The organism is Chlorogloeopsis sp. ULAP02, from assembly GCF_038404745.2.
GTDB lineage: Bacteria > Cyanobacteriota > Cyanobacteriia > Cyanobacteriales > Nostocaceae > Chlorogloeopsis.
Genome location: NZ_JAYKTT020000001.1, coordinates 115,343 through 230,685 on the forward strand (window position 1 = coordinate 115,343; position 115,343 = coordinate 230,685).

Sequence of the window (115,343 nt, forward strand, 5' to 3'; positions counted from 1 at the left end):
GGGATAATAGGACGAATATCCGTATCTGGTGTTAAGAAACCCAGATTTACAAAGTCTAGTGCTAAGTCGTTATAGTCTTTATTAATTAGATGCACCAGCGCATCCACCAGTGTTTCTTTGGTGGTTTCGTCCAACTGATCCATCATGCCAAAATCGATGTAGCCCATTCTACCATCGGGCATGGCAAATAAATTACCCGGATGGGGATCGGCATGGAAGAAACCGTGTTCCAATAATTGCTGTAAACCCGAAGTCACCCCAATTTCGATAATAGACTCCGGATCTAAACCAGCTTCGCGAACTCTTTTCGTATCAGTAAGCTTAAAGCCATTCAGCCACTCTAGTGTTAAAACACGGGTGGAAGTATAACGCCAGTAAATTGCTGGAACTTTCACACGCGGATCGTTACGGAAGTTAGTGGCAAATTTTTCAGCGTTGCGCCCTTCATTGAGGTAATCAATTTCCTCAAATAACTTGATCCCAAATTCGTCCACAATCAAGCTTAAATCGTGACCGAGATTGAGAGGTAACCAAGGAGATAGCCAATTTGCAGCCCAACGCATTAAATAAAGGTCGAGGCTGAGAACCGGACGTAAATTGGGGCGCTGCACCTTCACCGCCACTTCTTCACCACTGTGCAAGCGACCGCGATATACTTGACCTAAAGAAGCAGCAGCAACAGGAGACTCAGACAACTCGCTATATATTTCCTGTAGTGAGCGCCCTAGCTCAGTTTCGATCAATTGGTAGGCGATCGCATTATCAAAGGGCGGTAATTGATCTTGTAGTTTTACTAGTTCTTCTAAGAAATCTTTACGTACCAAATCCGGACGCGTTGATAAGGCTTGACCAACTTTAATAAAGGTAGGGCCAAGGCGTGTCAGCATCTGTCGTAGTTGAACAGCTCGTTTTAACTTGTTCTGTTCTACTTGATTTCGCCATTCATCCCACTTGAGACCGAGAATAAATCCAGTAAAATTCCAGATAATCACCAGTGCTCGCGCCCAAGCAAGCCAAGGACGATAGCGATAGTAGCGAGCGATCGCATCTGGATCGTAGCGTCGATTATTTTGTGTAAGGGTTTGCGAAGTCACTCCCTTATTTACCTCTTTCATTTAAAATTAAAAATTCGCTGCTCACAGATGCTGTGTGGCATCCTATCAGCTCAACAAATCCCAGTTAGACTATTCCCCTACTGCTTTGTGGAATGTAGTCAAACTTTACTAAAAGTTACTTTTTATCTTTTATTTTATATTACTATACAAAAGTATATATACCTAATCTAACTTAAGGAAGGTATATCGTAACTAAACAAAAAATCTATAGTATTCATTTTATCTTTTAATTACAGCCAGCAAATAAACCAGAAATAGATACATTAGGATTTAACAGAAGCGTTTATAGAGGCTTCATAGAAGACTTTACTATCGGTAGACAAAAGTGTTACAAAATACCAAGATATGTATAAATAGAGTAACAGTATCTTCATAAAACTTCTTATTCTAGAACATTCTAAGTCGGAGAAATTTTAAAATTTTTGGTAAATAATTAAAAGCTGGAAACTGAAAGGCTTGCATAAGTGTGACTCAATCCCCAATACCTTTTCAAATATTTAGTTTGAGCATGAGCTACTATTGAAAGGCTGTCTGCCACAGAGAAATTTCACTGTGTGGTTAGTGTTTGTGTAATGGTGATGCAGCGACAACAGAGGAAAAATATGCCATGGATCGAATTGAGTCTCAATACAACACACGAGGCGGTTGATTGGGTTTGTACGCTGCTTGCTGAGACTGTTGATATTGATGATATTCAGATTACACAAGATATTGACGGGGATTTAGAACATCCCCAGTGGGCATTTACGATTTACATACATCTACCCCACGATGCTACTTCCAGAATACGTGTCGAAAAAATCGTGAATTTACTATCGCCTTTGCATCGCACCGGGTTAACAACTGAAGTACAGATGAGTGTGATTGAAAACAAAACCACAGACGCAGATTTACTCAACCCCCTTGTAAATCGAATTGGTAAACGATTTGTTGTCCTCGCTCCTGACACTGCTTATCAATCTAAGGTAGCAGGCGAAATCATCTTGAGATTGAAAAAAACATTGTCTTTTGGTAGCGGCTTACACCCAGCAACCATTGTCTCTCTGCGACTGCTTGAGAGGTATGTTGTCCCTAGCATGAATGTTCTCGATTTAGGTTCAGGTTCAGGTATTTTGAGTGTGGCGATCGCAAAGTTGGGAGCTAGTGTATTGGCGCTAGACAACGACAGTACTGCTGTGGATGCAACTCAGGATGCTGTACGTCGTAACGGGTTAGAACAACAGGTAACAGTCATGGAAGGAAGCCTGGGATGTGGAAGTGACTTTGGGCATTGGATGGGTGGCGATACCATCGGCAATGTAGAAAAAATAGAGGCTACACAGACATTTGACTTGATTGTTGCCAATATTCTGGCAAGAATGCATATTGCTCTCGCTGGTGACTTTCAGCGTGCGCTACGTCAGACTGATGCACACCAAGGACTTTTAATTACCGCTGGGTTTACAAGCGATCGCGAGGATGATGTTGTCACAGCTTTAACAGAAGCAGGATTTGAAGTGATTGATTGTGAACGAATCAACGAGTGGGTAGCACTTGCTCATCGGTTGAAAGCAAAATAACGGGCGATCGCTCTCTGGTTTTAGATTTTCAGTCAAATCTCTACCTTTAGTCTGATGTCAAAAAGCCATATATCACCAAAATAGTATAGGAGATTACAAAGGATTAACTGATTTAGTACTCCCTTTAGTAGTACACAGCGTCGTACCCTAAGGAGAAAAATCATGACAGACTTGAACCTGGTGCAACTACAGAAAAACTTGAATGAAGTTGTCTACCCAATCAGTAAAAAAGACTTGATTATGCGTGCTGAAGAAAAAGGTTTTGATGAGAAAGTTCTTCGGATTTTGAAGCAGATACCGATCAAAGACTATGAAACACCAGCAGCTATAAATCAGGCAATCAACAATATCGCGTAGTGATAGTAGAGACGCTTTGAACAACGCGTCTCTACCTGACTAGAAAATCTTTACATCAAGCTCTCACATTTTTGCAGACTAATTTCATAATCATCCTTGAGTTTCTTAAGCGGAAACTGTACAAAAGTTGCTGCTTTTGTCAATTGCCAATCAAATAAACGCAGTAGATGAGCGGCAAATATCTTAGTCACCACCATCGCCATCTGCGCTCCTAAGCAGGCGTGTACACCCCCACCAAAAGGAATGAACTCGTACATTCTGCCTTCATTACGCGGAGGTAAAAAGCGCTCTGGCTCAAATTTATCCGGCTTTGGAAAATGTTCTGCCATTATGTGCGCTAGTCGTGGTTCAGCCATAACACTGCAACCCTTGGCATAGAGTACTCCATCCAAAATCACCGATTTGGTGAGGCGGCGTTTCGCAGTAGAGCTTGGTGGTAAAGTCCGTAAAGTCTCTTTGATAGTTGCTTCCAAAAAAACCATCTGCTTTAACTGCTCTGCTGAAAAGCTACTGAAATTCCCCTGCTCTTTTCGCAGCTTCTGTAGTACCTCTGGGTGTCGTCCTAATTGGTAGATTAAGGAAGATATCAATCCAGAGATTTCATAGTCAGAAGCCCATAGTTGTAGAAGACATTGATTTTCAATCAGGGCATCACTAAAAACCCCGTCGGGGTTTTCTTTTTGGCTTGCCAGCATCATCCCAAGAAAGTCCGTTGTCATATTTATGTTTTCTTCTGCGGCTTTTGTTCTTTGAATCACCGTTCGCATAAACTCCAGCAACTGTATTCGTGCTTTCATGCCTCTACCATAGGCAGTCAAGGGAGAATTCCATCTCAACAAGCCATAAAAACCATCAAAGTAGGTTTTATACAAAGCTTTCAGTTCTGCCTTACTAGACAAAGCTAACCCCTCAAAAGATTGGCGATCGCTATCATCTAACTTCACCCCCAAAAGCAGCGGAGTCAGTACATCAAAGCAGATTTTCTCTACCTCTGGGTATAATTTTATTCTTCCAGGAATATTCCAGTTTTGAAGTCCATGCGCGATCGCCTGATTGATATGAGGTATATATCCTTCTAAAAAACGACCAGTCAGTCCGGGACGCAAGGCACTTTTGCGCTGGCGGTGCAAGTCAGGGCGTTGAAACAAACTATACTCACCAAACATATCCATGGTGGTATCAGGTAAGGCAATCTCGGTATATTGCAAATCGCCGTTAAATACCATCTGATTTGCCCTAGCAGAGCCAACAAAAATAGTCTTACCGCCAAAAACCCCTGTATTAAAAATAGGCCCGTACTTTTTTAAGTTTTCACGACAGAAGCGATCAGGATTTGCTACATAACTAAATGTGTCATCCCACCGAATTTGTCTTGGTGGCACAGTTGTCCCTGGCGGTGGCGTTTGTCCCTCCTCTAAAACTAGAACTTCGCTAATATTTTGTTCCATAAAAATCTATTTTATAAACTCTCGTAAGTCAGTTCCGGATTTGCCCAATTAGTTTCTGCCAAGAATTCACTAAATCTGGTTAAAAGCCCAGGAAACTCTTCGCGCAACTGTGGAACATCAGCTTGATAACCATTTTGGCGATACCACTGAATCAAATCAAACAATTGTTTTCGCCACAGTAGCAAGAAAATCCAAGCAGGTACCTCTTTATGAACAACAGTGATTTCCTGTACCCTAGAAAATTCCTCTGCTATCTGCTTGGGAGTTAGCACATCACCAGCAATTTCAATGTCTTTACCGACGTACTGAGAGGGATTTTTGATCATGTGGGCAGCTATCCTACCCATATCTTTTGTTGTAATTAAATGTATGGGCTTATCCGGTTGAATAGAAAATGGAAAAACTCCTTTGAGAATCGATGGTCGTGTATGTTGCTTCCAAAATTCTTCCATAAACAGGCACGCCCGCAACATGGTTGTTGGTAAACCATTTGCTTTCAATACCTGTTCCACTTTGTACTTTTGCTCAATGTGACTCACCCCAGAATTTCTGTCTGCTCCACCGGCAGAATTATATACAAAATGCTTAATCTGTGATTTTTTGGCAACTTGAGCAACTAACTTAGCTCTATCAACTTCTCGTGGATCTGGCTTGGCAGAATCTGGTGCTGTGGCATGGCAATAAACAGCAGAAATTCCTGCAAAGGCTATTGCTAGTGAATCCTCATCATCTAGATTCGCCTCTACTAACTCCACCCCTGCATCGTTTATCTTTGCTAGTAAAGGTCGATTCAAGTCTATTTTCCTAGTGATCACACGCAAGTTAGTAACTTCTTGTTCGAGAAAGCCCTTAACTACATTTTTACCCGTGCCACCGGTAACTCCAATCAGCAAAACTTTACCAATTTCCCCATTATTGCTGGCAGGATTAGAAAGCATATTTCTAGTTGTAGACCATTGTGGTCATGGTAACGCAATCTATCCCGTAGCGCTAAAGTGCACCCTGAGAACCAGCTTAATACAAGATTTCATCACCAACTGAAACAAACTCAGCGTTCCTCTGCGTTTCTACTAATATCAATGACTAATGACAACTGTTAAAGTATCGTACTAACCTTATTTATGACTGACATTTCCCGGATACGCCAACCATTTCCTTGGCGAACCAAACTATATCTAACTCGCACTGTTTCGTTGTAAGACTTACGTTGATTTATTTGACCATTTTCATAAAACTGAGCCGCTTCAGTCACAGAAGCTTGAACGGCAGCATAATTCTTATCGGTTGGACTAGTCTCTAAAGATTCTATCTTTAGCCGATGTTCATACTTGCGATAGCGATTTTCTGCTTGCTCCTGTTGAGCAACTTGCTGCCATTGAGACAGAGCCGAACCTACTAAAATTTCTTTTAAACTATCAATTTCATGATTTGGCCCTAAAGCAGCAGCTTTAGTTGACAGCCAACTTTGAATCACTTCTCGTGCCGTGACTTCTGTCAAAGGCCCTTCTGGAAATAGTGTCTTACTATTACGATCTGGAATAGGTAAAATCGGCTCATTCAGTTGTAAAACCAATTGTTCACCTTGTAGAGCAGGCGCTGGTGACAATAGATTATGCAACCATCCCAAAGCCGTTGAAATCAAAAGCCACAACACTAATATTCCCGTCACACCAATCAAAACCATCCACATCAACCGCATTTTTGCTTTTGCACCGGCAGCAAAATACCGCCGCCGACGCCCAGTTATCGGACGTTGATCTGAAGTGCGTCCTCCTGGGTTAGGATATGGCCTGCGTTTGCGCTTGACTTGAGGTTGCGATCGCCGATATGCGACAGATGGCTCTGCACCATTTACATAATAATTAGCGCCTCTGGAGTTGCGATCGCTATTCTCAGAGGGTAGTACGGGCATTTCTAAATTTGCACCCTCATAGACAGAATCAGTGGGTGACGCCGAAAATTGGGATGACGAGTATTGTGAATAGCTTGGTCTATTGTAATTTGGTGTTTGTGGAACTCTTTGTTCAGTTCTTCCATCGTGAGGAAATTGGCGATGAACTTCATTAGGATTACCGCGGTAATTCTGACGATTTATCTGTGTCTGGGAAGATGGGGGGTTAATCCCTATTTCATCACTATTGATTTGTGTTTCTGTTGGTAGTTGCTCTAAATATGCTTGAACGCGGCGATCGGCAAAATAATCTTTGAGAGAAGCTCGCTCTTGTACTAAATCGCAGAAGTGGGGAAACACTTCATTTTGCAACCAATTCTCACTGTATAAACACAGTCCTGGCAATAAATCTGGGGAGTTGAGAGAATGTTCTCGAATAAAAGCCAGGGCTTCATACTCTTGACTTAGTTCTAAAGCACGGGAGGCTTCTTCGGTTTGTCCTAGTAATAAAGCACACAGTGACTGTTCTAAATGCACATCTTGGCGCTTGCCCAAACGCACTAGCATTTGCTTGGCTTGACGAATCAAAGCCGGTTGACGTTGACTAAATCCACGTGCTACCAGAGCATAAATAGCTAAATATGTGGCGACGGCAGAGGGACGCTTGCTTTCTGCTTCAAATAGCTTGTGTTGTTCAGCAACCGTTAAGTAATTACGTAATTGCTGGATAAAGCGCAAAAAGTCATCTACGCTTAAACCAGATCGGTCATCGCCTGTGCCATCAACACCGCCACGCTCATCTAAAATTTCTTGTAATAGTTGTAACCCTTGGCTGCGTTCAGCAACTTTTTCTTTCGGCAGCGCTACTAACTCTAAAATTCGATATGGTCGTAGTCTGTATAAATCAGACTGAATTTCAGCCCTAACATTAGAAAATAAACCTTCCCGCGCTAATAATTCGTCACCAGTTTCTAACGAAACCGCAGCATTTTCGTAATGTCCTTGTTGCCATTGTTCTCGACCAACCTCCAAGCAGGCAAGAGCAATAGTAAGAACAATGTCTGCCCTTTCAGTTGCGATTTCACCGAATTCGTCAGTTTCTGAAGTAGAGCCGACTCTCAAATATGTACCGTTTTTATTGACTAGGTATGGATGACCTAGTTTAAGTACGAGTTCATATTCTCCTAGCTCTTGCAGCAGTAGTAAAGCACCGACAAATTCTTCTGGGTTGATTTCGATGCTGAGATTTTGGGAGTCAAGATTGCCATTACTATTAAAGGCACGGTTCTCTACTGCCACGGCTGCATTGCGATCGCTCTCCGAACCGTAGGCATGGGCAAGATAAATTTGATCGTAGGCTTTTCGCTCTTTGGGATCTGATAAAACCACGTAAGCCTCTTCAATTAGTTGTTTGCGAGAGTTAATTGCTGCCTGGGAATATTCGCGTCTTGGCAGTTGCACCATGCGATCGCTGTATGCCTGCCGCAATTGCTCTTCACTTGCCGCCAAAGGTAGCCCTAAAATTCGGTAGTAATCTAGCGGAATTCGCACAGCTTAACTTCCCCTGCAGCGTGATCGACGTAATTCTCCTAGAGAATTCCAGATATGTAAAACCGTGCCACAATAATAACCGATTGGTTTTACACTACAAGTGTGTTTTGCAACAAGTTCACTTATATCTGTCCAGCCCTTCTTGTGGCAATGCCAATCATGTCGTGCTAACAGAAACTTAAGATTGTTCTCCTGCCAGAATCTACGGTTTGACCGTTTCTGCAAATCAATCAGAGGAACTTGTTCCAGCATCCAGTCAGAGAAGCACCATGTTTGTATAGATTTGCTGCTGCTGGTGAGCGACCCGAAGTATAACATAATTATATTGTTATGACAATTAGTTATTCAAGAAATATGGACATAATTAGGTTATATTTTTTATCTGTTAATGAATATGCAGAAAGCAAGTTATCCTGATTGGTATTGTAGGGTCTAAGGTGGTTATCTTACCCTTACAACACACAAGATAAAACAGTATGCACTCAATAACTTGATATTGTTGATTCTTTGTGAGAATACAACTTATCTAAAATGGTAACTTTAAGTGTTACTACGGGGATAGTAAAAAAATAATGGTTCAAGAACGCACTTTACCCAAATTTGACGTCACTACCGCGCAAATCGAGAAAGAAGAAGGGTTGCGGTTGTACAAAGATATGGTTTTAGGGCGCACCTTTGAAGATAAGTGTGCTGAAATGTACTATAGGGGCAAAATGTTTGGTTTTGTCCACCTTTACAACGGTCAGGAAGCAGTCTCTACCGGGATAATTCAAGGGGCGATGCGACCTGGAGAAGATTTTGTTTGCAGTACCTACCGCGATCACGTTCATGCTTTAAGTGCGGGAGTACCAGCAAAAGAAGTCATGGCAGAACTCTTTGGGAAAGCCACGGGTTGTAGCAAAGGACGTGGCGGTTCTATGCATATGTTTTCTGCTGAACATCATTTGCTAGGTGGCTACGCTTTCGTAGCTGAAGGTATTCCTGTTGCAGCAGGGGCAGCATTTCAAAGCAAATACCGCCGTGAAGTTCTAGGCGATCCAAGTGCCGATCAAGTTACAGCTTGCTTTTTTGGCGATGGCGCTTGCAACAACGGTCAATTTTTTGAAACGTTAAACATGGCAGCGCTGTGGAAATTGCCTGTCATTTTTGTAGTTGAGAATAACAAGTGGGCTATTGGTATGGCTCACGAACGAGCAACTTCCGATCCAGAAATTTACAAAAAAGCCAGTGTGTTTAACATGGTGGGTGTAGAAGTAGATGGGATGGATGTCATGGCGGTGCGTGCAGTAGCTCAAGATGCTGTTGCCCGTGCTCGTGCAGGTGAAGGGCCAACATTAATTGAAGCACTTACCTATCGTTTTCGGGGTCACTCTTTAGCAGATCCAGATGAACTGCGCAGCAAAACCGAAAAAGAATATTGGTTTGCCCGCGATCCAATTAAAAAATTTGCTGCTTATCTGACAGAACAAAATCTGGCGACAGATGAAGAATTAAAACAGATAGATCGTCAAATTCAGCAAGAAATTGACGAAGCAGTCAAGTTCGCTGAAACAAGCCCCGAACCCAACCCCAGCGAATTGTACCGCTATATCTTTGCTGAAGATTAATTAAGAGTAGGGTGTGTTAACGCAGTGTAACGCACCATCTAAAAATGCTCTGGTGCGTTATGGCGCTTGGTATTGCTTGTGTAGCAAAATATCAACTTGGCAGCGCCTAATACACCCTACAAAACTGGAGAATTTCATAATTCAAAAGTCGTGTTTGACATATCACTAGAACAGAGACAATACTTAACTTTTATTCTTTGCGATCGCACCACCAACTCTCAGCTAGAGGTTGTACCAGAACGTGGTGGTATCATCACTCGTTGGCGCATTCAAGGGCAAGAAATTCTCTACCTGGATCAGGAGCGCTTTGCCAACCCAGAATTAAGTGTGCGTGGTGGTATTCCAATACTATTTCCAATTTGTGGCAACTTGCCTGATAACACTTACACATATAACGGTAAGCAGTATACTCTTAAACAACATGGCTTTGCCCGTGATTTATCTTGGCAAGCTATTGGTTCAATTGCCGAAGGAGTTTCCCTTCAAGCTAGTCTCCATTCGAGTGAGCAGACAAAGGCAGCTTATCCTTTTGACTTTGGGCTGGCTTTTACTTATCAGATGAAAGGAAATAGCTTGACAATTTACCAGCACTACACAAACAAATCATCTCAACCGATGCCCTTCAGTGCAGGGTTCCATCCTTACTTTTTGACTACAGACAAAACTCAGCTAGAGTTTGAAATTCCCTCCACCGAGTACCAAGACCAAATTACCAAGAAAATTCACGCGTTTGATGGTAACTTTGATTTCAACCGCGATGAAATCGACGTGGCATTTAAACAACTCAAGCGTAAATCGGCTACTGTTACCGACAACAGCCGCAAGTTGAAATTAACTCTCGATTACGACGATTTCTTCTCTACCTTGGTGTTTTGGACAGTCAAAGGCAAGGACTTTTATTGCCTCGAACCTTGGAGCTCTCCCCGCAACGCCATCAACACAGGTGAAATGCTGACAGTGTTAGAACCAGGGACTAGCCACTCAGCAATGATTCGCCTCACAGTAAATTTTTTCTAACCCCTTTACAAATCTATAGAACGTTATGATATAGTAGTGAAGTTGCAAATTAGTGCAAGAAGGGTCGCTAACTCAAAGGTAGAGTACTCGGCTTTTAACCGATTAGTTCTGGGTTCGAATCCCAGGCGACCCATATAAAGAAATTCAATACACCAAGCCAGAATTTTGATTTGTACCTTTTGAACTATAGCGTAAGAAACTATGGCGTAAACTTTTTAAACATAAACACCCATCACTAGTTATAATTTCCTATAAGCTCACAATAATCTTAAGATTGGCGTAATATTTATTTACGCTGTATGTCAAATTGACTAGCTGACAACCACAATAGGAGGACTATCTATGGCGCTCGTGCCAATGCGGCTGCTGTTAGATCACGCGGCAGAAAACGATTACGGCATTCCCGCTTTCAACGTCAACAACATGGAGCAGATTCAGTCAATTATGCTAGCTGCCCATGAAACAGATAGCCCCGTAATTTTGCAAGCTTCTCGTGGCGCTCGCAAGTACGCTGGCGAAAACTTCCTGCGTCACCTGATTTTGGCAGCGGTGGAAACCTATCCTCATCTTCCCATTGCCATGCACCAAGATCATGGTAATGAACCTGCTACCTGCTACTCAGCAATCAAAAACGGCTTTACCAGCGTAATGATGGATGGTTCGCTGGAAGCTGATGCAAAAACTCCCGCTAGCTACGAGTACAACGTCAATGTTACCCGCGAAGTGGTAAAAGTGGCTCACGCATTGGGCGTCAGCGTCGAAGGTGAACTCGGTTGCTTGGGTTCTCTTGAGACTGGTATGGGTGACAAAGAAGACGGTCACGGTTTTGAAGGTAAGCTTTCTCATGATCAGTTGCTAACCGATCCAGACCAAGCGGTAGACTTTGTAGAACAAACTCAAGTAGATGCTTTGGCTGTTGCTATTGGTACTAGCCACGGTGCTTACAAATTTACCCGTAAGCCAACTGGGGAAATTCTGGCAATCAGCCGCATTGAAGAAATTCACCGTCGTTTGCCTAACACCCACTTGGTAATGCACGGTTCCTCCTCCGTACCCGAAGATTTGATTGCTCTAATTAACCAGTACGGTGGTACCATTCCCGAAACCTACGGTGTACCTGTGGAAGAAATCCAAAAAGGTATCAAGAGCGGTGTACGCAAGGTAAATATTGATACTGACAACCGTTTGGCAATTACCGCTGCTGTAAGAGAGGCTCTGGCAGCCAACTCTAAAGAGTTTGACCCTCGTCATTTCCTCAAACCTTCCATTAAATATATGCAGAAGGTTTGTGCTGACCGCTACCAGCAATTTGGTACTGCTGGTAATGCTAGCAAAATTAAGCAAGTTTCTTTGGAAGAATTTGCTGCTAAGTATGCTAAAGGTGAACTCAACGCCACTATTAAGAAAACTGTTGCTCTGTAACTTCAGAAAATAAATAGGGATATTCATCTAGCTATGTCCCTATTTTTCTAAAAATTTCCATCACTAGTTGATTCAGCCGGGAAGCGTTTATGCTCCTCGGTTGTTTGTTTTATGTCAATACGTTTGGTACTTCATGTCACTGTAAGTATGGTTCTCATCCCAGCTTGAAAGTGTCCTGGTAGATTACAAACTATCAAATATTTGCCAGGAATTAAGTTCACTTTGAGTGTTTTGGTTGTATCACTTTTAAGTTCATCCGCTTCGATTTCACCAATTTTTTTACCAGCTTTGTCTGTATCTAAGCGATCGCCATTTGTCAGTGGCAATTTATCGATTGGTAAGTCAGTCTTGATCACTTCCATTTCGTGTGCCAATCTACCTTCGTTCGTAACCACAAATTCTACATCTCCACCTGGAACTGTTGATTTTGATAGCTGGAATGCCATTTCCTTGACGGTTACTTGAACTGTATTGGCACTAGATGCAGCCGATGAACCGACTACACCAGGAGAGTTAGTAGTTGCTTGCTGTGCCGGCTTATTTGTACTGCATGCCCAACACAGCAATAGCGATGCGATCACCATTAAGCAAAATTTCCAAATCCGCTTGTTCAATTTTTTATACCTACTGCGATAAAAGGGAACGGGGAACAGGGGTTTGTGAGGGGTTAACCCAACCCTCTTTTTGCAACAAGCACTTCGGTTGGGGTTTTAGAACTTTATAGAGGAACAGATAAAATTAAGTTTGTTTTATATTTTGTATTTTGAATATAAAAAGCGAACAAATTAGTTCGAGTTCTAATTTTTTTACAATTGAAAGCTAAATCAAAGAGACGCGATCACCGCGTCTCTTAAGTACTTATGATCTGTTCCCCCAACCCTGTTTCCTTATTAATGAAAGACTCGGTGTTGCAGAGACGGCATTTGACGTCTGACTTGTTCGATGCGCGAGGGATTAATTTCGGCGATCGCAACTCCCGGTTTCTCACCAGCATCGGCTAAAATGACTCCCCAAGGATCGATAATCATGGCGTGTCCGTGGGTTTGACGGCGATCGTAGTTTAATCCTGTTTGGGCTGGTGCAATTACATAGCAGGTGTTTTCAATGGCACGGGCTTGCAACAATACTTGCCAGTGATCTTTACCCGTAAACGCAGTGAAGGCGGCTGGAACAAAAAGAATATCTGCTCCCTTAGATGACATATGGCGGTAAACTTCTGGGAAGCGGACATCATAACAAACTGAAATTCCAATGTTACCCAATGTTTCGCTAGGATAAATAGAGGGCAGAACTGTGCCAGCCATCACAGTAGTGGATTCTCGATAGGTGTTGCCATCAGGAACATTAACATCAAATAAGTGTACTTTATGGTAGCGCAGCAACTGTTGACCATTGGGAGCGATAAGTAAAGCAGTGTTATAAACCTTGCCTGCACCCTCCACAGGAACTGGAAAACCACCGCCCAAGATGGTAATTTGATAACGCTGCGCCATTGTTGTCAAGAAATCTTCTGTTTTTTGAGCGATCGCATCCGCTTGGGCAAGTTTGTCCTTTTCTTCTCCCATAAAGGGGAAATTTTCTGGCAAACCAACCAGTTCTGCACCCTGACGCACGGCTAAATCAATTAATTCCTCGGCTTGTGCCAAGTTTTTCTCCAAATCAGGCACACTGGTCATTTGAATAGCGGCAGCTAAATAAGATTTCATAGAGTTAGCAAATGTTATGCAAAATAGATTATCAAATAGTGATTAGTTAGTGGTTAGTAGTTAGTAGGGGTGGGTTTATTTAGATATTTCGTCATCCTAGAAAGATTGTCGTTAAAACCCGCCCATACAGTAAGTGGTTTATTACTCCCCTTGTCTCCCGCTCCCCCTTGCCCGCTGCTTCTGAAGCTCCCCTGCTCCCCCTCCCCGTGTCTCCTTGTTTCCATGTCCTTTGTCTCCCCCTCTCCTCTACATCCTCCTATGGCAGCTAGGAAATAGGACAGGATTCAGGTTAAGTTGTTAGAAAACCCTGATAGATCCGATCTGCTGTGGATACGTCTGTTCTCATTAAAACTTTTGTTGCTGTCTTTGTACTTGCGGATGCGATTGGTAATATACCAATACTTTTGGTTTTGACCAAAGGTATGGAAGCAGAACAAAGAAACAAAGTAATAGATAAAGCCATTTTAGTGGCAATAGCAGTGCTTTTACTATTTGCCTGTGCTGGTAAATTCATTTTGATTTACTTGGATGTCAGTATGGGATCTTTACGAGTAGCTGGAGGATTACTGCTATTATTAATTGCTTTACAAATGCTACAAGGACAATTAGATACTCCAGTGATTGACAAAGAGCGTGATGTAGCAATTACTCCTTTAGCGTTGCCATTATTAGCTGGGCCTGGCACACTTACATCTGTAATGTTATTAATGTCAGAATCTCCTAGTCCGCATATTAGTGTAGTAGTGGGGATTATCGTAGCGATGTTCGTTAGTTGGTTAATTTTGCGACAAGCAAATTTTATTGATAATTGGATCGGTGCAGAAGGTGAAGTAATTATTACTCAACTTTTAGGTTTTCTATTGGCGGCATTGGCAGTGGAAATTGGCAGTACAGGAGTTAAAGAGTTGTTTTTGAGTTAATTTTAAATCCTAAAGATTGTCAATCTTGAAATTCTGTTGATGAAGTTCCTGGTAGATTTTCCGGAGATGACAAACTACGAATACGATGCATTTGTGCAAGAGCATATCGTGCTGTTGCTTGAACTTCAACATCGGAATCTTGCACCGCATGACATAACATCTGGCTGATTTGAGCTATCATGTCGTACACGCGAGTCAGATCGCGAATCGCATTTTGCCGTACTTGGGGGCTTTCATCTTGCAGTGACATTGCCAAAGCGCGGTTCATCGGTTTGAGCGTGCGGGTGCCAATTTCTGCCAAAGCAGCCAAAATTAAACTACGTTGTTGCGAATCTGCATCAATCATCAGATCTACTAATGGCTGAATTGCTCGTGAATCTCCTTGTTGCCCCAAATCCCATATCGCTTTAGCTCGGTGAATCGGATCGGAACTATTTAAGTCTTTGATCAATTCCTCAACAATATTGACTTTGGCAAGATGGGGAGTAGCTATTGGTGGTAGTAATTTTTTAGGTTGCGGTGTATCAGTTGCTGGGGGAGTAATGCCATTAGAGCTAGGAGAGTCTTGGTTGGCTGTGATTTCTAACTTTTGTGAAGGTTGCGTAACTGGGTTAGTTTCGGCTTGAGTAAAAGTTTCTAACTCTGAAGTATCTTCTAAAGTATCTGTCGGTGTATTTTTTTTGCCTTTACTAAGCCATTTTACAAGATATAGCAATGCACCAGTACTTCCGAAAAGGGCGATCGCCACAAGCAACCACCACATCAGACTGTGTCTTCCAGATACCCGCTTGTGTTGGGCAGGCTGCGGAGTCACATTGGCGACAATAGATTTTTTTTCTACTTCTGCTTCGAGCAGTTTCGTAGTTTGGGTACTAGCAATTCCATTTGCTGCTAAATTTCGGTTTTGCTGAAATTTAATTACAGCATCACGTGTGGCTGTACCATACTGTCCATCGATCACACCATCGTAGTAGCCTAACTCTAGTAGTTGGGCTTGTAGTGTCTTGACTTGATTCCCTGTACTGCCAAGTTTGAGAATTGCCAGGTTGCTAGTGTCTTGCAAACTGACTTGGGTAAGTTTTAGGAATTCATGGACTGGTTTTGGTATAGCTGCATTGACTGGAATGTAGTCCAAACTTAAGCCAGTAAAGCCGATGACGATCAAAATTGAGAACATACTCTCATGTAGCAAATTTCAGCCAGAAGTGGATTGCCAGTAAAATACCGCAAAATAACTTCTATCTGGCTAAATGTTAAGTTTTATCCCAAAGAATGACAAGCGATGTCTTTGAACAACAAGGGAACAGGGAATAGGAAAAAGGGTTGGAGGAATAATTTTGGCAGGCAGGGGAGCTTCAGGAGCTGAGGGAGAAATAATGTGCTTATTCCGTGCCTGGGCAGCTACCCTATTTGGGAAAGTTAGATATAACTCGATCCTATACAGCCCCTACATTTCACAATTAGTATCATCACAAATTCTTTGAGGGTAAAATTTCTGATTCAGATTCTCTTACAGGTACGGTTAGAGAATTCAGTTTTTTCCCTGAAGTTTCTAAAACAGGCTGTTGTTTAGTAGTTATCTGTTCTGGTACTTTTTCATTCTTACTTACCCCTGCTAAGGAATCGCGCTGGTTGATCAAATAGATACTGATTAAAGTCAAACCAACTCCTCCCCACTGTAGAGGGCTAAGGATTTCCTTGAGCAACAAATTGCCAAATAGCAGGGCAAATACAGGAGTAAGGAAAGTGAGAGAACTGAGACTTGTCAGATTGCCTCTAGAGGCAAAATAGAAAAATAATCCGTAGGCGATCGCACTGCCAAACACTGTGGCGTAAGCTAAAGCAAACCAATCAGATGCTACTAAATTAGGTAATTGTTGAGATTCTGCAACTGATGAAATCGCCCACAAAGGCAAACCACCCAAAATCATATGCCAACCTGTGGCGGTTATAGGATCGGCATAGCGGCTAACAAATCTGATTAAAATTGTTCCTACAGCCATACTAAGCGCCGCCAACAGCATTAACCATTCACCGCTTTGAAACAAGGAGTCAAGGATTGGGATTGTAGAGGCAGCACCTTGGGAGCGCCCTAGAAAGTCGAAAGGCGAAAGAGTGTGCTGAGAAAAAATCCCCAGAATCCACTCATCAGGTAAGCCAATCAAACTAATACCTGTGACTCCAAGTAAAAGCCCCAGCCATCCCCACAAGCCAATTCTTTCTTGAAATAACCAACAAGACATTAATGCCACAGCCAATGGCTGAGAATCAATCATGACTGAGCCTAAGCCAGCACCAGTTCTAACCAATCCCTCTGCCAAAAAACCTTGAAATAAAGTTCCATCTACCAAGGCAAATAAAACAATCCACAGCCAAGCTGCCCAGCCTCTAGGCTGGGGTTTGCCCATAATTGCCGCTGCAATCAAAATCAGTATCCCGGCTGGTAAGATACGCACTCCCGCCATGAATAGTGGTGTGGTGTGGGAAATAACTCCTTTCATCGCCACCATAGCCGTACCCCACAGGAAAAAGGGTGCGATTAGGAGTAGGGGAGCGAGGGGAAGCCGAGATGCACTGAGTTTCAGCTGCATGGAATTGCTGACGCCTTTTTTTCACAACTGCAAAAATGCTTTACCTAATTTTACCGAAATATTTCGTTTTGTGAAGGAAAGAATACTCAGTTGCGATCCTCAAATACATTCTGAAGCTACTATGGCGTTCTCCTGTCATTGCTGGTAACAGTGGTGTTTGCCGACTATGGATCGGCGATCATCGTTTGGGAAAGGTAACACCGCTAAGTGGATGAGTCATGCCAAGTTGCATTCATACAGGTAACATTCTCTTTTTCCTCTCTCTGCGTTCCTTGCGCCTCGATGGTTTATTTTTAATTTTTAATTTCTTCAATCTTCTCTAGGGGCAAGCCAAGAGGTAATTGAGCAGCAACTGTTGGATAATTACTGTCTAAGTAGGCGCGAATGCGATTTAAAGCATTGAACCTTCATAGAAAAAACTTAAGGTGCGTTACACTGCGTTAACGCACCCTATTTTATTCACCAATCGACTAACTAACTACAACAGCAGACGATTCCAAACTCGTCACTAATTCCACATTAAACTCTGCCTCAAAGACTCCTTTTTTGTAATCTAAACTCCAGAGTTCTAAGCCGCAGTCATCATCAGGACGAGATGGAAAAACTCGTATTCTAAATAGTCGTGAATCTGGATAAAATTCACATTTCAATTGCGTGATTGCTCCAATTTGTCGCCTATCTAAAGCAACTGCCAATCTTAAAATGGCACTCAATTGACTGACAAGTTGTCGGTGTTCTTTGTGCAGGAGATTGCGGAAATTTTCGTGCTTTTTCTTTGGCGGTGATTTGCGATGATAACGCGCTAAGTTGGCAATAATTTCGATTTCGGTTTCAGTATAGCCAAGTAATTCACCATTACGAATCAGATAGTAAGAGTGTTTGTGGTGAGAATCATGACTGACATAGTGACCACAGTTATGTAATATGGCAGCAGCCCAAAGCAGTTGCCTTTCCTCCGCTCCCCAATTGTGCAGGATACCTTGAGTTTGGTCAAATATACTGAGAGCAAATACTGCGACGCGATCGCTATGTTCTAAATTGACATGATATTTTTTGGCACTTTTGAGAACACTGCGTTGGCGTACTGAGCTTTGATAACGCAAACGATCTTCTATTAAGCTATGGGTGAGCATCCAATCTACAATCACTCCTTCCCGAAGTGAACGCTCACACACTGTTAATGATTCTACTCCCAACAGACTCATTGCTTCCTGTAATATTACTGCGCCTGCCAGTATAACTTCTGACCGCTTTTCTGGCATACCGGGTATTGTCGCCCGTTCGGAGTTAGTCATTTTCCGCAAGCGATTTACCGAGTCTCGCAAATCTTTGAGACTAAGCTGATAGCCGTTGAGAGTATTAGGCACAAAACCTAATTTCTCTCTAGCATTGATTGCAGCCATTGTTTCGATAGTACCGGAAGTTCCTACCAAGCGAGGATATTCACCAAAGTGTAAGTTCGCCAATACCTCTTCTACAGAACGTTCCAGCATGCCGCGTGCATAGGCTTGCAGGTATTGAAATTCGACGTTGCTAACGGGATCTGTCGAGATCAATTCATTCGTGAGTCGAACCGCACCAATTTTGGTACTAGTAAGGGTTCGCTCCTCATAACTGTCGCCCAAAATTATTTCTGTGGAACCACCGCCAATATCGATAATTACATGGGGCTGGTTGTTAAATTCCATCCCCGACAGCACACCCAAGTAAATCCGCCGTGCTTCTTCTTGCCCCGAAATCAAGTCAACGCTCAAACCCAACTCGACTTCTACCTGGTGTAAAAACTCTTTACCATTGGGGGCTTCCCGCACAGCGCTAGTTGCGACAGCAACGATTGTCTCGGCGTTGAGAGTTTTAGCTACTTCTTGGAAACGCCGCAAGCAAGCGATCGCTCTTTCAATCACTTCTGGTTTTAAACATCCAGTGACAAGATCGCGATCGCCCAGTCTCACAGTTTCTTTTTCTCTGCCGATAATACTGAACGCTGGCAGTGTTGGTTCAATCTGCACAATTACCATGTGCAGAGAATTCGTTCCCAAGTCGATAGCAGCGATGATTCGCTGTTGCTTACCAGTTTGAGTTGGTGTACTCCCCCAGTTAGCAGAAACTAAATTCACCATCTATTTTATTCTCTCTATTTAGGATGGTAGGAGCCGACAACGCCGATTAAACGGCACGAGTGTTGTGAAACAAATTTGTCTCAGATAGAAAGCCGGATAACTCTACCTGAGTGATAGAATTCACCCTGCTGCTTGCAACTCAAAGAACTATTTAGATTGATTCCAAGTTGCCACTTTAGATTTTGCTTTTATAAATATCAAATAACAAATATCAAATAAAATTATTCTAGATTATGTGAAGATGTGTGAACTGGGTCAGTTATCAGTTACCAGTTATTCAGTTTCCTTCCCTGTTCCTAGTCCTAGTCTAACTTTTGAGATTCCTATGCTAACTACACCAGAATCCAAACAGGAACCAACATGGCTTATGATCATCCGGCTTTTACGGTGGCATAAGCCAGAAGGGCGATTAATATTAATGATTCCTGCCCTTTGGGCTGTGTTTTTGGCAGGTGCTGGGAAACCACCTTTACCATTAGTTGGGGTGATTATTCTGGGAACCCTCGCCACAAGTGCTGCTGGCTGTGTAGTCAATGACTTATGGGATAGAGATATAGATCCAGAAGTGGAAAGAACACGCGATCGCCCCCTTGCCTCCCGTGCGCTTTCGGTGAAAGTTGGTATCGTTGTTGCGTTGATAGCGCTCGGATGTGCAGCGGTTCTTGCTTTCTATCTTAACCCACTCTCATTTTGGTTGTCTGTGGCAGCAGTTCCAGTGATTTTGCTTTATCCAGGTGCTAAACGCGTATTTCCTGTACCGCAGTTGGTGCTTTCAATTGCCTGGGGTTTTGCCGTGTTAATTAGCTGGAGTGCAGTGACGCAGAACCTTTCCTTATCGGCTTGGCTACTTTGGAGTGCGACAGTACTGTGGACGCTAGGATTTGATACCGTCTATGCTATGAGCGATCGCGATGACGACAGGCGCATTGGTGTAAATTCCAGTGCTTTATTTTTTGGTAATTATGCTCCTATGGCAATTGGCATTTTCTTTGGTGGTACCGTCTTTTTTCTCGCCTGGCTAGGAATCACCATACACCTTCATCTAGCCTTCTGGATTAGTATTGTCATTGCAACTACTGGCTGGATTTGGCAGTTTATTCGCTTAACTAAAGAAGACTTGCCTAACTCTATTTACGGTGAAATTTTTCGGCAAAATGTTTGGATTGGTTTTATCGTCTTGGCTGGAATGATTATCGGCAGTTTTTCAATCTAATACATAATTTGAGGAACAGAGCCTGACGCTGCAACATACTGTAGCATCCGAGACTGTAATTGTAGATATTGTTGCTTCAACAAATTTTTGCTCAACTGTAGATAAGACGAAGCTGGTAGACGTTGACTCTGTTCTACCCATCTTTTGAGCATTTGCCGCTGATCTAAAGCTATATAACTGCTCAAAACATTAGTGCAGAAATTTGGTACTTCTAGAGTAAAGAAAATCAAAGGATAGCGTTCATTTTCAGCCAAAGAACTCACTAGCTTATGATTGTGAGGATTTGTCATATCTAAGTAACAAGGTAGCCACTTAGAGCCAAATTCTCGACTGTAAAGTAAAGTCACCCACAGCAGCATTGGGTGAGGAGATGCGACAAAAATAAACTGGTTGCAACGCATTGAAGAGTTGTACTTGCTGATATTTTGCACAGACATCATCAGCAATAGCCCTGTCACCAAACCTTGTTCAGTCTCAACTAGCTGAGGAAAAACTATTTCCTGAATAGGTTTATCTTTAGGCCATACTAGCTTTTTACACGCTTGTTTTATCGGTAGTAACTCAGAATGCCCAACTGAGGAGGATGAAAAAGTAGGGGAGGCAGGTATCCCAACTTGAGCAGTACTGGCGGGTGATTGTGGTGGAGATGGAGAAGACAGTTTCTCTGCCAGAATTTCCAATATTTTAAGAACTTCACCCAAATTTTGAGGGCGATCGCTGGCTGATTTTGCCAAACAAGCCATAATTAAATCATTCAGTTTCTCTGGCAGTTTGAGATTGGGATTAATATCGGCGATCGTCCGTGGTGGTTGAAAGTGATGAGCTTTATACCAAGCGCCAAAAAAATCAGTTTCTGGTTGCCAAGGTTTCTGCCCTGTCAGCATCTCAAACATCATCACCCCCAAACTATAAATATCAGAACGACTATCTAATTCATTACCGTCTAATTGTTCTGGTGAGCAGTAGGGTAAAGTGCCATGAAAGCTCTTACTAGTGCCTATTGTGTTTTGTGTAGTTAAAAATTTAGCAATTCCAAAATCTAAAATTTTGACTAACTGACCCAATATCGGATCAGGGACAACTAATATATTAACTGGCTTGATATCTCTATGTACAAGTGGATAAGTTTTACCGTCTATATTAATACCTTGATGAGCGCACTGCAAACCCAAACAAATCTGGCGGCAAATAGCAATAAATATCGGCAATGGTGTAGGAATCAAATCTTTTAAAATCTTGCCGCATAAATATTCCATTACATAGAAAGGTTTACCATTTTCACTTACACCATAATCTGTTACCTTAACTATATGTAAACTCTGTTGACTTAATGCTGCACAAATGCGAGCTTCGCGAGCAAAGTCTTGTTGCATCTTACCTTCTGAAAAAGTCTGAGACAAGAATTTAATCGCAACTGATATTCCTCCTAGCAAAAGATCCTCTGCCAGAAAAACTTCTCCCATACCTCCTCTACCAATTATTTTTTTTAATTGATAACGTTTGGCAAGCAACCCTAGATTGTTTGTAGGGTTAAACGAACTAATATTCATTGTTTCAACCTCTACGATATCTATAAGGTTAAAAATTAAATTTTATAATTATCTATCTTGATTGGAATAACGCAAAAATAAATTTAAAAAAATATCGATCCATTTATCAAACCATGTTTTACCAACTAGCTCTCCTTGTTTATGTTGTTCTGCTAAACTTTGCATAATTTCTGATTTCATATTTTCATATTCCGTTTTCAATATAGCTTTACTTTCATTGAATGAAATTACAGTGTCTGGTTTGTACCTCATCTCCAAATAATCTAATAATTGCTGACGCTGAACGGCAGTTAGAGATAAAGTAATTACATTATTGCAATGATTTGGTTCTTCTAATGTAAAAAACAGCAGATGATAGTAGCCAAGTGCTGCTAAAGAATGTACTAGATTGTATCCTTGATTATCTTTTAAATCTAAAAAATAAGATAACCATCTTGTCAATTGAACTTGTACATCAGATAAGACAGTAATCCATAATAAAACTGGATAAAGATTTTTTTGAAATATAAATTCTACACAATTATTTTTATTTAAAAAGCTAGCTATTTCCTTTTGGGGTAACATCGCCCAAAAAGTTGGGATAGAGCTTTGTTGTGTGTGGAGCAAATGTGGAAAACAAATAGAAGCTATTGGTTTATTTTTAGGCCACTTTTTTTGCAAACAAAGTTTTTCTGACCATGAAGTTACAGGTACTAATTGTACTAGCTCTTTATTTTGATAACTATTACTATTAACAGCAATATCTCTATCTTGTTGACGCTGAATATATTCTAAAGCTACTAATATTTGGTTGACATTTTGAGGTCGATTTCTTACTTCTTTAGCTAAACAACCAATGACTAAATTTTTTAATTTTTGCGGTATTTTTAACTGAGGAGCAACTTCCTCAAAAGCAGGTGGTGTTTCAAAACGATGAGCTTGATACCAATCACCGAAAGAATGACTTTTGATTTGAAACGGATGTTTGCCTGTTAACATTTCAAACATCAGTACACCTAAACTGTAAATATCAGAGCGCACATCCAATAGTTTGCGTCCTTCCATATGTTCTGGAGAACAGTAAGGTAAACTACCTATAAAAGACTCTGTTATAGTCATTCCAGAACGTTCACTTAAAAACTTGGCAATTCCAAAATCTAGAATCTTTACAATTTTATGTTTTTGGTGATCTTTACTACCTTCACTTAAAAAAATATTTTCTGGCTTAATGTCTCGGTGAACAATTGGATAAATTTCTCCTTTGAGATTTACACCTTGATGAGCGCATTGTAAACCTAAACAAATTTGATGACAAACAATTAAAAAATTTGATAAATCCAATGGTTCAATTTTAAGAATATTTTTTAGATTTTTTCCTTGCAAATACTCCATTACATAAAAAGGAACTTTATCTTCAGTTACACCATAGCTTAATACTCGAACAATATGTGTACTTTTGCGACCTAATTGAGCACCAATAAAAATTTCTCTAGCAAATCTTTGAGACATTTGCTGATTTACTAAATTCATAGACAAAAGCTTAACTGCAACTGGTATATTACCTTTAGCAGAATCTTCTGCTAGATATACTTTTCCCATACCTCCTTTACCAATTAAATCTTTAATTAAATAGCGATTGTTTAGAAATTTTCCAATATAAACATCTAACTCTATTTTTTGTAAATTCTTATTGTTAATATCATTTTGGGACATAAAGTTTTTTCGATTCTCCAATTATTCAGTCAAGTAAATAAAATATTTTTTACTTGATTTTACTAAAATAAATAAATATTAAAGTTTAATAGATTCATTTAAAAATAAATAGAAAATAATCATAACTTTTTACTAAAGCCATCTTGAAAAAGATATAAAGGTTTGTAAACCTTATTTAACACAAATATTAGTTAATAAGTATGAGAAAAACCACTGAAACTCAAAGATTTATAAAAATTTTCTTGCTGGAATCAGTGTATTTACTATCTTTAAATAGTAAGTATAAATGCTATTAATTGATCAGCACATATAAAACTCTCGTTACCAGGTTCAACCTGGTAACGAGAACTAGAACACAAGAAGCCCTTTCAATTGTGTGGCGTAGACGCCCATTAGATGCTTTTTTCGTAAGGTTTTACGTTAGCTAGCGGCTTCTTCCCACATGGTAGGGTACAAGATATCACATCACTAAGTATTGATACGTGTATTGTTATGATGAAAGCAATCTATATAGAGATGCAAGCACCACTCTAAGCACAGTTAATGGTATTAGATTTTAGATTAATATTGTTAGGAAAAAGCTAAAATACTTAAATATTAACCCCTCAACCCATTTTCTGTAATTAAATGATTATCTGGGTGAAAATTATATCAATCAACAACAAGTACAATAATTGCTTATTGCAGATATTCCCCAAAGAAGAATCAATTAGTGTTGGGAATTTGGCACTAAACGAAGACGACGCAATAATCTGAGGAAAGGGGCTTCTATCTTGAGTCTAAAGGCTAATATTTGGGTACGTTGAAGGGCATTAAAATTATTGTCGCTTACAAGGATTAATGAGCGTTGTCCATTGGGTAATTTAGAACCAAAAGTTAAACCTTCGATGTTATCTAACAAGACATCAACTTTTCTCAAATCTAACAGCAGTTTTTTCTGAACAGGTTTGATTTTTTTAGTATCTACAGCTAAAAGACTGTTAATCTGATGAATGTCAGAGGCAGTTGTCAAGTCAAATTGAAAGAGCGCAATATAAAACCCTAATCCAGTAAAATGACGTTCTAAACTCAAGAATTTTCCTTGATTATCTAAGGCTAATAAATCAGTAAGCCCACCCATAAATTTGCGAGAAAAATTCAGAAATGGAGCAACAGTTTCTGTTAAGTAAAGAAATTCTTTTTCTGGCTGATGGGTAAGTAAGTTATATTGCACAATCCGACAAGGGCTACCAGTGTTTGGCTTTACTTCTGAACCATCTTGAATAAGAGCATTTTCTGTGGCTGTGAACAAATATTTTTCATTTGGTGTGATAGTAAGGCTTTCAAAAGCTAAATTGTTGCGGATACCCTGCTTACCATTTTGATGTGGCAAAAATTTTTTAGGTATGGGTAGTGTTGAGATTTCTCTTCCTGAAGCTAGAGAAAACTCTTTTATAAATGGCTCAATTAATCTATTAACATCACCTTCAGAAGAAATAAACACATTTGCCTTTTTATTTAAAGCAATACCTTCTGGATCGATACTACCAGCACTAAAGTTTGTACCAGCTTTATTGAGTAATGGAGAAACAGCAACAGGAATCACATCGCCATCCCTAAGTAAACCTTTGCTCAAATCAATTTTCAGAGTGTAAATGCGAGCAGCAGATTTATGACTACGGTCATCAGAAATGGCATAATAAAGGTCGTTTTTAGCATCATAAGTAATACCAGATAATCCTCCTAATTCAGTATTTTGAAATGATAATCCTGTAGGTAAAGTGGCAGAACCAATAAAATCTATATCTGTTATTTCAACAGCATTTGAGGTTATATTGCCTAAGAAGAGGCTAGGAATTAAAATTAGTATAATTAGTAGAAAAAAATAAATAATGTGTGGAAATTTCCAGATTTTTTTGAATAAGTACATCGGCATGATATGACGAAAAAATCTAAAATTCAACAACACAATATCATGGCTAATCTATATCAGCAATTAGCTATTATTGAGTAAAATTCAGAGCAGATTTGAAAAATTTTAGGACTTACGCACTGAGTTTGTCTCTCAAGTCTGCTTTAAGGATGAAAGGGAGAAAGCGTATGAGGATTTAATGCCTGATTTTTTGTTGCACTACGTGAGTTCTGAGTATTCTGACTAGGGTATTCTAATTCCTGAGTTTTGAGTTCTTCTTGGAAAAATTTCGTTAACCAGTCTTTGACGTTGCGGGTAGCACGGCAGTCATCTTCGTTGTAACGCTGGATAATCTCTAACAAATTACGATCGCCTGTTTTTAGCCACTGATCGTACCAGTAAATACATTTAGCACCACTCGCTTCTGGATCGCGCCACTCAAAACCCAACCAACGAGCGATCGCTTTTAAGGCATAACTTTCTACTGGCAAAGCTACGCTTTGAGTTAATTTTTCGTATATATCTACAAACCGATTCAGTATTGGCTGTACAGAAGCATGGGAGGTACGGTAAAGCTTCGCCAGCCGCTTGACTGCATCAGATTCGTAAACACAAAAATGATAAATTGGCGCATCCGGATACTGCCACATCAAATCCAAAAATTGCTGCCAAATCAATTCTTCGTCTTCTGGTTTTTCTGCAAGCAAAGAATAAAAATTTTCCGTATTTGCTTGTCTATCAACAACTAAAATCCCCAACAAGTAATCCAAATTTAAATCTGGCTGTGCTTCAATATCAAAGTAAAGCTCAATCGGGGTTGTAAATTTATTGTTCTGAGTTAATGGCGTTGGTAGTAACTTTTGTTGTTCTTGGCTGTGGCTTTCCAAATCATCCCTCACCACCGAAGTTGTTGAGTGATACAAGCTAACTGGCAGGTAGGGTAAAATCAGGGGACGATTTTGTAGTACCGATTGAGCTTGCAATACAAGTTTGCAAGCAACTTCGCTGTCAAAACCAGGCAGATTTTCTAATGCTGTTGGGTTTGCTTGGGCAAGAGATTCCACTGTGGTAATGCCCAATGCCTGTAATTGAGTGTAGCGAACGGGTGTAATTCCTGGTACGAGAGAGAGATGTTTCTGAGATTGAGCGATCGCATAACAACTGCTGTACCAATGGCAAAGATTGCAGCGCTGCCGACTCATAAATAAGTCTGGTGCTGTCACCTCCTCCAACGTTTGCATTAACTCCTGGAGAATATTATGCATCTGCGGTTTCCATCTCATCAGATCCACAGAATAATGCCCCTCTTTGCCACGCAAAACTAACGAAGCTATTTGTGGTTCCGCTTGCTGGGCGATCGCTAATACCTGGGCGTGAAATGCCGCCACAACTTGATATTCTTGCTTGGGGCGTTTTCCCAGTTCAATATTCACCGGAACGTACATCCAATCTCCAAAACAGGATTTTCCAGGCAGCTTTACCATTAAATCTGGACGACTTAATAAAGTATATTTATCAAATTGAGGGTAGGAAGAAGACACAGGGCAATTTTCCGCGTCTCTCACTCCCCGTGTCACCGCGTCTTCCCCCATCTCCTCCTCTACCGTCTCAGTTAACTGCAACTGGATCTCAGAATATTTAGCTAGCAACACACCTCGATAAATGCACTCCACTCCCTGCTGCATCAACTCCAGAGTCGCCGTCTGTCCCCTTTGCCAATCTCCCAGTTTATAATCTGGGCGACGAGAATTCCACTGCTCCAAAACACTTTTCTGATGGACGATTTTGTCTTGTTGCAGTTTCAGGAGCAAATCATTAACAGCATCTGTTTGGCTGAAGTCGCCGTGGATATCTAAATAAGAGCGGCGCTTACAACGTTGAAATTGCAGCAGAAGTTCAGCATTTATTAACATTTCTCTAAGCTAACAAGAATTAGCTCTATTTGGAAGTAACCCAGCTAACGAAAATTGATGTTCATAAAGGTACACTCTTTTTTGAGCAAATGGGAGACAGTATTTTGTAATTTCGTTATTCCCTGTGCGATCGCTCTCTGTTGTAGCATGGGTTGAGGAACGTAGACACCTATTTATCCCTATTCTTAAAATCAATTAAAGTTTGCAAATAAGCATCCGGCATTCCAATATCAAAAAGCTTTCCTTTCACAACATATCCTGTTATTCCTTCGGCTTGACGTAATTTATCCAGACAGGTTGTGAGCTGAAATTCTCCCCTTTCTCTAAAGTTATTACTAATATTTTCTCCCAATAAATCAAATATTTTCGGCGTCAACACATATAACCCAAATATACATAAAAACTTATCTTCTGCTATACCTTCAACACGTAAATGCTGGCGTGCATATTCAACAGTAGGTTTTTCGGATACTTGCGTAAGCGAAATAATTGAGTTTTTCTGTTGCCAAACTCCCGTAACACAACCAGCTTTATAAAGCATATCTGCTGGCATTGTCGTTAAACCAACAACATTTTGATTAACTTGTTTGTAAGTTTCTAATACCTGACGCGCACAAGATATTTTTGTATCAGATGAGTAAATATGGTCGCCCAACAACAGCAAAAATGGCTCATTATTTACCCATTCTTTGGCACAGTATACAGCATGACCGTAGCCTAGCTGTTCTTTTTGAACCAAAAACTTAATTCTGTCACCCATGTCCACCAAATATTTGCTGTATTTCTGGTTTTCTGGCGAAAGTTTCTCAAAAAGGTCTGCTTTGGGTGGAAATTTAAATAAGTCTATAAAAGTTCTTTTATCTTCTGGCTGGATGACAATTCCAACTTCTTCAATGCCAGCGCTAATAGCTTCTTCTATGATTAGCTGAATGGCAGGTTTTGCCCTGCCATCTTTATCAATGATTGGAAATAATTCTTTTTTAACAACTTTTGTAGCAGGAAATAACCGAGTGCCAAAACCCGCAGCCGGAATTACAGCTTTTCTAACTTGTTTTTTCTGCATAAATCGTTAATTCTAAACATTGCATTTGTGGAAAATCTCGTTCAATAATTTTAATTAACTTTTGTTGATTTTCTTGGTTTGTAACAATAAATTGTGCTGTGCCATCTCCTTGGGAACCAACGCCTTTGCCACCCAAAATATAAGGTTGAATCGGTTCATAATTTAGCAGTTGATGCAGAATTGGTGCAGTTAATTCTTGAGGGCAAGCTGGAATCAGATGCTTGTCAAATTCTGCTTGTGCTTGCTTCATCAAAATGCCAATTTCTTGAGCATCACCTGCTTGCAAGGCACAAACAGCAGCTTGGGTAATTTGATAGCTGATAGAACCGAGATACTTCTGAACATTTGCTTGTACTTCGTGACGGGCGAAGGGATAACACTCATTCAATTTTCTGAGAATTTCCTGAGTATTTTTGCTCGCACCAAGATCAACTATCACAAAAAACAAATCTGTTGGAACACCAAGTTCGATGATATCAGTGCGATCGCCATCAAAGATCATAGCAATAGGACGATTACCGTAAGCACAAGCTTGATCCATCCGCCCGCAACGGGAAGGGGTGGTAATTTCTCCTAGATAGGCAAACTCCATCTCCTCTCGGATCGACATTTTTAAGTCATAAACCAGATTAAATGCCCTCGCTACCAGAACACAAACAGCCGCACTCGATGACAAACCTTTTTGAATCGGTAAACCTGTTCGGTAATTATCAATTTCTAGCCCGCCTACATATCTATCTGACTTGACAAGAAATTGGTAGGCAACGCCAGCAGCATAACTGAAAAACCCACCCTTTTCGGCTTCGGCAAGCAAAGCTTGTTTTTCCATTGGTAGAGTTAAGGTTTTGCAACTGCCATCAGTAAGGCAGGCGCTTAAAATTAGTAGATTTGAATGTGGTTTTACTTCAGCATACAGCCCCTGATTCGTACCCACCAGTAGCGTACAACCTACTTCTAACTCAGAATTGAGACTGCGATAGCCTCCCGCCCAATCACTATGTTCACCAAACAGACACAGGCGCCCTGGAACAAAAATTTTCATATATGTTTTTTATCTTACTCCAGAATCTTTAAACGCTTAGTAATATATTGCTACGGTGATGGGCAAGTTCTTATACCATCTTTTACTAAGGGTCGAGCTAGGATAGCCATATATCTTACTTTTTAGAAAAACACTTGTTGCTTGGTTATACTAGTGTCAGTTCAGAAACTGTCACTCACCTAAGTCCCCGTTTTATCTCAGAAAAGATATTCTTGATTTTGTGCAAGGAGTGATACCACTTCACCATATGTTTGCCACAAATTATTTTCGCGATAGACTATAAACAAAGGATTATTGCGAACTTCAAATGTTGCATCAAACAAGTGAATTGGTTCATATTTATACTAAATGCGCTTGAGCTAGCAAAATTCTCAAGCGCATTTACGTATTACTTATTTATACTTGATTCTTTGGGTAGCTGTCATTTGTAATTAATTCTGAACAAATAACAAATGACACACATCACTCAGCCCAAAACAAAGTTAATCAGCTTACCAGGCACTACAATCACCTTTTTAACCTCCTTGCCTTCAATATAACGTTGACCAACATCAGATTCACGGGCATACTTCTCTAACTCAACTTTGTTTGCTTGAGCGGGAACTTGAATAGCACCGCGAGTCTTACCCATAATTTGAATTACTAAGGTGATTTCATCGGCAACTAATGCTGCTGGATCGTATTTAGGCCAGGTTGCAGTGTGAACTGAGTTATTATTGCCCAATAAATGCCAAAGTTCATCGGCGATATGGGGTGCAAAAGGTGCCAGCAAAACGACTAAAGTCCCAATCCCTTCTGCATAGACTGACGAATCTTTGCAAGTGGCATCATTTAGGGCATTACTTAATTTCATCAATTCAGAAATAGCGGTATTGAATTGATATTCACCCTCTACGTCTTCGCTGACTTCTTTGATCGCAATGTGAATTGCTCGTCGCAAGTCTTTTTCGATTTTGGATTTTGGATTTTGCAGCCACTGCGTTGCGGAGGTTCCCTCGTTGAGTGCAAGTGGCGTGATTTGGAATTGGGCTGTTTGTTGAGATGACTGATTGACAACGAACTCAGTTACCAAGCGCCAAACTCGATTCAAAAAGCGAAATTGCCCTTCTACATCAGCTTCATCCCATTCCAAGTCTTTTTCTGGTGGTGCTTTAAACAGAATAAACATCCGGGCTGTGTCTACACCATATTTGGCAATTACGTCTTCCGGTGCCACACCATTACCCTTAGACTTGGACATGGTAGCGTAAATTCGTTCTAGTGGTTCACCAGTCTGGGGATCACGGGGATTGGTAGGATCGACTAAATGAGAAGGAACCCATTTATCTTTACCAGATTTATTGGGATTGAAGTAAGTTAAACCTTGCACCATGCCTTGAGTCAACAGGCGCTGGAAAGGTTCATCAAATTTCAACAAACCTCTGTCTCGCAATACTTTAGTAAAGAAACGCGAATACAACAAGTGCAAAATCGCGTGTTCAATCCCACCTACATACTGATCCACCGACATCCAGTCATTGACTTTGGCAGAATCAAAAATCTGCTGTTCATTCTTAGCATCAGTAAAGCGCAAGAAATACCACGAGGAATCAATAAACGTATCCATCGTGTCAGTTTCCCGCTGGGCTGGTGTGCCACAAGTAGGGCAAGGTACATTCACCCAATCTTCTAATCTAGCCAAAGGTGAGCCGCCACGTCCGGTAAATTCCACATCTTCTGGCAACCTCACAGGCAAGTCTTGATCTGGAACTGGCACTGCACCACAGTTAGGACAGTGAATAATGGGGATGGGTGCACCCCAGTAACGTTGCCGTGAAATCAACCAGTCTCTTAAGCGATACTGTACTCGCTCTTTGCCAAAGCCTTGTTTTTCGGCATATTGCACTATTGCTTTTTTGCCTTCAGTAGAATTCATACCGTCAAACTGGCTAGAATTCACCATAATTCCTGGTTCGGTATATGCTTCTGTCAAAGATGCATCTGCATCGCCGCCTTCAGGCACAATTACTACCTTAATCGGCAAATTCTGTTCTTTGGCAAACTTGAAATCTCGTGCATCGTGGGCAGGTACACCCATAACTGCACCAGTGCCGTACTCATACAGTACGTAGTCAGCAATCCAGATTGGAATTTCTTCACCTGTAAATGGGTTAATTGCCTTACCACCCGTAGGAATACCCCGCTTAGGCTTATCTTCGGCAGTGCGTTCCAACTCGCTTTCGTTAGTAACTTCTTCCACAAATGCTTCTACTGCTGCTTGCTGTTCGGGTGTTGTCACCAGCTTTGTCAAGGGATGTTCTGGTGCCAAAACGACATAACTAACGCCGTAAACTGTATCTGGACGTGTTGTATAAACGCCGATTTTTTCCGAACTGCCAACTATGGGAAATTCCAAGTAAGCGCCTGTGGATTTGCCAATCCAGTTAGCTTGCATTAATTTGACAGGTTCTGGCCAGCCTGGCAACTTGTCCAAGTCATTCAATAATTCTTCGGCATAGTCGGTAATCTTCAAAAACCACTGCCGCAATAATTTCCGTTCGACTTTGGCACCGCTTCGCCAAGAACGTCCTTCACTATCAACTTGTTCGTTTGCCAATACAGTTTGATCAATAGGATCCCAGTTGACTGCTGCTTCCTTTTGATAGGCTAAACCCGCTTGGTAAAACTGCAAGAAAATCCACTGCGTCCATTTGTAATAATCTGGCGAACAAGTAGCAACTTCACAGTTCCAATCGATAGATAAACCAAGGCGCTTCAATTGCTGCCGCATCTGCTCAATATTTTGATATGTCCATTTTGCTGGCGGCACACCCCGATCAATAGCAGCGTTTTCTGCAGGCAAGCCAAAGGCATCCCAACCCATCGGATGCAATACCCGATACCCTTGCATGCGCTTGAGACGGGCAATCACATCGGTAATTGTGTAATTACGGACGTGCCCCATATGTAGGCTGCCCGATGGATAGGGAAACATGGACAGGGCATAATATTTGGGCTGATTTGTATCTGTGGGAGTGTGATCTAAGCCAAGTTCAGCCCATGTTGTTTGCCATTTTTCCTCAATCGATGCTGGGTTATATCGGGAATCCACCAAAAATTCTCCTACTGGATCTGTAATCTTCTCTGCCTCCATATTTTAGATGGTAAGCAAAGAAATTAAGTTGGATAAAAAAGGCAATGACTGAATTCAAAAAAAACTTTTCTGGATTGTTACGGGTATTTGTCTACGGCACCCTTAAGCCAGGTGAAGCAAACTATAAAAGCTACTGTGATGGTAAAGTTCTTAATGCTACTGAAGCTTTTGCATTAGGTCAATTATTTGCTTTACCAGCAGGCTATCCAGCAATGACGCTAGGCAATACCCCTGTGTACGGATATTTACTGGAATTTTCTTCTTTTGATGTGTTAGTTGAATTAGACGAACTCGAAGATTACTATCCTGCCAGATCTACTTCCGAGAGTTTATATATTCGCCAGCAAACAAAAGTCTACGATCTGCAAGGGCGATCGCTTGGTTGGGCTTGGGTATACTTGATGACATCAAATCTGGTTTACAAACTAGGAGGAACCTTTCTACCTGATGGCTGGTGGAGTGAAAATCGCAAATAGAGACGCTGTTTAATGTCAGCGTCTCTACATAAATTTTTTCAAACTATTAAGAATTATGAAATGCTATAGATTTCATCACTCTTGATTAAAAATTTTTAACTCCTTACCGTTTGCATACTCAATTGTAATCGTTTTCCAGATCCCCTAATTTAAGTTGCTTTTGTTGATTGACTGGATCTGCCGGAGAAGTTTCTGCTGCCTTGGGAATAGCCATAATCGGGTTGTTTATAGCCAGCATTAATGGTGCAACAGCAATAGGCTCAGGATTTGGTTGTGTTTGTTCTACTGATGGTTTGATAGCCAATTGTGGTGCAGTCAGTTTACTACCCGGTACTAAGCCAGATATAGCACCGATGATAGTAGCAGCTATGGCAGTACCTCCTAACACCCAGGCTCTCCGCTCCCGGCGGTGCAAACGACCCATCACTTGCTGAACTGTTTTCTCTAAAGGCTGCTGAGACTGCGGTAGTGGCATAGTCCGCAACCCTTGACGCAGCTTTAAGAGTCTGTCATACAAGCGTTGAACATCTGCATCATTTGCCAGCAATTGTTCTACTTGCTTACGTTCTGCAGCTGTTACCTCTCCATCGAGATAAGCACTCAATAACTCGAAGCGATCGCGCTTCACCATATCCATAGCACCCGCTAAATCATTGGTATGCTTTTCCTTCTTGTCTGGCAAATCATTGAATTGCAAACAAGAATGGTCGTTAAAGTGATAATCAGTAGTCATCTTAACATTATTACCAATTCACGCACGGGTAGACAGAGTGAACAAACTTAATGAAATTAATCATTCTTTCTCCTGCTGGCCAAGGTTCTCTGCATTTTCTTTAAAAATCTTAATCAAATATAAAATTTTGCCATAAACCTGAAGATGCATACATTAAACTTTAGGTATCTAAATAGTTTTGCAATTGAGTTTGCAATCTGGCTCTGGCTCTAGCTATTCTCGATTTTACAGTCCCCAAAGAAACTCCTGTGATTTCGGCTATTTCTTCATATGCCATACCCTCAATTTCTCTTAGAACAATGGTTGTGCGAAATACTTCTGGCAAATCAGCGATCGCTTCTCGCAATTGTTCGTAAAACTCTCTAGTCGTCAACTCTTCCTCTGGGCCAGGAGTGTCTCCAGCAATTTCCCAATCCATTTCGCCATCATCCACAGAACGGGGAGCATCTAGGGATAAGGGACTGACAACTCGCTTGCGTTTGCGCAACTCGTCGTAAAACAAGTTGGTAGCAATGCGACTTAACCAGCCCCGAAATTTGGAGGGTTCTTGCAATCGGTTAATATTTCTATACACTCGAATCCACACTTCTTGAGCCAAATCGGCTCTATCAGCCCAATCAGGAGCAAGATGGTATAAAACCCTATCTACTTGGGATTGATAGCGGCGCAACAATTCTGCGAAAGCAGCACGATCGGGACGCAATCCTGCTTGACAGCGCAAAATCAGGTCGTGGTTAGAAAGTTTGTCAACTTGCACTAATGCTTCTGGAACTGTTGCATCAACCGTTGACCAGGATACAGTAATCGACTGACTCATAGATCGTACTGACTTTAAATCATCCCTATCTATTAGACATACTTAACTGAGGCAGGTTCCTTGTGTAAGTGACGGATTTATGACTGGAACACTGTATACTTTTCAAGATACATCTTTAGAGTAGACAGTAACGTTACTTATACTTGTGCCACTAATAGTAACTGACTAAATACTCTTGGCTAAAATGCAATGATGATGTAGATGACAGAGTGTAGTTACCAGTAACCCAAAGTTAAAAACTTATAGTTTTCCAGCCATGATGCCACTCACAATCAAGTCTATTTTGAAGTTTTTTAAGAAAAGTGCTTTACTTTTAGCTTAGACTTAAATGACAAAGCGATCAGTAAGAATTGCTCTCCTTATCGCTTTGTCACAAAAATCACTGTTGTTTTTGCGGCAACCTGACCAAAATAGTTGATGATGGCTCCTGTCGATGTTGATAATTAGCACCACTATCAGATTGATTAGGTATGCGAACTTGTAAAAACAAATTGAGGGAAAATGTGATTGTTATTGCTAGTAATAATTTTTCCAACATGGTCTTTCTCCCGCCCACACCATACTAATGATTGAATGCTGCACCTGTTGGGTTCCAGGAGAAGACTAATTTCACCTGGATCTTTCAAATCTAGAGGTTGGCAAAAATCTGTATAGCCCTAGTTTGCCCACGAGTAGAAACAAATAGATGATGGAACTGATAAAAGTTTGTAAATTTTTGGTAACCGGATCACCAAGTAATCCAAAAAAGTTTTCAATGTTCAGCTATCTGTAAATACACAACGCGCACACCTTTTTCCTGAAAGGTAGAGTATCTTAGGTAAAAGTGTTAGCAGATTGCTCAGTTCACAGGGAGTTTGGAGAAAATAAACGATGGTGATGGCAAGAAATGAATCTGTAGCGCGTATAGCAATGCTGCTCTGTTTTGGCACAGCAATTTTGTCTCTTGCTGTCCATTGGCACATTTCTGCTTCCATGACACCTTCTACTAGTTCAGAGATTCAGGGAAGTGGTGCAGCCAGGGCGGCAGATTTTAAAATGCCAAGGAGCTTGATGCCGGATGACACAGGCAAAGCCAATGCCTCTCACCCCATAAAGTCTCTCCTAGCTAAAGTTTCAACTCCAAAGGCTCCCTTGTTTCCTGCTTCTACTTCTACTCCCCAAACAAAAGTAGTAGTTGATTTAAGTGATCGTCGCGTTTATGTTTACCGTCTTGGTCAGGTGATCGCCAGTTATCCAACCGGTATAGGTAAAAAAGGCTGGGAAACACCTACAGGTACTTTCGAGATTTCACAAAAGCGTCTCAATCCTGCCTGGCGACATCCGATCACGGGCAAGGTATTTCCAGCAGGAGCTGATAGCCCCCTTGGAGATAGATGGATTGGTTTTTGGTCAGATGGACGCAATCAAATTGGGTTTCACGGCACTCCAGATGATGAGCTAGTGGGTTCTGCTGTATCTCATGGCTGCTTACGTATGCGCAATCCTGATGTTCGCTTATTATACAAACAGGTAGGTTTAGGAACACCAGTAGAAGTACGGAATTAGATACTGATTACTAATGATTATTAATTGTTAAAATAAAAATTCAGAATACAAAACTTTAGAATTCAGTAATCCTGTTAGTGAAATCTAAAGCCTCTATCTTAAAAATAGGGGCTAGGAGCTAGGAAATAAGCACCAGGAGCAGAGGGGAAGAGGTGAAGAATTCTTCCCCGTGTCCTCTTCTAGTCTCTGTTCCCTATTCCCCCAACCCTGTTCTATACCCTAAGAGTGTGATTTTTGCTCAAAATTAGGTGCATAGACTTGGAGTAAAGTGCTAACTTGGCGCAGAATTTCGTTACCAGTGTTTTTACCTAATGCCTGCCGTTCTGGGAAGAAATTTGGTCGATCTAGGTAACGAGCGATCGCTTTACTTACTTGCTGGGCAATCAATTCCTCAAGTTCTGCTTGAGCGCGTTGACGCTGGTAATTAGCACCTTCTTCCGTCGTCGCATACAAAGGCGGTAGGCGGTTGAGGGCGTAAGCAGCAATATCTCCAACATCCAGCGAACTGTCACTAGTAGCTTCAATCTCAGCTACACGAGCGATCACCTCTGTTAGCACCAATTCTTCCATCACGTTAATAAACTGTTTACGTGGTACCGCCACCACCTCACCAGTTAATAGCGCTCCCATCAACCGATCCAGTGCCATGTACTCTTCGATGGAGAGTTCACTAGCGTTATCACAAATGCGCCCGACTTCTGCTTCCATTGCTGGTGTAAGATAACCATCCTGGAGAGCTTGTTCTACAATTTTTTCTATACTCATAACGCTCATCTTTTATAAGCCACCCAAGCGAGGTAGGGACGGTACCGATCCAATTTATTCTGCCCAATTAGAGCAGAATATAAACAAAAATTTACTACTTAAATTCTTGATATCGCCAAGGTACAGGATCAACAGATTGACCATTTACATATAACCCCCAGTGTAAATGAGGACCTGTAGAAGCACCAGTGGAACCTACAGTGCCAATCAATTGACCGGGTTTAACAAAATCACCTTCTTTGACATTAATGCGGCTCAAGTGCATAAAAATACTTGTTACTCCTTGACCGTGATCGACGCCAACAACGTTACCATGAACCCGGAAACCTTGTGATACCTTTCCTACCAAAGCAACTCGTCCAGCAGCCGGGGCAACGACAGGCGAACCTGCTGCTCCAGCGTAGTCAACGCCACGATGGTAGTAATCATTTGCAAATTTACCATTATAGTAGCGACGTACACCATAGATTGTCGTAATTCTACCTGCATTTGGTTTACCAAACATCCCATTCCAATACTTTTTTGGTGTTTGTAGGGCTTTAAATTCCGCTACACGTTTGAGTTCATACTCTGTAGCTTTTACTCCTGCTTTACCTGGAGGTAAAGTAATACGTTGTACAGGGAATTTACGATTCTGTACTAATACCGATAAGTTTTGTACTTTACCATCTCCTGACACTTGAATTTTTCTAGTTCCAGGCTTTTCTAAAGGTGTTGTGGGAATAAAAGCTCTATACTGATTGGGAGCAATTTCAAAAGCTGGATAAGTTTTATTTCCAGTTCTAACCTTTAGATTAGAACTAGATCCTGAATTATCTACATTAATAAAAACCGATAGCGTATCTCCCAACTTTGGATTAGAGGGGTTTATCTTTACTTGTAAAGCATCCGCAGGTAATGCTAAAGCAACAGGAAAAGCGGTAAGCATTCCGCCTATGACAATCTTTGCAAGATGTTTGCTTTGAACATTTGACACAACTGAATCTAGTAAATTATTGCCAGAATTACTAGCACAATTTTTGGTAGTCATATTAGGAACAAGCTTAAACAAATCAAAATTTTACTGCTCAAAAACAGACTAAAGCATTGTATATTAGTTCCCCAATTGCATTGTGATGATTCAAAAATTAAATTTTTGCAAAGCTTTATATATTTATAAATAACTAAATAATGATTTAGTTTTATTTCATGCTAATAGTTTAAGTAGGGTGTTACGGCTATGCAAGAATTTGAGAGTTTAAGAGAATAAGAAATAGCAGTAACGAACTTACCACAACTATGCGGTGCGTTAAGCACTGCTTTAACGCACCCTACTAGATTGACACGGCTAATTTAGTGCATTAATTTAATTTATATTTTGTAGGTTGGATCTCGTAAAATCGACCTAACATCCCGATTCATGTTGGGTTGCGCTGCGCTTAAACGCCAGGTGCGCCAGTTACTACAACGTGCTTAACCCGCAAGGGTGCGCTGTCCACCACCGCACTGGCTCCCCAGCCAGCCTACACTTAATACATCATTTAGCCTTGTCACGCCACTACCATTTACAGCGGATTTAAAAAATTGCTGAGGTACAAAATTTTATAAGTGGTTGGTGAATAATCACAATAAATAACTAGTAACAGTAATATTCTTATACTCATAAATATTCAAGTTAAGAAAGATACTCTAAAGATTCTCGGTTCATCTTAATATACATAAATTGTCAAAATGACTTGCTAAAGATTAAATTACAGAGGTGATTGAATTATTATGTGCAAAAAGCAATATGTGTGCTATCTTGCAATCGTCAGATAGACTAACTGATAACTTTTTATACTAGCTAGTATTTTTTTATAGATAAATATACTGCTTAATTATATGGTAGTATGCGAGCAAAATTGGATTAAGCAGCAGCGTAGCGTTAGCAATCAACCTGCAAGCATATGACAAAAATTCCTCATGAGTTACATAAATAGGTAAAGTCTAAATGCCAGAATCTCAAAGTTCATTTGAAAACAACCTCAGTAATTTGAAAGCATGGATGACACGAATTAAGAGTACTTCAGGTAGCTTGAGTACAGATGATGTTCTAGTAACGCTAGAAAATATGGCTATATGGGCTGCAACTTTGGAAGCTGCATTAACCAGAGCTTGTCAACTAGCTTCATCCAGTGAGAACGATCGCGAAGCCAACCAGTTGTATCAACGTCTGATCGAACAAGCAACCCCTAATGTACGAAAGCTTTACGATTCTCTTTAAAGTTTAGATTTTTGTAGAGACGTGCTACGGTATGTCTCTACAGATTTAAAAAATACTAGTAATGGCAGTTTGGTATTAAGTATTAATAGACAGAATAGTATTAATTTACTAAAAGAATATCGGTTAAAAGTATAAAATAATACTTTTAAACTAAGCAAATTATCACTTGGCGAGTAATTTGACAAAGATAGGGGCTATAACTCTCAAAAATACGTTGTTACAATCAACTGTATGCTGAAGTTAATAGGTCTTAATATTTCTTTGAAAAACTTGTGCAAGAAGATTTTAGGCTCATAGTTGATTTAGTATCAGTTCTCGCCGTTGCAGCCTGTGGAGGATTGCTAGCGGCACTTTTAAAACAACCTGTTTTACTTGGGTATCTAATCGGTGGTATTGTGATTGGCCCTGCCGGATTGGGACTCATTAAAGAATTAATTCAAGTTGAGACTCTAGCACAGTTTGGCGTTGCCTTTCTATTATTTGCTCTAGGAGTAGAGTTCTCCTTTGCGGAACTTAAAAAAGTCCAGGCGATCGCTCTTGGTGGCGGTAGTTTACAGATTACCTTAACAATTCTAGTTACTGTTTTAGTATGTGGGGTAACGGGAGCCTGGGGAGCTTTACCAGCTAAGGGCGTGTTTTTAGGGGCGATTTTATCTTTGTCTTCGACGGCGGTTGTGCTCAAGTGTTTGATGGAGCGCAATGAAACGGAAACGCCGCACGGACAGGTAATGCTAGGTATTTTGGTGGTGCAGGATTTAGCCTTGGGGCTAATGCTTGCTGTCTTGCCGGCTCTGCATCAACCAGGAGAAGCAATTGGAATTGCAGTTCTGACAGCTTTAGCTCGAATTGGTTTATTTGCTGCGGGTGCAGTGATTGCTGGTAAGTGGCTGATTCCACCTTTATTGCGATTGCTAGCCCGCACGGAAAGCCGAGAGTTGTTTTTATTAGGGGTAGTGGCGCTGTGCTTGGGAATTGCCCTACTGACAGAGTATTTAGGGCTGTCGATTGAAATGGGGGCATTTGTCGCAGGTTTGATGATTTCGGAAGTAGAGTATGCCGATCAAACTCTGACTTACGTGGAACCTCTGCGAGACATCTTTGCCAGTTTATTCTTTGCCTCGATTGGGATGTTAATCGATCCACTGTTTTTGTGGAATCATCTGGAATTGATTCTAGGGCTAGTAGCACTAGTATTTATTGGTAAATTTTTAATTATTACGCCGTTAGTAAAGTTATTCCGCTATCCTCTAAAAACTGCTTTAATTGCCGGGTTTGGGTTGGCTCAAATCGGAGAATTTTCCTTTGTGCTTGCTAGTGAGGGGCAAGCACTAGGACTAGTTTCTCGACAAATATATTTAATGATTTTAGGAACAACAGCAGTAACATTAGTACTTACCCCTTTTGTAGTGCGATTGGTACCAATCGTATTTGACTGGGCTGAATCAATGCCTTGGCTGAAGCCCTATTTAAGTGGGGAAGGTAAGCCGCTAGAAGTTGCCGATGAATTACCGATCAAAGATCATGTGGTAGTCTGCGGCTATGGGCGAGTAGGTAAGAACTTAGTCAAGTTGTTACAGCAGCATAACCTACCTGTGGTGGTGATAGACCAATCTGAAAGCAGAATTCAGCAGTTACGCGAAGCTGGTGTACCTTATGTTTACGGAAATTGCGTGAGTTTTCACGTCCTAGAAACTGCTGGTGTCAATCAAGCCAAAGGAATGGCGATCGCACTTCCCGATCCAATGAGTATTCGTCTTAGCCTCAAACGTGCCTTAGAATTATCTCCCGAACTAGATATAGTTGTTCGTGCCATTAACGATAAAAATATCGAAGTACTTTACCAATTAGGAGCGCGGGAAGTTGTACAACCAGAGTTTGAAGCCAGTTTGGAAATGGCAACCTACATTTTAACTGTTGTTGGATTCTCAAGTACTGTAGTGCAAAGGGAAATGCAACAAATCCGCAATCGCCATTATCTCGATTTGCAACCAGAACAGTCAGCGTCTCAAGTTTCTCGTCACCTGCGCCAAGCTACTCAAGATTTGAACAGCCGTTGGTACCCTCTTCCAGAAGGTTCACCCTTAGTTGGCATGAATTTAGAAGAAGCCGATATGCGTTATTTAACGGGAGTGAGCTTGATGGCTATTCGCCGCACGAATGGCGAAGAAATAGATTATCCCAGTACTAATACTAAGTTAGAAAAAGGCGATCGCTTGTTAGTAGTTGGTTCCGATGAGGAACTGGCTGCTTTAAATGAATTTGCCCTGGGTAGAGCAGCCGTTCCCACAGACAACAGCGCTTGTCAGTGGGTGACACTCAATACTGATTGTCCTGTGCTTGGGAAACACCTAGCAGATTTGGATATCTTTCAACAATTAGGTGTACAGGTGCAGGCAATCCGACGAGATGGCAAGTTTATCCGCTTTCCAGATGGCAAAATGAGCTTGCAAGTCCGCGATCAATTACTATTGTGCGGTAGCTTGCCAAGTCTCAATCAACTAGAACAGCTGCTTGCACCAAAAACTGAACAACCACTATCTATCCCAGTAGTCAAAGCTTCTGAAGCGGATGCTCTGAAAGAATATTTACCTACGGATAGTGTGTGGGATTAGTAATTTTTAAGAAGGCAGAAGGCAGGAGACGGTAGACACGTAGACGCGGAGCGGCTTCCGAAGGTACGGCTTCCGAAGGTAGTGGCTTCCGAAGGTAGGCAGAAGGGAAGTAAGTTAATTAATTGTTCTGTTCCCTGTAACCTGTTCCCTGTTCCCTGCCTTGGTGTACGCACCTCAGCAAGGGCTAGTTATTGATTATTTGTAATTTTTATGTAAGCGATCGCTTGCTTCCAAATCAGAGTCTGCTGGCTGTGTTCATCCACAAGGCAGATGCTCTGGGGATCTTGCCAAATAACTTTTCCAGTTAACATCTCGCTAGTTAGCAGTTTGATTTCAGTAGGCAATGCTTGTTTAATCAGGTTTTGTAATTGCCTATTACTGGGCAGTGAGGTGTCAAATTCCGTAATCATAGTCATTAGTAATTACTCACGAAGTCATTAGCCACTAACGCATGACTAATGAGATAGGAGAAAACACAAATATAGTTCATCAATTTTGGAAATGGCAATCGAATTTACTAAGTATCACGGTTTGGGTAATGATTTCATCTTGATTAACAATCGTTCGTCATCTACTCCCTTACTAACTCCAGAGCAAGCACAGAAGTTATGCGATCGCCACTTTGGCATCGGTGCTGATGGTATTATTTTTGCCCTCCCTGGAGAAAATGGCACCGACTATACCATGCGGATTTTTAATTCCGATGGTTCGGAACCAGAAATGTGTGGCAATGGCATTCGCTGCCTAGCTGCTTTTTTGGCTGAGTTAGAGGGGAATTCACGAACAAGCGATCAATATCGCATCCACACCCTCGCTGGTGTGATCGTCCCTCAACTGATGAGCAATGATCAAGTCAAGGTAGATATGGGTATACCCAAGCTACTTGCTAGTGAAATTCCCACAACTTTGTGTTCCACTGGTGAAAAAGTAATTAATCAGCCACTAGAGGTAGCAGGGAAAGCTTGGGAAGTTACTTGTGTAAGTATGGGAAACCCCCACTGCATTACTTTTGTGGAAGATATAGCAGCGATTCCTTTGGAAACTATTGGTTCCCAATTTGAGCATCACCCTGTTTTTCCTCAGCGCACAAATATTGAGTTTATTCAAGTAATACGCCGAGACTACTTGAAAATGCGAGTCTGGGAGCGCGGTGCTGGAATTACTCTCGCTTGCGGTACTGGTGCATGTGCATCATTAGTTGCTGGAGTGTTAACAGACAAATGCGATCGCACTGCTACAGTAGAGCTCCCTGGAGGCTGTCTACAAATTGAATGGTCAGAAATCGATCAACATATTTACATGACTGGGCCTGCCACGCGAGTTTTTCAGGGAAAATGTGTAGTCTAGGGTGAATAGTAATGTAATTTTTTTTGGTTATTTGTAGTTGATTAGTGGTTGGTTGCTCCTGCTAACCACCACTGACAACAGATCTTATTCTTCCACTACCCCTCTCACACTCTAAAAAGATTTGTGCTGGTTGATCGCGAGCGTCAATCTTATGTGCTTCGATGCGGTGGAGTGATAAAGCAACGTCATCACAGCACAAACAAGCACAGACGAGAACCAGCAATTTTTTTAAGTTCAAGAATAAGGATAAATTCAGCCATCTTAAGTTATAGACAAAAGATCCTGCTAAATTCTCAAACTCTTCGTAATTGATAGCAACATCAACAGAACATAATAGTTTAGTTAGCACATTGCTCAGTAATTCCACGTTCAGTGTTTTATCTTTAACTAAGAGAATATTCATGGCGGTTATAGACCGCTTATTAACTAGATTTTTTACAAATAGAGAAAAAAACTTTATCGTTTCTTCCTAACAATGAATATATTAGTATTGGTAATTTAAGTCAAATTTAAAACACTATTAAAAGCTAAAAAGCTTTTAATAGGACTTTTTTACGTATAAACACTTAGAGAAATTTTTGTTAACTTACATAAACTCACCAAAAGTTTTTTATAGTAGTATAACTACTGTGCAAAAAAATACCTTTAGCTACGTAAACTTAATTTAGATAGGCAAAATAATCATCTGTATAAGTAGCGGTGTTTACCTGATTTAAGATGAAAATAGGCTAGTTGCCATGAAACAAGAGCTTTATGAATCAGAAGCTTTGCTAGGGAAGTTACTCGCTGACTATTCAAACTTATTAGTAATACTCCCGATCAGCGGTGCGTTATAGCGAAGCGTAACGCACCTTACTAAAGATAAGATTTACTTAATAAATGGTCTTTTAGTGACTAGTGCAAATATTGCTGGAGCCAACTTTTAAAAGCTCGGATTGCCTGACTTCTACCAACACTTAGACTTTGTTTTACATATTGATTAATCAGTTCAATAATCGGGATATCGGGAAAGTTGGAGCTGAAATTAGTTTCTATATATTTACCCTGCTCTAGCAAGTTAATTTGTAATCCCTGCTGTGTATATCGCCAAAGTTCAGGTACTCCTAAAATTTGATAGTTATCAAATCTAGTGCGGGAAGTAATATCAATTTCTATCGCTAAATCTGATGGAGGATCTATAGTCAAATCTATACGATTTTTACCAATTACAACAGCATAATTCTGAATGTAAAAACAAGCATCTGGTTCGACTGCTTGATTCATATACTTATTTTTAAAGGTTGTTGAACCTAAAGGCTCAAAATCAATTTGTAATTCTTCTAAAATAATTTTTACTAAATCCCCAATAAACTCTTTATCTTTTTCATGTTCAGGCCAGGGAACCATAATTTCTAGCCAGCCATTACTATAAGAAAGACGTGCAGCACGATTTTCCCCCAATTCCCCTAAAATATTTTCTAACTGCTGCCAACTAATATCTTTAAGCAACATTTGTTGCCCTGGTTTGACAATAATTTGTTGTAATTCTAAAAGCATATAGTATTAAGAGGGTATAGTTCCCTGCCACCAAAGTTATCTCTAATTTTAATTTACACTCTCACTTGATATGTCCTTTACTTGGATACAGGTTATTGTTACGAATTACAACAGAAAAATAGCTAATTTTTATGGCGATCTAGTTATATAACCAGTGATAGCTGATATGGTTCTCATGCACATAGCTCACCCATTTGGGTGAATGCGATCGCACCTAGCAGCATCTACCCTAAAAATAGGGACACTTTTAATTCTGCTGGCAGTAATCTAAAAACTTTAAAACCTGCCACAATACCCATATACAACTTGTCCCAATCCATCAGTTGCTTAATATATAGAGTCAAAAAGTGGATGAAACTGTGAAAGCGCTGCATATATTGGATTTTCAGCCAAGAGCATTGCCGCCACTAGAAAAAATTGCTGCTAATATACCGGGGATAATTTTTCAATTTTTACAGCAGCAGGATGGTTTTCAAAGAGTGGTTTACATCAGTTCAGGCTGTCGAGAGTTGTACGAAATAGAACCAGAAGTAGTGCAGAAAAATTTTCAGGTTTTGTACAAACTTCTTCATCCAGAAGATGTAAAAGCTTTTGCAGAATCGGTTAGTAGCTCTTATATTACAGGGGAACCTTGGTGCTGGGAAGGTCGGATCGTGACTCCTAGCGGCAAACTCAAATGGATTCAAGGTGCTTCTCGTCCAGAAAAGCAACCTAACGGCGATATTATTTGGGATGGGTTACTCATGGATATTACAGATCGGAAGCTGACAGAGGAAAAATTGCGAGAGAGCGAGGCACGCTATAAAGCAATTTTGGATGCTATTCCCGATCTGATGTTTCGCATTAGCCGTAATGGAGAGTATCTAGATTGTAAAGATCAGGGTGCAAATGTAACTATTCCTAAAGCAGAAATACTTGGCAAACGTATGCAGGATTTATTACCCCCGCACGTGACTTTAATTTGCCAAGAGGCGATCGCTAAAACTTTGGATAGTGAGAGTTTACAAACTTGCGAATACAAACTGTCAACGCCTTCAGGAATTCGAGATTATGAGGCGCGCCTAGTCAAAAGCGGTAAAGACGAAGTACTGGCAATTGTCCGAGATATCACTGAACGCAAACAAGCAGAAGTGAAATTGCAAAGTCTCGCCCAAAAGTTTGCTAAAGCTTTTCGTTGTAGCCCTAATCCAATTACAATCAGCACTCTACAAGAAGGACGTTACGTAGAAGTCAATGATAGTTTTGTACAACTTAGCGGTTATGATCGCTTGGAAGCACTCGGTCGTACTGCTTTTGAGTTAAATATTTGGGTACATGAAAGCGATCGCACAAAGCTATTACAAGAACTACAACTAAAAGGAGCTATTCGCAACCAAGAATTTACATTTCGTAAAAAATCTAGCGAGCTTATTTTAGTACAACTTTCTGCCGAAATCATTGATTTAGACGGAACACCTTGTCTGCTCACTATTAGTCAAGACATCACAGAGCGCAAACAAGCAGAACTTGCTTTGAGAGAATCTGAAGAAAAATTTTCCAAAGCCTTTCGTTCTAGCCCGATCCCAATTACTATTCTCAAACTCGATGATGGAAACTATTTTGATGTTAACGACGCATTTTTGGCAATAACAGGTTTTTGTCGAGAAGAAGTAATTAGTCGTACTCCTAAGGAGTTAAATATCTGGAAAAATTCTGGGGATGGCGACAGAATTCAAAGTTTATTACAACAACAAGGATTTATTCGCAATCTAGAAACTGAAATTTATACCAAATCAGGTGAACAAAGAGTAGTGCTACTTTCTGCGGAGATTATCACCCTTGGTGGCGAACCTTGTATGCTTTGCGTCACCAATGATATTACTGAACGCAAACATGCAGAAGAATTATTACGTCTATCTTCTCAACGCGATCGCTTGTTAGCAGAAACACTAGTGCAAATTCGACATTCGCTCAATCTCGATCAAATTTTACAAACTACTGTCAACGAAGTTCGGCAATTTTTACAGGCAGACAGAGTATTTCTTGCTATTAATAATATGTATGCTGAACCTAAAATCCTTGCCGAATCAGTAAATCCTAAATACCCATCAGTTCTAGACTTAAAAAGCGATGAAGCTATTTTGCAAGAATTGAGAACGCTATTAAAAACCGATAAAGTGCGTGTAGTTGAAGATATTACTCAAATTGTAGTGTCTCCCAAACTTACGGCACTATATCAAAAATTCCAAACAAGAGCCACCTTGGCTGTACCAATTATGCTTGGCAAGGAATTTTTTGGAGCATTAATTGCAAACTCCTGTGGTAAACCACGTTATTGGCAACCAATGGAAATAGATTTGCTCCAGCAGATGTCAGAACAACTGGGCATTGCAATTCAACAAGCACAACTTTACCAACAATTAGAACAACTCAACACAAATTTAGAACGTCAAGTAGAAGAGCGTACTGCCCAATTACGGCAAAAAATGCGAGAGCTACAAGAAATTCATCGAGTTAAAGATGTGGTATTGCACACAGTCTCCCATGATTTGCGAACTTCTGTGATGGGTAATTTGATGGTGCTACAAAATCTGCTTAATCAGGGACTAGGGATTATGGACAAGGGGCAAGAACGTGCTGATAGATTCTCCTTGTCCCCATCTCCCCGTGTCCCCGTGTCTTCTTCTATTCCCGTTCCTAGTTCTATTATTGAGCGGATGATTGAGGGTAACGATCGCCAACTACGGATGATTGACTTGTTGCTGGAAATTCATTCTAGTGAATCACAGGGAATTATCCTGCATCGAGAAGCAGTCAAATTTAACAAACTAACAGAGGTGATTCTCAAAGATTTAGAGCCAATGCTAAAGCAGAATCAAGCCTATTGCCATAAATTGCTTCCTCAAGATTTACCATTAGTGTTTGCCGATCCATTACAGTTGCAGAAAGTATTTGTGAATTTGTTTACCCACAGCTTGCAAAAAAATCCGCCAGGAGTCAAATTAAAACTCTCTGTGAAAGTGGAAGCAGAAATGATTCGCTGTACTATTCAAGACAACGGTACTCCCCTGAATAAGTTAGAGTGCGATCGCCTATTCGACTTATATGTACGCGAGCCGCAAGCCCGTTGTTCTACAGACATTGGCTTAAGAATGTATCTTTGCAAGCAAATTATTAAAGCTCATGGTGGTGAAATTGGCGTCAATAGCAGCCGCAAGCAAGGGGTAAGTTTTTGGTTCACCCTGCCCTTGGCAATTCCATCAAAAATTGTGAGTGATGAGTAAATTTACGAAGATATAGGTTATTTTTAGCTGATTGGAGATGGTAAAAATACTCTCACAAACTTTCAATTAAGAAACTTTTATACAAAATCTCCGATTAATAATTGTCACAGCCAAGTAATACTCAGACAGAATTAATTACACACATTTTCTCACTAATGTCTGTTTTGGGTTCAAGCACCAGGAACAAACCCCGTCTCTTTGAGCAGCCGTCGTAGTTCTGCGTGATGAAATTTCGTGTCCTTATTATTGTTTCCCCACATATCAGCAAAGAAGTCTTGCATCAGTGCAATAATGCTGCGGGAATAATATTGACCTTTACTATTAAGGAGGGTTTTACCCTCCTCAAAATACGATCTAAGCAATCGTTACATCTTTTGACAGATAAACATCTTGGATCGCATTGAATAGCCTCACACCTTCCTCAAGTGGACGTTGGAACGTCTTACGTCCAGAAATTAATCCTGTACCACCGGCACGTTTATTAATTACTGCGGTGCGAACAGCTTCAGCAAAGTCATTTTTACCAGAAGCGCCACCAGAATTAATCAACCCTGCACGTCCACAGTAACAATTCAACACCTGATAACGAGTCAAATCGATGGGGTGATCGGTTGTCAAATCTGAGTAAATCCGTTTGTCGGTTTTACCGTAACTCTTGCCAGTTGCTTTGGCTATTGCTTCATAACCATTGTTGTTTTCTGGCAGTTTTTGTTTAATGATGTCGGCTTCAATTGTCACACCCAAATGATTTGCTTGCCCTGTGAGATCGGCAGCGACGTGATAGTCTTTGTCTTGCTTAAAAGCGCTGTTACGCAAATAGCACCAAAGAATTGTCACCATCCCCAGTTCATGGGCGCGTTTAAATGCTTGGCTGACTTCTTGAATTTGTCTGGTAGAGTTTTCTGATCCAAAATAAATTGTTGCACCCACTGCCGCAGCACCCAAATTCCAAGCTTGTTCGACAGAGGCGAACATAATTTGGTCAAATTGATTAGGGTAAGTTAGCAGTTCGTTGTGGTTAAGTTTGACAATGAAGGGAATTTTGTGCGCATATTTGCGTGAAACTGCACCCAACACTCCCAAAGTTGTCGCCACAGCATTACATCCTGCCCCGATCGCCAACCTAATGATATTTTCTGGATCAAAGTAAAGAGGATTGGGTGCAAAAGATGCACCCGCTGAGTGTTCAATACCTTGGTCTACTGGCAAGATGGAAAGATAACCAGTATTAGCGAGCCTGCCAGTAGAGTAAAGTAGCTGGAGATTGCGTAAAACTTGAGGATTGCGATCGCTATTGAGCCACACTCGATCTACAAAATCCGAGCCTGGTAGATGTAATAAATCTTTAGGAACTTTTGCCTTGTAGGTTAATAGTTCTTCTGCTTCTTGCCCTAACAAGGACTCGATGGAATCTGGCACTACTAACGTTGTAGTCATAGCCTTTCCTTTAGCAATACAAAACTGTTGCTATCATCAGCAACACTAAATGTACAGACGCGATGTTCCTCGTGTCTCTACTACTATGATGACGCTACAAAGGATTTGCCAAATCTACTCTCAGGTACAAATCAATACAAGTTCTTGTTGGTAAACTCGTACTTCGTTCCGAAAATGAGTCTAACAGGAGATGGAAAAAAGATAAATCGTGGTTGCTGAAAAAAAAGAGTATACTTACAGCACATTCACCTAGCACTGTGATCGCTCCTATCGGATCGGCTGATTAATTAACAATTGTATTCTATGTTGCAGCTTACTTTTTCTCATGCGAGTATTTATATATACAATATGCAACAGTAAATAAACTAACTAAAGTATTTGACAATTAATAGTTTTTATCAAAAAATTTATGTTTAAAAGTTTGACCAATATATTAGGGAGCAGAAAATAGAGAATAGACTTGAAACTCTATTGATATTAGGCTTTTATCATTAATTGATGTCCTGAGCTAGCTGGAAACTGCCATACAATGTAGACTTGTAAATTTAGGAGATTGCAGTGAATTCCTTCAATGATGCTCAACAAGAGCAACTCAAGGAAGTAGGAGCATATTTACGACAGGTGCGACTAGAAAAAGGCTTACGTATAGAACAAATCACCGCAAAAACACTGATTCGACAAGTTTTATTAGAAGCTTTGGAAGAAGGGCGATATGAAGATTTGCCCGAACCTGTTTTTGTGCAAGGATTTATCAAGCGCTACGGGGATGCCTTAGGGCTGAATGGCACCGATTTAGCTAAAAATTTTGCAATCAATTTTTTCCTTCTCGACTCTGAAAACGAAAATCTTGAACCCAAGCAAAAGTTAAACATAAAAAGCATACATATACCTCTTGCTGTCCCTTATGCAATCTTGCTAGCTGTTGCTTCCCTTGTACTGTTTTTTAAACTTAGTCCCAGGAATTCAGCCGAATCCGTTGCTAGAAACCAAAATAAATTCAGTGCTGCCATTGAGAAACCAGGATCTTCATTGCAATCAGGAGCCTCTCCTTCCTCACAAGCATTTCCTGTTGAAGTTACTATTGAACTTCAAGATCATTCATGGTTGCGAGTAAAAGCAGATGGCAAAACAGCATTTGAGGGTAGGCTAAACAAGGGAGAAAGAAAAACCTGGACAGCAAACAAACAATTGACTATTCTTTCTGAAAATGCTGGGGCTGTGCTAGTTTCTGCTAACAAAAAGGAACGAAAACCTCTTGGAAATTCAGGGCGTGTCAAACAAGTAACATTCACCCCTGAATCAGTCAATAGTCAATAGTTAGTGGTTAGTCGGGGAGACAACGCGTTGCGGAGCCAGTGCGGTGAAGCAGCCCCCGTCTTGGCGGTTTCCGGCGATGGGGGACTGCTGAACCCGAAGGGTGGACGGGTTCCCCGGCATAAAGCACCTGGCGTCACCTGGCGTCGGGTTTCCCCGGTTGTAGCGACTACCGTGCGGGTTTTGCTGATAATCTTACCGATCAAATCGAGAATTTATCTTCTAAACCCGCCCGTACAGTAGTTAGCAGAGAAAACTAATGACTAATGACTAAATTTTAGGCTTTTGCAGGTGCCATGAAGTCGATTGCTCATAAGCATAAGCCACCTGAAACAATTGATCTTCGCGCAGTGGTTTACCAATCAGCTGTAAACCAATCGGTAGCCCCTTGTCATCAAAACCACACGGTACACTTATACCAGGCAAACCAGCAAGATTGACTGGAATAGTCATTAAGTCAACTAAATACATACTCAAGGGATCGGAGGTTTTTTCTCCTGCTTTGAATGCCGTGGTAGGAGCTGTAGGACAAGCTAAAATATCTACGAGTTCAAAAGCTTTCTCAAAGTCTTCTTTAATCAAAGTACGTACTTTTTGTGCTTTGAGATAGTAGGCATCGTAATAACCAGCCGATAGGGCATAGGTTCCAACCATAATCCGGCGTTTGACTTCTGCACCAAAGCCAGTAGCACGAGTACGGGTGTACATCTCCATCAAGTTATCTGCCTCAGAAGCACGGTAGCCGTATTTCACACCATCGTAACGAGCTAGGTTTGCCGACGCTTCTGAAGGAGCAATGATATAGTAACTAGGTAAGCCATAGCGGAAACGGGGACAAGAAATTACATGAATTTCTGCACCCAAGTTTTGTAATTGCTCTAAGGCTTGTTTTATAGCTTGTTCAACTTGAGAGTCTAAACCTTCACCAAAAGTTTCTTGTATAATACCGATTCTAAGTTGTCCTCTAGGTTTGAGATCTGGTTTGAGGCTGGCGGCATAATTGGGAATTTGAACTTTTAAGCTAGTGGAGTCTTTGGGATCGTACCCGGCGATCGCATTCAATAATATTGCTGCATCTTCTACTGTGCGCCCAAAAGGCCCAATTTGATCCAAAGACGAAGCAAACGCCACCAAACCATAACGAGAAACCAGCCCGTAAGTCGGTTTCATGCCTACCACACCACAAAAAGATGCTGGTTGACGAATCGAACCACCAGTATCAGAACCAAGAGACACAACACACTCTTCTGCTGCTACTGCTGCTGCCGAACCGCCTGAAGAACCACCTGGAACTCTTGATAAATCCCAAGGATTGCCCGTCATGCCAAAGGCGGAAGTTTCTGTAGAACCCCCCATTGCAAATTCATCTAAATTGGTTTTGCCCACCATCACCGCATCAGCTGCTAGTAGTTTTTGCGTTACCGTTGATTCATAAGGCGGTACAAAATTTTCTAAGATGCGGGAAGCGCAGGTGGTAGGAATTCCTTTGGTACATATATTGTCTTTAATTCCAATTGGAATTCCTGCAAGGGTGCCAATTTCTTCCCCAGCGGCGATTTTGGCATCCACGGCACGCGCTTGTTCTAATGCCTGATCAGCAGTCACGCACAAAAAACTGTGTAATTGCGGCTCTAGGGCTTGAATACGCTCTAAAGCTTCTTGAGTGATTTCCACCGCAGAACGTTCTTTGTTTACTAGCTGTTTGTGCAACTCGCGAATGGATGCCATGATTGCTTCCTTATATGACTCAAGTCCTTGATTTTAGTACAGTTTGACAGTTTCTGCTCAATTGGTTTTAGCAGCGCCTACAGTTTTGTGTGAAGGCGGTTTATACCAATGCGTGGATTTTGGATGAAAACCATTGATTAAGAGGCTATTCCAGAATTTTGAAACTAGACTCCCGCGTGCCAATTTGGTATTACACTCTTGGTAGTTATGTATTGCACACCAAGTAAGTCTCGTAAGCTAGATTAATTTAACAAAGCTCTTAGCTTACCCTACGGCATTTAACACCTACTTGTGCCTTTGTTTGAACAATTACAATCAAGCCGATTTACGAGGTATTTATAAATTTTATCGGATGAGAACATGGTTAAAATAATCGCTAAAAAATCACTTGGTACACAGAATGTATATGACATTGGAGTGGAACGCGACCATAATTTCATCATTAAAAATGGTTTGGTAGCTTCCAATTGCTTTAACAAATCACATTCTACAGCTTACGGTTATGTAACTTACCAAACCGCGTATTTAAAAGCCAATTATCCGTTAGAGTACATGGCGGCGCTGTTGACAGCTAACTGTGATGACACAGACAAGGTACAGAAATACATAGCTACCTGTACGAATATGGGAATTCAAATCGATCCGCCAGATATTAACAGTTCTGGTGTCGATTTTACTCCATTGGGTGGCAAGATTGTGTTTGGGTTGTCAGCTGTGCGCAATGTTGGACAAAATGCGATCGCCTCAATTTTAGAAGCAAGAGAAACTACAGGAGACTTTAAATCCTTGGCTGATTTTTGTGATCGCATCGATTTAACTGCCGTAAACCGCCGCACTTTACAGTCGTTAATTTATTGTGGAGCCTTTGACAAACTTGATTCTAACCGCAATCAGCTCATCCACGATTTGGATTTAGTATATGATTGGGCGCAATCTCGTGCTAGAGATAGAGCAACTGGGCAAGGAAACCTTTTTGATTTATTAGGTGGTGGATTTTCTAGTAAGAATAATACGCCGCAAAATAGCTTTGATAGCGCGCCTAAAGCTAAATCTGTACCTGATTTTCCTCCCCAAGAAAAATTGCGGATGGAAAAAGAACTTTTGGGATTTTATGTATCAGATCATCCACTAAAATCTATACGTAGAACTGCAAAAATTTTAGCTCCAATTAACCTTTCCCAGCTAGGAGAACAACAGGAAGATACAACATTGTGTGCAGTTGTAATTCTCAATAATGTGAAAAAAGTAATCACAAAAAAAGGCGATCCAATGGCCATTTTACAAATAGAAGATTTAACTGCACAATCAGAAGCCGTAGTCTTTCCCAAAAATTATGAACGTGTTAATTTGCTCCTGCAAGTTGATGCAAGATTAATTATTTGGGGTAAAGTAGACCGACGCGATGAACAAACTCAATTTATTGTTGAAGATGCAGAACCAGTCGAAACAGTACAAATGGTAATGGTAGAATTCAATCCTCAACAAGCAGCCACAATTGAAGAACAACACCGCCTGCGAACTATTTTGCAAGAACAATCAGGAGAAAAAGAAAAAGCAAAAGTACCTGTAATCGGAGTTGTACAAGCCGGAAACTCGCGTCGCCTTGTTCGTTTTGGACGGCAATTTTGGGTGCAAAATTCTATCAGCACAGTTCAGGCTTTGCAAAATGCCCAATTTATGGCTCGTGTACAACCACTTGTAAATGACTAAATCAAAAGCATAAATTAACACTTTACTTTGTTAGAAAAATCTCCAATTCAACTTTTTCAATATGTATGTTTCACCTTAAAATATACTATTTAAACTGCTTTTTAACATTTTCTTTATTATTTTACCTCAGTAATAGCTACTAGGTCTTTTCAGAGTAACTAGTTTTTTTGGTTACTTATGCGGTGGGAGTCTTCATGGAGAAAATGTTATTTTTTTATGCCATGAGGATAAATGCAGTAACCAGGGCAAGGGGCAAATACTTAATGACTGCAGATGCGCTAGGTCAATTTGTGGCATACTGCAAAAAAATTCAACCTCAAACTCAACAAGACATTAAAAAGTTTTTTGAGGGGGTTGTTGGGTTTCCTTATGACAAGGAACTTTTATTGCAAGCATATTTATTTTTAAATATCACAAATTTATTTCCAACCTGCGCCGAATTGCTGTTATTTGAAAAGTCTCCAATTGCCGATTATACAGATTTGGGAAAGTGTGATTTTGTCTATCTCACATCCCATCAAAAATTGTTTTTAATAGAAACTAAATTTATTGATACTGAAGCAACAGGAGCAACAGAAAGAAAAAGAAGAAATAAACACAGAAATAAAGTTTTTGAACAGGTAATAACTTTAAAAAGTCGATTTAGCGAGTTTTGGGATATCAACTTGGAGGAATTAGAGTGCGGAGTTTTTACAACAGATCCAGAAATTGATTGGCGAGGAAATGGTGTAAATGTTGTGACAAAATCAGTAACTATTGAAAAACTAGAAAAATGGCGGAAAAATTATATGAAATAAAAGGACACATCATCCAGTTAATATTAAATTATGTAGGGTGGGTTAGGCGCACTTAGGACACTTAACTTGTAAGTGATTAAAAGATTTTGCGCCGTAATCAACCATATGATAAAGGTGCGTTACGCTACGTTAGCGCACCCTACAATTTTAAGATTTACTAGATTCTGGAGTCTTCTAGCTCGTTAAACATTACTAATCAACAAAAATGCTGCTTGAAATAACCCCACGATAAAACCTAAAATACCGCCTAAAGTAACAATTGCTTGCAATTCATTTTTAACAATTCCCTCAATAGCAGCTTCTAAATCTGCTGGTGAAGTTGACTTGACTCTATCCATAATTACCTGATCGATGGACAAAATCGGAATTGCATGAGTCACAATTGCTTCTAAATCTTTTTCCAAATAACGCTCTAAGATTAAAGCCAATTCTTGACTCGCAACTTCTAAAGAAGTGTTTACAACAGGTGAGGTACTGAGGCGGTTAACTAGTAAGACAGCAATATTATGCCAGTCAACCGAATCACTTAATCCTTGTAGGAAATCACTACCACGTGTTTGTAGGTATTGGCGAACACTTTCGCGTGTAGTCTTTCGCAGTTGCCGCACGGTACCTATAGGCAAATTTTGTAAAGTCAAATTTTGCAAGACATTTTTGAGGCGATCGCGTACTCGCAAATCTTGAATCCATTCCTGCAACAGCTGATTCGTAGCTTCTTTCTCATCCAAACAATAAGTCCGCAGTCGCGATAATGTATTGCGTAAACCAAACAGATTTGCTACTACCCAATAGGTACCACTGGTTTTTTCCCGAAAGCTTTCATCAATAGTCTGAATCGTCCGATCGCTTAAAAAATCAATAATTGCTAACCGAATTGTCTCTGGTGGTAGAACAACTTGTAAAAGCCAATCAGCAAGGCGAGAAGCTTGCTCATCACTCAATTGAAATTCCAAAATTATTTGGTCAAAAATTTGATTGATTTGGGCTTCTAAAAAGTCTTCCCGTCGCGCCAGCACCTTCAGCAAACGTGGCAATGATTCCCCTAACAAATCCCGCAAAATACCTGCTACAATCTTGGCTGTTTTCTGCTCTTTATCGGATTTGACTTGATCTATTGCCATTCTCAGCAACCAGAGAATTGCTGATTCCACGCGTTCTGGTTGTAACAATCGCCGCGCCAGATTCTGTAACTCCTCTGGCGTGAGCAGCGATCCCATAATTGTTTTGGAGATATTCTTAGCCAAACGTTCCTGGTTGCGAGGAATCAATCCAGGAGTGAAGGGTAATCTTCGTCCGCCAATGTAAATTGCTCTGTAAGGACGAAATAACATTTTGATAGCTATATCATTAGTGAAATAGCCAATTACTCCACCTAAGATCGGGGGAGATACATACAGCCAAAGATGAGACCAATCCAAATTCATTCAGTCATTAGTCAAGAGTCATTAGTCATTAGGTAAGAACTAATGTACAGACGCGAGGAACATCGCGTCTCTATTAGGCTTTATTTACCACCAGCACTCCCATCATACCGTTCGCAATGGGGTAATGTGTGGCAGTTGTAAAACCAACTTTTAGAGCTATTTCTACTTGATTTTTGCCTGTAGGAAACCGATCTAAGCTAGGACTGATATAGGCGTATTCTTCCTTTAAACCCATTTGTTCGGCAATCGGCACCACAAGATTGCCCAAATACCACTGCTGAAATGCTCTAGCTGTCGAATCCGTGGGACGATGAAAGTCTAAAATTGCGGCTTTTGCACCTATTTTCAGAACCCGGTGTAATTCTTTTAAACAGCGAGGAATATCTGTTACATTTCGTAAACCGTAGCCCATCGTCGCAGCATCAAATTGGTTATTCTCAAAGGGTAAATCCAAAACATCGGCTTCTACCCAAGCGATCGCAAAAGAGGGATACTGAGCTTGAGAGCGCGTCTGAGCAATTTCTAATAGCCCAGGTGAAAAATCTACTCCGTAAACTTTTCCAGTTGCTTTTACACGCCGTGCCAGCCGAAAAGCCAAATCGCCACTGCCGCAACACAAATCTAAGCAAGTATCTCCTACTTTAGCTTCGCTCCATTTGACCGTCATTTCTTTCCAAATCCGGTGTTGTCCTAAGCTCAACCAATCGTTTAACTGGTCGTAAACAGGAGCGATACGATCAAAGATGTTGCGAATTTCGTTAGCCATTAGTCATTAGTTAGTAGTCAATAGTCAATAGTCAACCAATTTTGGATTTTAGATTGACGATTTTAGATTTGTTTTGCCCACTGTCTTGCGGGGCTTGTACGAAAAATAATCCAAAGTTCAAAATTTAAAATCTCAAATTCGGAGGGTCAACTACTTTAGACTATAGACTAAGTGGTTAGGCGAAATTAAATTTACGGGTCGAGGCAAGGGAACAGGGAAGAGTGTAGAAAATGTGTAATTAATTTTGTTTAGATACTTATAGCTCCAGGCTTAAGCCTGGAGCTATACATACAAAACCTGTGAAGGCAGACTTTATTTTCAGATGCTAGCTACAGTCAGCTGCATGGGCTGTTTGATGATAGTGAGTGGAACTAAGTACGATCGCCACTAGTTGTGCTGATAGATGAACCAGTTTAAGTTCATCTTCTCGTAAAGTGCAGGGTTTTTTCCATTGTAGGGACAATACTGCTAACACTTTACCTGCGGAGGTGATGGGAATAATTAAATGCGCTTCTATACCAGTATTGGAGTAGTGAGAAACACCAGCCAATTTATCATCTTGAGGAACGTTGACTGAAACTTGCATTTGCCCAGTAGCGATCGCTGCACTGGTAAGAGGATCATGAGCTAACCAGTTTTCTACAGAACCCGTACAACTGTAATTACCTTCGGTAGCAACTAGATTACTGCCCTCCACAAGTTGCAAAATCGTTCCATCGGCAGCGAAACTTTCACCAAAAGCCTTGGCAATTGAGTTTAAAGTAACCTCTAAACTAGAATTCTCCTCAGCAACCTGCACTAAAACTGCTAGTAGCGCCATATGGGCGTTAGCACGCCGCAATTCTTCCGTTCGCTGGTTGAGCAAATCATAGGTTTCAGCCGCTCTTTGGACAACAGCCTTGAGTTCACCCGGATCCCACGGTTTGGTAATGTACTTATAGACTTGTCCTGCATTAATCGCTTCCACTAAGTCTTCAATATCTGTAAAACCAGTGAGGATAATTCTGACCGTATTGGGAAACTGAGGTACAGTTTTGCTTAGAAACTCAGTCCCTTTCATTTCTGGCATTCGTTGATCGGAGATGATAACTGCTACTTCCCCTTCTGCTGCTAATACTTGCAGAGCATTTATGCCACTATCTGCTTTAAGGACATTAAAATCCCGTCGGAAGGTACGATACAGCAGATCTAAATTATCTGGTTCATCATCAACTACCAATATTTTTTGTTTTTTTGGTTTATCCAGAGTCATCAATTGAAGGCGTACTTTATCTAATTCAGAAATGGGATGATCCATAAGATAATTTCTGTATGCAATAATAATTTAGTTTTAATTTATACTAAAATATAGCCAATTTGTCTAATTGGTATTGAGCTTGAAATCATTTTTATAATGTCTATATATAAAGCTTATATAAGTTAAAACCAGAAAAACTGACAATTATAACTTTTTTGCTTCTACGAGTAATTACTGAATAAAAGTTATAGGTAGTAGCTTTTTTGCTCATAACTCATAATTTTATCTGCCGCTAGAGTTATGAAGATACTGTGCAATGTTATGTGCGGTGAGCGATCGCTCAATACCAATTCACCGCCACTAGTGTAGCTGCTTGAAAGAGAATTTATTTGAAGCTGCAATCAATCAAATAAATCAGGGAACACTAAAAGTAGGTATTTCATTTCCCTACACTCTATGACAACAAGCGATTACGAAACGTCAAATCTATCAAAACTGCAAGAGTGCCACAACCAGCTACAGCTTGTGGTTCAATACCAAAAAATCTTAGCGAGAATTCTAGCTAAAATTCGTGCATCTGTAAACTTAGAATCCCTATGTTCGACTTCTTGCCAAGATATTTGTCGACAATTGAAAATTGAGCGAGTAGCAATCTACCGCTTCAACAATGACTGGAGCGGTAGTTTCATCAATCGTTTTGGTTTTGCAGAATCTCCTTGGGATACACTGACTGCCTTTGGGCAAGACTTGGTTTGGGAAGATTCGCATTTGCAAGAAACTCAGGGAGGACGATACCGCAAAAATGAGCCTTTTGCCGTGGCTGACATTTACGATGCAGGACATGCTCGTTGTCATATTGAGGTGCTAGAACAATTTCAAATTCGAGCGTATGCGATCGCCCCTATTTTCGTTGGTTCAAAACTGTGGGGTTTACTGGCAGCCTATCAACACTCCACTCCTCGACAATGGTACTCTGAAGAAATCGAATTCCTAGCCCAAGCCGCAAGCTATGTGGGTGTGGCAATGCAGCAGGCAGAAATCTTAGAACAAACTAAACAACGCACAGCAGAACTGCAAGATGCCATTGCACGGCAACGCGCCTTGACGGAAGTAGTAGGCAATATTCGCTCTTCTGTCAACACCGAAATTATTCTAGACACCACTTGTCAGGAACTCTGCAAACTCCTAAAACTAGAGCGGGCAGCAATCTACCGCTTCAATGAAAACTGGAGCGGTGAATTTGTTAGCCAGTTCGGCATGGTAGAGGCGCAGTGGGATAGAATCCATCCCTTTGGAAAAAATCTGGTTTGGGAAGATACCTACCTCCAAGAAGCCAAAGGTGGGCGCTACCGCAATAACGAAAGTTTTACCGTCAACGATATTTATCAAGCCGGACATTCGCGCTGTCACATCGACATTTTGGAGCAATTTAAGATTCGGGCGTATGCCTTAGCACCCATCTTCATCGGATCTAAACTGTGGGGACTCATAGCAGCTTATCAACATTCCGGGCCGCGCCAATGGGCAAATTACGAAGTTGAGTTCCTCGGACAGGTGGGGGCGCAATTAGGAGTCGCGATTCAGCAATCCGAGAATTTAGCTCAGTCCAAACAACAGGCGATCGCCCTACAAGATGCGATCGCACGGCAACGCGCACTAACGGAAGTAGTCGGAAAAATTCGCTCCTCCCTCAATATTGATTTGATCTTGAAAACCACTTGTCAAGAAGTGTGCAAAATGCTGCGAGTTGAGCGCGTTGGTGTTTATCGCTTTAATCCAGATTGGAGTGGTGAATTCGTCAGTCATTTCGGCATGGTCGAGGCACAGTGGGACAGCATCAATCCCTTTGGCAAAAATCTAGTTTGGGAGGATACTCACCTGCAAGAAACAAAAGGTGGACGCTATCGCAACAACGAAAATTTTGCTGTAGAAGATATCTACCAAGCCGGACACTCGCGCTGTCACCTAGACATTTTGGAGCAGTTCAAGATTCGCGCCTATGTATTGACCCCAATTTTTGTGGGACGGAACCTCTGGGGATTACTGGCTGCCTATCAACATTCTGCACCGCGCCAGTGGGATAGCGTGGAAGTAGAATTTTTGGGACAGGTTGCTGGAGTGGCGCTACAAAGCTCGGAAATGATGACTCAAATCCAAACTCGCGCTGACGAACTGCACAAATCGGCTGAACAGCGTCGGATTTTATTTGATTTAGTTGTCAAAATTCGTGAATCTCTAGATATAGAGACGATTTTTAAGACTAGCGTACAGGAAGTGCGGCGATCGCTGAGTGCGGATCGAGTCGGCATCTTCCGCTTTGATTCTGATGTCGGTTTTTGCAGTGGTGAATTTGTTGCTGAAGATGTGCTACCACAGTTCGATTCTGCCCTCGCTGTCAAGGTACAAGACTATTGCTTTGGTGATCAATACGCACCGCAGTATCGTCAAGGGCAAGTGCAAGTCATATCTGATATCAACAGCGTTGGCTCCAAGGTGCCTCATCTTGATGTCATTGAGCAATTCCAAGTCAAAGCACAAATTGTTGTACCACTGATGGAAGGTGATGATCTGTGGGGGTTGTTGTGCATCCACCAATGTACCCATCCGCGTCATTGGGAAGAGGCTGAATTAGAATTTGTCACCCAAGTGGCAGCTCAACTCAGTGTAGCACTACGTCAAGCTAACCTATTCCAACAATCTAGTTTGCTTGGTCAAACCCGTGAAGAAGCGAATCAACTCGCGCAGGCACTGAATGAGCTGCGTACTGCCCAAATGCAAATTATCCACGCTGAAAAAATGGCCAGCTTGGGGCAATTAGTAGCAGGGGTTGCCCACGAAATTAATAACCCGATTAATTTCATTCATGGCAATTTAGAACACGCCCACCAATACACACAAGATTTACTTCATTGTGTAGAACTTTATCGGCATCATCATCCTAATGCCGTATTAGAGATACAAGAATTTTCCAAAAAAGCCGAGATCGAGTTTTTATTCGAGGACTTACCTAAATTATTCCAGTCTATGCAAGTTGGGACTGAACGCATTCGCGAGATAGTCACTTCTTTACGAAACTTCTCGCGCTTAGATGAAGCCGACTTCAAGCCGGCAAATATTCACGAAGGCATCGACAGCACGTTGATGATTTTGCAAAACCGCTTGAAACCCTCAGCCGATAGCCTCACTATTTATGTGAGCAAAGATTACGATACGTCGTTACCTCTAATAGAATGCTATCCCGGTCAGTTGAATCAAGTATTTATGAATTTGCTATCTAATGCTATTGATGCGTTAGAAGAGCGAAACGCGCAAGCTACTCCGGAAGCGATCGCAGCAAACTCCAGCGAAATCCAAATTTCTACCTCCCTACTCAATAAAGATTGGATTTCCATTCGGATTGCTGACAACGGTTTCGGCATGGATAAAAAGGTTCTCTCTCGGCTATTTGATCCATTTTTTACTACTAAGGTTGTCGGTAAAGGTACAGGATTGGGGCTTTCTATCAGCTATCAGATTGTGACAGAGAAACACAACGGCAAGATCTATTGCCACTCTGAACCCGACAAAGGCACAGAGTTTGTGGTTGAACTACCAATTCGTCAGGGGATAACTAAAAAACCAGTACCTAAAGTCAAGGTGTCAGATCGGGAATAATATCATGTCCGTTTAAAGACTTATCATTTAGCCTGACGCGGTGAAATTCTAATGAGAACTGATTAACCGGACTTAGTATAAAATATTTTCTCCACTCTCCCCTTCTACCCAGTTCCTTTGAAATCTATGAGTGCTTGTGCAGCACCAGACCTAAAATAGATATTTGGTGCTCAAGTATGAATAGCCCTGGAAATTTGCTAATCGCTTATGACTGACCTACCACCCAACGCTCAAAATCCTATAGAAAATGACAATGTCGCCCAAGAGTTGCTGCGAAAATTGCGACAAAAACAAGGCAACTGGGTGGAATGGGGACAAGCTTGCGCTCACTTACAAAAAGCTGGTTATAATCCCCAAGCGATTTTTGAGGCTACAGGTTTTGAGCCATCTCAGCAAAATCAGGTTATTGTCGGCTCGCAAGTTTACAATTCTTTAGAAAAGGAAGGAACATCACAAGAGGTACTCTCGCATTATTCCCAGCGAGGAAGTGATATTTTGTACGAGTTGCGCTTGCTTAATCAACAAGAACGTGCAGCAGCAGCCACGCTCACCTGGCAAAACAAACTTGACGCACTTGAAGCACGGGAAGTTGCAAAGGCAATTAAAGATTTTTCTCGTTTCCGTGAATTGCCCCCAGGTTTTTCCAATCATCCCGGTGATGCGGTTGCCTATCAATGTTGGAAACTGGCGCGACAAAACTCAGATTTGCAAGTGCGATCGCGTCTGATTGCCAAGGGTTTAAAATTTGCACACACGCAACCTGCTAGGCAGCAAATAGAACAATTATTAACAGATTTTACTGTTGTACCTAAAAAACCTGCACCAAGTTTACCCTTGTATAGACCGGAATCAGAGGAAGAGATGCCTCGCCTTGTACCAGTGGTAGGTGAGTTGCCATTAACACCACAAGACTTACAAGCGGTTCCTCTAGCAGAAGAAATTGGGCCATTTCGCATGGTTAAATTTGCTGGCGAGCAAGCCTGGGTTCCTTTACCTGGTTGGCAGCTAGTATTGGGTGCAGAAGATCCGGTAGTGATTTTGTGTAATAGCGATCGCCTACCAAACCAAACACAAAGTACTGTAGAACCATTAATGGTAGTTATTGATCGCGCTCAACGGCGATGGGATGCAATTAGCTACTTTGTGGTGAACAATTCTGGGGAATTAGATTTTCAGTGGTTTGAAACAGAACCAGAAGTTCCCTTATTAGGACGAATTATTGTGATTGTACGACCAAAGAGAATCGTAGATGAGGAGGTAACTAAGGATGCTTGGCAAATTGATGAATAGTTAAACCCCAAGATACTTAGTGATAGACTTTTTTCTCTTACTCACATTCTCCCTGAGTTAGTTCAAGAATTTCATCAAAGCAAAAATTATGTACAAGTTTTGTGAGTTTGTCTGCCAGGGTAGAATGATTTTTGGGAATTAACTCAATCAGTTGAACAATCTTATCAGCATCAACTTCTAAGGCTGCTTGGCACATTTGTTCTCTCCAAGAAGAGGGCATTACGCTCAAATCGCCTGACTTTAGCTTATTTTCTGATCTTAAGTTACTGTTATAGTCCTGTGTTTGTTTGCTTTCCTGCTGTTGGGTATAAATATACTTAACCCCTAAATGTTTAGCTATCTTCTCAAAAATAATCTGTTCTTGAAAAGGTTTGCGGACAAAATCATCACAACCTACAGCTAGGATGTTGGCTCGCTGTTCTTCAAAGGCACTGGCAGTCAGAGCAATGATGATCGTGCGGGAAAAAGATGCGGGTAAGTTCTCCGTATCTTGTTGACTCTTCTCCATTTCCTTAATCTGCTTGGTAGATTCATAGCCGTCCATCAAAGGCATTCGCATATCCATCCAAATCAGATGGGGATGCCACTGCTGCCAAATGGTGACTGCTTCTTGTCCATCAATTGCACCGCAAGTATCAAAACCAACACTTTGCAACAATTGCACTAGCAGTTCCCGATTCTCCTGATGGTCATCAACTACAAGAATTCGGTATGCTGGTTCGTTAGCAGCAAGCTTGAGAACTCGTCTTTGAGTTGTCTGAGCAACTTCTTCTGGTAATTTAGCGATTTGGACTTGTACATCAAACCGAAAAATCGTCCCCTGCCCAAAAGCACTGTTGCAAGTGAGTTCGCCTCCCATCAACTGTACAAACTGGCGGCTAATAGCCAATCCCAACCCAGTACCTTCCTTGATTTGAACACCACTGCTAGTTTGCACAAACGGTTTAAATAAATCTTTCATTTCTTCTGGTGCAATTCCGCATCCAGTATCTTCAACCTCGAAAAAGAGGAAAGGGAGAGGGGGAGAGGGGGGGAGTGGGGGAGAATTATTCCCCCTGTCCTCTTCAAGTGTCCCTAGTCCCCGGTACCCAGTACCTAACTTTGCTCGCAGCGTCACTCCGCCAGCAGAGGTGAACTTAACTGCATTACCCAAAAGATTGATGAGAACTTGCCGTAATTTACCTTCATCAGTAACGACAAACTCAGGTAAGTCAGGTGCAAGTTCAAACCGCAGCGATAACTGTTTGGCTTCGGTTCGCACCAAAAACATTTCTTGCAGAGTTTGTAAAAAAGTTCTCAAATTGAAAGGTACGGGTTTAAGAGCAACACGTCCTGCCTCAATTTTAGACATCTCCAAAACGTCGTTAATTAAACCAAGCAGGTGTTTGCCACTACGGTTAATGGTAGCCAAAAATTCATATTGCTTTGGAGTAAGAGCAGGATCTCGCTCCATCAATTGAGCAAAGCCAAGAATTGCATTCAATGGTGTGCGTAATTCGTGGCTCATATTGGCTAAAAATTCGCTCTTAGAACGATTAGCAGCTTCGGCTTCCTGAGCTTTCATCTCCAGTTTATGGCTGTAGTTCTCTAACTGCTCGCGCGAAGTTTTTAACTGCTGTGTAAGCCAGTTTACTCCAATTATTAGAAATATCACTGATACCAATCCTACTGCCACAATCGTCCCTGCTAGTTGGCGAGCTGGAGCAAAGGCTTCTTCTTGGTGCATCTCCACTAATAAGGCAAGGTCTTGGTCATTGAGCCAGCGGTAAACTCCAATTACTGGCACTTTAGCATAGTTAAAATAAAGACCGTAACCACTTACTCCACTCATTGCCGCATTGATGCCTTTACTGCTAACTCCCTCGGCAAATTCTCCCCTGTTGTCATTCTCTTTAGCAATAAAAGTATTTCTTGTCACCATCGAGCCAACTAGGTAAGTTTCGCCACTTTTACCTAAGCCTGTGCGTTCTCGGACGATGCGATCAATTCGGTCTAAATTTAGGTGAGCTAGAATTATACCCTTGTGTTCTCCTGTTAATTCGCGTAAAGGTGTTGCTAAGGTGACTGATGGTTTGCCAGTGAAAGGTGAAACATAAAAAATGGGAGCAAAGGAATCTCCCGGCTCAATCTTTTCAACGTAAGTCACATTACCTAAAGGTTCATATTGACCTTCGTGTATTTTATTGATAGATAAAATTACTCGATTACTACGATTAAGAACAAAAATCTCCTTGAGGTTGGGTTTGAGGTGATTTACCCTAACTAAGTACTGAGAGAGAACCCTGTAGGCAGCTTGATACTCTTGCTCAGATTTTGTCTGACTTAGGAGTTTCTTCATATTCGATTGTACGTCTGGCAACTGAGTCACAAGCAGAAAATCTCGCTGTTGATCTTCAAACCAGCGGGTGATTTCTTCTTCTTTGAGTGTTGCAGTCACACTGAGTCTATTGAAAGCAGCTTGTTTTAAAGCTTCTCTCGCTTTAAAGAAGGCAACTCCTCCCACTACACCAACACTCACTAGGGATAGGAGTAAGAAGGAACTAGTAACATTATTGGTAAAGTATTGGTTCCAAAACTTCATAAACTATGAGCGCTTTGTTCCCATTAAAGATTTATCGCTTTTTTTAATCTTTACGCAGGCTGTCGATTTTTTTACACAAGAAAAGATAATTTTCTATATTGTTAAATTTATCTTTTAATTTTTGGCTTTTATATAGCTTGCTGCCATCGCTCAAAAATTTGTTTGATCTGCACAATTACCTCATTAGCTGCTTGTTCTGGGGATAAACCATCTGCAATGATCCGATTGAGAGCTTTGCCCCAAACGTTCTCCTCCAAAACTAGGCTATAAGCTGGGCTCTGAGTACTATAAAATAGGCGTGTTTGACCATTAGTTAATGTTTTAGCAACAGTCGAAATATGCGGATCGGCAGGATTAGTCCAAAAAGGATCTTTCCAAATTGGTTTGAGTACTGGAAAATTCCTACCTCCAGCAGCTTTCAAATATTCTCCCATTATCTCTGGTTGTATTAAATAGGTAAGAAAGTCCTTGGCTATCTTCTGGTTCTGAGACTGAGCAAACAAAACTACTTCTTTAAGAGTGACTAAATGACGCATTGAACTGTCATTAGGTTTGTTAGGAAAAACTATAGTGCCTAGCTTGTTGCGATAAGCATCAGCATCTTCACGTACAGCGCTAGGAATTGAGAGTGTAGGATTGGGTGTCATCACCACAACACGGTTAAGCAAGTTGCGATTATTGTCTGGATTTAACCATTTCACTGCTTCTGGTGGTACATAATCCTCTTGGTAAAATTTGGCATACCAATCTAGGCTATCGATAATACCTTGACGGACTTTAGGATCGTCAACACGCAGCTGACCTTTAATGTCTAAAATTTGAACATCGTATGCCTCTAAAATCTGCTCAAACAAGTAGTAGGTATCTGAAGCCCCGATGGAAAAAGGAAAGCCTAGCCCGTAAATTTCCTTGTTTTGCTGTTTTCGCAGATCAGCCTGCACTTGTTTCCAAAACTCCCAGAAGCCAACCCAATCTTTGGGAATATCGCTTTCTTTACGACCAACTTGTTTGATTAAATCCCGCCAGTAAAATATTTGAATAGTTGCTTGGTGAATTGGGACTGCATAGTAGCTCCGCTTTTTATCTATATTGTTATACAAATGAACAGCTTCCAGTACAGCCTTGGGATAAAAACTTTTGACTGGTTCAATTACATCTGAGAGATCTGCTAGTTTGCCAGCCCAAGCAAGACGCGGATTCAACTGCCTTTCAGCTATTAAACTTATCATCAAATCGGGCGGAACACCCGCTCGAAGCGCCCTTTGTGCTTTCTGTGCTAGCTCATCATCATTATAGAAAGAAAGCTTGATTTGGTTGCCAGTTTTTTGCTCCCACCGCTTCACAAGTTGTTGGAGTGCTTCATCCTCTTCTAAAGTAAAGCCTTTATCCCACCAAATCTTCAACACTCTATTGTCATTAGATAACTGGGTGAGTGAAGACGGTTCTAATTTAGAGGTGCTAGTACAGGCAATAATTATGAAGCTGAGTATCAATGCTACTAGCACATAGTGATGCCTAGTTAGTCTTAGCACGTCCTTAGAAGTTTGCTTAACTCTTCGGGAGCTCCTAAGGCTTTTAGCAATTTGACTGACTTTTATTTTGAATACCATAAATATAGAACTCACATTCTATATAAGTAGATACCCTATTTAATGCCTCTTAGCGCTAAACTAACCCAGCTACGCTAATTCCACATCAAACACTTGACAGGGAAAAAGAGTGTATATACACTGATTGTTATGCAAGACCAAAATACTCAGTTAACTCTATGTAAAAAAGTCGCCGCTACTTGTACCTGCTTTAACCTGCGCAAAGCATCGCGCGTTGTCACACAACTTTTCGATGAAGTGCTACAACCAAGTGGATTGTTAGTGAATCAGTTTACACTTCTCGCTGCTATCAGCATAGCTGGTTCGGCATCAATCACGCGCCTTGCACAAGAATTAGTCATGGATCGAACTACATTAACACGTAATCTCAAGCCATTGGAAAGACAGGGATTGATCCAGATAGAACCTGGCAAAGATCAACGGATGCGAGTTGTAAGTTTAACAAATGAAGGTAATACCGCTTTAGAAAAAGCGCTACCCCTATGGGAGAAGGCGCAAACTCTTATGGTAGAGCAATTAGGACAACAAAGATGGAGCATATTGTTAAAAAGTTTGTCTGAAACTGTGTCCTTACTCCAAGAACGTTAATTTTTTTTAATTAATCAGTGTATATACACTCTTTTGTTTTTTATTAGCACTTACGCAAAATCCCTCTAAAATCCTCTTACCTCCGTGTTCTCCGAGTTCTCTGCGGTTTGTTTATTATTTCATAACTTCTGCGTCAATCCTGTCTATTTCCCTTAAACTTTGTTTTCACAGGATGAATATATATGCCAAAATTCGATCACCATCCGACAGTGAGACATTTTCGCGAACAAGCACAGAGTAATGATCCCAAGTCTACTTCTGTGATTGATGCTGAGTGGTTACGCAATCTTTGTTTGGCAGCTGGGGCAGATGATGTGGGTTTTGTCGAGATTGAGCGATCGCAAATTGCCAACCAACGCCAAGACATTCTAACTGCCTTTCCGCCGACAAAAACTCTGATTAGCTTTGTGTGTCGGATGAACAGAGAGAATGTTCGCAGCCCGGCACGTTCTGTTGCCAACGTAGAATTTCACAGTACAGGTGATGAAGTCAATCATGTTGCCCGTGAGATTGTCACGGTTCTTGAGCAACGGGGTGTACGAGCCTTAAATCCAGCAATGGGTTTCCCGATGGAGATGGATCGTTTCCCTGGCAAAGTTTGGGTAATTTCCCACAAACCCGTAGCGGTGGCAGCAGGCTTAGGACATATGGGAATTCACCGTAACGTCATTCATCCTAAGTTTGGCAACTTCATCTTGTTAGGGACAATTTTAATAGATAAGGAAGTAACTGCATACAACCAACCCATCGACTATAATCCTTGTTTGGAGTGTAAATTATGCGTCACAGCCTGCCCGGTGGGAGCAATTGGTACAGATGGACATTTTAATTTCTCAGCTTGCTATACCCATAATTATCGGGAATTCATGGGAGGATTCACAGATTGGGTAGAAAATATTGCTGAAAGCAAGAGTGCCAGAAATTACCGTCAAAAAACGAGTAGTGCCGAGTCAGCATCAATGTGGCAAAGTCTTTCTTTTGGAGCAAACTATAAAGCTGCTTACTGCATGGCTGTTTGCCCGGCGGGAGAAGATGTAATTGGTGCGTTTTTGACAAATCGGAAAGACTTCATTCAAGAAGTAGTTAAACCTTTGGAGAATAAAGAGGAAACTATATATGTCGTTCCCGGCTCTGATGCTGAAGCCCATGTAAAACGTCGGTTTCCTCATAAAAAAGTAAAAAGAATTAGGAATGGATTGCAGCCAAGTTCGATTCGCGGATTCCTGCGTGGTTTACCGTTAACTTTTCAAAGGAACCAATCAGAAGGTTTAGATGCAACTTACCACTTCACATTCACAGGTGCAGAGGAATGCAAGGCGACAGTGATTATTAGGGATAAGAAAATACAGGTGCATGACGGTTGCGTTGGCAATGCAGATATTCATATTACTGCCGATAGTGAAAACTGGCTTCGCTTTCTAGCCAAGGAGCAAAACATAATCTGGGCATTGCTGCGAAGGAAGATTCGCGTTAAAGGTTCACTCCGATTACTTCAAGCTTTTGGCAAGTGCTTTCCATCCTGATCTAAAATTTCTCACCACATCGATAAAGTTGATAGGGAACGCCAACACGATAATGCTGTTTGGCATCTATAGTGCAAATATTAGATTTTGAAAGTAGTACTTGTTGTGGATAATCACGGCGTTTAATTCCGGGAGCAACAACCCATAAATTGAGCTTAGAAGTGGTTAGATTAGGTAATTGGGAAAGTTTTGCCCATATAGATTGAAAATCAGGTGATTTTTGGAAAAAAGCAAAATGAGTAGACGGGAATGGGATATGAGATTTGGCTGCTTTCTCTTTCCCATTCCTGACTGTTTTTAATGCTAAGGCAAAACTCAATCCCAATGCTACATCCTGATAATTTCCATATCCCACCACAACCATCAGTGGTGTAGAAGGGTTTTGGTTCATCGTTTGAGCTACTTGTTCGGGTATAAATGGTTTGAGAAAAGCTAAATTATAAACAACAAAAATACAACTTATTAAACTTACAATAAAGGTATTAAAAGTTGAATAATTTTGAATTCTTAATTTTACTTTTTTAGTAATTATTAGGCTGGCAGCAACAAGAGCGCAGAAGCTGGGATAATAGACAAAACTATAGCGAGGAATAGCTGTAATATCTTTTTCTAAAAAATAGGCAATAGCAAAAAATTCTAATAAAATTACAACGAAAAAACTTAAAAGTGTAAGTGTAGCTAAATGAGTTGTAGATTTACACCATAGTTGCTTTAATCCTTGACAAACTTGCCATCCCAGCCAAATCCCAAAACAAAGCATGGATACTCCTGATAAGATGGCGATCGCCAGAGGCTGTCTTTCAACAGGGAGAGCAATTACCATCAATATCCAGTTCAGCAAGGTTTGATAAAAAGGGGCAATATGATTTGGAGAATAGAGCCAATCAGTTTCAGGACGATGATAATCCCTTAATATCACTGGCAACCAGGGCAAAAAGCTCACTATCACTGCACTAATAGATAAAATTGATGCTAACCAAACTTGCAATTGATTTGTAAGATTTGCCCTATACAGGCACAATACAACTAATAATGTTGCAAATTCTGCAATGAGAGCAAGAATAAAAAAGTAGTGGACATAAAGACCAATAATATTAATAATTGTCCAACTTAACCAAATCCAAAATCTAATTTGTTGACGCTTAAAAATATCTGCTTGAATTTGTATCAGTCCCAGTAATGATAAAGTGATTAACAACATGGGCAAGGTGTAGTGCCTTGCTTCTTGGGAAAGGTAAACAGCAAAAGGCGAGACTGCCATTAACATTGCTGCTGTTAATCCAGCCGCTTTAGAAAAAGCAAGACGATTGAGACAATAAATAGCCGCGATCGCACTCACACCAAACAGAGCAGGTAGCGATCGCAATTTAATTATCCAATTCTCTCCAACAGGAGCGAACAAACCCAGCCAACTGTACATCCAGCAAAAAAACAACGGCGGATGAGTAGACTGATTAGCAAGATTGTGGGCTATTTGAGCACAGCTTTTGCCTGGTTGATAAATAAAAATCTCCTGCAATTTTTCTAAAGGGAAGACTGCCTCTAAAGGCAAGTCAAGGTAATTTTTACCCAAGCTGAAGATGGCAGTAATCACTTCATCCATCCACAAAGGTTTTAAGTCTAAATTGTAAAAGCGCAAGATAGTACCAAGTGCAATGACTCCGGCTAAACTCAAATTATGTAGATCAAGTCTGTGATTTATCATTTGTCAGTAGAAGCGGTTTTAATCAGATATCTTATCGCTTCACTAAATAACGAAACAACGTTTTTTTGCTTTCTTGGTTTAGCGATTTCGCTTTTAGTGATTCCCGCATCTCGTCTCAACACCAAATTTGGATTTAGTACATAAATTCGCTGACAATATGCCAAGTGCTAGTCATAAATAAAAATTCTGCATTGGAATCTTTAGCAAGTTCTAAAAATTTGTTATCGTCAGGGTCTCTACAGGTGTTTATTTGAGATTTTATTTCTATAAATTGACTGTATTTTTTTACTACATCCAGAAAAGACTGTCGGTCTGTATCTGAGATATATTTATCGAACTTAGATTTGTAAATTCGTGTCTTTAATTCTTGATAAGTTTCGTCGCTTTGAGCAATTTTGAATTGTTTATAGGCTTTATCTAAGACTTTACGGGCTGTTCCATGTGGACTTAGGGCAGCACTAATAAAATATTTGTGTCAATAACAATTAGCTTATGATTCATCGACGAGTAATTCTTCTAGGATTTCCTCTGTTAATCCTTTGGCTTGAGCATTTTTACCAATTTTGTCAAAAACACTAAGTAAATCTCCATCTTGCTTTTTTACAGATTTTTTCTTGATTTCTTGGATAAGTTCTTCTTGTGCTTGTTCTGGAAGTTGTAAATCAAGATTCAGAATTTGCTCAAAAGTTAGAGTAAGTTGATAAGTTTTTTGAGTCATGATGGTTTCTGTGCTTAAGGAATGGAGGCTTGGTACATCTTGATTTAAACTACGACAATATTAAAGATTATAGTTGTCTTGCTGGTCTAACCAATTTATGAGGTCTTCTAAAGATTGGAAATCAAAAATTGCATCTGCTAGGTTTTCTAATTGTTCGGAAGATAAATCATTAATACGGTTTTCCAAGGTATAATCAATATTATTAAATCGCCGTTTTAGTTGTCTTTTAATAATTTTTTGTTCTCCTTGTTCAATTCCCTTTTGCATCCAACTGGTGACAATTTCCATGATTTCTTCCTCTTCAACTAAGTTGGCTTGTTTTAGTTCAGTTTCAAGTTCTTGTTCTTCTGTGGCGTTTAATCTGAGATAAGTATCAATAAAGCCGGAAATTAATTCTATTTTAGCAGAATTTAACTGTAGTGTTACTAACATCCTTAAGCATTCTAGTTTCACTCGGACTCTTTCTTCTGGTTTAAAGTCCATTTTTGCCATTAATGCAGCAGCTACGGGGTTTGGTTGATTTAAAAAATTGCGCCAATTCAGGTTATTTAGTTGGATGGCAAAGTAATTAAATTCTAGTATTTTCCTGTTGGGGAACTTAACTGTATATTGGCTTTTTTCGGGGCGTTTTGGTTCGTCGTAGGAGAAGATAACTATAGGAAAGATTGGCACTAAATATTTAGCATCTAAACGAGCGAAGTAATGAAACATCCGCCGTTCAAATTCTTTTTGATTGTATGCCTGATTTTCTAAATGTATGAGAAAATAACTGTCTTCTCCTCTCCATTTTACTTGTGCTAATAAGTCTATTCTTCTTTTATCTCCAGTGGTAACATCGGTAAATATTTCTTCTGTTAAAAAGCTGAGGCTGTCTTGGACAAGATACTCTAAAATTTCTGGTAAAAATAGTTCTATAAATTCCCAAAAGAAGGTTTGGATTAATTCTTTAAAGAGTCTATCGTGATCTATCATTCTTCATCAGATTTGAGCCAGTTTTCTACTTTTCAATTGGGTCATCTACGTCGGGAAACTCTTCATCCAATGGTTCAAGGGTAGAAATGGTTTCGAGGAGGGATTTTTTCTTGTAGGGTTCTATGATAAGTTTTCCGTCTTCTTGTCGGATGATAACTTCTGAGGTTGACAGGGTTAATCTTGGGGAATAGGTAAGGTTTGAATATTGCCTTGTTGAATGAGTTTAACGTGATATTCGGTAGCCATTGTAATTCTCCTAAGTGTAATTTATTAGTTAATTGGGGTTAGGGAATGGGGATTTGTCGCACATCTATCTTACCTGTGACGGCGGTAGTGATGAGGGCGGTGCGATATTCTTTTAATCCTAGTCGGAGATAAATCAATATCAGGCTTGCAAAACTCTTTAATAACTAGATAAAGTCGATTGCTCTCATCGAGCTTTTGAATTTCACTATCAAAATCAAATTTCTCTTGGGGAGAATCCGTTGATATAAGCCCTTAAATTACTGGCAATTCCATCCGGATCATATAATAATTTCTGAAACGTAAATTCACTAAGGTTATACAAAGGCTGTTGGCGATCGCCTTCTCAAAAGCGTCACCCTCTAAGCCCATCGCCTCAAACTTAGCTTTGGACTCAAGGACAGCTTGTTTAGTAAATTCTAGAACAGAATCTAGCCGAATCAAAGCTTGTTCTACTAAACTATGTGCGAATGCAAGAAGTCCAATAAAACCCACTCCTACTAACCACTTTCTTATCTAAAATCTAAAATTTTAATAAGACGCTACTTTTAAATATCTAGTAAATATCTCGTGCCTCAAGAACCTACTGTCAAAGAATCTCTTCCATCTGATTTGTCTTCTCTGAGGGAGACAGCTATATTAAATATTCGCAATAGCCTGCGCCCTGGACAACAACAAATGGCTGATTGGCACTCTGGACAGTTGGCTGTCTCTGCGGTTCCTGGTGCTGGTAAATCTACGGGTATGGCAGCAGCAGCAGCAATTGCGATCGCCCGTCAATATCAGCGTTCTGCTTTGGGCTTGTCTGAACGACGACGGCAATTGGTAGTTGTCACCTTTACTCGCTCTGCCGCCGCTAATATTAAAGCCAAAATCCGTAAAAACCTCAAGGAATTATCTTTACCGCCTAGCGGCTTTGTTGTCTATACACTGCACGGTTTGGCATTGAATATTGCCAGCCGCCATCCCGATTTATCTGGCTTGCAGTTAGAAAATGTGACATTAATTACACCTAACCAAGGTCATCGCTTCATTCGTACTGCGGTAGAACAATGGATAGCTAGGCATCCAGAGCGCTATTCTCGCTTGATTAAAGGTATACAATTTGACGGCGAAGAAACAGAAAGATTGCGTCGTCAATCAGTACTGCGAACAGAAATTTTGCCTGACTTGGCAACTACGGTAATTCATGAGGCAAAAAGTTCTGGGTTGTTGCCAGAGGATTTGCTGCGCTTAAGCGAACAAACAACAGATGAGTATGGAATTTTAAGAGTTGCGGCGGGACTGTACGAACAATATCAAAACTTGATGCGATCGCGTGACTTTATTGACTACGATGACATGATTTTAGCTGCACTGCGGGTGTTAGAAAACGAAAGCGCTCGCCGAATTGAGCAAAATCAAGTTTTCGCTGTTTTTGAAGACGAAGCTCAAGATTCTAGTCCGCTACAAACCAAGCTATTAGAAATTCTCGCCACCGATCCCAACAACCCTAACCAGCCACCAAACCTAATCCGCGTCGGCGATCCTAACCAAGCGATTAACTCTACTTTTACCCCAGCCGATCCAATTTATTTCCGTCAATTCTGTGAAGACTGCAACACCCAAAACAGACTGGCAACAATGGATCAAGCCGGGCGCAGTAGCAAAATTATCATCGACGCTGCAAACTTTGTTTTGGAGTGGGTGAATAGCTTTTATGGAAACGAGAAAAAAAGCGGAGAATTAGGAGGACACGGGGAGGTGGAGACGCGGGGACACGGGGAAAAACTGCCTCCTCTTACCGCTTCTCCTTTTCGTCCCCAGAAAATTCGCCTCGTTGACTCCGACGATCCCCAAATCGATGCGAACCCCCAACCCGTAGGAAGGGGACTAGAAATATACACTCCGCGTGATATTAATCACACCGTTGAGTTGCTTTCCCAAAGAGTTGTTCAGTTATTTTCCCAAGACGCAACAAAGATTAGCGCGGCTATTTTAGTGCGAGAAAATCGCCAAGGCAGATGGTTGGCAGAAGCACTGACATCTATTTGCAAAGAGCATAAAATTACACTTTATGATGTGGGTGAACACGATCGCCATTCTCACGTACCAGAAGAAATTTTGATATTACTGCAATTTTGCGATCGCCCCCATTCTCCCGACTATCTCAAAGCAGTTCTAGAAGTCTTCGTCGAGCGACAATTAATTCCCACTCAAGATCTTAACGCCCTTGCCTCTGTACCAGAAGACTTTTTGTATCCTGGCCCCTTATCTGCGCCACAGCCAGAACCAGCCCAAAAAGCTGCACGTTTGTGTCGAAGTTTACTTCGCGCTCGCTTGGAACTGCCTCTTTACCAGCTAATTCCTTTCCTTGCCTTAACTTTAAATTATGATCAAGCAGAACTAGCAACAGCTGACAAACTTGCAGAAAGAGTGAACCAGCAAATAGCTGGTAATACTTCAATGGGGACAATGTTAGGTGTCTTAAGTGAAATCGTCAGTTCTGAACGCTTTGAACCTGTAGAAACAGAAGATTTAGAAGCTCGTTACACGCGTCGTGGTCAGCTTACTATTATCACCATGCACAAAGCCAAAGGATTAGACTGGGATTACGTATTTCTCCCCTTCTTGCATGAAAACTTGATACCTGGTAGATTTTGGGTTCCTCCCCAAAGTCAATTTTTGGGCAGCTTTACCTTATCAGAAGTTGCCCGCGCTCAAATTCGCGCCAACCTGCACGGACAATCGACTTTACCAGATATTACTCAAGCTTGGGAACAAGCAAAATACCTGAAAACTGCCGAGGAATACCGTTTACTTTACGTTGCAATGACACGGGCAAAGCGTTTGTTGTGGATGTCTGCCGCCCAGAAAGCACCGTTCACTTGGAGTAAACCAGAGAATTTACAATCTTCAGCACCTTGCCCTGTTTTTCCAGCATTAAAGCGTCAGTTTCCTGGAAATGTTATTAGTTACACTTTGCGGAATTAAAATATAAAACTTATGTTAATAAAAAAAAGCGCCGTGCTTTCTCCATTACAGCTTTTATATATTCACTCTTAGCCTCAGTATAAGCCTCTCGATCTGTACGGAAACGCGCCGCCAAATCTCTTTTTAGAGCTTCGTAGCGTTTCGCCTCATCCGAATGTATTCGTAAATAGTCGCGAAATAACTTGCGCTGCCAAAATTCCCCGTATGCCTCAATAATGTGAACATGATGGGTACGTTGTTTGCCATATGGCGGCATTCCCTTCACAAAAAACATCCTTTCTGGGCGAGGATTGTCCTGCCAATAGACATATCCCAGTGCTTCCATTAAAGGAATGGCTACTTTTGCATCTGCAAGAGTTTGCACTCCGATCATTATGTCAATGATTGGTTTTGCTGCTAGTCCTGGCACTGCTGTACTACCGATATGTTCGATATCGACAATCAAATCTTTACCTAGCGCCTGCGTAAGACGCGCTGCCTCTGCTGCGAACATAGCTTGCCAGCGCGGATCGTATTCAACAATGTTGATCTCGTCAGACATCTTTGTTTTCCCCAAGGTGCGATAAATCCCCAATCCAGATAAAAAACGTAGTATTATATTAGATTGTGTCGTTTTACAATCCATCCATGCCTAAACTCAAAACTCGTAAAGCGGCGGCAAAGCGATTTCGCGCTACCGGCAGCGGCAAAATCGTGCGTCGTAAAGCTTTCAAAAACCACCTGCTCGAACACAAAACCTCTGATAAAAAGCGCAAGCTTTCCAAAATGGCAGTTGTGAACGAGCGCGATGAAGAAAACGTGCGTTTAATGCTTCCCTATTTGTAAATTTGTTTAGGAATTAATTTAAGCTATGACAAGGGTAAAACGCGGTAACGTTGCTCGCAAACGCCGCAAAAAGATTCTCAAGCTCGCTAAAGGTTTTCGTGGTTCTCACTCAACTCTGTTTAGAACTGCCAACCAACAAGTAATGAAAGCGCTGCGGAATGCTTATCGCGATCGCAAAAAACGCAAGCGTGACTTCCGCCGCCTTTGGATCACTCGTATCAATGCTGCTGTTCGCCAACATGGCATGAGTTACAGCCAATTCATCGGCAATCTCAAGAAAGCCAACGTCCAACTTAACCGTAAAATGTTGGCTCAAATGGCAGTTCTCGATCCAGCTGGTTTCAGCAAAGTTGCTGAATTAGCAAGCCAAGCTAAATCATAAAGGTAAAAGGATAAAGGTAGAAGGAGCGAGCATTGCAATGCACGCACAACGCCTACAAGTGGTGGAGACACGAAGAATAAATCTCGTCTCTACCTCTATACAAACAAAGCCTGCTTTGACAAGCTATCATTAGTCTTTGTATTGCGGACTTAGTTTGTATTGCCGCGATATTCCATCGCCTGGTGTTTGAAAAATGCGATGTACCCGCAATCAGATACTTATTTTTCTGCTTACTTTTGCCTTTTGCCTTTTGCCTTTTAATGTTTCCAGTACTGCCGCAGAACTGTCAGAAATTCAGCGGCGGGGCTATTTAACTGTTGCTGTTAAAGATAATTTGCCTCCACTGGGATTTAGAGATGCAAGCGGTAATCTACAAGGTTTAGAAATTGATTTAGCAAAAGCCTTAGCAAGTGATTTGCTCGGCAAAGCTAATGCTGTGAAATTGCAGCCTGTAGCAAATCGCGATCGCCTCTCAAAAGTATTAGACAATCAGGTTGACATTGCCATTGCTAGAGTTACCGCTACAGAGTCACGCGCCCGTTTAGTGAGTTTGAGTCTGCCTTACTACTTTGATGGAACTAGATTAATCACAAAAGATGGTTCCATACAGCGGTTAAGCGACTTAGCAAAGCAAAAAATAGCTGTTCTCGAACACTCCAGCACGATCGCCACAATTAGGTACTATCTGCCTCAAGCAGAATTAGTGGGTGTTAAGTCTTATCACCAGGCGCGATCGCTCTTAGCAAGTAATGGAGCAATTGCTTTTGCTGCCGATGGTAGCGTCCTTAGTGGTTGGGTGCAACAATATCCTCAATATCGGCTGCTCTCTACCAAGCTATCAACCGAACCCTTATCGGTAGTCATGCCAAAAGGATTACAGTATGATCCACTACGACGAGAGGTAAATAGTGCGATCGCTCGTTATTTAGAAACAGGTTGGCTTCAGCAACGCGCTCAATTTTGGGGTTTGCCATCATCAGAGTTAAAAATTAGGTCTGGTCTGAATTAAAATGGCAAAGCAAAAATCATATTTTAGAAATCGACCACAGATGGACACAGATAAACACAGATAATTTATCTGTGTGCATCTGGTGGTTTATCGGTGGTCGGTATCATCATAAAATTGGATTTCAAAATCAATCTATAATTTGGTGGACTCAAGGTGAGTTCGGCTAATTCACATTAGACGTAAATTAGAAGTTAGCAGAGCAGTTAGTGTGTTGCGAGCATTTCCCATCTGATTCCCATGAGCCAGCATTAGGAACACCATTTAGTGGCACACTTCGCACTGCAATGGAAGGATTTACAAAACTGTACGCCAAGCGTTACAAAGCCGATAGAATTCGGATGATTTCTGTGGCTCCCTTCTTTGTGGCAGACAGCCTCGAAGAACTTGAAGGATGGAATGTGCCAACCGACATGATGTTTGATCGCCCAGCAACCTGTGCTGAGTTTGCTAAAGTCGTTGCTTTTTTGATTTCTGACGATGCGAAATTCATTACGGGTACAACTCTCAAAGTTGATGAGGCATATTCAGCAGGCATTTAGCTCTATAGCTTCTATGAAAAAATCGAATATACATGAAGCAAAGTGAAGCTGTGCTTTGAGAAACAGTTGTAAAGTACTCCAAGCAATCTCGTGAACATTACCTGATAATAATATAGAGAAGAGATTTTTAATAAAGGCAATGGATAGTAATTTAGCGGTTATTTATCTCTCAATTTTGGTGGGTTTGCTCTTATTCACCTTTATCAATGTTTTTCGTCAGATTTTCAAAACTCGCAAGCTAGAAAGCTCTTTTTCAAAGTTGCGAAAAAAATTAACAAAAGAGCAGGGTACGGCTCAAGAGTATTACGAATTGGCTAGTATCTATACTGAAAAAAAAGTTTACTCTCAAGCTATAACCCTTTTTCAAAAAGCTCTCAAAGCTGCGGAAGAAGAGGGAGAAGAAAATATCGCTAGCATTTACAATGGGCTAGGTTACGCTTACTTTGCTCAAGAACAGTATGATTTAGCAATTCGTAATTACAAGGAAGCACTGAAAGCCAAACCCGATTATGTAACAGCACTCAATAATATTGCTCATGCCTACGAGAAGAAAAAATTAAACGTTCAGGCATTGCAAAGTTACGAAGAAGCACTTAAATACGATCCAAAAAACTCTATAGCCAAACGTCGGGCTGAATCCTTACGTCGCTTAGTATCTGTATAATCTGTGAGCCAACAGGAGGCGGAGCCTCGAAACCCTCGTTACCAGGTTCAACCTGGTAACGAGAACTAATTGTTCCCTTCTGCCCTCTGCCTTTATTCAGTCATAAATGTATAAGAAATTTGCCAATACATTAAGTTTAATATCACTTTAACAATAGAAATGTTGTTTTAATCAAGCGCCCAATCCCTTACAGCAACGACGTTTCAGGCATTGATAGGGAATAGAAAGCTACAAAATTCCTACTTCTGACAGTCTGCAACTTTTGAGAGAATCAAAAACGATTTAATAATCAAGCAATCATTGTCCACCTCATAATTCGGACATACTTCGTTTGATTAAAAGGGAGAACACCGAATGAAATTGGCTTACTGGATGTATGCAGGCCCAGCCCACATCGGCACTCTGCGGGTTGCCAGTTCTTTTAAAAACGTTCATGCCATTATGCACGCGCCCCTTGGCGATGACTATTTTAACGTCATGCGTTCCATGCTTGAGCGGGAGCGGAACTTCACCCCGGTAACAGCCAGTATCGTTGATCGTAACGTTTTGGCACGTGGTTCCCAAGAAAAAGTGGTGGACAACATTACTCGCAAAGACAAGGAGGAAACTCCCGATCTAATTGTTCTCACTCCTACTTGTACCTCCAGCATTTTGCAAGAAGATCTACAAAACTTTGTCGAGCGGGCAAAGATAGAAGCGAAAGCAGACGTGATGCTGGCAGATGTGAACCATTACCGCGTCAACGAGCTGCAAGCTGCCGATCGCACTTTGCATCAAATAGTTCAGTACTACATTGAAAAAGCCCGTAAGAGAGACGAACTACCACAAAGCAAAACCGAAAAGCCCTCTGTTAACATCATTGGTATTTCCACCCTTGGCTTCCACAATCAGCACGACTGCACCGAATTAAGGAGGCTGATGGCAGACTTGGGAATTGAAGTAAATACTGTGATTCCCGAAGGTGCTTCTGTACACGAATTGAAGAACTTGCCTCGCGCTTGGTTTAACCTCGTGCCTTACCGCGAACTTGGTTTAATGGCAGCTCGCTACCTCGAACAAGAATTCGGGACACCCTACATCAACATCACCCCAATGGGTGTAGTGGAAACTGCTCGTTGCATCTGCAAAATTCAGCAGGTAATTAACGAGCAAGGCGCTGATGTAGACTACGAAGACTTTATCAACGAGCAAACCTTACACGTCTCCCAAGCAGCTTGGTTCTCCCGCTCCATCGACTGTCAAAACTTGACTGGCAAAAAGGCTGTAGTTTTTGGTGATAACACCCACGCCGCAGCCATAACCAAAATTTTGGCGCGCGAAATGGGCATTCATGTTGTTTGGGCTGGAACCTACTGCAAATACGATGCCGACTGGTTCAGAGAGCAGGTAAGTGAATACTGCGACGAAGTGATTATTACCGACGATCACGGTGCAATTGGGGATGCGATCGCTCGTGTCGAACCTTCTGCCATCTTTGGCACACAAATGGAACGTCATGTTGGTAAACGTTTAAACATTCCTTGCGGTGTAATTGCTGCACCAATTCACGTCCAAAATTTCCCAATTGGTTATAAACCATTTTTGGGTTATGAAGGTACAAATCAAATTACAGATTTGATCTACAATTCCTTCACTTTAGGAATGGAAGATCATCTATTAGAAATATTTGGTGGTCATGATACTAAGGAAGTAATTACTAAAGGAATTTCCGCAGAATCTGACCTGAATTGGACAAAAGATGGTCTAGCAGAATTGAATAAAATCCCTGGTTTTGTACGTGGGAAAGTAAAGCGCAACACAGAAAAATTTGCTCGTGAGCGAGGTATTAAAGATATCACCACTGAAGTGCTATACGCAGCCAAAGAAGCAGTAGGAGCATAAATTCAAAATTATTTCCATAAGAGTTAGTAGTGAGAGATAAATTTTACTCTTACCGCTAACTCTTTTCTTTTTAGCCTAATGATCCCCATCACTTGAGCAACATTTATAGAGATAAATTTATTTATGGGCAAGGCTGGCTCTGTGCTTGAATTCAGCAGGCACCAATCTGAGGATATATTTTAAAGATATGGAAATTACTATAAAGTACTTAATAAAAAGCGATTAAGACTAAATGTTTTCAAGGCTCGAATCATTAATCCTAGAATCCAAGACGGATCAGTTCAGGGTAGCCAACACCTTAAAAAGTGCAGCTTTCCAGACACAGCATACCTTTACAGGCTTTGTTGATTAAAGCCTTAGGCTTATAGTCAACCGTATTACCCTAGAATAGTAGACTCCTTGATTCAAAATGGCAAAGATGAACCACAAAGCTGACACTATCTCAAGGGTGAGTGAATTTATCTTCAAAAAATTCTTCAAACTAATAACCTCGATTGATTTATTGAAAACTTTGCAGATTGGATCTTAAGCATGTTAACTCACCGGACTGTTATTGTCATTGCCGACTTTGATGAGAGCAATAACGATTATGAGCATCAATTACAGCAAGATGTGAGTTTTGCATACAAGATTCTAACAGAACGATATCGCACTAAAATTCTGACACTTTCTCAATCACAGCAAATCGACGGCATCCTCTTAGAAGTCAATTCTCGCCATTCCGACAGCTTTGATTTTCTCAGGCAAATGAAAGAACAGATGGGCGATCGCTGTCCGCCGATTGTGATAATTGGTAGTGGTGATGCAGAGATTGTAGTGCAAGCATTCAAAAATGGAGCTACAGAATATCTGATCAAAGAGCGGCTCACTCCAGATAATTTGCGGTTAGTGATGCGGGGTGCAATTGAAAATGCACAGTTGCAACGGAAACGGCAACGCAATCAAGAGCAGTTCCAAACGCCCATTGAAAATATGCTAGACTGCTTCGGCATCTTCTCCTCGCTGCGGGATGAGTCGGGGCAAATTGTAGACTTTCGCATCGATTATCTCAATGCAGCAGCCTGTGAGAACAACCGCATGCCCAAACACAAGCAGATTGGCAGAGGATTGTGTGAGTTACTGCCTGCCCATCGCACATCGGGCTTGTTCGACGAGTACTGTCGATTGGTTGAGACAGGAGAGCCATTAATTAAAAATTCACTGGTTTATGAGGATACCGATGATGAGCAGCGACTGGTTAGAGCATTTGATATTCGTGCTACCAAGTTGAATGATGGGTTTTTTGCCTCGTGGCGAGATATTACCGATCACAAGCGTATAGAACTGGAACTCAGCCAGACAGCCGCCGCTCTTAATGCCAGCCAACAACGTTATCGAGAGTTGGCAGAAGCCATGCCTCAAATGGTTTGGACTGCCGATGTCCAGGGATCTGTTAATTACTGGAATCAACGCTGGTATGAATATACAGGCTTAAATGAAGCCGCGTCAATGGGCTTGGCGAGGGTGACTATGGTTCACCCTGATGAGCGCGATCGCACCCTTGAGCAGTGGCAGCAGTCCGTAGCCAACGGAGAACGTTTTGAAATTGAATACCGAATTTGCCGTTGGGATGGCGTGTATCATTGGTTCATCTGTCGGGGGATACCGACGCGAGATAGCCAAGGACAACTTACGGGTTGGATTGGCACAATTACCGATATTGATCATCAAAAGCGGCTAGAGGAAAAGCTACTCAATGAAATCGCTAACCATCAGCGCACCGAGCAAGATCTGCGAGCAGCTAACCAAAAAATCACAGATATTCTCGAAAGCATGACAGATGCATTTGTAGCACTTGATCGAGACTGGCGCATTACCTACGTCAACCAAATGACTGCTCGTATTAATCAAGTTTCCCCAGAGGATCTGATTGGCAAATTCCATTGGGAAGTTTGGGCGACAACTAGGGACAGTATTCTTGAAGAGAACTACCATCGAGCGATCGCACAACAAACCCCTGTTCATTTTGAATATTTTTATGAATCTAGGCAGCGATGGTATGAAGTTCACGCCTATCCTGCTGCTGATGGGTTAGGCATCTACTACCGTGATATCAGCGATCGTAAGCAAATAGAATATGGATTAAGGCAGCAAGCAGCTCAACTAGAGCAAACAAATTTAACCTTGCAAGAAACCTTAGAGGAGCTTCAAGTTGCCCAAGAAGAACTGCGTCAACAAAATGAAGAACTAGTAATTGCCCATAATCTAGCCGAAGCAGAAGGAAAACGTTACCGGGATCTGTTTAATTTTGCACCCGATGGTTATTTAGTAACTGACGCAAATGGAATTATTCGGGAGGCAAATCAGGCGATCACTGCTTTAGTGGCAATCCAGCAAAACTATTTGGTTAATACACCATTAGCAGTTTACATCTGTAAACCAGATCTGCGAGCCTTTAGAAATTTGCTTAACAATTTGCATCAGCAATCTCAAGGGCAAAAGCTGCAAACTGATGAACTCAGCATCAAACCTGCAAACGGGCATCCAATTCCAGTTGCAATTACGGGAACAGCTATCCGTGATGCTCAAGGAAGAATTTTTGGGGTTCGTTGGTTAATTCAAGATATTACTGAACGCAAACAGGCACAAGCAGCACTTGCAGCAAACGAAGCCCGACTGCGAGGATTTGTAGATGCCAATGTGGTTGGCATTCTCTACGGAGACATCTACGGGAACATTAATGAAGCCAACGACGAGCTATTGAGAATTATCGGCTATACACGAGAAGATTTACGTGCAGGCAGACTCCGCTGGATCGACATCACGCCGCCAGAATACCTACCGCTCGATGAACAGGCGATCGCAGAGGCACGGGCAAACGGTGCCTGTACCCCTTATGAGAAAGAATACATTCGCAAAGATGGCAGCCGAGTTCCAGTTCTCCTGGGCTATAGCCTGGTGGGAGAGGCAAGAGAAGAGTCGGTAGCTTTCATTCTCGATTTAAGCGCTCGCAAACAGGCAGAAATCGAACGCGATCGCCTGTTGCAGCTAGAGCGAGCCGCAAGGGAAGCCGCCGAACGAGCCAACCGGATCAAAGATGAATTTCTAGCTGTACTCTCCCACGAATTGCGATCGCCACTTAACCCGATCCTGGGTTGGGCAAAGCTGTTACAAACTCGCAAGCTAAATGAAACCAAAATGGCAGAAGCCTTCGCTACTATTGAGCGGAACGCTAGATTACAGACACAACTAATTGATGATCTACTTGATGTTGCCAGAATTTTGCGCGGCAAACTCACCATCAATACTACCTCCGTTAATCTTGCCTCTGTGATCGAAGCTGCGATCGATACAGTCAAAACAGCAGCCATTGCTAAATCAATTTCACTCCACCCTGAATTACCCAATATTGGGCAAGTATCTGGTGATACTGCTCGTCTCCAGCAAATCGTCTGGAACTTGCTATCTAATGCCATCAAGTTCACTCCGAATTATGGGCAAGTTAATATCAGACTCGAAGGAGTCGGCAATCAAGCAGAAATTGCGGTAAGAGATACAGGCAAAGGTATCAATCCAGACTTTCTCCCCTACATCTTTGAATCGTTCCGACAGGAAGACGCCTCGATCACTCGCAAGTACGGGGGGTTGGGGCTAGGATTAGCGATCGTCCGTCAGTTGGTTGAGGCTCACGGTGGTACCATCTCAGCCGACAGCCCTGGTGAAGGGTTAGGAGCCACTTTTACTATCCGCTTGCCACTACTGAATGTTGAACCAGAAATCAAGCACAATGATGAGTCGCCACAAGCAGAACTCAATCTCATGGGGGTTAGAGTTCTCGTCGTCGATGATGATCCCGATGCCCGTGAGCTATTAACAGTATTGCTTACCCAATATGGAGCAGAAGTCCTAAGCGTTGGATCTACCATAGAAGTGCTGGCAAATTTAGAATCCTTTCAACCAGATGTGTTAGTCAGTGATATTGGGATGCCCGATGTTGATGGCTATACCCTGATCCAACAGATTCGGACTTTATCCCCCGAAAAAGGCGGACAGATTCCGGCAATTGCCCTAACTGCCTATGCCAGAGAAAACGATTACCAGCGAGCCTTAACCAGCGGCTATCAACGACATGTGACAAAGCCCCTTGAACCAGAACAATTAGTTCAAGCTGTAGTGGCACTTGTAAACACACAGTAAACTAATTTGTCAAAAACCTGGTAGAAGTTTAGAAACCCAGCTTCTTTAGTTTGACACGCCACTACATATAAAAACAAATTTGTATTAATTACAATTAGACTTTTTCTTCTGAGCCACTGGTATTTATATACTCTCTTTTAAGTAAAGAAAATACCTTCAAATCATGAAATTGTCCTTTCCAAAAACCGTATTCTCTTAAAATTCCTTCCTCTACAAATCCTAAATTTCCTAACAATTTCACAGAGGCAATATTTTCAACCATTACCATTGCTTCAATTCGATTTAAACCTAATTGATGAAAACCCCAATTAATCATAGCTCTTAAAGCTTCTATCATTATGCCCTTCTGCCAATACACCCTAGCAAGTTCATATCCAATTTCTGCCTGAAACTCGTTTTTAATGCCATAACCGCAAGAGCCAATGATGATATTATCTTCTTTTCTCGCGATTCCCCAGCGGATTCCCTGTTTATTCTGAAATCGTTTTCTACGCCGCTCAATCAAAAACTGAGCTTGTTCTAAACAAGTAAAAGTTTCTAAGTCATGAAACTTAGTAACCTCATCATCTGCAAAAATCTTAAAAACGGCTGACGCATCAACTAATTGTGTCTCCCTAAGAATTAAATTCTTGGTTTCAAGTTTTGGAAAATCGTTGAAGACAGCACTTTTATCTATCACAATCGTGCTAACAGTAAAAGTAATATATTAATCATCACTCAAAGTTTCAATCAACAAATCTACCTGTTCCTGTCGCTGCTGCAAAAACTTTTCACATTCACGTAAATTTTCCACAGCCTTAGCAAACTGCTCAAACACATCTGCTAACTCCAAATTACCCGCTTCAATGCGAGCAATAATATTTTCGATCTCAGCTACCTTCGCCTCATAATTCCAAACTTCTATAGATTTAGAATTAGAAGAACTATTCCGCTTAATCATCAACCTCTCTGCTTCCTCTGTGTCTGTGTGGTTTAAACTTTTTACTTTCCAATTTCCATAACCCTTACTTTAACCTCACCCTGACCCAACTGAATCAACAAATCCTGCCCTATTTCTAACTCAGCCGCATTGCGAACAATTATCCCATTTTCTTGCCTCACTACCGCATAACCCCGTTGCAATACAGCTTTCGGATCAAGAGTTGCCAATTTTTGTCGCAACATCTCTAGATGCTGAGTTGCGTGCTGCAATTTACTACTAGTGGATTGTACCAGTCGCCGACGTTGCCAATTTATTGCCTGTAGCTCTTGTTGTACCTGTGCATCCAACCGCAACCGCCGCAAACGATGTCGCAAGCCTTGGAGTTGATTTTCCGCAGTTTCTAACTCGCCATACACCAGCTGTTGTAAAGTGGTAATTCTCTGTCGATGCTGATTATATAAATCTACAAGTGCAGGAACCACTCTTTGTGCGGCGGCAGTAGGAGTATGTACACTTTCATCTGCCACTAAATCTACTAAAGACTCATCTCTTTGATGCCCAATGCCCGTAATCACGGGAATCGAACAATTAGCAACTGCTCGCACCACTCGCTCATCATTAAAGCAAGCCAATTCTTCGACCGCACCTCCACCACGTGACAAAATTAGCACTTCGGCACGACCATCCTGTTCTACCCTTTGAATAGCAGTGACGATAGATTCGGGTGCTTGCTCTCCTTGTACTGTGGCAGGCGAGAACAAAATATGTAAACCTGAATACCTGTGTTTAAGAGTCTTTTGAATATCTCCCCAAGCGGCGGCAGTGGGTGAAGTGACAACAGCGATAATTTGGGGATGGTGAGGAAGCGATCGCTTTCTTTGGGGAGCAAATAAACCTTCTGCCTCTAAACGGTTTCGCAGTTGTTGGTAACGTAGCGCTTGCAAACCAACACCAGCAGGTAAAGCTTGCCAAACAGAAAGCTGATATTCTCCCCGTTGGGGATAAACTCGCATACTGCCTAAGATCACGATCTGCTCGCCCACTATGGGCATTTGCATGAGTTTGGGTAATTGGCTATTCCAGACTACACACTTAATTGCAGCCCCTGCATCGGGATCTTGCAATGTCAGAAATAAACCACTGCGGTGATGATTAACACTCGAAACTTCTCCAATCACCCAAATTTGTCGCAGTTGTTCATCTTGCTCTAACAAAAAACGGATGTAGTCAGTCAACCCAGCAACTGAAACCGCTGTATCGGGAATTACAAAGTCCCCAAAATCCGGACTGATCATAACAATGCTTGTAAGTCGCTACACTGAAGCTGACAGTATCTGCTGTGCCTTTCCAATTTAGCTTACCTTTTGTTGCAATTAAGAACCAAGAAAATCATGGAAAAACCTGCTAATTCCCAGTATCCTATTGATCAATTGCTGCAAAAGCGTTGGAGTCCCCTAGCATTTGCAAAACAGCAAGTCGAACCAGAAAAGCTTCGCAGTTTGCTAGAAGCATCTCGTTGGGCTGCTTCTTCGTATAATGAGCAGCCTTGGCACTTTATCGTTGCGACTCAAGACAATCTAGAGGAATTCAACCGTTTGCTTAGTTGTCTAGCAGAAGGAAATCAAGTGTGGGCAAAGAATGCCCCTGTTTTAATGCTATCGGTAGCAAAGCTTTACTTTGAAAAGAATGGAAAAGAAAATCGTCATGCCTTTCACGATGTGGGGGCAGCAGCTTGTAGTCTGGCAACTCAGGCAACTTCTCTAGGTTTGTTTATTCACCAAATGGCAGGATTTGATGTTGCTAAGGCGCAGGAATTGTATAGCATTCCTGAGGGATATGAACCAGTCGCAGCGATCGCAATTGGATATCCAGGCAATCCGGAAGAATTGCCTGAACAATACCGACAACGTGAATTTGCTCCACGCCAGCGCCAGCCCCTAGAAACGTTTGTATTTACTAGAAGTTGGGGAGAGACTTCGCCTGTCGTATCTGATGGGAAAACATCTAACTAACCATGCATAATTAAGGATTGCAGTACATACATTGTCCTGGATCGGCGTATTCAATTCCATGAGGAAATCTTTTTTCTTGACTAAATCCACATTTTTGACATTGATAGATAACAGCAAGAGTCAAGGAAGTTGGCGTATAGCACATCGCACATGGTAATCCCTGAATTCTTCTAACAATCTCAAAACCAGGTGTAAAACATTTTGGACAACGGCTGTGAATTTTTTCTACTAAATTTTGGGTGGCTTTAGCGATATTTTTCATCCGTGTAGGGTTATACATTGCCCGCATATCTGTTTCCAGATGTACTTTTCCTGTCGGTGAATTTTTAATGATAAAGTTCACCGCATCTACTAATTTTTCTTCTGTAATTATTCCTTTAATAACTTCATTTTCATCTTGAGGAAATTCTCGGAACATAGCTACCAAAGCATGTTCAGGAAAGCCAACCTTTTTTCCAAAGTTTAATGCTTGCTCGATATTTTCCACAACGATATGATTATGGTTAGTATCTGTTGAAAATTCTTCTCCAAGAATTGTTAAATTATTATTTTTATCTACGAGAATTACAATTTCTCTGTTAATAGAAATAAAGGGTATTTCCGGATGGAGTGCAAAACTTCCTTCACTAGCGATTGCAAGAGTTTGACCAGTTAATTCTAAGGCTTTTTCTGCTTTCAATTTTGCAGCTTCAATTTGATTACCTGGACGTTTAATTTCTCTAGTAAATGTACCGAAAGCATCAGTATTAAAATTTTGAGGGACGATAACTTGAATTCCTAATTCTGCTTCTAAAATTGGGGCAATAACTTTTTCTTTTTGGTGCATTGTCGCCAGCGCTGCTACTCGGTTGGTAAATAATGAATCTGTTGGCATTTTTTACCTCCGCCTTAGTATGAGTTAGGAAAGACACTTCCTTTTGAATCTATAAAAAGGCGATCGCCCAAGGTGAACACCTTCAAGTAGTGATTGTATTACGAAGTACGTACAAAACTACCCATGCTACCGTCGATGTTGACATCTTCTCATACCATTTCGCGTTAATTACGATAGACATGAATTTTGCCCAGACGCGATATATCCTGTCTCTACATGGTCTGTATTTGTATCAGATTTTTTGTGAAATAGTATCAAGGGTAGGGAATCTTTGGATGGGAAAATCTCAAAATGCCTAGCCCGATATAGGCGAAAATGAAACTTTAAATGTTACAAAAACATTGCCCGATGGATGGACGAGAGTTTTACTCTAGCTTGATTCGACTTCACATTCTGCATCATGCAGTTCAAGAACCAATTTTTGGACTAGGTATTATTGAAGAACTGGCACGTCACGGCTACAAACTCAGTGCCGGAACCCTCTACCCAATGCTGCATGACATGGAGAGCAAGGGCTACTTATCTTCTGTAGAGGAGCGAGCGGGGCGGCAATTGCGGAAATATTACCGAGCAACTCCTCAAGGTAAAGTCATGTTAGAAGAAGCGAAGGAAAAGGTGAAAGAGCTGTTTGGTGAATTGTTTGAGGAAGAGTAACAGAGATTACTATGTTTTGCTATTTTGATTGAGACCAAATCTAGATTTTTATGAGCATAATTTCGATATCTAGCAGGCATTTTACTTACTCCACGGGAAATCAAGGCATCCATCTCATTCAAGCCCCACTCTTGTATCAATCTTCAGCAGAATAAGCAGATAGATTTTGCATAACCCATCGCCACACTAGCCCAACGGCGATCAGTCCCAATCCCACCAACCAGATTTGTTGCTCAACCCAAAAAGCCAGAAACAGGCAAGCACATAAGCCAATCCAGGCAATCCATCGGGGATATAACCGATCTGAGTCAGGAATTTGTAGTGCGGATAAATCAGTCAGCGCATAATACACCAATACTGTAAACGCACTAAACGACCAGGTAATTCGCACATCTCCAATTAGCACAATGGCTGCGATCGCTATTCCCATGATCATGACTGCAACATAGGGTGTTGTTGCAGACTGATTTAATCGGGCAACTACCCTTGGCATATCACGGCGGCGACCCATTGCAAACAGGACACGAGATAAACCCAAAATCAGATTGAGCAAGACTCCCAGGGTTGCAGTCACAGCCCCCACTGCCATAATGATGGAACTACCCGGCACTACAAAATTACGAGCCGCAACTTCTAATGGTGCCACCTCTTGGCGGGTGACACTACCCAAAGTTTCTGCCCCTACAGAGCCAATACCAACTACAGCCACTCCAATATAGAGCAACATGGTTATAATCAATGTTGTAATAATCGCTTTCGGAATTGTGCGCCGAGGTTCACGAATTTCTTCCCCCAAGGTCGCAATACGCCCATAGCCTGTATAAGCCACAAACATCAAAGCGGCAGCGTGCAACACAGATGCAATTCCTGTATTTGCGCTTCCCTGTGTTCCACTCTGAAAAAATGGTGTAAAGTTCTTAGCACCTTCTGCAATGGCGAGGGGTAGACCTGCTAGTACAAAAAAGACCAGCGAGAAGATGGTAACTGACACAATGCCGATATTAATCACGTTGGAACGCTTGATGCCTGTTAAAATCAAACCAGTGAGAATGACAACAGCCCCCAATGCAGTGGGAACCAGCAACGAGCGGTCAGACCAACCGAATACATTTAACAGATATCCGGCAAAGCCTAATGCTGCTGTGGCAGCAGAGGCAGATTTGGCAATTAAAAACATCCAGCCTGCTGTAAATCCCAACCAAGGGTTGAGATAACGGTAGCCGTACTCATAGGCACCCCCACTAATAGGATGATTTGTTGCCAATTGAGCACTGTTCAATCCATTACAAGTGGCAACCAATGCTCCAATAGCAACCGCAATCAGCATGGCGGGGCCTGCTATTCCCGCCGCTAACCCAATGCTGACAAATACACCTGTGCCTACAATAGAGCCTAAACCCAGAGCGATCGCCCCTGGAATACCTAGCTGCCGCTTGAGAGATTGATGCGGTTGAGAAGCCATACAATCCTCATAAATTCCAACTGTTTTACCGAGCTGACTGCTCAACAGCATCGTAACAGAGATTCTTACTGATGTATAGCTTTTCGTTATCGAAAATCGATATTTAGAGACGACAAATTTGGGTATTGGGTACTAGGTTTTTAATTCCTAATCTCCAATCCCTCTTTTGTTCTGCATTTTTACTTGATCACAAACTCCACTAACGCACTACTCCTAAGGCAAAATTCACCGTATAGGGTTCCTCCAACGATTGCTGAGTACTGGCTTTGATAATATCCAGATAGCGACGTAGAGACTGCAATTGTGTGGAATTAGGACGATAGATAAAGTTGCCTTGTTTTTCAAAAAGTGGTGCTTCTGCGATCGCCTTATAATCTAAATTCTCTCTAGAAATTTGGGCAAGCCAGTTATAAGCTGTGCCGTTAGGTAGAAAACCAGGAGGTAGTTCACCTTCTAGAAAAGCTAGTAGGCGTTGCTGACAGGTACGAGTATTGATGCCACGAGTCTCAAATAATTCGATCACATCGTTTAAGGACAAGGCTCGCTCTGGAATCAGGCGCAACAACTCTGTAAACAGAAAATAATCAGTGTACTGTTGCTTGGGTACTTCTAAAACCTGCGGATGTAGAGGCAGCATTGCTAAACCATAAGCTACACGACTACAAATCGGGCTACCATTTTCATCCATGTACGCATCTTGAATAATTCTAGCGTTGGGGAGTTTTTGCCGTAGCCAACGAGAAACTGCACCCAAATTAGCCGTGCCACCAGTCAGGATTGCTTGCTGAACTGCCTCTGTAGGTATACCTTTTGCTACTAACAACTTGTTGAGTTCACGGTTAAGACGGCGGACAAATGGAACAAAGACATGGCTTTCTAAATCTCGTCGCTGTAGGTTCCAACGCTGATCAGATAATTCCATGCTGAAAGATTCTTGGTGTTGCAAAATTAACTTTAAAGCTATGGCTGCATCCAAAACTGCCTTACCAAGTAAAGAGCTTTCGAGCCGTTGCTGAAGGCGGATGCGATCGCCAATATCCGGTTCACCGGGGCGCGGTAAATTCAACGATTCTAATCCCAAATCTGCAAAACTCATTTGCTCTACACCATAAACGGCTGGTTGCCAGTTCCAGGCATTACCGCTTGTTGCATTGCTATTGCCTTGATTGGGGCTAATTAATTCTCGCCATTTTGTTGACAACAGCAATTGACAGATTATGTCTTGCTCTATTCCCTTAGCTGCATAAGCAAAACCGTGGAGCATAAAATTATCGTGGGTTAAATCTTCCAGGTTTTCTGGCAAATCAACCAATGCCATTTCTGTTGCCGATACCCCAATATTAATTACCAGAGTGTTACCAACCAGAGGGCGATCGCTAATCTTAGCAGCATGAGGAACTGGACTCTCACTTAACTTGACAGTTTCACCGTTAGCACCATCAAGTTCCGAAAGTAAACAGGCGATCGTTTCCTCGACAAAAAATACCTGTTGAGGATGCTGGACAATTTTGCTAATTAGCAAGGCTTCGCGGATATTGAAGCGATATTGTTCCGTCCAATTCCAAGGACAGGTGCAGATCACACCAGCAAGATTATTGATCGCATCATGGAAGATTTGTTGATCTAGGCCAGCAGCCGATGCAATTAAACCAAGAGTTGTGCTATTGCGATCAGATTTTAGCGTCAACAGCAATTTTGAGAGCGATCGTGTAACCCAAACCAAAGGAATCATCGCAACTTCATTGAATTGCAATACTGGTTCCCATTTTTGCCGTTCGTTTTTGTAAGGGAGGGCGATATGTAAATAGGGTTTTAACTGTGCAGAAAAAAGATTTTGTGTCACCGCAGGTGCATTACTAGCATTCGCTTGCTCCTGCGCTTGTTTAGTTTCTGCTTCTACATGATGTCCAGAATAAGCTGTGGGCGGCAAATAAACTTCTGCTGGTAAACGAAATGCTTTTGTGTTAGAAATTGCTTCTGGTTGGTTTTGTGCTGACCAATAGAGAGGATACATTTCTGCCGTGGAGCGATTCAACAATACCGCAGAAATCCCCGTTGTACCTAAATCAATGCCGAGATACCAGGCTGAATTTCGATTGTGATACTTAGATTCTGTAATATTTCCAAAGTTGGAATCTGAAGGCAAAATGATTTCTGAGGAGTCTGCTGTGTCTTCCTTTTTTTCAGTTTCAGCTAACTGCGTACTCGAAAAAGTAGTAGCAAGCTGTCCCTCGACTGGTTCGTGATATTCTAAATTTTTAGCAACCTGCTGTCCTAAATTATTTTGTTCATCAAAATTAGCTAAATCCAAATCCAATTGCTGTAATTGCTCTCGATCCAAGGAAATTTCTGGTACTGCTAGATTCTGATTTTCTGCTTGTGCCAGTAAATTTTCTTGTGGTGAAGCCACAACATAGTCCTCTGAGGGAATATCTCTTTCTTCAGTTACAGGGATTGGTGCTGTACTTGCCGAAATTTCTAGCAATTCTACTTCAGATGACTGCTGACTAATACCAACATTTGTAGTTGTATCAACACTAATCGGCTCGTCTGGTGATACAGATGAAGTTTGCGTATCTTCCGCAAATGTCATCTTATTCGATAAATCTAATAATTGTTCCCTGACAACTTCGGATGTATCTTGTGTATTGATGACGTTAATATTACCTGAATCTAAAAGACCTGCATCCGGTTCATCAAACCAAGGATCTGAGCCACTAAGAATAGAATCTGGTAATTGAATTTCATCGCTGGTATCCGAAGTCTGAATTTCAACAGTATTCAAAAAATCACTAGGTAATTCATCTGGAAGATTGGGAGCTTCAAAAACTACTTCTTGAGGAACAAATTCTGGTTCTTGCTGACTGATAGTATCAGTTTCATCAACAAGAAATTCCTCTGGAACATCTGTATTTTTAACAATTACTTCTTGATGAAACAACTCTGATATTTGCTGATTATTTCCAGTAGTTTCATCAACAGATGATTCTTCTAGAGTATCTGTATTTTCAATAATTACTTCTTGAGGAACAAATTCTGAGGTTGGTTGATTGCTTGCAGGAGTTTCATCAATAGTTACCTGATCAACTGCGACTTCAGTATTAACTTCCTCAGCAGGAATTTCAGAGTTAACTGCAATTTCAGTGCCAAACAAACTGGCATAAAGTTGCTCTACTTCATCGCGAATGGACACAGAGTTCTCCGGCTCTACTTCATGACTGGTGATATGAGTAGCATCCGGCGTGTTTTGCACATCTTGATCTAGCTCTGTCCCTAAATTATCCTGACTGAGCACAGAGTCAGTTGCTGGTAAATTACTTGTAAATGCAGTTGAAGTATCGTTTTGTGTAGATTCGGAAATTGTATTACCTGCCTCCAAGCTTCTGAGATTGGCAGGTAGGGTTTCTTTATGGATATCAATGGTAAACGGTTCCTGAGAACTGATTTGTAGCTGCGCCTGCTGGGCAAAATTATTAATTAAGCCCGCCAGTAACTGTTCTCCTTGCAGTCCCTTACTGTACATTCTTGCCAATGCCTGGGACAAAGACTCATTATAGGTGTGAATATTGCGCTGTAATGACTCAAACACCACATTTACACTGCCATCAAGGGCAAGTAGCCGTCGATCCAATTCATTCGCAAGACGTGTTAACCGCGCTAGCTGATCTTGTGACTCTAATAAAGGTTCACCAGAAGAAGATACTTGTTCTAGCTCACCTTTGTTATTTGCCGCAGATGAACCAGCAGCACCAAGGGCGAGCCATTGCTCCTGTGGGGAATTAGCCAAAGTTGGCGACTTCTGAGGCTGAAAATTGCCCCCTAGTCGATTTGTTACTGCCTGTAAAAAATCTGTAATGATTTGTTCTTGGTTTGCCAACTGCTGGGCAAGGGAGTAGCTTTGTAAACGTCTTTGTTCTAACTGCCTAATTTCCTGAACAAGGCTTGCCCGCTCTTGTAAAAGTCCTTGTATTTCTGCTTGTAATGGTGCCAACAATGACGAAAATAAGTTCGTCTCGGTTGAGTTCACATCTTCTCTTTCTTGGTTGGCTTGCTTGTGCCGCGATAAAGAAGAGTGATTATTTTTAACAACAAATCTTGCTAGTAAAGGTGATAGCAGCCGTTGTTGCTGATTTTGTTCTTGGTTTTCTGGGCTACCTACTTCCGCCTCAGTTTCCGTGCAACTAACAAGAAAGTTACGAACTCTTTCTAAAACCTGTCTTGGCAGTTCTCCTTCGCTAGAGAGCAGCTTAGAGAGGCGTTTGTTGGTAAGTACACTATCAATGTCTGCGATCAATGTTTGAATTTCAGTTGTGCGGGAAGTCACTTTAATTTACCTTCGCTAAAACTGTACGTCTGATATTGCAGAAATTACTTTATTACTACTGTGATTATGTTATGCATCAGTTGAGCGTTCTGATCTCGTGGGCGATCGCCACTGAGTTCGCAACCCCCAAGAAATCTGCTCGGTGTTTACACGGTACTAAAAAACCAAAAGTTATGCATTATTTTTAATTTTCAACCTCTTGTTAAATTGGTCAGTTAATTGCGACCATCTGTACTGTTTGTAAAATTTGAGCTAAAAACCAACATCAACCTAATTTTCCAAAAGTTCCAAAATTTATTTTCAAGAAGTTACTAAAACGAAATATTTTACAACAGGCAGTTAATTTCGGCGATAGGCATGATTGCTACAAATTTTAGCAATAGCTGAAAACAGTCTTAGCAAAATTTTAGGAGCTTGAGTATGATTGATATAACTTGCCTATACTCCGGTCATCATGGTTGCAGTATAGGTAGCCAGCCATATATCTTGTACTAGTTCCGAAGGCGGGCAAAACACCCACCCAGATTTTTACCTAGTTTCTGTTACCTGGTAAAAATAGTTGAGAATCCTCTTGTCACTTGATTGTGTAATATAGTTTAGTTTTAGCTTGGAAAGGGCTTGTGCTTTGATAGTTCAGTACACGTCATCATGAAAAGGGGTTCGGAAGTAGCCTGAAGTCTAACTCTTTATCCAGAGCGATCGGCACTATTGTTTTCTTACTCCGATTCACGACGAATTGTACTGAGGCTGAGAATGGCGCTTTTGTTTGTTGTGTTTATTGCAGCGTTTATCAATTAGATTTCGTAATGGAAGATCGGCATAGCGTCCAGACACCCGCCAATCCCTGGATTTTATCGGCTCCCTTTTTTCAAGGATTGCCCGGAAGCGCTATAGAAATAGCCTTCACTCATCTGGTTACCCGCACTCACCCAGCCAATCAAGTGATCCTACTAGAAAATGACTGGGGAGGCTCTGTATATTTTATTATTGAGGGATGGGTAAAAATTCGTACTTACAATTTAGAAGGTAAAGAAGTCACACTAAATATTATCGGTAAAGGAGAATTATTCGGTGAAATGGCTGCACTCGACGAAGTGCCTCGCTCCACTGACGTGATTACCTTGACTGCGACTGTGATTGGCAGTATGCCTGCTCAAGATTTTCTCAAGTTACTTCAGACAGAACCTTTGGCAGGGGTAAGATTGGCACAATTAATGGCACGACGCTTGCGGCAAGTTAATCGGCGACTGCGTTTACGAGAATCTGATAGCCAATCGCGTGTAGCAGATACGTTATTATTTTTGGCAGAGGGACAAGGGAAAAAAGGAGAAACGGGAACAGAAATTCCGAATTTACCTCATCGGGAGTTAAGTAGTTTAAGCGGACTGGCACGGGAAACAGTGACAAGAGTTTTGACAAGACTAGAAAAGAAAGGGTTGATCAAACGGGATCAAGAAGTCATTTGTATCCCAGATGTGTCAGCTTTAGAAAGAATGATTGTTTAGCTTCTCTAATATGAGCATTATAGATTCTCCAACCGATGAGCCAGAAGAACACCCCAACTCCCATCCCTACAACTCTGTAACTTCTCCATATACAGATAAACAAAATCATTTAAGACAACCCCAATTAAAGCTAGATGCACCCTTGAGAATGGTGGAAACAGCATTTTTAGCCAGTGCCGCTAGCTTAATTTGGTTTATTAATTTCTATTTTCCTTTAGGCCCAGTGTTGCGGATATTTTTCCCAGTACCGATCGCTCTAGTTTACCTGCGTTGGGGTCAACGAGCAGCGTGGATGGCAGCAGTCACTTGTGGTTTGCTGCTATCGGTATTGATGGGGCCTGTACGTAGTTCGCTATTTGTCATGCCTTTCGGTTTTATGGGCGTACTTTTAGGGGCAACCTGGCATCGTCGCGTTCCCTGGATTGTTTCAATTAGCTTGGGTGCAATATTGGGTACTGTGGGAGTATTTTTTCGGTTGTGGCTGTTGTCTTTGTTGTCAGGGGAAGACCTTTGGGTGTATGTGATTAACCAAGTTACAGATATGATCGAGTGGTTATTTCTCAGGCTGGGCATCCTATCATCTCCCAGTGTTTATACAATCAATCTCGGAGCGATCGCTTTAATCATATTCAATAATTTTATTTACCTATTCGTCGTACATCTAGCAGCGTGGCTGCTCTTGGATCGCTTAGGCAATCCCATTCCCCGCCCACCCCGTTGGGTACAAGTTTTGATGGATTATGAGTAATGGTCACTTGTCCTTTGTCTTAAGCTAATGACTAATGACTTAATTCGTATTTATACCCAAACCCAACAGGGAAAGGAATGGCTTGCTCGCTATCATGGTTGCTCACCCGTATTTGCTTGTATTTTAGGATTTACTGACACTTGTTTAATTCCCGGAATTTCCGCAGCCGGTCGCACGATTGAGGATCGCAAATACACAGCAGTTGCTGATGCCGAATTTCTCTACTACGGTACAGAAAAAAAACCTCAATATCCTTTACCACCTCTGATTGCTGGTGCATCTCCGGTGTTAATTTCCCGTGCGGTGGTAGAGGAATTCAATATACCAATTGATTTATTTAATGCTGGTTTGCCTCAGCCCCCTGCTGTGCCAGTAATTGATTTGGGTGGTTCTCCGGCTCGCTGCTTAAGTCACGGTAATGCAATGGAACTAGAAATGGTACACCACTTGCTAGAACAAGGACTATTATGGGGCGATCGCCTAGCTGGCAAAGCTCAAAAAGGTTACCTAGTCTTGGGTGAGTGTGTTGTCGCCGGAACGACAACCGCTTTAGCAATTCTCACTGGTTTAGGTATAAACGCAGTTGGAAAAGTCAACAGCAGTCACCCTGTTTGCAACCACACTCAAAAGTGGGCAGTAGTGCAGGCAGGTTTGGAGAAGATGAGGGAAAGAGGAGAAGAAACCCAGATGCGGAGAAGCTCAGACGCGGATAGAGAACTTTTCCCCGCGTCGTCGTCCCTCTATCCCCGCGTCCCCGTGTCCTCAGTCGATCCTCTCCAACTTGTAGCGACGGTGGGCGATCCCATGCAAGTTGTTACAGCGGGAATGGCGATCGCTCTTAGTCGCAGTTGTGGTGTTATGCTCGCTGGTGGTACGCAAATGCTGGCAGTATACGCACTTATGAGCGCGATCGCTCAAGCTTATAACTTAGTCTGGCACCCAGAAGCAGTAGTCATCGGCACAACACGCTGGGTAGCAGAAGATCCGACAGGAGGCACTGTAGATTTAGCGCAGCTAGTGGGTGAACATTGCATAAAATTGGGCGGTGCTCCTCCGCCCTTACTAGCCACTCAATTAAGTTTTGCTAATTCTGTTTACCCCCAACTTCGAGCCTATGAACAGGGTTTTGTCAAAGAAGGCATGGGGGCTGGAGGAGCTTGCATTGCCGCTCATCTCACTTACGATTGGCAGCAACATCAACTTTTAAAAGCTATTGAAGCTCAACTTGACAGGCTGTTTCAACTCAATAGTCAGTAGTCTAGAGTCAAAACAACATCAACTATGAAATCTTAACTAATGAATTTATTAGTGAATTCTTTTGAGTAGTAATTGTTCTTCTAGAGCAGCAATCCGGTTGTATGCAGCCGTTAACTGTGCTGTCAGTCTTTGGATTTGAATTTCTGGCGTAATTTGTTTGTCTCCTCCCTGAAGATTCGAGTCTGGATAAATACCGTCTGCTATTACATCTTTGTGTTCCATCTCCGGGTTAAGACTAAATTGCGCTTTAAACTGTAAGCGACCAGTCTCAACATTTTCTAAAACATTATCTCTATCCTCGTGTGTTGTTTCCAAGCAGCACGCCGATAAAGCTTGAGATACTTTATTATCAAGCTGCTCAATCACTTGGTAGAGGGCATCCAGTTTATAACTCAATGTCAGGACTTGCTTTTGTAATGGCTCCATTTAATACCCTCGTCCGCTTATTTTTCTCTATGTTATTCAATTTACTGGCAACGTTAAATATACTTATGATTTTTTTAATTTTTAATATTATTTTTTAGGATTGAACATTTAATTAATCAATTAGTAACATTTCTAAATATTGCCTATAGGCTTACTCAATTTTAGCATTGAGAAAATTTACTTTTTGGGGGTTTTTTCAAAAAAATCAATGTTTTACCTTGCTGTCTCTGGTTTTTGGCAGTATATCGAAGAAAAATTCCTCAAACATACTCAAGCTTAACAAAGCTAATCGTCATAGCTATTAACGGAAATTTATTAGCTTAGATATCACTAAATTTTGACAAATTTATCAAAAAAGAATATCTGCGGGTAGAGACATACTGACTTATGACTAAGGTAAGAATCAACCAATATACTAGCGGCAGACACCCATAGAATTTCATTGCCCAATGCTCGCGATAAAAACCTCTCTTTTATAGTCTCTAGCCTCTAGTTACTAGCTCTGACTTAAGGGAGATAGCAGTAATTATACTTATCAAGATATAGCTATTTTGGCTAATTGTTTTGATTGCGAGAAATTCAATAACTTACATCTTGCGCCAGTTACTTTGTTGCAATTTTTGTAGGGTGGCACTGCCTAAGTTTCCTCAAACCCTGATTTTTACGTTGTAAAAAGTGTCCACCTTACAGTTATTGAGAATGGTGCAAGATATCGGATCATCAATTCAACGAACAATACTTATAAAAAGCTAATTTATCCTGAAATATTGTCAAAATCATGGGTTTTAACACATCTTTCTGCCTACTGTACATTAGAATGTCTACAATTCTATTCACTGTTACTTATTGCTCTTTTAAGACTTCAATAATGTGTCTGATTTGAAAAATCCTAAAATATGAAAGATTAGTGAGCAAGCGTATACCCTACTCTCAATAACCTGAGATTGTTGCTTACAGAAATCTTCTTAATTATGGCTGGCGATGCCTTATTGCTACCCTAGTAAAGGGAATCAGGCAATTTGGTTAAATAGTATGAGTTATAACTAAAATCTCAAATCAATGCATAGACGGTCTTTTTTGCAAGGTAGTATTACACTTATACTTTTACAGTCACTGCTTGGATGTACTAACAAAAACCAGGAGACATTAAGTGTTCAACTATTAAGAGGCTCTATTCCTGCTCAGGTAGTTGATAAATTCCGAAGAGCTTTGCTGCAGAAGGCACAACTAAATTTTGCTCCTGTAGAGCAGTTACGGGACTTATACCAAGAATTACAAACTTGGCATAATCAGTCCAAAACCAATTCCGAAAAAAAATGGAATCTCCCCCTACCCTTAGGATCATCTGCAAATACTACTGCTGATTTGGTGACTTTGGGGGATTATTGGCTAAAAACAGCTATTGAGCAAAAACTAATTCAACCACTAGAAGTAGGACAGCTCAAACAGTGGTCTAATTTACCTCAACGCTGGCAAGAATTAGTAACACGCAACGAGCAAGGTTACCCAGATCCTCAAGGAAGAATTTGGGCGGCTCCTTACCGTTGGGGCAGCACAGTGATTGTTTATGATCGCGACAAATTTCGAGAATTGGGTTGGGTACCGAAAGACTGGAGCGATTTATGGAGAAGCGAACTACGCGATCGCATTTCTGTACTCAATCAGCCACGAGAAGTAATAGGACTAGTGTTAAAGAAGCTAGGAGCATCTTACAACACGCAAAATTTGGACAGTATTCCCAACTTGGAACAAGAATTAAGCGCTCTCAATCAACAGGTCAAGCTTTACAGTTCCACAAGATATTTAGAACCTCTGAGCATTGGAGATACTTGGCTAGCCGTTGGTTGGTCAAATGATGTATTGCCAGTCATAGGACGTTATCCTCAGCTTGCTGCCGTTACTCCTCAATCAGGAACAGCATTGTGGGCAGATGTGTGGGTAAGACCTACAAGTGCTACAGATGAAAACTTAGCATATCAATGGATCGATTTTTGTTGGCTACCAAACATAGCTGAACAAATTTCTCTGCTTGCTAGAACAAATTCACCAATTTCTACAAACATTGAATATTCTAATCTCCAAGCAGCATTACGCAAATTGCTAAGAAACAATAATGAAATTTTTGCCAAAAGTGAATTTTTACTTCCCTTACCACCCAATGTGACTGCTAGATACGAGTCTTTATTTAACAAAATTAAGGGATAAGTAGTGATTGGGTATAGGGGATCGGGAAGTAAGGAGAAACAGCGATCATGATTCTTCGTTACAGGTTCAACCGGGTAACGAGAATTACAGTCTCTGGCTCTCTTACTCTTAACCGATTGATTTATTTTTCTCTTCACCTTATGCGTAATTAGTGAATTAGACACTGTATTCAGTAAATAGCTTTTTTCAATAGCTGATGCCAATTACGAGTGATTAATGAAGCTCACAATGAAACACATATAGGTGCAAGTGACGAATCAGGAATCGTAAGTAATGTTACGCTTCTTGAAGTATGTAATCTAATTTACTCGTAAATATTAATAGCTAATCTTTGCATCAAAAAGACAAAGTAATAAAAATTACTTGTGTATCATCAATACTCAAGGGATTTAACCTGTTAAAATCTTGCAGCACTTGAACATAATTTGAGGTGTCAATGAGATACGAAAAGCTTTCCCCTGGACTACTTTTAGCTTATGAAGATTATCAAAGAGAAGGACAAGAAGCTTTAATTCCCCACAAGAAATCGCTCGGTATAATTGCCCCCAAATCCACTCTTAAGAGAACCAGTAGTGTCGTTTTTATCTATTGTGACGAACAAGCTGACTTGAGTTATTTGTCACAATACGGAATTGAGGTTAACCAAAATACAGGAACTGTGCGGACGGCTTACTTGCCCTTAGAAAGTTTAGACACTTTATCTCAAGAAGATGCTGTCCAACGGATCAAACCATCGCGGAAATTACACTTGCGGATGGATGAAGCACCAAAGGCAGTAAAATTGCCAGAGTTCAAAAATGAAACTGGGTTGACAGGTAAGGGAGTAATTATCGGTGTAGTAGACAGTGGTATCGATCCCAAACACCCTGCCTTTGCAGGACGCATTCTCCGCATCTGGGATCAAACTTTACCAGGACCGGGAGTATCAGAAGGTGGTTATGGAGCCGAATTAACCGAAGCGCTGTTGAGTGTTTCCCAAGATACAGACGGTCACGGTACTCACGTAGCCGGAATTGCTGCTGCTTCCGACACTACCTATAACGGTGTTGCGCCAGAAGCGGAATTGGTAATTGTTAAAACTGACTTACAAGATGCCCACATTGCCGATGGTGTTCGCTATATTTTTCGGATAGCAACAGAAATGGGACGTCCAGCAGTGGTAAATCTGAGTTTGGGCGGACACGCTGATGCTCATGATGGTAGCGATTCTCTCTCAAAAATCATTGATGCCGAAACTGGCCCAGGACGGATTGTCTGCTGCGCAGCAGGTAACGAAGGTAACGACAATATTCACGGTCAAACCCAGGTTAATGGCAGTCGGCTGCATACAATGCGTTTTAACGTTCCCTTAAATCAAGCAGGCATAGTCTGGTTAAACGGGTGGTATTCCAAAGGTGGACAGTTAGAAGTTTCTGTGCGCAGTCCTAACGGTTTTGTGACTCCTTTCCAAACGATCATTGCTGACGATAATCCTTCCAAAGCGTATACTTTACCAGATGCACGAGTAGAAATAGTCACACCCGGCCCTGATCCAGTCAACGGAGAGTATAATTTCTTCGTACAAATTCGCGGTATGGGTAACGACAGATTTAACCAACCTGTACAAGGTGGTATTTGGCAATTGAGAGTACGTAAAGTATCAGGAAGCGATGTACGGTTAGATGTATGGACTTTAAGTGACTCTCCATCTGTATTTTTTATAGGTAAGAGTGCATCTGATGCAATGAAAATTGGTTCGCCAGGAGCAGCCAGCAAGGCAATTACAGTTGCTTCTTACACCACTAAAGTGAAGTACACGGATATTGACCACAACGAGCAAGAAATAGGCTTAGAGTTAAATAATATTTCTGAATTTAGCAGCGAAGGCCCATTGCGTAACGGTGCTCAAAAACCAGATATTGCAGCACCAGGAGCAATGATTATTTCTGCCCTTTCCTCGAACGCCAATCTCAATCGCTCGATGATGATAAATTCCAAATTTGTAGCGATGGCTGGTACAAGTATGGCAACACCATTTGTTACTGGCTTAGTTGCCTTGTTGTTGCAGAAAAACCCCAATCTCGATCCAGTAAAGGTAAAAGAACTGTTGTGTAAAAATTGTTCCATTCCTGACAAAGCTGCGGGAACTTTTGATAGTAAATGGGGTTTTGGATTGATTGATACGCTCAAGCTCACTCAAAAGTTAGAGTAATTGATTGAGAATTTTCTTAAATCTGTGAATCTGTAATTAGTCGTAGGCAAGCACAAGCTAGCTCTACACAAGGATAGGCAATTGAAGGCAATAAATTTGCTACGGTAATTCTAGAGCAGGCTAACTTTAGTCTGCTCTTTATGATTAGGAAAGTGGTAGTATCTCGCCCTGCTTTCCATCTATCTGTCTGAACAAGAAAGTAGACGGGGTATTGATGGGAGATTTTTTAGATGAACTATCAGAAGCTAGACGCTGCTCTTGCAATGGCGTTAAATCAAGTTCACGATCCAGAAGAACGTAGTTTGGTAGTGTTTATTCACACAGAACCAATTACAGACGCATCTGCTGCGATCGCTATCTTAGAAAATTTGGGTGTTAGTGATATTAACAAGGCAAAGGATGTATTTAGTGCTACTCTATCACCTCATGAAATTTCTAAATTGTCAGAGCAACCTTGGGTACAGTATCTAAAGCTATCCCAAAAGCTGCATTTGATGGATAGACGATTAGGTGGACGAAGCATAGGTATGTCACAAATTTAGGTTAAGTTTATACACTCGTTTTCCTGTAATAGCAATAGATGATGCTATTTGTCTGTGGCAGCATACAGCAAACTTAACTCACTAGAAATCTCTGATCCCCCCTTACCAGCAGGTACAGACAGTCCTAAACTGTAGGTGAGAGTTGAAAGGCAGTCGGGAGAAACTTGTGAAAAGAGTTTTAGCAATCATTCTCGGTGGCGGCGCAGGTACCCGCCTATATCCGCTAACTAAATTACGCGCTAAACCAGCTGTACCACTGGCAGGTAAGTATCGCTTGATTGATATTCCTGTCAGTAATTGTATAAATTCTGAAATATTCAAAATCTACGTCCTGACACAATTCAACTCGGCTTCGCTGAATCGCCATATCGCGCGTACCTATAATTTTTCTGGCTTTACTGAGGGATTTGTGGAAGTGCTTGCTGCCCAGCAAACGCCAGAAAACCTCAGTTGGTTCCAAGGTACAGCAGATGCGGTTCGTCAGTACCTATGGCTGTTTGAAGAATGGGGTGTAGACGAATATTTAATACTATCAGGCGATCACCTATACCGGATGGACTATCGCCTATTTATTCAGCGTCACAGGGAAACTGGGGCTGATATTACTCTTTCTGTAATACCCATTGACGAGCGCCGCGCCTCCGACTTTGGCTTGATGAAAATCGATCAGTCTGGCAGGGTAATTGACTTTAGCGAAAAACCCAAAGGCGATGCTCTAAAGAAAATGGCGGTTGATACTACTATCCTTGGTTTAGAAAAAAACCAAGCCGAGCAACAACCTTATATCGCCTCAATGGGGATTTATATCTTTAAAAGAGATGTTTTGATCAAGTTGTTAAAAGATGCTACAGAACGCACTGATTTTGGCAAAGAAATTATTCCCGATTCAGCTAATGACTACAACATTCAAGCCTACTTGTTTGATGGCTATTGGGAAGATATCGGAACAATAGAAGCGTTTTATAATGCGAATTTAGCACTAACTAAACAACCCCGTCCGCCTTTTAGTTTCTACGATGAGCACGCGCCCATCTACACTCGCGCTCGTTACCTACCCCCCAGCAAATTATTAGATTGCCATGTAACACAGTCAATTATTAGTGAAGGTTGTATTCTCAAAAATTGCCGCATTGAAAATTCGGTTTTGGGAGTGCGATCGCGGGTTGAAGCCGGTTGTGTTATCCAAGATTCTTTAATCATGGGCGCAGACTTCTATCAGCCATTTGCCGAGCGCCAGTCTGATTGCGAACATAGCAGCATACCCTTAGGTATCGGTGCTAACACAACGATTCGTCGTGCCATCATTGACAAAAATACTCACATTGGTTGTGATGTACAAATTGTCAATAAAGACAACGTTCAAGAAGCCGAACGCGAAAATCAAGGTTTTTACATCCGTAATGGTATTGTCGTGGTGTCAAAAAATGCTGTTATTCCTGATGGAACGATAATTTAGTTATTAGTCAATAGTCATTGGTCAATGGTCATTGGTTATTTGTTACAAATGACAAAGGACAAAGGACAAATGACAAATGACAAGACTAATTTTACTAATTGGTCTTCCTGGTGGCGGTAAGTCAACCCTGGCAAAACAATTGCTAGCAGAATGCCCCCAATGGCGATTGGTTTCCACCGATGCTATTCGGGGGCTATTATTTGGTAATGAGGCAACTCAGGGATCTTGGTTATTGATTTGGCGAGAAATAAGGCGGCAATTCCAAGAAGCGATCGCCACAGATAGTACGGTAATTTATGACGCTACTAATGCGCAGCGACGCCAGCGCCGCGAAATCATCACTCTAGCCCGCAATCTCGGTTTTACCCAAATTGTCGGAATTTGGGTAGACACACCAATTTGGTTATGTTTAGCCCGTAATAAAAAACGGAAACGTCAAGTGCCAGAGGATGTGATATTTCGTATGTATCGTCAACTCCGGGATGCTCCCCCTAACTTACTAGAAGGACTAGACAGCCTAAGCATTGTTTTTCCCCGGAGCGAGGAGAGTACGGAAATTGCGCTCATGCAGTAAGCAAGAACCGTACTTGATTTTATATAAGGTTTGTTAACTTAAAATCAGACTTAGTATGCCTGGAATTCTACCCGGTGCAAAATTAAAGACTCAAATTTTACCTAGAAAAAACATAAAGGGAATTGCTATTGGAGGCTGGTAGATGGCTGCAACCGATTTTAAAGACTATTACGCAATTTTGGGAGTTAGTAAAACTGCCAGTCCAGAGGAAATCAAACAAGCCTTTCGGAAATTAGCCCGTAAGTATCACCCTGATGTCAATCCTGGCAATAAACAGGCGGAGGCACGCTTCAAAGAAATCAACGAAGCCTACGAAGTTTTGTCAGATCCAGAAAAACGCAGCAAATACGACCAATTTGGTCAATACTGGAAACAAGTCGGTCAAGGCTTCCCTGGGGGCGGTGTTGGCGTTGATATGGGTGGCTTTGACTTCAGTCAGTACGGCAGTTTTGATGATTTTATCAATGAGTTGTTAGGACGCTTTGGTGGTGGCGGTGGTAGTACTCGTGGTGGACGACAAACCTATAGTTACCGCACTTCCACAGGCGCTCCGAGCGGATTTGGCGGCTTTGGTGATTTTGGCTTTCAAGATGCTGCTTCCACAGGCACTAGCCAAGACAGTGAAGCGACAATTTCCCTGACTTTTTCCGAAGCTTTTCATGGAGTCCAAAAACGCTTCAGTCTGGGCAACGAAACTATTGATGTTCGCATCCCTCCTGGTGCAAAACCAGGAACCCGCTTGCGTGTGCGGGGCAAAGGACAAGTCAGCCCTTATACGCAACAACGAGGAGATTTGTACTTAAAAGTTGAACTTCAGCCCCATTCTTTCTTCCAATTTGAAGGTGATAATTTAGTCTGTGAAGTAGCAATTACACCAGATGAAGCCGTGCTGGGAGCGTCTATTGAGGTACCTACTCCCGATGGCAGCGTGAATGTGAAACTTCCTGCTGGAGTACGTTCTGGGCAAACTTTGCGTTTGCGGGGCAAGGGTTGGCCGCAACCTAAGGGTGGACGTAGCGATCAGTTAGTGAAAATTGCGATCGCTACTCCCAGAGAAATTAGTCAACAAGAGCGAGAATATTATGAAAAAATCCGCTCTAGCCGTACCTATAATCCCCGCAGCCATTTGCAAAATATTAGGTTGTAAAAATTATAGGTTGGGGATCGTTAGTAGGGGCGGGTTTCATTGATTATTTTTAGGTTAAGACCGATAATTTATCTTTTAAACCCGCCCGTACAGTGGTTAGGGGTTAATAGCTAATTTTTTGCAATTAATCGCTATTAACCATTAACTATTTCATCATATTGTTCTAACAAAGTTTCTATACTGGCATTATGATCCAAGAAGGAAAATAAATGTTTGTAGCGAAGTCTACCTTCTTTGTCTAATACAAATTGTGCTGGTAAAGGCGCTCCCAAAGCTTGTCCAACCTTATATAAACGAAATACCCGACAGGTAGGATCGCTCAGAAGCGGAATCTTTAAACCTAAGTCTCTAACAACTATTTGGCTTTGCCTTTCATCGGTACTAGTAATCATTAAAACTTCTATTCCCCGATTTTTAAATTGCTCGTAATTTTCATTCAATGCTTTAATATGTGGATAGCAAAATGGACAATATTGTTTTTCTGTAAAAATACGTGTAAAGGCTAGTATTAGTGGTTGTTTACCTCTGTAACTTGACAACTTTCTTAAAGTGCCATTAGTAATATCCGGCAGTTGAAAGTCTGGTGTTAAAAATTCTAGTGGTAATTTATTACTGGCTGGAATTGGTAGGAAATTTCTAAAAAAACGCTCATTTAATAAGCCGCTAAAATTAGTAGATGTCAACATATTTTCTCTCTGAGAATTTTAAAAATATCATTAGAATATTAAATGAGAAAACCACAGATAGACGAGAGTTTCTCTATGTTTATCTGTGGCTATTGTTTATTAGTTGCCCTTTGTACTAAACAGCAGCAAAGTAGACTTTGGACTTGACAGGATCGGGAACCATTGTTTTGTCGCCTGGCTGCCAACCAGCAGGACAAACTTCATCGGGGTGAGACTGCACGTACTGAATAGCTTGCAGTGTCCGCAGAGTTTCATCAACGTTGCGACCAAAGGCTAGGTTGTTGATGGTAGCATGCTGAATGACACCATCTTTATCGATGATGAATAAACCGCGTAAAGCAATGCCAGCCGCAGGATCAAGAACGTTATAAGCAGTGCTAATTTCTTTCTTGATGTCGGAAACAAGGGGATAATTTAAATCACCAACACCGCCTTGTTTGCGATCGGTTTGAATCCAGGCTAGGTGAGAAAATTCGCTATCAACGGAAACACCTAGAATTTCTGTGTTAACTTTTTTAAAGTCTTCGTATCGATCGCTGAAGGCAATAATTTCAGTAGGGCAAACAAAGGTAAAGTCTAAGGGATAGAAAAACAAAATGACGTACTTACCGCGATAGTCGGAAAGTTTAATCGTCTTAAATTCCTGATCTACTACAGCTGTGGCTGTAAAGTCGGGAGCGCTTTGACCAACGCGGAGGCATCCTTCTGTTGACATATACTAATTCTCCTTGAACTTATATGTGTCTAGCTGCCCGCTTTTTACTTGTGTACAGGTACGCTTTTCTGTACATGCCCTGACAGCTTAATTACGAACTGTTACAACTATATCATACTCATAACGATTTTGAGTAGCAAATGGTGGATTTAGATACGAGAGAATGGTTGCTCACAAATGGCTTGGGAAGTTTTGCTAGTGGTACAGTTTCTGATGTCCGCACGCGCACTTATCACGGCTGGCTATTTGCCGCCACAAACCCGCCTTGCGGGCGTACACTGCTGCTTTCGCATTTAGAAGCGAGCTTAGAGCTACCAAAGCAACTTGTAGCACTAGGAACTAATTTTTGGGGTTTTGGTCAGATCGATCCGACAGGCTATGAACTGCTACGCTATTTTGATATCAATCCTGTTCCCAAATGGATTTGGGGGGAAGACAACTGGCAGTTAAGCAGGCAGATTATCATGCCTTATGGGCTAGAGGGGGCAGAGGCTGGTGATGTGGTGGATAAATTCTCAACCTCTTTGTATCCTCGCGCTTTTGCCTCCTCTGGTTTGAGTCATCGCCTTTTAATTCAATATCGTTATGAGGGTAATGATGCTGCAATTTTAAAGTTGCGGTTGTTGATAGGTGATCGCGATTTTCACAACCAACAAAAATCAATTCCCGACTTACATTTTTCCCAATTACTTGGTCAGAAGCAAGTGTGCTTACAAGCGATTGATTCTGGACATTTTGGCACACCTTGGCATCTGCGCTGGACTCATGGCAGATATCAACCAGACGCAGTTTGGTATTGGAATTATCATTTACCTGAGGAAACAAGACGGGGATTAAGCGATCGCGAAGATCTCTACAGCCCTGGTTACCTAGCAGTTACTCTTCGCCCTGGAGATGTAGTCACACTGGAAGCAAAAGTGGGTTTTCCCGACAGATTTCAGAGCATCCTTACCGACGAAAGTTTTGCAGAAGCGATAGAAATAGAACAAGAGCGGCTTTGCCAAATTTTTGGATGCGAGGGAGGAACTAGGGATAAAGAAGAGGACAACAGGAAAGGGAAACAACAAGACTTGGGGCAAGAACGTCAATCAAGATCCTCCACCTCCCCGTGCTCCCACCTCCCCGTGTCCCCATGTTCTCTTCCCAATCCCCAATCCCCCATTTGGCAGCAACTTTTACAAGCAGCCGATCAATTTATTGTTTACCGAACTTCAATTGCCAGCCCTACAATTATTTCCGGCTACCATTGGTTTAATGACACAGGGCGCGATACCTTGATTTCTCTGCCAGGGTTGGTCTTAGTTCCACAGCGCTTTAATTTAGCAAGAGATATTTTAAGATCTTTAGGGCTGCACTGTCGTCACGGCTTGATTCCTAATACATTGCCTGATGCAGATAGCGAACCTTTTTATAACAGTATTGATGCAGCACTGTGGTGGATTGAAACTTTGGGGCTTTACTTGGAAGCTACGCAAGACTGGCAGTTTTTGACAGAGCAATACCCAGTGGTGCAACAAATCTACAAAGCTTTTATCGGTGGTACACGCTACAACATCCAAGTTGATTCATTAGATGGGCTAGTTGGTTGGGATGCACGTGGTGTTGCCTTGACTTGGATGGATGCAATAGTTGACGGACAACCTGTGACTCCTCGTCGCGGTAAACCTGTGGAAATTAATGCGCTGTGGTATTCAGCTTTGTGTTGGGCTTCTCGATGGGCAGAAATATTGAGCGAGCAAGAAGCTATTCCCGAACCAAGCCGTCTGGCTAAACAAGCACGACGTTATAGCCAGCATGCGCAACAGGTGAAAGAGTCACTGCAAAAGTTCTGGAATTCCCAGCTTGGTTATTTGTACGATACCATTGAGCCAGACGATCGCCGTAATTCTCAAGTGCGCCCTAATGCAGTGATTGCACTTTCACTAGTTCATTGTGCATTTTCTGAGCAGCAAGGGCGTCAAATACTAGAAAAGGCAACAGATCGCTTACTTACGCCCTACGGTCTTCGCACTCTCGATCCAACTGATTCAGAGTACATTGGTAAATATGCAGGTAATTCCGAAAAACGCGATCGCTCCTACCATCAAGGTACTATTTGGGGCTGGTTAATTGGTCCTTACATCCGGGCTTGGCAGCGTTTTTATCCAAGCGAACCATTGCCCTTTAGTTGGGAACCACTGCTAGAACATCTGAGCGGTGATGCTTGTCTTGGTTCTATTTCAGAAATTTTTGATGGCGATCACCCACACATACCTAGAGGTGCGATCACTCAAGCTAAGTCGGTTGCTGAGGTAATCCGACACTTTCAGAGTTGAAAATGCAAAATTCAATTTGATTGTTAGTTCTTATCTACCCGAAAGTAATACCAATTCTCAAAAAAGAAACAGCGTATAGGCTCTTACCTTTAAAAATGATAAGTTATGTTTAATTAAGTTCACTAAACTTAGCTTTAATCTTAACGGTTGTTTCTGCTTTGAGCGCAAAATTTTCTTTCCAATGTCTGAGTTGCTGTAGTCAGACAAAAGCACGGGCTGGGGTGTTCTTTACTCCTCACGGCTTGGTTGAAACCCCTCGTTTTATGCCTGTGGGGACGCTGGCAAATGTCAAAACCCTGACTCCAGCTCAACTGCGGGATACAGGGGCGCAAATGGTATTATCTAATACTTATCATCTCCACTTGCAACCAGGAGAAGCAATTGTGGCTGGAAGTGGAGGACTGCACAAATTTATGGGCTGGGATGGGCCGATGCTCACCGATTCTGGTGGCTTCCAAGTCTTCAGCCTTAGTGAAATGCGGAAAATTTCTGAAGAGGGTGTAACATTTCGCTCACCCCACGATGGACAAATAATTAAGTTGACACCAGAAAAGTCTATCGAGATTCAGAATACACTAGGGGCGGATGTAATTATGGCTTTTGATGAGTGTCCGCCTTACCCAGCAAGCCGTCAAGAGGTAGAAGCAGCAACGGAGCGAACTTATCGTTGGCTAGAACGTTGCATTGTGGCTCATCAACGCAGCGATCAGGCGTTGTTTGGGATTGTTCAAGGTGGTGTACATTTAGATTTACGTTCTCGTGCGGCTACAGCTTTGGCTGATTTAGATTTACCTGGATATGCTATTGGCGGTGTAAGCGTGGGAGAACCACCAGAACTGATTCACCAGATTGTGCAGGTAACAGCGCCTTTACTACCACATCACAAGCCCCGTTATTTGATGGGTGTAGGAACTTACCGAGAAATGGTAATGGCGATCGCCTCCGGAGTGGATTTATTTGATTGTGTAATTCCGACGCGGTGGGCAAGACATGGTACGGCAATGGTGCAAGGCGATCGCTGGAACTTAAAGAATGCTAAGTTTCGTGAAGATTTTACGCCCTTGGATGAAACTTGTCCCTGCTACACCTGCCAAAATTTCACTCGCGCTTACATATCTCATTTAGTGCGATCGCAAGAAATTTTAGCGTACACTCTACTGAGTATTCACAACATTACCGAACTCATTCGCTTTACTCAAAAGATAAGAGAGGCAATATTGCGCGACACCTTTGCCACCGAATTTGCACACTGGCTTACACCACTGTAGAGGATAAGGAGAGGGGAGGGAAAGACAAGGGGAGCAGAGGAGAGCAACCAGCTACTAACCAATGACCAATGACTAATAACTGATGTCCAAGCCGTGTTAAGATATTTCTCAATTCTGAAAGCTGTGTTGGAAAGGTGGATTTAAATAAAAATGGAAGCAGCACTTTTTTTAGCAAAATTGCCTGAAGCATTTCAAATCTTTGACCCTTTAGTAGATGTTTTGCCTCTCATACCTGTTTTCTTCTTGTTGCTAGCTTTTGTTTGGCAAGCAGCCGTAGGTTTCAGGTAAAAATAGAGACGAAATCTTTCGTCTCTATCTAAGTGGTTTGAATAGAACCCATTGAAATTTAATATTACAGCTGGGTGTGTTTCATATTGAATTAAAAAGCGCCTAGCTGCAAAAAATACTGTTGGTAATACGAAGCTCAAATCCCTAAATTTATCTCCTAAAATCTTCTAAAGAGAACAAAGGAAATTAGAGGATTTCAATCACTTTGAATATACCAACAGTATTATTAATTCTTAGCTAGACGCCCATGTGATTAAATCACACAACGAGGGAATGAAAATCTTTCTTTTTCTGTTCCCTGTTAAGAGTTCCCCGTTCCCTATTTTCAAGACAGATACCCGTGGTAAAAGCTCATAAAGAAGGTAGAAATATTTCTTACCCATCTTCTTGTTACCAACATCTAGTCCCTATTTTACAAATAGAAATTGCAACAATTTTTAACTCTGGTTTGTGGCTCTAAATCAAAACAGTTCTTAATTCTTTAAGAACTTTACCAATTTCAACAAAATCTGAGTTTTTAGAGAGTTTTTTCAAAGTTGCTAAATCACTTTTGAGAACAATGTCATTGTAAGCCTTGATAGCAGCGATTAGCTGAGGCACATCCACATTCGTTTGAGCGTCATTGTCATTAGCATGACAAGAATTGATTTCTTGAATCGGTTGTGATTCAGCACCAGATAGACTAGGCTTTTGTTTTAATGAAGGTGCAGAAAACTTAAATAATCCTATTAAAGCTTTTACAAGAGTTTGAGTGGGAGTTTGAGAAGCTCCTGAATTCGATAGGGAAACCTGTAGCTGATTAATGGCATCATTGGCATCAGATGAACACGCCAGAAGTAAGCCAATCACACCTTTTTGAGATCCGTTTGAATTGCCTGTATTGGCGTTTTTTATAATCGCGCCTGCCTGTTGATTAATAAGCTGCTGAATGATAGCTGGAACAAGAATTTGATTATTTACCTCGACTAATACATTAGTTCCAGGAAATTGGAAGTTACTACCAAAGAAAGTGGAAGAATCTTCACTCGTTCCCCGAATTACAGCTTTACCAGCATTAGCTTTTATCGGCGCGACGCCATCAATACAGCCCAAAACCAATAAAACTAGACCAATGGTCAAAGGCAATTTTTGCTTATTCATTACTTTTACATTTTACTTTAATTAATTAATACAGAAGTTAGACTTTAAAACTGGAAAACATAGCCTCCACTTACAGATAAACCTGTGCCGTTATCAAAATTGTCGGTAAGATCTGTCAAGATCGTGTTAATCACTATGGGTGTTTTCTTGAAAGGAGCAAAGGAAGCACCTATATTGAGACTATTCCCAGTCCAACTTGTAACTAAAGAAACTTCTGGCATTACTCGTAAACCCACACTACCGAAAAAATTTGGGGTATTTTCGTTGGCTGCGATCGCTCCTATAGAACGATAAATACCACTGCCAACACCAACTGAAAGAGTGATGGGTAGTTTGTTTTTAGGATTATTTGGCTCTAAATCAAACGTTTTAGTAACTACTCCATAAATAGTATCTTTTGTCCCATTGTTATCTCCCCATTTAATCGGATTTGACCAACCAACAGCTACTGCTGTACGATCAGCAAAATACTTGTGTACTTTAAAACCTAAACCTCCACTATCGCCAAAGTCGAAATTATCACCACCTCCTACACTGGTAATATTCGCATTTATTTCAACACCCACAGATTTCAATGCATCTCCTAAACCAAATCCAACAGCTGCCGAACCATCAATGCGATCGTTGTCAAAAGGAAAGTACAAACCACCTCCTATGTAGGCTTGTCCCCAACTTGCACCATAAGCTGAAGGAGTGCCAGCAGTAGAGCCAGGAGCTATAACGCGTCTGCTTTCTACCACAACAGGATC

90 protein-coding genes and 1 tRNA gene (2 of these 91 running past the window's edge) are annotated in these 115,343 nt (G+C 41.4%); 43 read left to right on the top strand and 48 right to left on the bottom strand.

Features of this window, described 5'->3' with window-relative positions:
• Positions 1–1,115, bottom strand: partial view of an ABC1 kinase family protein gene (locus tag U2718_RS00500; RefSeq protein WP_411813203.1) — the 5' portion only. It extends 622 nt beyond the left edge of the window; only the first 1,115 of its 1,737 coding nucleotides appear in the window; its start codon is at positions 1,113–1,115; its stop codon lies beyond the left edge, outside the window.
• Between the two features lie 602 nt (positions 1,116–1,717).
• Here U2718_RS00500 and U2718_RS00505 point away from each other — a divergent pair.
• Both U2718_RS00505 and U2718_RS00510 read left to right on the top strand, forming a co-directional pair.
• Complete coding sequence (locus U2718_RS00505) at positions 1,718–2,674, top strand: 50S ribosomal protein L11 methyltransferase (RefSeq protein WP_341999245.1); 957 nt, start codon at positions 1,718–1,720, stop codon at positions 2,672–2,674.
• Between the two features lie 162 nt (positions 2,675–2,836).
• On the top strand, positions 2,837–3,031 hold the full coding sequence (locus U2718_RS00510; protein ID WP_341999246.1) for a DUF2795 domain-containing protein: 195 nt from the start codon (positions 2,837–2,839) through the stop codon (positions 3,029–3,031).
• Between the two features lie 50 nt (positions 3,032–3,081).
• On the opposite strand, the gene U2718_RS00515 is transcribed toward U2718_RS00510, so the two are convergent.
• The 3 genes from U2718_RS00515 to U2718_RS00525 all read right to left on the bottom strand — a co-directional run bounded on the left by U2718_RS00515 (position 3,082) and on the right by U2718_RS00525 (position 7,921).
• Positions 3,082–4,479 carry a cytochrome P450 gene (locus U2718_RS00515; RefSeq protein WP_341999248.1) on the bottom strand — a complete coding sequence of 466 codons (1,398 nt, stop codon included), beginning with the start codon at positions 4,477–4,479 and terminating at the stop codon, positions 3,082–3,084.
• 11 nt (positions 4,480–4,490) lie between these two features.
• Complete coding sequence (locus U2718_RS00520; protein ID WP_341999250.1) at positions 4,491–5,417, bottom strand: NmrA family NAD(P)-binding protein; 927 nt, start codon at positions 5,415–5,417, stop codon at positions 4,491–4,493.
• Between the two features lie 158 nt (positions 5,418–5,575).
• The gene (locus U2718_RS00525; protein WP_341999252.1) at positions 5,576–7,921 is read right to left on the bottom strand and encodes an IMS domain-containing protein; all 2,346 of its coding nucleotides are present in this window, start codon (positions 7,919–7,921) and stop codon (positions 5,576–5,578) included.
• 572 nt (positions 7,922–8,493) lie between these two features.
• On the opposite strand from U2718_RS00525, the gene pdhA reads away from it, so the two are divergent.
• The 4 genes from pdhA to fba all read left to right on the top strand — a co-directional run bounded on the left by pdhA (position 8,494) and on the right by fba (position 11,967).
• Positions 8,494–9,528, top strand: coding sequence for a pyruvate dehydrogenase (acetyl-transferring) E1 component subunit alpha (gene pdhA, locus U2718_RS00530; RefSeq protein WP_341999254.1), 1,035 nt, complete (start codon positions 8,494–8,496; stop codon positions 9,526–9,528).
• A 150-nt stretch (positions 9,529–9,678) separates the two neighbouring features.
• Positions 9,679–10,545 (top strand): aldose epimerase, encoded by an 867-nt coding sequence (locus U2718_RS00535; protein ID WP_341999823.1) that lies wholly within the window; start codon positions 9,679–9,681, stop codon positions 10,543–10,545.
• A 61-nt stretch (positions 10,546–10,606) separates the two neighbouring features.
• Positions 10,607–10,678 (top strand) — tRNA-Lys (locus U2718_RS00540).
• A 209-nt stretch (positions 10,679–10,887) separates the two neighbouring features.
• Positions 10,888–11,967 (top strand): class II fructose-bisphosphate aldolase, encoded by a 1,080-nt coding sequence (gene fba, locus U2718_RS00545; protein ID WP_341999256.1) that lies wholly within the window; start codon positions 10,888–10,890, stop codon positions 11,965–11,967.
• 131 nt (positions 11,968–12,098) lie between these two features.
• On the opposite strand, the gene U2718_RS00550 is transcribed toward fba, so the two are convergent.
• Positions 12,099–12,581, bottom strand: a complete 483-nt coding sequence (locus U2718_RS00550) for a cupredoxin domain-containing protein (RefSeq protein ID WP_341999258.1) — start codon at positions 12,579–12,581, stop codon at positions 12,099–12,101.
• 276 nt (positions 12,582–12,857) lie between these two features.
• Complete coding sequence (locus tag U2718_RS00555) at positions 12,858–13,673, bottom strand: carbon-nitrogen hydrolase family protein (RefSeq protein ID WP_341999260.1); 816 nt, start codon at positions 13,671–13,673, stop codon at positions 12,858–12,860.
• Positions 13,674–13,999: 326 nt separating this feature from the next.
• On the opposite strand from U2718_RS00555, the gene U2718_RS00560 reads away from it, so the two are divergent.
• Positions 14,000–14,593, top strand: coding sequence for a MarC family protein (locus U2718_RS00560; RefSeq protein WP_289787821.1), 594 nt, complete (start codon positions 14,000–14,002; stop codon positions 14,591–14,593).
• A gap of 19 nt (positions 14,594–14,612) precedes the next feature.
• Here the strand turns inward: U2718_RS00560 and U2718_RS00565 are convergent, their stop codons facing one another.
• The 3 genes from U2718_RS00565 to U2718_RS00575 form a co-directional block, all read right to left on the bottom strand.
• Positions 14,613–15,770 carry a peptidoglycan-binding protein gene (locus U2718_RS00565; protein WP_341999262.1) on the bottom strand — a complete coding sequence of 386 codons (1,158 nt, stop codon included), beginning with the start codon at positions 15,768–15,770 and terminating at the stop codon, positions 14,613–14,615.
• 292 nt (positions 15,771–16,062) lie between these two features.
• Positions 16,063–17,184 (bottom strand): DMT family transporter, encoded by a 1,122-nt coding sequence (locus tag U2718_RS00570; protein ID WP_341999265.1) that lies wholly within the window; start codon positions 17,182–17,184, stop codon positions 16,063–16,065.
• A 470-nt stretch (positions 17,185–17,654) separates the two neighbouring features.
• Complete coding sequence (locus U2718_RS00575) at positions 17,655–19,304, bottom strand: Ppx/GppA phosphatase family protein (protein WP_341999267.1); 1,650 nt, start codon at positions 19,302–19,304, stop codon at positions 17,655–17,657.
• 325 nt (positions 19,305–19,629) lie between these two features.
• On the opposite strand from U2718_RS00575, the gene U2718_RS00580 reads away from it, so the two are divergent.
• Positions 19,630–20,517 carry a 4-hydroxybenzoate solanesyltransferase gene (locus U2718_RS00580; protein WP_341999269.1) on the top strand — a complete coding sequence of 296 codons (888 nt, stop codon included), beginning with the start codon at positions 19,630–19,632 and terminating at the stop codon, positions 20,515–20,517.
• Here U2718_RS00580 and U2718_RS00585 read toward each other — a convergent pair.
• From U2718_RS00585 to leuS, 7 genes are all read right to left on the bottom strand, one after another.
• Positions 20,514–22,067 carry a serine/threonine-protein kinase gene (locus tag U2718_RS00585; protein ID WP_341999271.1) on the bottom strand — a complete coding sequence of 518 codons (1,554 nt, stop codon included), beginning with the start codon at positions 22,065–22,067 and terminating at the stop codon, positions 20,514–20,516. The two genes, U2718_RS00580 and U2718_RS00585, sit on opposite strands and share 4 nt — an antisense overlap.
• A gap of 48 nt (positions 22,068–22,115) precedes the next feature.
• Positions 22,116–23,759, bottom strand: coding sequence for a serine/threonine-protein kinase (locus U2718_RS00590; RefSeq protein ID WP_341999273.1), 1,644 nt, complete (start codon positions 23,757–23,759; stop codon positions 22,116–22,118).
• Positions 23,760–24,468: 709 nt separating this feature from the next.
• Positions 24,469–25,668, bottom strand: coding sequence for an esterase-like activity of phytase family protein (locus U2718_RS00595; protein ID WP_341999825.1), 1,200 nt, complete (start codon positions 25,666–25,668; stop codon positions 24,469–24,471).
• A 146-nt stretch (positions 25,669–25,814) separates the two neighbouring features.
• Positions 25,815–27,563, bottom strand: coding sequence for a TM0106 family RecB-like putative nuclease (locus U2718_RS00600; RefSeq protein WP_341999275.1), 1,749 nt, complete (start codon positions 27,561–27,563; stop codon positions 25,815–25,817).
• Between the two features lie 169 nt (positions 27,564–27,732).
• Positions 27,733–28,626: a UTP--glucose-1-phosphate uridylyltransferase gene (locus U2718_RS00605; protein WP_341999277.1), complete on the bottom strand. Its 894-nt coding sequence runs from the start codon at positions 28,624–28,626 to the stop codon at positions 27,733–27,735.
• Complete coding sequence (locus U2718_RS00610; protein WP_341999279.1) at positions 28,607–29,668, bottom strand: GHMP kinase; 1,062 nt, start codon at positions 29,666–29,668, stop codon at positions 28,607–28,609. The genes U2718_RS00605 and U2718_RS00610 overlap by 20 nt, the downstream gene beginning before the upstream one ends.
• A 466-nt stretch (positions 29,669–30,134) precedes the next feature.
• Positions 30,135–32,801, bottom strand: a complete 2,667-nt coding sequence (gene leuS / locus U2718_RS00615) for a leucine--tRNA ligase (protein WP_341999281.1) — start codon at positions 32,799–32,801, stop codon at positions 30,135–30,137.
• A gap of 44 nt (positions 32,802–32,845) precedes the next feature.
• On the opposite strand from leuS, the gene U2718_RS00620 reads away from it, so the two are divergent.
• The gene (locus U2718_RS00620) at positions 32,846–33,277 is read left to right on the top strand and encodes a gamma-glutamylcyclotransferase (RefSeq protein ID WP_341999283.1); all 432 of its coding nucleotides are present in this window, start codon (positions 32,846–32,848) and stop codon (positions 33,275–33,277) included.
• Positions 33,278–33,395: 118 nt separating this feature from the next.
• On the opposite strand, the gene U2718_RS00625 is transcribed toward U2718_RS00620, so the two are convergent.
• The 3 genes from U2718_RS00625 to U2718_RS00635 form a co-directional block, all read right to left on the bottom strand.
• A complete protein-coding gene (locus U2718_RS00625; protein ID WP_341999284.1) occupies positions 33,396–34,010 on the bottom strand; it encodes a zf-HC2 domain-containing protein in 615 nt (204 codons plus the stop codon).
• 160 nt (positions 34,011–34,170) lie between these two features.
• Positions 34,171–34,827, bottom strand: a complete 657-nt coding sequence (locus U2718_RS00630) for a sigma-70 family RNA polymerase sigma factor (protein WP_341999286.1) — start codon at positions 34,825–34,827, stop codon at positions 34,171–34,173.
• Between the two features lie 379 nt (positions 34,828–35,206).
• Positions 35,207–35,365, bottom strand: coding sequence for a hypothetical protein (locus U2718_RS00635; RefSeq protein ID WP_341999288.1), 159 nt, complete (start codon positions 35,363–35,365; stop codon positions 35,207–35,209).
• Positions 35,366–35,697: 332 nt separating this feature from the next.
• Between U2718_RS00635 and U2718_RS00640 the strand changes: the two genes are divergently transcribed.
• On the top strand, positions 35,698–36,372 hold the full coding sequence (locus U2718_RS00640) for a L,D-transpeptidase (RefSeq protein WP_341999290.1): 675 nt from the start codon (positions 35,698–35,700) through the stop codon (positions 36,370–36,372).
• 219 nt (positions 36,373–36,591) lie between these two features.
• Here U2718_RS00640 and U2718_RS00645 read toward each other — a convergent pair whose 3' ends face one another.
• The gene (locus U2718_RS00645) at positions 36,592–37,137 is read right to left on the bottom strand and encodes a late competence development ComFB family protein (RefSeq protein WP_341999292.1); all 546 of its coding nucleotides are present in this window, start codon (positions 37,135–37,137) and stop codon (positions 36,592–36,594) included.
• A gap of 94 nt (positions 37,138–37,231) precedes the next feature.
• A complete protein-coding gene (locus tag U2718_RS00650; protein WP_341999294.1) occupies positions 37,232–38,167 on the bottom strand; it encodes a M23 family metallopeptidase in 936 nt (311 codons plus the stop codon).
• Positions 38,168–39,106: 939 nt separating this feature from the next.
• Here U2718_RS00650 and U2718_RS00655 point away from each other — a divergent pair.
• Positions 39,107–39,379: a hypothetical protein gene (locus U2718_RS00655; RefSeq protein ID WP_341999296.1), complete on the top strand. Its 273-nt coding sequence runs from the start codon at positions 39,107–39,109 to the stop codon at positions 39,377–39,379.
• Between the two features lie 272 nt (positions 39,380–39,651).
• Positions 39,652–41,991 carry a cation:proton antiporter gene (locus U2718_RS00660; protein ID WP_341999298.1) on the top strand — a complete coding sequence of 780 codons (2,340 nt, stop codon included), beginning with the start codon at positions 39,652–39,654 and terminating at the stop codon, positions 41,989–41,991.
• A gap of 188 nt (positions 41,992–42,179) precedes the next feature.
• Here the strand turns inward: U2718_RS00660 and U2718_RS00665 are convergent, their stop codons facing one another.
• On the bottom strand, positions 42,180–42,401 hold the full coding sequence (locus U2718_RS00665) for an Hfq-related RNA-binding protein (protein ID WP_341999827.1): 222 nt from the start codon (positions 42,399–42,401) through the stop codon (positions 42,180–42,182).
• 91 nt (positions 42,402–42,492) lie between these two features.
• Here U2718_RS00665 and dapF point away from each other — a divergent pair, with 91 nt between their 5' ends.
• Positions 42,493–43,338: a diaminopimelate epimerase gene (gene dapF / locus U2718_RS00670; protein ID WP_341999300.1), complete on the top strand. Its 846-nt coding sequence runs from the start codon at positions 42,493–42,495 to the stop codon at positions 43,336–43,338.
• A gap of 61 nt (positions 43,339–43,399) precedes the next feature.
• On the opposite strand, the gene U2718_RS00675 is transcribed toward dapF, so the two are convergent.
• The gene (locus U2718_RS00675; RefSeq protein ID WP_341999302.1) at positions 43,400–43,741 is read right to left on the bottom strand and encodes a hypothetical protein; all 342 of its coding nucleotides are present in this window, start codon (positions 43,739–43,741) and stop codon (positions 43,400–43,402) included.
• A 491-nt stretch (positions 43,742–44,232) separates the two neighbouring features.
• On the bottom strand, positions 44,233–44,874 hold the full coding sequence (locus U2718_RS00680) for a Uma2 family endonuclease (RefSeq protein ID WP_341999304.1): 642 nt from the start codon (positions 44,872–44,874) through the stop codon (positions 44,233–44,235).
• 347 nt (positions 44,875–45,221) lie between these two features.
• On the opposite strand from U2718_RS00680, the gene U2718_RS00685 reads away from it, so the two are divergent.
• Entirely contained in the window at positions 45,222–48,137 is a 2,916-nt protein-coding gene (locus U2718_RS00685) for a PAS domain S-box protein (RefSeq protein WP_341999306.1), read from the top strand.
• Positions 48,138–48,491: 354 nt separating this feature from the next.
• Here the strand turns inward: U2718_RS00685 and U2718_RS00690 are convergent, their stop codons facing one another.
• A complete protein-coding gene (locus U2718_RS00690; RefSeq protein WP_341999308.1) occupies positions 48,492–49,574 on the bottom strand; it encodes a class I fructose-bisphosphate aldolase in 1,083 nt (360 codons plus the stop codon).
• A gap of 558 nt (positions 49,575–50,132) precedes the next feature.
• On the opposite strand from U2718_RS00690, the gene U2718_RS00695 reads away from it, so the two are divergent.
• Positions 50,133–50,891 (top strand): helix-turn-helix domain-containing protein, encoded by a 759-nt coding sequence (locus U2718_RS00695; RefSeq protein ID WP_341999310.1) that lies wholly within the window; start codon positions 50,133–50,135, stop codon positions 50,889–50,891.
• 267 nt (positions 50,892–51,158) lie between these two features.
• Here the strand turns inward: U2718_RS00695 and gatA are convergent, their stop codons facing one another.
• Positions 51,159–52,616 carry an Asp-tRNA(Asn)/Glu-tRNA(Gln) amidotransferase subunit GatA gene (gene gatA, locus U2718_RS00700; RefSeq protein WP_341999312.1) on the bottom strand — a complete coding sequence of 486 codons (1,458 nt, stop codon included), beginning with the start codon at positions 52,614–52,616 and terminating at the stop codon, positions 51,159–51,161.
• 360 nt (positions 52,617–52,976) lie between these two features.
• Between gatA and U2718_RS00705 the strand changes: the two genes are divergently transcribed.
• A complete protein-coding gene (locus tag U2718_RS00705; RefSeq protein ID WP_341999314.1) occupies positions 52,977–54,326 on the top strand; it encodes an OB-fold nucleic acid binding domain-containing protein in 1,350 nt (449 codons plus the stop codon).
• A gap of 263 nt (positions 54,327–54,589) precedes the next feature.
• The gene (locus tag U2718_RS00710; protein ID WP_341999829.1) at positions 54,590–55,123 is read left to right on the top strand and encodes a hypothetical protein; all 534 of its coding nucleotides are present in this window, start codon (positions 54,590–54,592) and stop codon (positions 55,121–55,123) included.
• Positions 55,124–55,305: 182 nt separating this feature from the next.
• Here the strand turns inward: U2718_RS00710 and U2718_RS00715 are convergent, their stop codons facing one another.
• From U2718_RS00715 to U2718_RS00725, 3 genes are all read right to left on the bottom strand, one after another.
• Positions 55,306–56,547, bottom strand: coding sequence for a DUF445 domain-containing protein (locus U2718_RS00715; RefSeq protein WP_341999316.1), 1,242 nt, complete (start codon positions 56,545–56,547; stop codon positions 55,306–55,308).
• A gap of 73 nt (positions 56,548–56,620) precedes the next feature.
• Complete coding sequence (gene ubiE, locus U2718_RS00720) at positions 56,621–57,313, bottom strand: bifunctional demethylmenaquinone methyltransferase/2-methoxy-6-polyprenyl-1,4-benzoquinol methylase UbiE (RefSeq protein ID WP_341999317.1); 693 nt, start codon at positions 57,311–57,313, stop codon at positions 56,621–56,623.
• A gap of 325 nt (positions 57,314–57,638) precedes the next feature.
• The gene (locus tag U2718_RS00725; protein WP_341999319.1) at positions 57,639–58,610 is read right to left on the bottom strand and encodes a response regulator; all 972 of its coding nucleotides are present in this window, start codon (positions 58,608–58,610) and stop codon (positions 57,639–57,641) included.
• Positions 58,611–59,006: 396 nt separating this feature from the next.
• Between U2718_RS00725 and U2718_RS00730 the strand changes: the two genes are divergently transcribed.
• A complete protein-coding gene (locus U2718_RS00730) occupies positions 59,007–62,204 on the top strand; it encodes a GAF domain-containing protein (RefSeq protein ID WP_341999320.1) in 3,198 nt (1,065 codons plus the stop codon).
• Between the two features lie 207 nt (positions 62,205–62,411).
• Positions 62,412–63,494, top strand: coding sequence for a RuBisCO accumulation factor 1 (locus tag U2718_RS00735; RefSeq protein WP_341999322.1), 1,083 nt, complete (start codon positions 62,412–62,414; stop codon positions 63,492–63,494).
• Positions 63,495–63,531: 37 nt separating this feature from the next.
• On the opposite strand, the gene U2718_RS00740 is transcribed toward U2718_RS00735, so the two are convergent.
• Together U2718_RS00740 and U2718_RS00745 are read right to left on the bottom strand one after the other, a co-directional pair.
• Positions 63,532–66,075, bottom strand: coding sequence for a hybrid sensor histidine kinase/response regulator (locus U2718_RS00740; protein ID WP_341999323.1), 2,544 nt, complete (start codon positions 66,073–66,075; stop codon positions 63,532–63,534).
• Between the two features lie 128 nt (positions 66,076–66,203).
• The gene (locus tag U2718_RS00745; RefSeq protein WP_341999325.1) at positions 66,204–67,580 is read right to left on the bottom strand and encodes an ABC transporter substrate-binding protein; all 1,377 of its coding nucleotides are present in this window, start codon (positions 67,578–67,580) and stop codon (positions 66,204–66,206) included.
• Between the two features lie 234 nt (positions 67,581–67,814).
• On the opposite strand from U2718_RS00745, the gene U2718_RS00750 reads away from it, so the two are divergent.
• Complete coding sequence (locus U2718_RS00750) at positions 67,815–68,273, top strand: MarR family winged helix-turn-helix transcriptional regulator (protein ID WP_341999326.1); 459 nt, start codon at positions 67,815–67,817, stop codon at positions 68,271–68,273.
• Between the two features lie 182 nt (positions 68,274–68,455).
• The gene (locus tag U2718_RS00755; RefSeq protein WP_341999328.1) at positions 68,456–69,796 is read left to right on the top strand and encodes an SCP2 sterol-binding domain-containing protein; all 1,341 of its coding nucleotides are present in this window, start codon (positions 68,456–68,458) and stop codon (positions 69,794–69,796) included.
• Between the two features lies 1 nt (position 69,797).
• Here the strand turns inward: U2718_RS00755 and U2718_RS00760 are convergent, their stop codons facing one another.
• The 5 genes from U2718_RS00760 to U2718_RS00780 form a co-directional block, all read right to left on the bottom strand.
• A complete protein-coding gene (locus U2718_RS00760; RefSeq protein WP_341999329.1) occupies positions 69,798–71,501 on the bottom strand; it encodes a glycosyltransferase family 39 protein in 1,704 nt (567 codons plus the stop codon).
• A gap of 133 nt (positions 71,502–71,634) precedes the next feature.
• On the bottom strand, positions 71,635–71,964 hold the full coding sequence (locus tag U2718_RS00765) for a putative toxin-antitoxin system toxin component, PIN family (RefSeq protein WP_411813213.1): 330 nt from the start codon (positions 71,962–71,964) through the stop codon (positions 71,635–71,637).
• A gap of 27 nt (positions 71,965–71,991) precedes the next feature.
• Positions 71,992–72,219 carry a hypothetical protein gene (locus U2718_RS00770; RefSeq protein ID WP_341999331.1) on the bottom strand — a complete coding sequence of 76 codons (228 nt, stop codon included), beginning with the start codon at positions 72,217–72,219 and terminating at the stop codon, positions 71,992–71,994.
• Between the two features lie 60 nt (positions 72,220–72,279).
• The gene (locus tag U2718_RS00775) at positions 72,280–73,191 is read right to left on the bottom strand and encodes a DUF4351 domain-containing protein (RefSeq protein ID WP_341999332.1); all 912 of its coding nucleotides are present in this window, start codon (positions 73,189–73,191) and stop codon (positions 72,280–72,282) included.
• Between the two features lie 498 nt (positions 73,192–73,689).
• On the bottom strand, positions 73,690–73,929 hold the full coding sequence (locus tag U2718_RS00780) for a hypothetical protein (RefSeq protein ID WP_341999334.1): 240 nt from the start codon (positions 73,927–73,929) through the stop codon (positions 73,690–73,692).
• Positions 73,930–74,004: 75 nt separating this feature from the next.
• Here U2718_RS00780 and U2718_RS00785 point away from each other — a divergent pair, with 75 nt between their 5' ends.
• Positions 74,005–76,407 carry an ATP-dependent helicase gene (locus U2718_RS00785; RefSeq protein ID WP_341999335.1) on the top strand — a complete coding sequence of 801 codons (2,403 nt, stop codon included), beginning with the start codon at positions 74,005–74,007 and terminating at the stop codon, positions 76,405–76,407.
• A gap of 10 nt (positions 76,408–76,417) precedes the next feature.
• Here U2718_RS00785 and U2718_RS00790 read toward each other — a convergent pair whose 3' ends face one another.
• Entirely contained in the window at positions 76,418–76,948 is a 531-nt protein-coding gene (locus U2718_RS00790) for a GrpB family protein (protein ID WP_341999337.1), read from the bottom strand.
• 86 nt (positions 76,949–77,034) lie between these two features.
• On the opposite strand from U2718_RS00790, the gene rpmI reads away from it, so the two are divergent.
• The 7 genes from rpmI to U2718_RS00825 all read left to right on the top strand — a co-directional run bounded on the left by rpmI (position 77,035) and on the right by U2718_RS00825 (position 85,883).
• A complete protein-coding gene (gene rpmI, locus U2718_RS00795; RefSeq protein ID WP_341999338.1) occupies positions 77,035–77,232 on the top strand; it encodes a 50S ribosomal protein L35 in 198 nt (65 codons plus the stop codon).
• Positions 77,233–77,257: 25 nt separating this feature from the next.
• Positions 77,258–77,614, top strand: coding sequence for a 50S ribosomal protein L20 (rplT, locus tag U2718_RS00800; protein WP_341999340.1), 357 nt, complete (start codon positions 77,258–77,260; stop codon positions 77,612–77,614).
• A 193-nt stretch (positions 77,615–77,807) separates the two neighbouring features.
• A complete protein-coding gene (locus U2718_RS00805) occupies positions 77,808–78,623 on the top strand; it encodes a transporter substrate-binding domain-containing protein (RefSeq protein WP_341999341.1) in 816 nt (271 codons plus the stop codon).
• A 206-nt stretch (positions 78,624–78,829) separates the two neighbouring features.
• Positions 78,830–79,162: an SDR family oxidoreductase gene (locus U2718_RS00810; RefSeq protein ID WP_341999343.1), complete on the top strand. Its 333-nt coding sequence runs from the start codon at positions 78,830–78,832 to the stop codon at positions 79,160–79,162.
• Positions 79,163–79,301: 139 nt separating this feature from the next.
• On the top strand, positions 79,302–79,826 hold the full coding sequence (locus U2718_RS00815) for a tetratricopeptide repeat protein (protein WP_341999344.1): 525 nt from the start codon (positions 79,302–79,304) through the stop codon (positions 79,824–79,826).
• A 354-nt stretch (positions 79,827–80,180) separates the two neighbouring features.
• Positions 80,181–81,707: a ferredoxin:protochlorophyllide reductase (ATP-dependent) subunit B gene (bchB, locus tag U2718_RS00820; RefSeq protein ID WP_341999346.1), complete on the top strand. Its 1,527-nt coding sequence runs from the start codon at positions 80,181–80,183 to the stop codon at positions 81,705–81,707.
• A 531-nt stretch (positions 81,708–82,238) separates the two neighbouring features.
• Positions 82,239–85,883 carry a PAS domain S-box protein gene (locus U2718_RS00825; protein WP_341999347.1) on the top strand — a complete coding sequence of 1,215 codons (3,645 nt, stop codon included), beginning with the start codon at positions 82,239–82,241 and terminating at the stop codon, positions 85,881–85,883.
• A 94-nt stretch (positions 85,884–85,977) separates the two neighbouring features.
• Here the strand turns inward: U2718_RS00825 and U2718_RS00830 are convergent, their stop codons facing one another.
• Genes U2718_RS00830 through xseA form a run of 3 tightly spaced genes read right to left on the bottom strand, consistent with a single transcriptional unit; the run spans position 85,978 to position 88,100 of the window.
• Complete coding sequence (locus U2718_RS00830; RefSeq protein ID WP_341999349.1) at positions 85,978–86,562, bottom strand: GNAT family protein; 585 nt, start codon at positions 86,560–86,562, stop codon at positions 85,978–85,980.
• 27 nt (positions 86,563–86,589) lie between these two features.
• Positions 86,590–86,823: an exodeoxyribonuclease VII small subunit gene (gene xseB / locus U2718_RS00835; protein ID WP_341999350.1), complete on the bottom strand. Its 234-nt coding sequence runs from the start codon at positions 86,821–86,823 to the stop codon at positions 86,590–86,592.
• Positions 86,824–86,864: 41 nt separating this feature from the next.
• Complete coding sequence (gene xseA, locus U2718_RS00840; protein ID WP_411813204.1) at positions 86,865–88,100, bottom strand: exodeoxyribonuclease VII large subunit; 1,236 nt, start codon at positions 88,098–88,100, stop codon at positions 86,865–86,867.
• Positions 88,101–88,196: 96 nt separating this feature from the next.
• Between xseA and U2718_RS00845 the strand changes: the two genes are divergently transcribed.
• Positions 88,197–88,817 carry a nitroreductase family protein gene (locus U2718_RS00845; RefSeq protein WP_341999351.1) on the top strand — a complete coding sequence of 207 codons (621 nt, stop codon included), beginning with the start codon at positions 88,197–88,199 and terminating at the stop codon, positions 88,815–88,817.
• A 10-nt stretch (positions 88,818–88,827) separates the two neighbouring features.
• On the opposite strand, the gene U2718_RS00850 is transcribed toward U2718_RS00845, so the two are convergent.
• Positions 88,828–89,691: a DUF6671 family protein gene (locus tag U2718_RS00850; RefSeq protein ID WP_341999352.1), complete on the bottom strand. Its 864-nt coding sequence runs from the start codon at positions 89,689–89,691 to the stop codon at positions 88,828–88,830.
• 348 nt (positions 89,692–90,039) lie between these two features.
• Here U2718_RS00850 and U2718_RS00855 point away from each other — a divergent pair, with 348 nt between their 5' ends.
• On the top strand, positions 90,040–90,345 hold the full coding sequence (locus U2718_RS00855; RefSeq protein WP_411813214.1) for a PadR family transcriptional regulator: 306 nt from the start codon (positions 90,040–90,042) through the stop codon (positions 90,343–90,345).
• A 136-nt stretch (positions 90,346–90,481) separates the two neighbouring features.
• On the opposite strand, the gene U2718_RS00860 is transcribed toward U2718_RS00855, so the two are convergent.
• Positions 90,482–91,807, bottom strand: a complete 1,326-nt coding sequence (locus U2718_RS00860) for an APC family permease (protein WP_341999354.1) — start codon at positions 91,805–91,807, stop codon at positions 90,482–90,484.
• Positions 91,808–92,006: 199 nt separating this feature from the next.
• Positions 92,007–96,131, bottom strand: a complete 4,125-nt coding sequence (locus U2718_RS00865; protein WP_341999355.1) for a hypothetical protein — start codon at positions 96,129–96,131, stop codon at positions 92,007–92,009.
• Between the two features lie 806 nt (positions 96,132–96,937).
• Here U2718_RS00865 and U2718_RS00870 point away from each other — a divergent pair.
• From U2718_RS00870 to U2718_RS00880, 3 genes are read left to right on the top strand one after another with little or no spacing between them, the layout of a single operon-like run.
• Positions 96,938–97,636, top strand: coding sequence for a Crp/Fnr family transcriptional regulator (locus tag U2718_RS00870; RefSeq protein WP_341999356.1), 699 nt, complete (start codon positions 96,938–96,940; stop codon positions 97,634–97,636).
• A gap of 10 nt (positions 97,637–97,646) precedes the next feature.
• Positions 97,647–98,384, top strand: a complete 738-nt coding sequence (locus tag U2718_RS00875; protein WP_341999357.1) for a DUF2232 domain-containing protein — start codon at positions 97,647–97,649, stop codon at positions 98,382–98,384.
• Positions 98,385–98,411: 27 nt separating this feature from the next.
• Positions 98,412–99,641, top strand: a complete 1,230-nt coding sequence (locus U2718_RS00880) for a nicotinate-nucleotide--dimethylbenzimidazole phosphoribosyltransferase (protein ID WP_341999359.1) — start codon at positions 98,412–98,414, stop codon at positions 99,639–99,641.
• 48 nt (positions 99,642–99,689) lie between these two features.
• On the opposite strand, the gene U2718_RS00885 is transcribed toward U2718_RS00880, so the two are convergent.
• Positions 99,690–100,067, bottom strand: coding sequence for a hypothetical protein (locus tag U2718_RS00885; RefSeq protein ID WP_341999361.1), 378 nt, complete (start codon positions 100,065–100,067; stop codon positions 99,690–99,692).
• Positions 100,068–101,126: 1,059 nt separating this feature from the next.
• On the opposite strand from U2718_RS00885, the gene U2718_RS00890 reads away from it, so the two are divergent.
• The 6 genes from U2718_RS00890 (at position 101,127) to U2718_RS00915 (ending at position 108,182) form a co-directional block, all read left to right on the top strand.
• Positions 101,127–102,272 (top strand): extracellular solute-binding protein, encoded by a 1,146-nt coding sequence (locus U2718_RS00890; RefSeq protein WP_341999363.1) that lies wholly within the window; start codon positions 101,127–101,129, stop codon positions 102,270–102,272.
• 436 nt (positions 102,273–102,708) lie between these two features.
• Complete coding sequence (locus U2718_RS00895) at positions 102,709–104,463, top strand: S8 family peptidase (protein ID WP_341999365.1); 1,755 nt, start codon at positions 102,709–102,711, stop codon at positions 104,461–104,463.
• A 230-nt stretch (positions 104,464–104,693) separates the two neighbouring features.
• Positions 104,694–105,005, top strand: coding sequence for a hypothetical protein (locus tag U2718_RS00900; protein ID WP_341999367.1), 312 nt, complete (start codon positions 104,694–104,696; stop codon positions 105,003–105,005).
• 166 nt (positions 105,006–105,171) lie between these two features.
• A complete protein-coding gene (locus tag U2718_RS00905) occupies positions 105,172–106,461 on the top strand; it encodes a glucose-1-phosphate adenylyltransferase (protein WP_341999369.1) in 1,290 nt (429 codons plus the stop codon).
• A gap of 76 nt (positions 106,462–106,537) precedes the next feature.
• A complete protein-coding gene (locus tag U2718_RS00910) occupies positions 106,538–107,035 on the top strand; it encodes an AAA family ATPase (RefSeq protein WP_341999371.1) in 498 nt (165 codons plus the stop codon).
• A 142-nt stretch (positions 107,036–107,177) separates the two neighbouring features.
• Positions 107,178–108,182 carry a DnaJ C-terminal domain-containing protein gene (locus U2718_RS00915; protein ID WP_341999372.1) on the top strand — a complete coding sequence of 335 codons (1,005 nt, stop codon included), beginning with the start codon at positions 107,178–107,180 and terminating at the stop codon, positions 108,180–108,182.
• A gap of 134 nt (positions 108,183–108,316) precedes the next feature.
• Here the strand turns inward: U2718_RS00915 and U2718_RS00920 are convergent, their stop codons facing one another.
• Together U2718_RS00920 and U2718_RS00925 are read right to left on the bottom strand one after the other, a co-directional pair.
• Positions 108,317–108,868: a peroxiredoxin family protein gene (locus U2718_RS00920; RefSeq protein ID WP_341999374.1), complete on the bottom strand. Its 552-nt coding sequence runs from the start codon at positions 108,866–108,868 to the stop codon at positions 108,317–108,319.
• Positions 108,869–108,983: 115 nt separating this feature from the next.
• Positions 108,984–109,583, bottom strand: coding sequence for a peroxiredoxin (locus tag U2718_RS00925; protein ID WP_289787908.1), 600 nt, complete (start codon positions 109,581–109,583; stop codon positions 108,984–108,986).
• A 140-nt stretch (positions 109,584–109,723) separates the two neighbouring features.
• Here U2718_RS00925 and U2718_RS00930 point away from each other — a divergent pair, with 140 nt between their 5' ends.
• The 3 genes from U2718_RS00930 (at position 109,724) to U2718_RS00940 (ending at position 113,454) form a co-directional block, all read left to right on the top strand.
• The gene (locus U2718_RS00930; RefSeq protein ID WP_341999377.1) at positions 109,724–111,898 is read left to right on the top strand and encodes an amylo-alpha-1,6-glucosidase; all 2,175 of its coding nucleotides are present in this window, start codon (positions 109,724–109,726) and stop codon (positions 111,896–111,898) included.
• A gap of 158 nt (positions 111,899–112,056) precedes the next feature.
• Positions 112,057–113,166 (top strand): tRNA guanosine(34) transglycosylase Tgt, encoded by a 1,110-nt coding sequence (gene tgt / locus U2718_RS00935; protein ID WP_341999379.1) that lies wholly within the window; start codon positions 112,057–112,059, stop codon positions 113,164–113,166.
• A gap of 150 nt (positions 113,167–113,316) precedes the next feature.
• Entirely contained in the window at positions 113,317–113,454 is a 138-nt protein-coding gene (locus U2718_RS00940) for a photosystem II reaction center protein K (protein ID WP_289787911.1), read from the top strand.
• Between the two features lie 456 nt (positions 113,455–113,910).
• Here U2718_RS00940 and U2718_RS00945 read toward each other — a convergent pair whose 3' ends face one another.
• Together U2718_RS00945 and U2718_RS00950 are read right to left on the bottom strand one after the other, a co-directional pair.
• Positions 113,911–114,594, bottom strand: a complete 684-nt coding sequence (locus tag U2718_RS00945; protein ID WP_341999382.1) for a hypothetical protein — start codon at positions 114,592–114,594, stop codon at positions 113,911–113,913.
• 44 nt (positions 114,595–114,638) lie between these two features.
• Positions 114,639–115,343, bottom strand: partial view of a hypothetical protein gene (locus U2718_RS00950; protein WP_341999383.1) — the 3' portion only. It continues 315 nt past the right edge of the window; only the last 705 of its 1,020 coding nucleotides appear in the window; its start codon lies off the right edge, out of view; its stop codon occupies positions 114,639–114,641.

Coding starts and splice junctions, on each gene's coding strand:
- U2718_RS00860 (WP_341999354.1), bottom strand. CDS start 91,807: ATGGCTTCTCAACCGCATCAATCTCTCAAGCGGCAGCTAGGTATTCCA.
- U2718_RS00690 (WP_341999308.1), bottom strand. CDS start 49,574: ATGACTACAACGTTAGTAGTGCCAGATTCCATCGAGTCCTTGTTAGGG.
- U2718_RS00900 (WP_341999367.1), top strand. CDS start 104,694: ATGAACTATCAGAAGCTAGACGCTGCTCTTGCAATGGCGTTAAATCAA.
- U2718_RS00910 (WP_341999371.1), top strand. CDS start 106,538: ATGACAAGACTAATTTTACTAATTGGTCTTCCTGGTGGCGGTAAGTCA.
- U2718_RS00510 (WP_341999246.1), top strand. CDS start 2,837: ATGACAGACTTGAACCTGGTGCAACTACAGAAAAACTTGAATGAAGTT.
- U2718_RS00740 (WP_341999323.1), bottom strand. CDS start 66,075: ATGAAGTTTTGGAACCAATACTTTACCAATAATGTTACTAGTTCCTTC.
- dapF (WP_341999300.1), top strand. CDS start 42,493: ATGGCAATCGAATTTACTAAGTATCACGGTTTGGGTAATGATTTCATC.
- U2718_RS00635 (WP_341999288.1), bottom strand. CDS start 35,365: ATGTTGGAAAAATTATTACTAGCAATAACAATCACATTTTCCCTCAAT.
- U2718_RS00930 (WP_341999377.1), top strand. CDS start 109,724: ATGGTGGATTTAGATACGAGAGAATGGTTGCTCACAAATGGCTTGGGA.
- U2718_RS00885 (WP_341999361.1), bottom strand. CDS start 100,067: ATGGAGCCATTACAAAAGCAAGTCCTGACATTGAGTTATAAACTGGAT.
- U2718_RS00770 (WP_341999331.1), bottom strand. CDS start 72,219: ATGACTCAAAAAACTTATCAACTTACTCTAACTTTTGAGCAAATTCTG.
- U2718_RS00855 (WP_411813214.1), top strand. CDS start 90,040: ATGGATGGACGAGAGTTTTACTCTAGCTTGATTCGACTTCACATTCTG.
- U2718_RS00515 (WP_341999248.1), bottom strand. CDS start 4,479: ATGGAACAAAATATTAGCGAAGTTCTAGTTTTAGAGGAGGGACAAACG.
- U2718_RS00555 (WP_341999260.1), bottom strand. CDS start 13,673: ATGAAATCTTATTTAGCTGCCGCTATTCAAATGACCAGTGTGCCTGAT.
- U2718_RS00665 (WP_341999827.1), bottom strand. CDS start 42,401: ATGATTACGGAATTTGACACCTCACTGCCCAGTAATAGGCAATTACAA.
- U2718_RS00585 (WP_341999271.1), bottom strand. CDS start 22,067: ATGAATATTAGTTCGTTTAACCCTACAAACAATCTAGGGTTGCTTGCC.
- gatA (WP_341999312.1), bottom strand. CDS start 52,616: ATGGCATCCATTCGCGAGTTGCACAAACAGCTAGTAAACAAAGAACGT.
- U2718_RS00915 (WP_341999372.1), top strand. CDS start 107,178: ATGGCTGCAACCGATTTTAAAGACTATTACGCAATTTTGGGAGTTAGT.
- U2718_RS00925 (WP_289787908.1), bottom strand. CDS start 109,583: ATGTCAACAGAAGGATGCCTCCGCGTTGGTCAAAGCGCTCCCGACTTT.
- U2718_RS00640 (WP_341999290.1), top strand. CDS start 35,698: ATGGTGATGGCAAGAAATGAATCTGTAGCGCGTATAGCAATGCTGCTC.
- U2718_RS00650 (WP_341999294.1), bottom strand. CDS start 38,167: ATGACTACCAAAAATTGTGCTAGTAATTCTGGCAATAATTTACTAGAT.
- rpmI (WP_341999338.1), top strand. CDS start 77,035: ATGCCTAAACTCAAAACTCGTAAAGCGGCGGCAAAGCGATTTCGCGCT.
- U2718_RS00680 (WP_341999304.1), bottom strand. CDS start 44,874: ATGCTTTTAGAATTACAACAAATTATTGTCAAACCAGGGCAACAAATG.
- U2718_RS00725 (WP_341999319.1), bottom strand. CDS start 58,610: ATGGATCATCCCATTTCTGAATTAGATAAAGTACGCCTTCAATTGATG.
- U2718_RS00805 (WP_341999341.1), top strand. CDS start 77,808: ATGCGATGTACCCGCAATCAGATACTTATTTTTCTGCTTACTTTTGCC.
- U2718_RS00890 (WP_341999363.1), top strand. CDS start 101,127: ATGCATAGACGGTCTTTTTTGCAAGGTAGTATTACACTTATACTTTTA.
- U2718_RS00920 (WP_341999374.1), bottom strand. CDS start 108,868: ATGTTGACATCTACTAATTTTAGCGGCTTATTAAATGAGCGTTTTTTT.
- ubiE (WP_341999317.1), bottom strand. CDS start 57,313: ATGGCTAACGAAATTCGCAACATCTTTGATCGTATCGCTCCTGTTTAC.
- U2718_RS00580 (WP_341999269.1), top strand. CDS start 19,630: ATGCTAACTACACCAGAATCCAAACAGGAACCAACATGGCTTATGATC.
- U2718_RS00845 (WP_341999351.1), top strand. CDS start 88,197: ATGGAAAAACCTGCTAATTCCCAGTATCCTATTGATCAATTGCTGCAA.
- U2718_RS00715 (WP_341999316.1), bottom strand. CDS start 56,547: ATGAATTTGGATTGGTCTCATCTTTGGCTGTATGTATCTCCCCCGATC.
- U2718_RS00570 (WP_341999265.1), bottom strand. CDS start 17,184: ATGCAGCTGAAACTCAGTGCATCTCGGCTTCCCCTCGCTCCCCTACTC.
- U2718_RS00895 (WP_341999365.1), top strand. CDS start 102,709: ATGAGATACGAAAAGCTTTCCCCTGGACTACTTTTAGCTTATGAAGAT.
- U2718_RS00875 (WP_341999357.1), top strand. CDS start 97,647: ATGAGCATTATAGATTCTCCAACCGATGAGCCAGAAGAACACCCCAAC.
- U2718_RS00750 (WP_341999326.1), top strand. CDS start 67,815: ATGCAAGACCAAAATACTCAGTTAACTCTATGTAAAAAAGTCGCCGCT.
- U2718_RS00620 (WP_341999283.1), top strand. CDS start 32,846: ATGACTGAATTCAAAAAAAACTTTTCTGGATTGTTACGGGTATTTGTC.
- U2718_RS00565 (WP_341999262.1), bottom strand. CDS start 15,770: ATGTTCTCAATTTTGATCGTCATCGGCTTTACTGGCTTAAGTTTGGAC.
- U2718_RS00815 (WP_341999344.1), top strand. CDS start 79,302: ATGGATAGTAATTTAGCGGTTATTTATCTCTCAATTTTGGTGGGTTTG.
- xseB (WP_341999350.1), bottom strand. CDS start 86,823: ATGATTAAGCGGAATAGTTCTTCTAATTCTAAATCTATAGAAGTTTGG.
- U2718_RS00655 (WP_341999296.1), top strand. CDS start 39,107: ATGCCAGAATCTCAAAGTTCATTTGAAAACAACCTCAGTAATTTGAAA.
- U2718_RS00790 (WP_341999337.1), bottom strand. CDS start 76,948: ATGTCTGACGAGATCAACATTGTTGAATACGATCCGCGCTGGCAAGCT.
- U2718_RS00825 (WP_341999347.1), top strand. CDS start 82,239: ATGTTAACTCACCGGACTGTTATTGTCATTGCCGACTTTGATGAGAGC.
- fba (WP_341999256.1), top strand. CDS start 10,888: ATGGCGCTCGTGCCAATGCGGCTGCTGTTAGATCACGCGGCAGAAAAC.
- U2718_RS00675 (WP_341999302.1), bottom strand. CDS start 43,741: ATGAATATTCTCTTAGTTAAAGATAAAACACTGAACGTGGAATTACTG.
- U2718_RS00505 (WP_341999245.1), top strand. CDS start 1,718: ATGCCATGGATCGAATTGAGTCTCAATACAACACACGAGGCGGTTGAT.
- U2718_RS00575 (WP_341999267.1), bottom strand. CDS start 19,304: ATGGTGAATTTAGTTTCTGCTAACTGGGGGAGTACACCAACTCAAACT.
- U2718_RS00940 (WP_289787911.1), top strand. CDS start 113,317: ATGGAAGCAGCACTTTTTTTAGCAAAATTGCCTGAAGCATTTCAAATC.
- U2718_RS00735 (WP_341999322.1), top strand. CDS start 62,412: ATGACTGACCTACCACCCAACGCTCAAAATCCTATAGAAAATGACAAT.
- U2718_RS00705 (WP_341999314.1), top strand. CDS start 52,977: ATGGTTAAAATAATCGCTAAAAAATCACTTGGTACACAGAATGTATAT.
- xseA (WP_411813204.1), bottom strand. CDS start 88,100: ATGATCAGTCCGGATTTTGGGGACTTTGTAATTCCCGATACAGCGGTT.
- U2718_RS00880 (WP_341999359.1), top strand. CDS start 98,412: ATGACTAATGACTTAATTCGTATTTATACCCAAACCCAACAGGGAAAG.
- U2718_RS00755 (WP_341999328.1), top strand. CDS start 68,456: ATGCCAAAATTCGATCACCATCCGACAGTGAGACATTTTCGCGAACAA.
- U2718_RS00710 (WP_341999829.1), top strand. CDS start 54,590: ATGACTGCAGATGCGCTAGGTCAATTTGTGGCATACTGCAAAAAAATT.
- U2718_RS00870 (WP_341999356.1), top strand. CDS start 96,938: ATGGAAGATCGGCATAGCGTCCAGACACCCGCCAATCCCTGGATTTTA.
- leuS (WP_341999281.1), bottom strand. CDS start 32,801: ATGGAGGCAGAGAAGATTACAGATCCAGTAGGAGAATTTTTGGTGGAT.
- rplT (WP_341999340.1), top strand. CDS start 77,258: ATGACAAGGGTAAAACGCGGTAACGTTGCTCGCAAACGCCGCAAAAAG.
- U2718_RS00645 (WP_341999292.1), bottom strand. CDS start 37,137: ATGAGTATAGAAAAAATTGTAGAACAAGCTCTCCAGGATGGTTATCTT.
- U2718_RS00590 (WP_341999273.1), bottom strand. CDS start 23,759: ATGTCCCAAAATGATATTAACAATAAGAATTTACAAAAAATAGAGTTA.
- U2718_RS00595 (WP_341999825.1), bottom strand. CDS start 25,668: ATGTACTTATTCAAAAAAATCTGGAAATTTCCACACATTATTTATTTT.
- U2718_RS00775 (WP_341999332.1), bottom strand. CDS start 73,191: ATGATAGATCACGATAGACTCTTTAAAGAATTAATCCAAACCTTCTTT.
- U2718_RS00625 (WP_341999284.1), bottom strand. CDS start 34,010: ATGACTACTGATTATCACTTTAACGACCATTCTTGTTTGCAATTCAAT.
- U2718_RS00605 (WP_341999277.1), bottom strand. CDS start 28,626: ATGCAGAAAAAACAAGTTAGAAAAGCTGTAATTCCGGCTGCGGGTTTT.
- U2718_RS00630 (WP_341999286.1), bottom strand. CDS start 34,827: ATGAGTCAGTCGATTACTGTATCCTGGTCAACGGTTGATGCAACAGTT.
- U2718_RS00520 (WP_341999250.1), bottom strand. CDS start 5,417: ATGCTTTCTAATCCTGCCAGCAATAATGGGGAAATTGGTAAAGTTTTG.
- U2718_RS00760 (WP_341999329.1), bottom strand. CDS start 71,501: ATGATAAATCACAGACTTGATCTACATAATTTGAGTTTAGCCGGAGTC.
- U2718_RS00850 (WP_341999352.1), bottom strand. CDS start 89,691: ATGCCAACAGATTCATTATTTACCAACCGAGTAGCAGCGCTGGCGACA.
- U2718_RS00730 (WP_341999320.1), top strand. CDS start 59,007: ATGACAACAAGCGATTACGAAACGTCAAATCTATCAAAACTGCAAGAG.
- U2718_RS00600 (WP_341999275.1), bottom strand. CDS start 27,563: ATGTTAATAAATGCTGAACTTCTGCTGCAATTTCAACGTTGTAAGCGC.
- bchB (WP_341999346.1), top strand. CDS start 80,181: ATGAAATTGGCTTACTGGATGTATGCAGGCCCAGCCCACATCGGCACT.
- U2718_RS00945 (WP_341999382.1), bottom strand. CDS start 114,594: ATGAATAAGCAAAAATTGCCTTTGACCATTGGTCTAGTTTTATTGGTT.
- U2718_RS00610 (WP_341999279.1), bottom strand. CDS start 29,668: ATGAAAATTTTTGTTCCAGGGCGCCTGTGTCTGTTTGGTGAACATAGT.
- pdhA (WP_341999254.1), top strand. CDS start 8,494: ATGGTTCAAGAACGCACTTTACCCAAATTTGACGTCACTACCGCGCAA.